We start from the raw sequence: 109,416 nt of genomic DNA, 5'->3' as shown, positions 1-109,416 counted from the left end.
ATTGGCACCAAGCAATCGCATCGCGACACCGTGCGCGGACTGGGCCTGCGCAAGCTCAACAGTGTGAGCGAGCTGCAGGACACGCCCGCGGTGCGCGGCATGATCAACAAGATCAGTTATCTGGTCAAAGTGCTCTAAACAGAGTCGCTGAGAGAGACGCATATGGAACTCAATGGCATCAAGCCGGCAGCGGGCGCCAAGCACGCCAAGCGCCGCGTCGGCCGCGGCATCGGCTCCGGCCTGGGCAAGACCGCGGGTCGCGGTCATAAGGGTCAGAAGTCCCGCGCGGGCGGCTTCCACAAGGTGGGCTTCGAAGGCGGCCAGATGCCGCTGCAGCGCCGCTTGCCCAAGCGCGGCTTCAAATCGCAATCGCTCAAGTACAACGCGGAAGTGACCCTGACGGCGCTCGAGAAGCTGGGCTTGGCCGAAGTGGACCTGCTGGCGCTCAAGCAAGCGGGCCTGGTGGGCCAGATTGCCAAGGTGGTGAAGGTCATCAAGTCGGGTGAGCTGACCAAGGCCGTGAAGCTGACGGGTATCGGCGCGACTGCCGGTGCCAAGGCCGCCATCGAAGCGGTCGGCGGCAGCGTGGCCTGATCGCAAACGAAAGAAGGTCATAGTGGCAACGAACGCGGCGACGCTCGCAAAGACAGGCAAGTTCGGCGACCTGCGTCGCCGGCTGGTCTTCTTGCTGCTCGCCCTCGTGGTCTACCGCATCGGAGCGCACATTCCGGTGCCGGGCATCAACCCGGACCAACTGGCGCAGCTGTTCCAGGGTCAACAGGGCGGCATCCTGAGCCTGTTCAACATGTTCTCGGGCGGGGCGCTGTCGCGCTTCACCGTGTTCGCGCTGGGCATCATGCCGTACATCTCCGCGTCGATCATCATGCAGTTGATGACCTACGTGGTGCCGACCTTCGAGCAGCTGAAAAAGGAAGGCGAGGCCGGCCGGCGCAAGATCACGCAGTACACCCGCTATGGGACGCTGGGTCTCGCGCTCTTCCAGTCTTTCAGCATCGCGGTGGCGCTGGAATCTTCGGCAGGGCTGGTGATCTCGCCCGGCTTCGGCTTCCGCATCACGGCGATGGTCAGCCTGACGGCGGGCTCGATGTTCCTGATGTGGCTTGGCGAGCAGATCACCGAGCGAGGCCTGGGTAACGGGATCTCGATCCTGATCTTCGCCGGCATCGCAGCCGGTCTGCCCAGCGCGATCGGTGGCCTCCTCGAACTGGTGCGTACCGGTGCCATGAACGTGCTCGTCGCGCTGTTCATCGTTGCGGTGGTGATCCTGGTCACCTACTTCGTGGTGTTCGTGGAACGCGGTCAGCGAAAGATCCTGGTGAACTATGCGCGGCGGCAGGTCGGCAACAAAGTCTACGGTGGGCAGTCCTCGCATCTGCCGCTGAAGCTCAACATGGCTGGCGTGATCCCGCCGATCTTCGCCTCGTCGATCATCCTGCTGCCGACCACGGTGGTGAGCTGGTTCAGCACCGGCGACAGCATGCGCTGGATCAAGGACATCGCGGGCGCGCTGACGCCGGGGCAACCAATCTACGTGTTGCTCTATGCGGCCGCCATCGTGTTCTTCTGCTTCTTCTACACGGCGCTTGTGTTCAACAGCCGCGAGACCGCCGACAACCTGAAGAAGAGCGGCGCATTCATCCCGGGCATTCGCCCAGGGGATCAGACTGCGCGCTACATCGACAAGATCCTGGTTCGTCTGACGCTGGCAGGCGCGGTGTACATCACCTTCGTCTGCCTGCTGCCGGAGTTCCTGATCCTGAAATACAACGTGCCGTTCTATTTTGGCGGCACCTCTCTGCTGATCATCGTGGTGGTCACGATGGACTTCATGGCCCAAGTGCAGAACTACATGATGTCGCAGCAGTACGAATCCCTGCTAAAGAAAGCCAATTTCAAGACTTCCTAGCAGGCGAGCGAGATGTCGAAGGACGATGTCATCCAGATGCAGGGTGAGGTTCTGGAGAACCTTCCGAATGCAACCTTCCGGGTCAAGCTGGAAAATGGACACGTCGTGCTGGGACATATTTCCGGAAAGATGCGGATGCACTACATCCGCATCCTTCCAGGTGACAAGGTCACCGTCGAGTTGACGCCCTATGACTTGAGCCGGGCGCGCATTGTGTTTAGGGCGAAGTGAGTCGCCGGGTTGAACAGAGTTTTAGGAGAGTGAAATGAGAGTTTCGGCTTCGGTCAAGACCATTTGCCGCAATTGCAAGATCATCCGCCGCAAAGGTGTTGTGCGCGTGATCTGCACCGACCCGCGCCACAAGCAGCGCCAGGGTTGAGCTAGAGATTTAAGAGGACGCACATGGCACGTATTGCTGGCATCAACATTCCGCCGCACAAGCACGCTGAAATCGGCCTGACCGCCATCTTCGGCATCGGACGCACCCGCGCCCGCAAGATCTGCGAAGCGAGCGGCATTGAGTATTCGAAGAAGATCAAGGATCTGACCGACGCCGATCTCGAGAAGATCCGCGATCAGATCGCGCTCTTCACTATCGAGGGCGACCTGCGCCGCGAAACGACGATGAACATCAAGCGCTTGATGGACATCGGTTGCTACCGCGGCTTCCGTCACCGTCGCGGCCTGCCGATGCGCGGCCAGCGCACGCGCACCAACGCCCGCACCCGCAAGGGTCCGCGCAAGGCCGCGCAGTCCCTGAAGAAGTAAGGATAAACAAGCATGGCTAAAGCTCCTGCCAACAACGCCGCACAGCGCGTTCGCAAGAAGGTCCGCAAGAACGTGGCGGACGGCATCGCGCACGTGCACGCCTCGTTCAACAACACGATCATCACGATCACCGATCGCCAGGGCAACGCTCTGTCGTGGGCGTCGTCGGGTGGCCAGGGCTTCAAGGGCTCGCGTAAATCGACGCCCTTCGCTGCGCAGGTTGCTTCGGAAGTTGCCGGCCGCGCTGCGGTGGAACAAGGTATCAAGAACCTCGACGTCGAGATCAAGGGCCCGGGCCCCGGTCGCGAGTCCTCGGTGCGCGCGCTGGCCGCGCTGGGCATTCGCATCAACTCGATCGCCGATGTGACGCCGGTTCCTCACAACGGCTGCCGTCCGCAAAAGCGCCGCCGCATCTGAGCGAAGGCGTTCTGCGCAGTCAGCTTTCGGGCCGGCTGCGCGTTTGTTTTTGTTTTTCAACAAGCCCACCGCCATCAGCACGCCGCTGATGGCTCCCGCAGACCTCTGCGGCAGATGACACAAAGGAAGATCAAGTGGCACGTTACCTCGGCCCCAAGGCCAAACTTTCCCGCCGCGAAGGCACCGACCTGTTCCTGAAGAGCGCTCGTCGCTCCATCCAGGACAAGGCCAAGTTCGACTCCAAGCCCGGCCAGCATGGCCGCACATCGGGTCAGCGCACCTCCGACTTCGGTCTGCAGCTTCGCGAAAAGCAGAAGGTCAAGCGCATGTACGGTGTGCTTGAGAAGCAGTTCCGCCGCTACTTCGAGGAAGCCGATCGCCGCCGCGGCAACACTGGCGCCAACCTGCTGTTCCTGCTCGAGTCGCGCCTTGACAACGTGGTCTATCGCATGGGTTTTGGCTCCACGCGCGCCGAGGCACGTCAGCTGGTCTCCCACAAGGCGATCACGGTCAATGGCCAGTCGGTCAACATCCCGTCGTACCTGGTCAAGACGGGTGATGTGATCGCAGTGCGCGACAAGTCGAAGAAGCAGAACCGCATCGTCGAGGCACTGCAGCTGGCCCAGCAGGTCGGCATTCCGGCCTGGGTCGAAGTGAACATCGACAAAGCCGAAGGCACCTTCAAGAAGGTGCCTGATCGCGACGAATTCGGGGCCGACATCAACGAATCGCTGATCGTCGAGCTGTATTCGAGGTAACAGGCGATAACGTGCCGCCTTTCGCGGCCCGAACTTTTGATTCTTGTTCCCTGTCGCGGATAGCGCGGCCGGGCACTTCACCAGCCTTACCGGTGTAACGAGCCGGGGGTATTGAGAGGAAGTCTGCATGCAAACCACCCTGTTGAAACCCAAGACCATTCAGGTCGAGCAACTTGCCGCCAACAAGGCGAAGGTCACGCTCGAGCCTTTCGAGCGCGGCTACGGCCACACGCTCGGCAACGCACTGCGCCGCGTGCTGCTGTCTTCGATGGTGGGCTACTCCGCCACCGAAGTGACGATCGCCGGCGTGCTGCACGAGTACTCGTCCATCGATGGCGTGCAGGAAGATGTTGTGAACATCCTGCTGAACCTCAAAGGCGTCGTGTTCAAGCTCCACAACCGCGACGAAGTGACGCTCAGCTTGCGCAAGGATGGCGAAGGCGCTGTCACTGCCTCGGACATCCAGACGCCGCACGACGTGGAGATCATCAATCCCGACCACGTGATTGCGCATCTGTCGCAAGGCGGCAAGCTGGATATGCAGATCAAGGTGGAGAAGGGCCGTGGTTATGTGCCCGGCACCATGCGCCGCTATGCGGACGAGCCGACCAAGTCGATCGGCCGCATCGTGCTCGACGCTTCCTTCTCGCCGGTCAAGCGCGTGAGCTACACCGTCGAGAGCGCTCGCGTCGAGCAGCGCACCGACCTGGACAAGCTGCTGGTCGAAATCGAGACCAACGGTGCGATCACCGCTGAAGATGCCGTCCGCGCTTCAGCGAAGATCCTGGTTGAGCAACTGGCCGTGTTCGCCCAGCTGGAGGGTGGTGAGCTCGCCGCCTTCGATCAGCCCGCGCCGCGCAGCGCCCAGCAGTTCGACCCGATCCTGCTGCGCCCGGTCGACGAGCTCGAGCTCACGGTGCGGTCAGCCAACTGTCTGAAGGCCGAAAACATCTACTACATCGGTGACCTGATTCAGCGTACCGAGAACGAGCTGCTGAAGACCCCGAACCTGGGTCGTAAGTCGCTCAACGAAATCAAGGAAGTGCTCGCCTCCCGCGGGCTGACCTTGGGCATGAAGCTCGAGAGCTGGCCGCCGGCCGGTCTGGACAAGCGATAAGCCACACGTGCAAGGTTGCTGCCCGCGGCAAACCTTGCTTTCTCTCCGCGAAGCGCCTTGCAGTACCTGATACGGCTGCGAGTCTTATAAAGAAAGGAACTCACCATGCGTCACGGACACGGACTCCGCAAACTCAACCGCACCAGCTCGCACCGCCTGGCGATGCTGCAGAACATGATGAACTCGCTCATTGAGCACGAGGTCATCAAGACCACGGTCCCCAAGGCCAAGGAACTGCGCCGCGTCATCGAGCCGATGATCACCCTGGCCAAGAAGCCGACAGTCGCCAACAAGCGCCTGGCATTCGACCGCCTGCGCGACCGCGACAGCGTGGTAAAGCTATTCGGCGAGCTGGGCCCGCGCTACCAGGCCCGCCCAGGCGGATACACGCGCATCCTGAAGATGGGTTTCCGCGTGGGTGACAACGCTCCGATGGCTCTCGTAGAGCTGGTCGACCGCCCCGAAATCGCCGATACCCCTGCTGACGAGCAAACCGGCGAAGAATAAGCTATAATTTCAGTCTGCCGCGCGATGGAGCAGCCTGGTAGCTCGTTGGGCTCATAACCCAAAGGTCGCAAGTTCAAATCTTGCTCGCGCAACCAGATTTTTTACGGGTTCGAGCTTCTCGTAAATTGCAAAACGCCCACTTTCGAGTGGGCGTTTTTGTTTCTGCGGTGCGACGCGTCGGTGCTCGCAAGTACCCGCACTGAAATTGGCACTACCGGGGTCGAACGAAGAGCTCATGAATTCGGAGGAAAAGAATTCATGACTACTGCCCTTCGATTTGCATGAGGTCACTGAAAAAGCGATGCAGCCGCACAGCAGGCATCCAATACATCTTTGATCACCAGCCGGCTGTTCATTTCGCCGAACGACCGGTCTTCTTTCGCCGCCGAGAATGAACAGAAGCTGGTCCTTCGCGCCGAGCAGACAAATTGCCGAGGCCGGCCAACCTGCCAGCGCTCAGTTCTCGCCTCACTTCGGCCATTTCGCTGCCAGCGTGGCGCATACATTGCGCGCCGAGGACGGCGCCACCCGCCAAAGTCGCGGCCAAGTCAATCAGGCACGACGGCCGTGACTTCGATCTCCACCTTGGCCCGCGCTTCCACCAGTGCTGCAACCTGAACGGCGGTCATGGCCGGGAAGTTGCGCCCCATCGCGTCCCGGTAGACCGGGCCTAGTTCGGCCAGGCGCCGGTTGTACTCGTCGCGGTCGGTCACATACCAGGTCATGCGAACCATGTGCTCGGGGCCGGCTCCACCCACGCGGAGGATCTCGGCGATGTTGCGCAGCGCCTGGCCGGCCTGCTCGATGAAGTCGTCCGAGACGAATTGCTGCTGCGCATCCCAGCCCACCTGTCCGCCAACGAAGATCATCGTGCCGCGCGCGGCGACGCCGTTCGCGTAGCCTTTGGGAGGTGCCCAGCCGGGCGGTTGCAAGAGTTTGTTCATGGTGTCATCTGCCTCAGTTTGAATCGTTGGAGCTTTCCGGTTTCGGTGCGCGGCAAGCCGCCAACGAACTCGATCTCCCGTGGGTATTTGAAGGGCGCAATGGTGGCCTTGACGTGGTCCTGGAGCGCCTTGACCAGCGCTGCATCGCCGGTATACCCCGGCTTGAGCACGCAAAAGGCCTTGACGATCATCCCTCGCTCCTCGTCCGGCTTGCCGATCACGCCGCACTCGGCGACGGCGGGGTGCTTGAGCAGCGCATCCTCGACCTCCGGGCCACCGACGTTGTAGCCCGCCGTGATGATCATGTCATCGGCCCGCGACTGATAGAAGAAGTAGCCGTCCTCATCCTGCACGAAGGCATCGCCGGGATAGTTCCAGCCGTTCTTCACGTAGTCGGTCTGGCGCGGGTCGTCGAGGTAGCGGCAGCCGACCGGGCCGATCAGCGCCAGCTTGCCGACGGTGCCGCGCGGCAGTTCGTTCCCATCATCGTCGACCACCTTGGCGGTGAAGCCCGGCACCACCTTGCCCACCGCGCCGCGCCGCACTTCGTCGCCCGCTGACGAGATGTAGATGTGGAACACCTCGGTGCCGCCGATGCCATCCAGCATCTCGATGCCGGTGGCCTCCTTCCACAGCTGACGCGTCGCGTCCGGCAGGGCCTCCCCGGCGCTCACGCTGATTCGCAGCGTGGGAACGCCAGAGGCCTTGGCGAAGGGCGCCATCTGCCGATAGAAGGTCGGCGCGGTGTAGCAGATCGTGGCGCCTGTTTCGCGGATGGTCTTCACCATGCTCTCCGGCGTGTACGGAGCATCGTTGAAGTAAACGGAGGCGCCGGCCCACATCGGAAAGATCAGCAGGCCGCCGAGCCCGAAGGTGAAGGCCAGGGGCGGCGAGCCCAGCACGACGTCGTCGCTGCGGGCGCGCAGCACGTGGCGCGGCCAGGTCTCGCACATCGCGAGTACGTCGCGGTGCGTCGTCACCGGCGCCTTCGGCTTGCCGGTCGTGCCTGAAGTGAAAGCCAGCAATGCGATGTCGTCTGCGGCGGTGGGGCAGGCCTCGAACACGCCGGTCTTGGCAGCTGCGCGCGTCTCCAGAGAGCCCGGCACATCGGGCTGATTGAAGGCAATCACCGTCTCCAGCACCGGGTGGGCCTGCTGCGCGCTGTGGATCTCATCCAGCAAGCGGCCGTCACACAGCGCGACCGTGGGCCGCGCCTTCTCGATGATGTCGCCCAGTTCCTTGGCGCGCAGCAGCGGCATGGTGGCAACGGCGATCAACCCCGCCTTCACGACCGCGAGCCAGCCCAGCGCCATTGCGATCGAATTGCCGCCGCGCAATAGCACGCGGTTGCCGGGTACCAGGCCGAGGTCTTCCACCAGCACCTGCGCGATGCGGTTCACCTCTGCAGCGGCCTCGGCGTAGCTGAGCGTTCGGGCAGGCGAGCGCAGCATCGGCTGCCCCGCCCAGGGCTTGGAGGCAGCCTTGTCCAGCAGTTCCTCCACCAGGTTCAACTGATCGGGCAACTGCAGCTCGGGCAGGTCGTACCGGAACATCGGCAACTGCTCCGGGGGCGGCAGCCGGTCGTGAACGAAGCGATCGACCTGCGCGCTCATGACATGCTCCGCAACACGGCCTTGCCGATGATCAGCTGCTGCACCTCGGTCGCACCTTCGTAGATGCGCAGCGACCGGATGTCGCGGTAGAGGCTCTCGACCTTGGTGCCCACCTTGACGCCCAGGCCACCGTGCATCTGCAGCGCCATGTCGATCACGCGGCTCGCGTTCTCGGTCGCGCACATCTTGGCCATCGCGGCGGCCGAGGTGATGTCGCCCGCCGGTGGCGCGCCGCGGCTCTCGCTGTCGTCGCGCATCCAGGCGGCCCGATAGGTCAGCAGCGCGGCGCTGTCGATCAGCGCGGCCATCTCGCCGAGCTTGGCCTGCGTGAGCTGGAAGTCCGCGAGGGTCTGACCGAACATGCGGCGGTTGCTCGCATGCCGCACGGCTTCGGCCAGCGCGCGGCGCGCCATGCCGAGCGCGGCGCCGGCGACCGAGGCACGGAAGATGTCGAGCGTGCGCATCGCGAGCTTGAAGCCGCCGTTCAGCTCGCCCAACTGCGCCTCGCGCGGGACTGCGCAGCCCTCGAAGCGCAGCGTGGCCAGCGGATGCGGCGCCATCACTTCGATGTGGTCCGAGGTGTCGAGCCCCGGCGTGCTCGCGTCGACGACGAAGGCCGTGATGCCGCGCGACCCTGCCGCCGGGTCGGTCTTGGCGAACACGCAGTAGAAGTCGGCGATGCCGCCGTTGCTGATCCAGGTCTTCTGGCCATCGAGGCGCCAGCCCTGCGGCGTGGCGACTGCCTGCATCGCCATCGCGCCCACGTCCGAGCCGGCCTCGGGCTCGCTGAGCGCAAAGGCCGCGATCTTGTCGCCGCGCGCCACGGCGCCCAGATAGTCGTGTTGCTGCGCGGAGCTGCCCGCCAGCGTGATCGCGCCGCTGCCCAGACCCTGCATGGCGAAGGCGAAATCGGCGAGCGGCGAATGGAAGGCGAGGGTCTCGCGCAGCAGCACCAATGCGCGAGAGTCCAGGCGCTCCAGCGCCCCGCCCGACGCGGCCGGCACGCAATAGCGCAGCCACCCGCCTTGGCCGAGGCGTTTCACCCAGTCGCGGCAGGCGGCGCGGTCGTCGCGCTCGTCCACAGATTGCGCCGCCGCCCAGGGCAGCAGTTCGCGTGACAGCGCGCGGTGCGCGTCGTCGAAGAAGGGCAGCGCCAGATGCGCTGTGGAGGGGGGCGTTGCAGATGCAGCCATTGCTTCAGTCCCCGCCGAACGCCGGCTTGCGCTTGGCCGCGAAGGCCTCGAAGGCGCGCTTGAAGTCCTCGGTCTGCATGCAGATCGCCTGGGCCTGCGCTTCGGACTCGATCGCCTGGTCGATGGTCATCGCCCATTCCTGGGACAGCATGGTCTTGGTCATGCCGTGCGCGAAACTCGGCCCTTCGGCCATCTTGCGCGCCATGGTGGTGGCGGCGGACAGGAGCGCGTCGCTTTCGTGCAAGGCATTGAAAAAGCCCCAGGCCAAGCCCTCCTGTGCCGTCATCGCGCGGCCGGTGAACAGCAGCTCCGAGGCGCGGCCCTGTCCGATCACCCGCGGCAGCAACGCGCAGGCCCCCATGTCGGCACCGGCCAGGCCGACGCGCGTGAACAGGAAGGCGGTATTCGTGGCTGGCGTGCCGTAGCGCAGGTCGCAGGCCAGCGCAATCATCGCGCCGGCGCCCGCGCAGACGCCGTCGATCGCGCCCACGATGGGCTGCGGGCAATGGCGCATCGCCTTCACCAGGTCGCCCGTCATGCGCGTGAACTCCAGCAGCTCCGGCATGCGCATCTTGGTCAGCGGGCCGATGATTTCGTGAACGTCCCCGCCCGAGCAGAAGTTGCCGCCGGCGCCGGTCACCACGATCGCCTTCACGTCGGTCGCGAAGTTCAGCGCGCGGAACAGGTCGCGCAGCTCGGCATAGGAATCGAAGGTGAGCGGGTTCTTGCGCTCCGGCCGGTTCAGGGTGATGGTGCCGACACCGGCCTCGAAGGCCCAGCTGAAGTGCTCGGCCCGGTAGGCGGATTTCGGTTCGAATTGCGCATGCATGGGATTGCCTGCGCCGATGTAGTGCTTCATAGGGCCTCCGCCAGTTGCTGATGGGAATGCTGCTTGACCTTGCCGAGCAGCTTGTGCAGTTGGGCGATCTCCTTGGCCGTGAGCGCCGCGAAGGCGTCGACGATCCATGCTTCGTGCTGCTGCGCCATATCGTTGAAGAGCCGTCGCCCGCGCGGCGTGAGGCGCACGCGCCACGCCCGACGGTCGCCCTCCACGTCGACGCGCTCGACCAGGCCCTCGGCCACCAGCTGGTCGGTGATGCCGGTGATGTTGCCGCCCGTGACCATCATGCGGCGCGAGAGCTCGTTCATCTTGAGCCCGTCGGGTGCGCGTTCCAGCTGCGACATCAGGTCGAAGCGGGGCAGGGTGGTGCCGAACTGTTCGCGCAGCTCGTTGCGCACCTGCTTTTCGATCAGCTGCGTGCAGGTCAGGAGACGCAGCCAGAGCCGCAGCTCCTCCGGATGCTCGCTGTGGGCGCGTGCTTCGAGGTCCATGCCTATTGCTCCTCCTCGGCGTTGCGCGGCACGGCGCTCGCTGCCATCGTGGCGGCGAGCTGCTGCTGCTTGGCGATCTCGCGGTACATCTGGTCGCGCCCGCTCAGGTACTGCCTGGGCCACTCGATGTGCTGGCTTTGCAGCTTGGCCGTCTCGTGCAGAGTCCAGGCCGGATCGGCCAGGTGCGGCCGCGCAATCGCGCAGAGGTCGGCCCGGCCCGCGGCGATGATGCTGTTGGCCTGGTCGGCATCGGTGATCGCGCCCACTGCAATCGTCGAGATGCCCACCTCGTTGCGGATGCGATCGGCAAAAGGCGTCTGGTACATGCGGCCGTACACCGGCTTGGCGGCGCGCGTGGTCTGGCCGGAGGAGACGTCGATGAAGTCGCAGCCCGCTTCCTTGAACAGGCGGGCCACCACCACGGCATCCGCATCGGTAGTGCCGCCCGGTGCCCAGTCGTGGGCCGAGATGCGAACGCTCATCGGCTTGTCCTCGGGCCAGGCCGCACGCATTGCGCGAAACACTTCCAGCGGATAGCGGCAGCGGTTCTCGAGGCTGCCGCCGTACTCGTCGGTGCGCAGATTGGTCAGCGGGCTGATGAAGGAGGCCAGCAGGTAGCCGTGCGCGCAGTGCAGCTCGAGCCAGTCGAAGCCGGCCTCGGCAGCGCGGCGCGTCGAGGCCACGAATTGCTCGCGCAGCTCATCCATCTGGGCACGCGTCATCGCGGCCGGCAGCTGATTCTGTTCTCCGTAGGCCACAGGGCTGGCGGCGATCAGCGGCCAGTTGCCTTCCGACAGCGGCTCGTCGATTGCCTCCCAGCCCCGTTGTGTGGAGCCCTTCGGCCCGCTGTGGCCCAGCTGCATGCCGATCTTCGCGCTGGTCTGCGAGTGGACGAAGTCGACGATGCGTTTGAAGGCGGCCGACTGCGCCTCGTTGTAGAGCCCGGTGCATCCCGGCGTGATGCGCCCCTCCGGCGTGGGGCTGGTCATCTCCACGAAGACGATCGCCGCGCCGCCGAGCGCGCGTGCGCCGAGGTGCACGAGCAGGAAGTCCTGCGGCACGCCGTCCACTGCGCTGTAGGTCGCCATCGGCGAGACCATGATGCGGTTCTTGAGCGTCAGGCCGCGCACCTTAAGCGGCAACAGCATCGGGGGCACGGCCTTGCCGCCCGAAAGCCATTTCTCGTAGCCGCCCAGCCACTGCGTGTCACGCAGCCGCAGGTTCTCGTGGCTGATGCGCTGCGAGCGCGTCAGCAGCGAGTAGGCGAACTGCTCGATCTCCATGCTCGTGTAGCGCTTCACGTTCTCGAACCACTCGGTCGAGTTGCGCGCCGCGTTCTGGATCTTGAGCACCTCGACGCTGCGCCTGGCCACGTAGGCCTCGAGCACGGCGTCGACCTCGCCGCCGCGCTCGAACTCGTTGCACAGGTCGATCGCGTCCTCGAGCGCGAGCTTGGTGCCCGAGCCGATCGAGAAATGCGCCGTGTGCGCCGCATCGCCCATCAGCACCACCGGCACGCTCTTGCCGCTGACGTCGATCCGGTGCGTCCAGTGCTTGCAGACCACGCGGGGAAAGCGGATCCAGTTGGCCGAGCCGCGCAGATGGGTGGCGTTGCTGATCAGGGAGTGGCCGCCCAGGTATTTCGCGAACATCTTCTCGCAGAAGGCAATCGCCTCGGGCTGCTCCATCTGGTCCAGGCCGTGGGCCTTCCAGACCTCTTCCGGCGTCTCGACGATGAAGGTCGAGGTCTTGTCGTCGAACTGGTAGGCATGGGCCTGGAACCAGCCATGCTCCGTCTGTTCGAAGGCGAAGGTGAAGGCGTCGAAGGTCTGGTGCGTCCCGAGCCAGACGAAGCGGCAGCGGCGCAGGTCGATGTCGGGCTCGAAGACTTCGGCGTAGCGCTGGCGGATGCGGCTGTTGAGCCCGTCGCTGGCGATCACCAGGTCGGCGTTGTACTGGGCGGCCAGGGCCTGGTCGTCCGTCACGTCGGTCTCGAACACCAGCTTGACGCCCAGGGCCAGGCAGCGCTCCTGCAGGATGTTGAGCAGCCGCTTGCGCCCGATGCCGCTGAAGCCGTGGCCGCTGGAGCGCACCTGGCGGCCCTTGAAGAAGACCTGGATGTCGTCCCAATGGTGAAAGTCGTTGCCGATGAGCGTGGCGGTCTGCGGATCGGCCGCGCGCAGGTTGTCCAGCGTCTGGTCGCTCAGCACCACGCCCCAGCCGAAGGTGTCGAAGGGGCGGTTGCGCTCGACTACCGTGACCTCGAGGCCGGGCCGCCTGGCTTTCATCAGGAGCGCGAAGTAGAGGCCTGCGGGGCCGCCGCCGATGCACAGGATGCGCTGCAGGTTGGGTGCTGAGCTATTCATGGATCAATAGTTTAGACCTAAACAATTTGATGTCAACTCCAGGAAGGGTTTCCCTGAGGGTCGGTTGACGACTTTGCGCGCGCTGGCAAGAATCGCTTCATGCCAAGTCTGATGCCAAGCTCCGCGCCAAGCCTGATGCCGAAGATCGAGTCGCAGCTTTCCGATCTGCCGGTTCCGCTGACTCTGCAGTTGCCGGATGGCCGGCAGGTCAGCCGACCGGGATCACGCATCACGCTGGCCTTTTCGGACTGGTCGGCGCTCGCCAAGCTGGGCGCACGGCAGCTCGGCGCCATCGGGGAAGCCTACGTCGAAGGCAAGGTCCAGATCCAGGGCGCCATGCGCGACCTGGTCGACGTCACCGTCGGGCTGTTGCCGCGCAACCCGGTGCAGATCACCCATGGCTGGTGGAGCAAGTTGCAGCGGCATGCCCGCTCGCGCAGCTCGCATTCGCTGGGCAAGGACGCGCAGCAGATCGAGTTCCACTACGACGTATCCGACGACTTCTATGCCCTGTGGCTCGACCCGCGCCGCGTCTACTCGTGCGCCTATTTCCGTGACACGGACATGACGCTTGCGCAGGCGCAGGAGGCCAAGCTCGACCACATCTGCCGCAAGCTCATGCTGCAGCCCGGCGAGCGCTATCTCGACATCGGCTCAGGCTGGGGCGCGCTGCTGCTGTGGGCGGCGGAACACTACGGCGTCGATGCGACCGGCATCACGCTGTCGAAGAATCAGCATGCCTACGTGACGCGCCTCATCGAGGAGAAGGGCCTGCAGGGCCGGGTGCGGGTCGAGCTGCGCGACTACCGCCTGCTCGAGGAGGACAAGCCCTTCGACAAGATCTCTTCCGTGGGCATGTTCGAGCACGTGGGCAGTGCCAACATGGGCACCTATTTCCGCAAGATCCATGCTCTGCTCAAGCCCGGCGGCCTTGCCATGAACCACGGCATCACCTCCGGCCAGCTCGACTATGCGCAGCTGGGTGCCGGCCTGGGCGACTTCATCGAGAAGTACATCTTCCCGGGCGGCGAGCTGCTGCACGTGACCACCATCCTTCGCGAGACCGCCGCCGCAGGACTCGAGATGGTCGACACCGAGAACCTGCGGCCGCACTACGCGCGCACGCTCTGGCATTGGTCCGATGCCCTCGAGGCCCGCTTCGACGAGGCCCGCGAGGTCCTGGTGCGCACCAGCGGTGCGGAGAAGGCGGAGCGCATCCTGCGCGCGTATCGCCTGTATCTTGCGGGCTCGGCGATGAGCTTCGAGCAGGGCTGGATTGCACTGCACCAGATGCTCTCCACCAAGCCCGACGGCAATGTCAAGGCGGGGCCGCTGTTCGGCGCACAGTCGGCGTACCCTTTCGTTCGCGACTACATGTACAAATAAGCGAGGCCCCCATGCTGTATCGATTCAAATCCCGCGCCAGTCCGCCTTTCGTGATGCTCGAGACGCATGCGCGGCAGCTGTTCGACATCATCGGCAAGGCGCCCGCGCCCAAGGGTGTCATCACGGGCGAGCAGATGCCGGCGGCCATTGCGGCGCTTGAGGCGGCCATTGCGCGCGAAAGCCGCAACGCCCACAACTACGACGACTATGCGGTCGAGGGCCACGACAACGAGGCCGAGAAGCAGCACATCGGGCTGCACCAGCGCGCCGTGCCGCTGCTGCACATGCTGAAACAGTCCCTGGCCGACGGCAAGGACGTGACCTGGGAGGTTTAGCTCGCCCCCAGGTTGGCTCACTTCGTGTAGCCGCCCACCCCCTACCGGGGGCGACACCAGCGGCCCGGCGAAGCCGGTTCCGCGGTGTCTCCCGAAGGGGCGGCGCTTCGCGCGCCGGGGCAAGTCCTCCCCGCTTAGTCGACCTTTGCGCCTGAGGCTTTCACGACCTTCGCCCACTTTGTGTGTTCGCTGTCGATCAGCTTGGCGAACTCGGCCGGCGTGTTGCCGCTCGGAATCGCGCCCTGCGCCAGCATCTTTTCCTTGATGGCGGCGGTGCCCAGCGACTTCGCGACCTCCTGCTGGATGCGGTTCACGATCTCCGGCGAGGTGCCGGCAGGCGCCAGCAGGCCGAACCAAGAGTTCGCCTCATAGCCCTTGAGCGACGGGCCGCCAGCCTCCTCGACGGTCGGCACGTCGGGCAGGGCGGGCGAGCGCTGCGCGCTGGTCACGGCCAGCGCCTTGAGCTTGCCGGCCTTGATCTGCTGCATCGACGAAGGCAGGTTGTCGAACATCACGTCGGCATTGCCGCCCACCAGGTCCAGCAGCGCCGGGCCCGAGCCGCGGTACGGGATGTGCGTCATGAAACTGCCGGTCATCGTCTTGAAGAGCTCGCCGGCCAGGTGGATCGAGGTGCCGCTGCCGCTTGAAGCCATATTGAGCTTGCCCGGGTTGGCCTTGGCGTACTTGATGAAATCCGCCACGCTGTTGATGTTGAGCGCCTTCGCCTTGTCGGCGTTCATCTCCATCACGTTGGGCACCGCCGCCACCAGCGTGATCGGCACGAAGTCCTTGATCGGGTCGTAGGGCAGCTTGGGGTAGAGCGCGCGGTTGATGCCGTGCGTGCCCACCGTGCCCATCAGCAGCGTGTAGCCGTCGTTGGGCGCCCTGGCGACGATTTCGGCGCCGACGTTGCCGCCGGCCCCGGCGCGGTTGTCGACGATGAACTGCTGGCCGAAGGCCTTGGACAATTCGGGCGCCACGGCCCGCGCCAGGATGTCGGTGGTGCCGCCGGGCGCGAAGGGCACCACGATGCGCACCGGCTTGGTGGGCCAGGTGCCTTGCGCGGCGGAAGGGCCCGCGGCGAGTAGCGCGGCGGCCGCGAGGGCCAGGGCGGCTCGGCGGGAAACGAATGCAGGGCTCATGCGAAATTCCTGTTGATGCATGGCGCCCTGTTGTACAGGGCGCGCGTCACATCCGCCGCAGGGAATTACCCCGTGTTCACCGGAGTACCTTCGCCTTCGGAGCGCTCGTGCTGCTCATCCGTCGCTGCGGCTGCCCCATGCACGCGCCGCGCAAAGCCGCGGGCCCGGAACTGCTCCACCACGAAGTCGACGAACACGCGGGTCTTCGCCGGCAGCATCTTCTTGCTCGGGTAGTACAGCGACAACGGGCCTGCGTCGTCGTACCAGCCCGGCAGCAGGCGCAGCAGCGCGCCGCTTTGCAGCCCGGGCAGCGCAAAGGGCAACGGCACCAGCGCGACCCCCAGCCCCAGCATCGCCGCGCGGCATATCGCCTCGGGGTCGCTGAAGATCAGGCGGGGCCGGGCTTCCACCGCCACTTCGTCGCCGGCGGTGTTGCGCAGCGTCCAGGGGCGGATGCGCCCGGTGGGCGAGGAACGGCGCACGATGCTGTCGAATGCTGCCAGCTCTGCCGGATGCGATGGCATTGTCTTGCCGGCCATGTAGTGCGGCGCGGCCACGGCGACCACATGGATGCGCGCCAGCTCGCGGGCCACCAGCCCCGGCGTGAGCTCGATGCCGCCGCCTATCGCCGCGTCGAAACCCTCGCCGATCAGGTCCACCTGCCGGTTGTCGAAGTGCCAGTCCGGCAGCACGGCCGGATAGAGCGCCAGGAACTCGCCGAGCAGCGGCACCACGTACTCGCGCCCGAAGGCCTGCCCCATGCTGACCTTGAGGGTGCCGGCGGGCTGCCGGTCTGCTTCGGCGGCGCCGGCCACGGCGTCGGCCAGTGTCCCGAGCGCACCGGCGACCTGGTGCAGCAGCCGCTCGCCGCCCTCGGTCAGGGTCAGCTTGCGCGTGCTGCGCTGGAACAGGCGCAGCCCCAGGCTGGCTTCGAGCCGCGCGACGTTCTTGCTCACCGCCGCAGGCGTCAGGCCCAGTTGCCGGGCGGCGGCGGAGAAACTGCCGGTCTCGGCGCTGCGGACGAAAGACTCAAGGTGGCTCAAGGGTTGCACGTGCGGATTTTCAACCCGAAGTTGAAATTGATAAGGCCGTTGGGCGGCTACCGGAGGTGCAACCGAATCCCGACACTGAGTCATCCCAACAACTTCCAAAGTTCATCATGACCCAAGCCACTTCACCCAAGCCCATCTTCGGCGGCAAGGCCGCCTTCGTCACCGGCGGCTCGCGCGGCATCGGCGCCGCCATCGTGCGGCGTCTCGCCCACGACGGCGCTGCCGTCGCGTTCAGCTACTCGAGCAACGATGCGGCGGCCAAGGACCTGGCCGCCAGCATCGAAGCCACGGGCGGGCGCGTGATGGCGCTGCGCGTCGACAGCGCCGACGCGGATGCGCTGCGCTCGGCCATCGACCAGGCTGCACAGGTGCTTGGCCGGCTCGACATCCTGGTCAACAACGCAGGCGTTTTCAGGCCCGGTGCCGTCGATCAGATCTCCCTGGAAGATTTCGACCTCACGTTGAACGTCAACGTGCGGGCCGTCTTCGTCGCCAGCCAGGCGGCGCTGCGCCACATGGGCGAGGGCGGTCGCATCATCAACATCGGCAGCACCAACGCCGAGCGCATGCCCTTTGCGGGTGGTGGCGTCTATGCGATGAGCAAATCCGCTCTCAAAGGACTCGTGCAAGGCTTCGCGCGCGACCTGGGGCCACGCGGCATCACGATCAACAACGTGCAGCCTGGCCCCGTCGACACCGGCATGAACCCGGCTGACGGCCCGATGGCTTCCACCATGCACGGGTTCATGGCCATCCCGAGACACGGCCGTGGCGACGAGATCGCGGGCATGGTGGCTTACCTGGCAGGGCCCGACGCCGGCTTCGTCACCGGCGCCAGCCTCAACATCGACGGCGGCTTTGCGGCCTAGCCGGCCGAATCTTCCAGACTGCCCGCATCGCTCATCGGCAGAGGGCCCGTGCCGCCTCGGCAATGCGCTCGATGCCTACTCGCGACTGCGCCTCCAGCACGGGCGCATAGCCCACCGGAATGCGCGGCGCGCCCAGCCGCGCAATGCGGCAACCGGTGGCCTCGGCCGCGCTGGCCGCGATCTCGGCGCCGAAGCCCGCCGCCTGCACCGCTTCGTGCACCACCAGCAGCCGGCCGGTGCGCGCGCACGAGGTCAGGACGGTCTCGCGGTCCCACGGCCACAGGGTGCGCAGGTCGATCAGCTCGACCGCGATGCCCTCGGCGGCGAGCACATCGCAGGCGGCGCTGCAGGCTTGCAACTGGCGGCTCCAGCTGACCATCGTCAACGCGTCGCCTGCGCGCAGCCGCGCAGCCTTGCCCAGCGGCACCTCGACCGATTCGTCCACGGCGCTCCGCAGCCCCCACAGGTTCTTGTGCTCGATGTAGACCACCGGGTCGCCGCATTGCAGCGCCGCGCGCAGCAGCGAATGGTTGTCTTGCGGCGTCGACGGGCACACCACGACCACGCCCGGCAGGTGCGCGAACCAGGCCTCCAGCGACTGCGAATGCTGCGCGGCGGACGCGTCCCAGATGCCCCCCGGCATGCGCGCCACCAGCGGCACGCGGCCCTGCCCACCGAACATGAAGCGGTTCTTGGCGGCCTGGTTCACCAGCTCGTCCATGCCGCACAGCGCGAAGTCCACCACCCGCATCTCGACCACCGGCCTCAGCCCCGCGAGCGCCATGCCCACGCCGGCACCCATGATCGCGGCCTCGGAGATCGGCGTGTCGATCACGCGCTCGGCGCCGAAGCGTTGCTGCAGGCCTTTGTACTGGCCGAAGATGCCGCCCCGGCCCACGTCCTCGCCGAGCACCACGACGCGGGCGTCAGCCTCCATCTCGCGCTGCACGGCCAGCGCGGCGGCTTCGGCGTAGTTCAGTTGCTGCACCGAGGCCGCGGGCCCGCGGCCGGTCGCCGTGTCGCTGCTCATGTCCATTGGCCGGCTCCGGTGCTTTGCACGTCGGTGAAGGCGGCCGCCGCGTCGGGCCAGGGCGCGGCGTCGGCCGCTGCCAAGGCGGCGTCGACTTCTGTCTGCGCTTCGTGCTCGATGGCATCGAGCACCGCAGCCTCGGCGCCGTCGGCCAGCAGCCGCGAGCGGGCGCGCTCGATCGGGTCGGTCTGGAGTGCGGCGGCCAGTTCGGCCGGATCACGGTAGCCCGCCGGGTCGACCGAGACGTGGCCCTTGACGCGGTAGGTGAGGGCATGCAGCAGCCGCGGCCCGCGCCCGCCGCGCACCTCTGCCACCAGCGCGCCCGCGGCCGCGTGCACGGCGAAGACATCGTTGCCGTCCACGCGGGTCGCGGCGATGTCCAGCGCCTCGGCGCGGGCCGAGGCGCCGTCGCCGGCCGTCATCGGGCCGCTGGCCGTGGTCGCGCTCCACTGGTTGTCTTCGCAGACGAAGAGCACCGGCAGCGCGTAGACGCGCGCCCAGTTGAGCGATTCGAGGAAGGGCCCGCGGTTGATCGCCCCGTCGCCGAAGAAGCACACGGTGATCGCGTCCTTTCGCTGCAGCTTCTGCGCATGTGCCGCGCCCACCGCGATCGGCAGCCCGGCCGCGACCACGCCATTCGCGCCCAGCATGCCCACCGAGAAGTCGGCGATGTGCATGGAGCCGCCCTTGCCGCCGTTGAAGCCGCTGGCCTTCCCGAAGAGCTCGCACATCATGCGCGTCAGGTCGGCGCCCTTGGCCAGCGTATGACCATGGCCGCGGTGCGTGGAGGTCAGGTAGTCGGCCCTCGCGAGATGGGCGCAGACACCCGCGGCCACGGCCTCCTGGCCGGTCGACAGGTGCAGAGGGCCGCGTACCCTGGCCGCGCCAGCGGCTTCCTGGCCATAGGCACTCACGCCGCCCTGGCTGGCCACCTCGGCGGCGTTCTCGAAGGCGCGGATGCGGCGCATCGTTCGGTAGAGCGCCAGGCGCTCGGTCTCGGAGATCTTGGTATTCATCTTGGCTCCAGCGCAGAGCACGGCCGCGCCTCGCCGGAATCTATCGATCGCGACCAGGCGCCGGTGAGCGGGCTAACCCGCGCGTCTGCGCCGCGCCCTCAACCGCCCCCGACGTCCTGCCGCCAACTGCGCAGGCGCCGGTAGAGCGTGCCGCGCGACACTCGCAACTGGCGCGCCGCGTGCGAGATGTTGCCGCCGTGCGCGCTCAGCGTGTCCTCGATCAACTTGCGGCTGTGGCCGTGCAGGCTGCCGTCGCCTGCGCCTGCGCCTGCGGCATGGGGTGGGGCCGGCAGCGGTACTTCGACGACCGGCGGCTCGATGCGCTCCACCGTTGCCGTGCTCACCGCATGCCGGAAGTCCACCCCGTCGGGGGCATGCAGCCGGGCCTGCATCCATACGCCCAGCCCGCTCGCCAGCCGCACCGGCTGCGCGGCCCCCTGCCGCCCGAGGCGCAGCAGCGCGGCGAGGTCGAGCCCGAACAGGCGCTCCACGTCGCGTGGCCCCGACTCGGGCAGCCGCCCGAACAAGCGCGCGGCGGCCGTGTTGAGCCACGCCACGCTGCCATCCGGCGCGATGCCGGCAAGCGCCTCCAGGGGCGTGCCCAGCAGCGCCGGGCTGGCCTGGAAGCGCAGCACGAGCCGGTCCGGCGATTGCGCCTGCAGCAGGCGGTTCTCGATGGTCGTGGCATAGAGCGCGACCACGGAAGCGGCGTCGAAGCCGAAGTGCCGCGACTCCGCCGTGATGTCGAGCACCGCGGCGAGCCGGCCATGCACGTCGTGGATCGGCGAGGCCGCGCACTGCATCTCGCGCAGGCAGTCGAAGTAGTGCTCGGCGCCGGTCACCGTGCAGGCCTGGCCCGTGCGCGCGACGATGCCCGGCGCCGTGGTGCCGACGATGCCCTCGGCGATGTTGACGCCCAGGCGCGCGCTCTTGCGAAGGATCGGCTGCTGGGCCGCCGACGGATCGTGCGTGGCGTGCACGATCACGCCCTGGGCATCGGTCAGCAGCACCCGGGATCCCGTGCCCGCGAGCGAGCCCTCCATGCTCTCCAGCTCGGCGCGCGCGGCATCGAGCAGCTCGCGGTTGCGGTTCAGCGTGGCATGCAGCCGACTGGGCGTGACCGGGTCGAAGGCGATGACGCGGTCTCGGTCGGTGTGGGCGCGCGTGCAGCGCATCCACGACTGGATCACTGCCTCGCCGACCAGCCCCGAGGGGCGCACCCCTTCCTCGAAGAACTGCTGCCGCGCCAGCGCCACGCGCTCTGCACGCGTGCTCGAGAACAGCTGCCGCGGCGGGCCTGCGGCGCTCACCCGGATACCTTCGCCTTCGGCTGCGGTGCTATTCGCCTTCGGGCGGCCGTGCGGCTCATGCGGCTCTGGGGCTGGGACATCGACCTTCTCCTCGTGTGGGCGCCTCGACAAGCGCATCGAATTTGTTCCGCAATGGAACAGTCATGCGCTAGGGAAATCCCGAGGATGAGCAAAGTGCCCCCGCAAACGATTCTTCGCTCCGTAACGACACCGGAGACGACACGATGAACAAGCTCCACACCCTGCTGGCGCTCGGCGCGCTGCTGGGCCTGGCCGCCGTGCCCGCCATGGCGCAGGACAAAGGCTCGCCCGAGCACATCAAGGCGGCGACCGCCCGCGTCGACGGCGCCTTCATCCGCGCCAATGCCGCGAAGACGCCCGACTGGCCCAGCTACGGCCTCGACTACGCCGAGACCCGCTTCAGCAGGCTGGACCAGATCAATGCGGGCAACGTGAAGGACCTCGGCCTGGCCTGGTCGTACAACCTCGAGTCCACGCGGGGGGTGGAGGCGACGCCGCTGGTGGTGGACGGCATCATGTACGTCACTGCGTCGTGGAGCGTGGTGCATGCGATCGACGTCCGCACCGGCAGGAAGATCTGGAGCTACGACCCGAAGGTGGACAGGTCCAAGGGCTTCAAGGGCTGCTGCGACGTGGTCAACCGCGGCGTCGCGCTCTACCAGGGGAAGGTATTCGTCGGCGCCTACGACGGGCGCCTGATAGCGCTCGACGCCGCGTCCGGCCAGCCCGTCTGGGAGAAGGACACCATCGCCGACCCATCGAAGTCCTACACCATCACCGGCGCGCCGCGCGTCTTCAAGGGCAAGGTCATCATCGGCAACGGCGGCGCCGAGTACGGCGTGCGCGGCTACGTCACCGCTTACGACGCGAACACCGGCGAACAGAAGTGGCGCTGGTACACCGTGCCCGGCGATCCGTCCAAGCCCTTCGAGGATGCCTCCATGGCCAAGGCCGCCAAGACCTGGGACCCTTCGGGCAAATACTGGGAAGCCGGAGGAGGCGGCACCGCGTGGGACACGATGACCTTCGACCCCGAGCTCAACCTGATGTACATCGGCACCGGCAACGGCTCGCCATGGGCGCACAGCAAGCGCAGCCCCAAGGGGGGCGACAACCTCTACCTTTCGTCGATCGTCGCGCTCGACCCCGACACCGGCAAGTACGTCTGGCACTACCAGGAGACCCCGGGCGACAACTGGGACTACACCGCGACGCAGCCGATGATCCTGGCTGACCTCGAGATCGGCGGCAAGCCGCGCAAGGTGATCCTGCACGCGCCGAAGAACGGCTTCTTCTTCGTCATCGACCGCACCAACGGCGAGTTCCTCTCCGCGAAGAACTTCGTCGAGGTCAACTGGGCCACCGGCTACGACAAGAACGGCCGCCCCATCGAGGTCGCCGCGGCGCGGCAGAACGAGAAGCCCGGCGACAGCGTGCCGGGGCCCTTCGGTGCTCACAACTGGCACTCGATGTCCTTCAACCCGCAGACCGGCCTGGCCTACCTGCCGGCGCAGAACATCCCGTTGAGCCTGATGGATGACAAGGCCTGGAAATTCAACGAGAACGTCCCGGCGCGCCCGCATGCCGCCCTGGGCTGGAACACCGCCATGTTCATCAATGCCGAGCCGCCCAAAAGCAAGCCATTCGGCCGCCTGGTGGCCTGGGACCCCGTGGCGCAGAAGCAGGCTTGGGCCGTCGAGCACGTTTCGCCGTGGAACGGCGGCACGCTGACGACCGCCGGCAACCTGGTGTTCCAGGGCACGGCCGACGGGCGCCTGGTGGCCTACAACGCCCGCAACGGAGACAAGCTTTGGGAAAGTGCCACCGGCACCGGCGTGGTCGCGGCACCCGCCACCTACATGGTCGATGGCAAGCAGTACGTGTCGATCGCGGTCGGCTGGGGCGGCGTCTATGGCCTTGCCGCGCGCGCCACCGAGCGCCAGGGGCCGGGCACCGTCTACACCTTCGTGATCGGCGGCAATGCGCCGAAGCCGCAGTTCGTGCAGTACCGCATGGACAAGCTGCTGCAGGGCGTGAAGTACGACCCGGGCAAGGTGCAGGAAGGAACGCTTCTCTACGTGAGCAACTGCGTCTTCTGCCACGGCGTGCCGGGTGTGGACCGCGGAGGCAACATTCCGAACCTGGGTTACATGAACGCGGGCTACATCGAGAACCTGGACAAGTTCGTCTTCAAGGGGCCGGCGATGGAGCGCGGGATGCCTGACTTCAGCGGCAAGCTCAGCGTCGAGGACGTGGAGAAGATCAAGGCCTTCATCCAGGGAACGGCGGACGCGATCCGGCCGAAGTAGGGCTTTCGTGGCGGCGGCAGCCGCTGAAGGCGCAAGTGAGACAGGTGGGTGGGTCTTGGCCTTACCTGCCTGGCCCGCCGCCGCCGCCGGGTCCGCCGCCACCGGGTCCGCCACCCCCGGGTCCAGCACCAGCACCAGCGCCGCCGCCAGCACCGGCGCCAGCTCCTGCACCTGCGCCGCCAGCTCCTGCACCGGCGCCAGCTCCTGCACCTGCACCTGCGCCGCCAGCTCCTGCACCAGCGCCCGCTCCTGCACCAGCGCCAGCTCCGGCACCACCGCCAGCTCCTGCGCCAGCGCCAGCTCCAGCTCCAGCACCACCGGCGCCAGCGCCACCGCCGGCGCCGGCACCGGCACCGCCGCCACCAGCACCGCCGCCGGCACCCGCACCGCCGCCACCAGCACCAGCGCCGCCGCCACCAGCACCAGCGCCGCCGCCACCAGCGCCGCCGCCACCAGCACCGCCGCCGCCAGCACCGCCGCCGCCAGCACCGCCGCCGCCAGCACCGCCGCCACCGGCACCGCCGCCGCCAGCGCCGCCGCCACCGGCACCGCCGCCACCGGCACCGCCGCCACCAGCACCGCCGCCACCAGCACCGCCGCCACCAGCACCGCCGCCACCAGCACCGCCGCCACCAGCACCAGCGCCACCAGCACCCGCGCCAGCGCCGCCGCCACCAGCACCACTTCCACCTGCGCCACCATCACCACCAGCGGAACCCCCGCTGCCACCCGCAGCGAAGGCCCAGCGGTCGTTGGGGCCCACGCTCGGTCCCCTGGAGCTCCCGGTGCTCGAAGTGCCGGGCGCTCCCTGAGATGGCTGCATCACCGCCCCCGAAGGCCGTGCATTCAGGCAGACAGCTTCGCCGAACGGGTTGTGGCGGTCGCAGTAGCTCAGGGGCGTGGAGGGTCGGGCCAAGGCGGCCTGAACCTGCGGACCAGCGAGCGGACGCGTCCGCGCGTCCGCGCCGCCCGTTCGCGGCGGGGAGATCGCCGGTGGGGCCGACGCGGTTGCCGTGCCGCCGCTCGTGTCGCCCTGAGCCTGGGCTTTGGGCTCGGTGGCCCTGGCCGGCTCGGCGATCTTCGCGGGCTCGGCGGCTCGTGCCGGCTCCGCGAGCATCGTGGGCTCTGCGGCTTTTGCCGGCTCGGCAAGCTTCGTGCGCTCGGCAGCTCTCGCCGGCGCGACCGGCCTGCGAACTTCATTGGCCCTCGCAGGCGCAGGGGCCCCGGCTGCTTCGACCGACGCCGGCCTCGGCAAAGGCTCCAGCGCCGCTCCGGGCTGCGCCGGTGCAGGATCGTCGGGCGGTGCCGCCGCGACCGTCGCCTCGGCCGGGGGCGCCACTGCAGCCGTCTCGACGGCGGCCGGCGAAGGCGTGGCATCTTCCTGTGCACGAGGCGCAACAGGCGCTGCCGGCTCGGCGACGCGCGTCTCCGGCACCTGGGGTCGATCGGCCTCGCGGCGGACCTCGGCCGTCGGCGCGGCGGGCTGCGCGGCCGGCAAGGCTGCCGTCGGGCTCTCCGGCGGGGCCGCCGGCCGTGACATGCCGGAAACGTCAGGGGAAAGCGGCGGAGGGTCTTGCATCGCCGAGCGGCCCAGATACCAAAGCACGAAGGCGCCATGCGACACCGCCAGCACGAGCAGCAACCAGACGATGGATGCATCGACGCCCGGCGGCACAGGAATCCCCAGCACGCGCCGAGCCTTCGTGCCTTCGCGGCGCGCATGCACCGGAGGCCAGTCATCCAGGGCCGAGGCCGATGCCGCATGCGCCTCGGGGTCGCTCGACGGCGCCGCCACCGCGGCTTCCCCGACGCCCTGCGGCAGCAGCTTGCGGGCGCAATTCCGGCAGTACTGCGCGGTGTCCCGGTTGAGCGTTTGACAGCCATCGCAGACGCGCGTCAGCTGATGCGGCGGGATGGCCGGTCCGGGCGGCTGCCAATCCGTCCAGTCGGGTTGCGCCGTGCCGGTCGGCGAAGACGGCGAAGCGCCCTCGGGCAACGGTTCGTTTGCGGCAGGATCGGCCGCACGATCGAATGAGGACGACCTGATGGATGCCTCCTTGGTGCCGGGCATCAGCTGGCCGCCCTTGGTTGTTTCTCGCATGGGAGAGGGCCGGCGGCGCGGCTGCTACCAGACCGTGCCGAGCGCTGTCGCACCAGCCAGCGAATTGATGACCAGCCAGAAGGCCGCCAGATCCCAGGTCCAGCCCCGCCTCCGTGTGGCGCTCCAGGCGTCGGGAGGGGCTGCTGGCTCGCCGGCAGGCGTTGCGCAGTAGAACGCCGGCAGCTTGTGCGAGCAGCCTTTGCAGAATCGCGCGGCGCCGAGGTTGATGGTGTTGCAGGCCTCGCAGACTTCGACAGACACCGCGCCCGTTCGAAGCATGGCGAGATCGATCAGGTTTCCGAAGGCAACGTCCGAAGGTGACGACGGACTGGCAGCGGCGGCTGAGGTCATGGTGCTCTCCTCGGGACAGATGGATTCATGGCGACTGGCGCAACCGGCGCGCCAGCCGTTGTTCTGCGATCGCCAGTCTTGCGAAGGTCAGAAGCTCTTCGTCCGTGGGGCCGGGTCCGGCTCCGTTGACGTAGGTGCCGAAGGCTTCGACGATGCGCGCCTGCATGGCCTTCCTCACGCGCATCGCCGCGAGCCAGGCGTCGCGTGCCTTTTTCTCGCGGGGCTCCCTCCAGGTCCGCGACGACGATCTCGCGTAGCGCGCCGCGCCGATCGATCGGCTGCTGCGCCACGCCGCTGAGCTCTTCTTGTGTGTGACAGGCTTTGACATTTCTACCTTTGGCATATCGGCCGAATGGATGGATGTGAAAACTTCACATCAATAGTGCTCTTGTCTTATAGTCGTGTGCACCGTTTTGTAAGACGGTTACGCATGTCACTGTCCACTTGGTAACGGAGCGTTAGTGCCTTCACCTTCTGCACCGAGGAGCATCGTGTCCCGCAAGACGTTGCGCGCCCTGTTCGAAATCAGGCTGCGCTGGTCCGACAAAGTCATTCAGGAGGGACCTCGCCCCAACGGCGGCGGCTTGTGGGTTCCGGACACTCCGCGCAATCGGGACCGGCTCGACAAGGCCGCTGCCTTGGGCAACACGCTCTATGGCGACCAAACGCATTGGATCGAAAAGCGCCAGGCCTGACCCAGGCGATGGCGCCGCGCCCGTCGAAGCGGGCGCCGCCGGCGGCGAAGGCCCGATGGGCTGGGCCGTCCAGGCTTGCGCACGCGTCATGCGTCCCATCGTCCGGCTCGCGTTGGCCCTCGGGCTGAAGCACGCCCATCTCGAGCTGGTGCTGCGCGAACTTCTCATCGACGAGGCACGGCGGGCCTGGCTCGACAAGGGTGTCGAGCCGAATCTCAGTCAGCTTTCGGTGACCACCGGCTTGAACCGCAAGGCGGTGACGGCCAAGGTGCGTGAAGCCGAGGAGCCGCTGCCGCACACCGAGATGTCGGCGGCGGCCAAGACGCTCACCTTGTGGCTGCAGATGTCCACCGACGACCCGGCCCTGCTGGCCTTGCCCCTCGTGGCGGAGGGCGGCGCACCTTCCTTCGAGGCCGTGGCCCGGCATGCCAGCCGCGGGAATGTGCACCACCGCACCATCCTGGATGAGCTGGTGCGCCTGAACCTGGCGACCGAGCAGGCGGGCCGCGTCGCACTCAATGCTGCCGGCTTCGTCCCGTCAACCGATCTCAAAGGCATGCTCGCCTTCCTGGGCGACAACGCGCGTGACCACCTCCTGGCCAGCGTGGCCAACACCTTGGGCGCGGCGCCGCCCTTGCTCGAGCGCGCGGTGTTCGCCACCGGCATCGCCATCGAGGATTGCGAGCGAATCCACCAGCTCGCGCGGCAACGCTGGAGCACCCTGCACCACGAACTGACAAGGGAGATGACGCGTGCGTTCGAGGCCGCGGAGGCGGCGGACAGCACGGCCTCGGGTCGCATCCGGGTCGGGATCTACACCTACTACGAGGATGCCTCGGATCTGGCACAACATCGGTCGGTGACTCCCGCGAAACGATTGGACGGAAAAAAAGCATGAAGAACGCCTTCCTGCGCGCTGCCCTGCTGGCGATCTCGACCGCGCTGCTGCTCTCGTGCGGCGGCGGTGGCAGTGGGGGCGGCGGCGTCGCGCTCGGCGGGGGTGGGGGCACGGGCGCGGTCGCGGGGTCGAGCCCCGGCGACGGGGGCAGCAGCCCGGCGGGCGGCGGGGGCGATGGCCAGGGCGGCGGCGCGTCGGGCACCGGTGGCAGCTCGGCCGGGACCGGTGGCGGCTCGACGGGCACCGGCGGCACCTCGACGGCAGCCTCGGGCGACGACGGATCGGGCGTGGGCTCCGGCGGCACCGGCGTCAGCACCGCCGATGCGGCCGGCGTCGGCGGCGTCGATGGGGTGGGCAGCATCATCGTCAACGGCGTGCGCTACAACACCGACAATGCCGTCGTGAACCTCGAGGATGCATCCGCCTTGCAATTGGGCATGAGCGCGAAGGTCACGGGGCCGTTCAGTGCAGACTTCACCAGCGGTGTCGCCCGCCGGGTCGATTCCGCCGCGGATCTGCGCGGGACCTTGTCCTCGGTCGATCTTGCACAAGGCAGCTTCGTCATCCTGGGCACCACGGTCACCACCGACGATGCCACCGTGTGGGCCGATTCCACCGGCCTTGCCGCCATCCCGCCCGGCAGCACGCTGCAGGTGTGGGGCTTGCCGGGCGCACCGGGCGTCCTGCGGGCCACGCGCGTGGAGCAGCGCGGCCCCTCCGCGCCAATCCTGACGGGCACCGTGCAGAACCTCGACCCTGCCCGCCGCACCTTCGCCATCGGCAGCTTCACGGTCGACTACAGCACCGCGGTGTTGTCCGGCAGCCTGGACGGCGGCCCGCTCGCCAATGGCACCCTGGTGCGCGTGCGCGCGGCCACCGTGCTGCCGGGCCGCCTGCCCGCCACGCAGGTCCAGTGGTGGTATCCGGTGCCGAGAGCGGATGCCACGCCGGTCCAGCTCGCGGGCATCGTCACCGACTACGCCGGACTCGGTTCGCTGCGCGTGCTCAACATCCCGGTGAACGCTGCGTCGGCGCAGATCACCGGCGGGCCTGCCGGCTCGGTGGGCAACGGCGTCAAGGTGGAAGTGGGCGGCACCATGTCCAACGGAGTGCTCCAGGCCACCAAGCTCAAGATCCGGCACGTGCCCGGCACCGGCGGACCCTCTTCGTTCACCCTGATCGGCAACATCGGCAACTTCAGCTCGCCCGCGAGCTTCCGGGTGAGGGGCCAGCCCATCGACGCCAGCGGCCCGGGCGTGGTGTTCGTCAATGGCACGGCGGCCAATCTGGGCAACGGCGTCAGGGTCAACATCCAGGGCGCGCAGGTGGTGAACGGGGTGCTCATCGCAACGCGCGTCGCCTTCGAGTGAGGTCCCGACATGGATGAACCCTCCGGCGGCGCCGCAGCCGCGTTGCCGAACGAACGCCGTGTGCTGTTGAATCGCCTTTGCGCGCTTGCGACAGTGGGCATGGCATCCGGAAGCGCAACACTCACGGCCTGTGGCGGAGGCGGAGGGGGCGGCGGAGGCTTCGCGCCATTGGCTACAGCCGCACCGGCGCCTGGCGCTTCGCCCGCTCCAGCACCAGCCCCTGCGCCGACGCCAGCGCCTCCGCCCGCGCCCGCTCCAGCACCCGAACCGGCACCCGCTCCAGCAGCGCCGGCTCTCGGCGCCCACACCCTTGCCTTCAACCTCGACGGCGTTTCTTCACCGTCGCTGTCCACTTCGCCCATCTCCACGCGGGCCACGGGGAGCACCCTCCTGGTCTGCGTCGGGCGAGGCCTGCTTGCCGCCTCCACGCCGACCGACAACGCCGGCAACACCTTCGTCCCGCTCGGTGTGCCGCACACCTACACCCTGTGGCCGAGCTCAGGCACGGGCCTGTACGGCTGCGTGCAGGCCCAGGGCAGGGAGGGCCACGTGGTCAGCGCGGAAAAGCCCAAGGTCACAGACGAAACCACCCTCAGCGTCGTCGAGATCACCAGCGGCGGCCTCGTGCGCGACGTGCAGTGGCGCGAGGTGCTGTCGGGCCAGCCCCTGACCAGCGCCAGCGTCACCACCACGGGCGCGGCACTGCTCGTCGCCTGGTGGTGGGGCGACGCAGGCGTCGACCTCGACAAGACGGCCGTGCCCGACAACGGCTTCACGGTCATCGATTCGGTGCTGGCTGCAGGGGCGCTGGTCCAGTGCGCGGTGGCCGTCAGGCAGGTCGCCGCAGCCGGCACCTACAACGTCACCTGGACTTCGACGCCGCCGCAGGGAGCCCAGCTCTGGCTCGCTGCGGTGCAGGCGGCCTGAGCTGCCGTGTAGTGCCTTCTCCCGCAGGGATTCCCCGGATGGCCGCGTCCAAAGCCGCTGGCCATAGTTGGCTTGGCCGCCGGAATACGGCCGCGCGGCTCACCCACAACCCCCCGGAGATAAACCCATGAAGAAGCCTCTTCGCGCCCTCGGCGCCTTGGTCTTCGGCCTTTCTGCCGTCGCTGCCTGTGCCCAGACCGTGGTCGGCGTGAGCTGGTCCAACTTCCAGGAGGAGCGCTGGAAGACCGACGAAGCCGCGATCAAGGCGCAGCTGGAGAAGCTGGGCGCGAAGTACATCAGCGCCGATGCCGGCGGCTCGCCCGAGAAGCAGCTGGGCGACATCGAGGGTCTGATGTCCAAGGGCGCCAAGGCGCTGATCGTGCTGGCGATGGACAAGGACGCGATCTTGCCCGCGGTCAACAAGGCGATGCGCCAGAAGGTGCCTGTCGTGGCCTACGACCGGCTCATCGAGACGCCCGGTGTCTTCTACATCACCTTCGACAACGTCGAGGTCGGCCGCATGCAGGCACGCGCGGTCTACAAGGTTCAGCCCATGGGCAACTACGTGTTCATCAAGGGCTCGCCGACCGATCCCAACGCCAACTTCCTGCGCGCCGGGCAGCAGGAGATCGTGGCCGAGGCGGTGAAGAAGGGCGACATCAAGATCGTGGGCGACGAGTACACCGATGGCTGGAAACCCGAGGTCGCGCAGAAGAACATGGAGCAGATCCTCACCAAGGCCGGCAACAAGGTCGACGCGGTGGTCGCGGCCAACGACGGCACCGCGGGCGGCGCGGTGGCGGCGCTCACGGCCAAGGGCATCCGCGGCATTCCCGTGTCGGGCCAGGACGCGGACTTCGCGGCGCTCAACCGCGTCGCGCTCGGCACGCAGACGGTGACGGTCTGGAAGGACTCGCGCGAACTGGGCCGCGAGGCGGCGAGCGCCGCGATCGCGCTCACGCAAGGCAAGACGCCGGACAAGGCGGCCAACTGGAGCGGCGGCGAGAAGAAGGTGGCGATCTCCTCGCGCCTGCTCACGCCAGTGCCGATCACGCGCGACAACCTCGACGTGGTGATCAAGGAAGGCTGGATCAAGAAGGACGAGCTCTGCAAGGGCGTGAGCGGCGACAAGGCCCCCGCGGCCTGCAAGTGACGCACGCCGGTCGATGAGCGAATCGCAGTCGCTGTGGAGGCGCAGCGGGATCGACTTGCGCCTGCTCTTGATGTGCGTGCTGCTGGCGGTGATGGCGATCGTCTTCCATTGGCTTTCGGGCGGCGTCTTCCTCTCGCCCGAGAACCTCTACAACATCGCGCAGCAGACCGCGGTGGTGGGCATCGTCTCCACCGTGATGGTGCTCGTCATCGTGGCCCGCCACATCGACCTCTCGGTCGGCTCGGTGATGGGTTTCGTCGGCGTGCTGGTGGCCTACCTGCAGTACACCTCGGGCTGGTCCTGGCCGGCCGCCTGCCTCGCCGGGCTGGCGGTGGCGCTGCTGGTCTCGCTCTACCAGGGCGGGCTGACCGCGATGCTGGGCGTGCCCTCCTTCGTCGTCACGCTGGGCGGCCTGATGTCCTTCCGCGGCGCTGCCTTCCTGGTGGCCGACGGCAAGACGCAGCCGGTCAACGACGAATTCTTCCAGCGCCTGGGCGGCGGCTACGACGGCGGCATCGGCACGACGGCCAGCTGGGCGCTGGCCGCACTGGTCGCTGCCGTGCTGTTCGCGCGCATGCTGCAGCAGCGCCGCGCGCGCCAGCGGCACGAGATGCCGGTGGAGCCGCTGTGGCTCGACCTGCTGCTCACGGCCGTGCCCGCGGCGGTGGTGTTCGCCTTTGCCGCGACCATGAACAGCTACCAGATCTCCTCCAAGTCCGAACCGCAGGGCATCCCGATCCCCGTGCTGATCTGGGCCGTGGTGGCGGTGGTGCTGTCCTTCATCGTCCACCGCACCCGCTTCGGTCGCTACGTGTTCGCGATGGGCGGCAATCCCGATGCTGCGGCGCTGGTGGGCATTCCGGTCAAGCGCGTGACCCTGCTGCTGTTCGCGCTGCTGGCGGTGCTGGTGACCGTCGCTGCGATCGTCTCGATCGCGCGGCTCAACGCCGGCACCAACTCGCTGGGCTCGGGCATGGAGCTCTACGTCATTGCGGCCGCGGTGATCGGCGGCGCAGCCCTGGCGGGCGGCAGCGGCTCCATCTTCGGCTCGGTGCTGGGCGCGCTCATCATGCAGTCGCTCGACAGCGGCATGCTGCTGCTCGACGTCGCGATCGGCAAGCGCATGGTGATCATCGGCCAGGTGCTGATCGTCGCGGTGGTGTTCGACGTGCTCTACCGCAAGTACTTCGGGGAAGGACGATGAGCACCGCGGCGCCGCTGGTCGAGCTGCGCGACATCCGCAAGTCCTTCGGCGGCGTGAAGGCAGTCGATGGCGTCAGCGTCAACCTCTACCCCGGCGAAGTGGTCGCGCTGCTGGGCCACAACGGCGCCGGCAAGTCCACGCTGATGAAGATGCTCGCCGGCGCCTACCCCGTCGACTCGGGCGAGACGCGCATCGCGGGCGAGCCGGTCCACATCCGCACGCCCTCGGAGGCGCAGGCGCAAGGCATCGAGACCATCTACCAGACGCTGGCCCTCGCCGACAACCTGGACTCCGTGGCCAACCTCTTCCTGGGCCGCGAAAAGCTCACGCCCTGGCGCACGCTGGACGATCACTTCATGGAGAACGAGGCGCGCAAGGTGTTCCGCCGCCTCAACAAGAACTTCACCAACATCCGCGTGCCGGTGCGGCGCCTCTCGGGCGGCCAGCGGCAGGTGGTGGCGATCTCGCGCGCGCTGTACTTCAACGCGCGCATCCTGATCATGGACGAGCCCTGCGCCGCCCTCGGCCCCGAAGAGACCGCGATGGTCGGCGCGCTGGTCAAGCAGCTCAAGGCCGACGGCGTGGGCATCTTCCTGATCACGCACGACATGCCCGACGTGTTCGGCCTGAGCGACCGCCTGGCAGTGATGAAGAACGGCCGGTTGGTGGGAACCTACCGAACCGCCGACGTGAACGAGGACGAGGTGCTCGGCATGATCATCGCCGGCAAGCGGCCCAACGGAAAGCCGCAGGCCGAGCACGCGACATGATCGCGGCTCGGCCGACGGGCCACATCAATCGGCGTAGACCCCGGCCGCCTTGATGATCGGGCTCCACTTGGCGATCTCGGCGGCAACGAACTTCTTGTGCTCGGCCGGCTCGACGCGGCTGTCGCTGGTGACCACGGCGCCCAGGCCTTCCTGCTTCTTCACGAAGTCAGCGTCCTTCAGCGCCACCTTGAGCGCATCGTTGATCTTCTTGGTGACCGCTGCCGGCGTGCCCTTGGGCGCGTAGAGGCCGTGCCAGATCGTGACCTGGAAGTCCTTCAGGCCCTCCTCCTGCAGCGTGGGCAGGTCCTTGAGCAGCGGTGTGGTCAGGCGCTTGGAGGTGGTCACGGCGTAGGCCTTGACCTTCTTGGCCTCGATCTGCGGCGAGGTGTTGGTGGTCTGGTCGCACAGCAGGTCGATCTGGCCGCCGATCAGGTCGGTGATGGCGGGAGCAGTGCCCTTGTACGGCACCGGCGTCATCTCGGTCTTGGTGGCGCTCTGGAACAGCAGGCCGCACAGGTGCGAGGCCGAGCCCACGCCCGCGTTGCCGAGGTTGATCTTGCCCTTGTTCTCCGCGAGCCAGGCCGTCAGCTCCTTGTAGTTGTTGGCTTTCATCGTGGGCCGGGCGATGAGCGTCATCGGCACGTCGTTGACGATGCCCAGGTACTCGAAATCGGTCTCGACCTTGAAGGGCACATTGCGCACCAGGGTCGGGACGGTCGCCATGCCGATGTGGTTGAGGAGCAGCGTGTGGCCGTCAGGCGTGGCACGCGCCACCTTGGCGGCGCCGATCGAGCTGCCGGCCCCGGGCACGTTGTCGACCACGATGCTGACGCCGCCCAGCGGCTTGCGAAGGGCCTCGGCCAGGTCGCGGGCCACCCGGTCGGTCGGCCCGCCGGCGGAGAAGGGCACCACGATGGTGACGGGCTTGCTGCCGGGGAATTCCTGGGCGTGCACGCCCGTGACGACGGCGGCGATGGCCGTGAGGGCGATCAGTTTCTTCATGGTCTCTCCGTGTTCAATCCAAGTTTCAAGGGCCGCGATCTTATCGCCGCCCCGCCGCACGCCCCACCCCGGAATGCCCTTAGCGATTTCGCGCGCTTCTTGTGTAACTGGAAGGGGCGCAGCGCGGTTTTCACCTGCGCCCTACGGCTCCCTGGTGCGGTTGTAGACCGGCCCGGGGCCGATCGCGATCGGGGGCCCCGGATCATTGGCGGCCCAGGTCGGCGTGCGCACCGGACTGAAAAGCGGGCCCGGCCCCGGCGCGATCGGGGGGCCTCCGTCGCCGGCCACGACCGGCGAAGGACTCCGCGAGGGCGTGACCACCGGCCCCGGCCCCGGGACGACCGGCGGGCCGCCGTCGCCCCGGTTCCACGATGGCGAGCGGGTCGCGCTGTATACAGGGCCCGGGCCGGGAGCGATCGGCGGGCCGGGATCGTCGCGGGACCAGGCCGGGGCGCGTGCGGGAGCGGGCGAAACGGTTGCCGGCGCGATGGCGGGCGGCACGGTCGGCGGCTCGTCGGCCCAGGCCGGGGCGCGGCTGCGCCGTGGCGTGCTTTCGCGATAGCGATCGGCCGGCGCAGCCGTTGGCGCGCGAGATGCACCCGTTGCCGTCGCAGCCGGCTCCGCCTTTGCGACCACGGGTTCTGCCTTCGCGGGCGCCGGCTCCGTTTTCGCGGCCGCCGTGGCGGCGGCTGCGGGCGCCGCTGCGCGCGGCGTCGCCGGAGCTGGCGTCTGCGCCGAGGCCTTGGCCGGCACTGCAGGTGCTGTCGCTGCCGCAGTCGCTGCAGGGGCGGGCGCCGGAGTCGTCGCGGATGCGCTCGGCGCGGCGAGCGCCACCGAATCCTGCGCAGGCGGCTTCCGGTCTTCCACCGCCAGCGCTGCCGTGATCGGCTCCAGGAAGGACGGCGGTGCCACTTGGCGCGTGACATAGAGATACCAGCCGATGAAGCCGATCCCCATCGCCAGGCCCAGCAAGGCGAGGCGCAGCCAGAAGCCCGCCGTTTCGGCGGGCAGCATCATCAGCGGGTCGTCGCGTCGCCAGGCGCGTGCCGTGCGAGCGGGCGCACGCGGAGGACGCGCCGTGTTGATGGCCTCGAGGGCCGAGGGTCCCGTGGGTACGAACCCGGGCAACTGGCGTGCGCAGCCGATGCAGAACTTCGCGTTCTCCCGGTTCTTGCTCCCGCAAGCCGTACAAACGACGGGCATGGACAAATTCCTCCGTGAATCACCGAAGCAACCCACTGTCCACGTGAACTCGCCGCTGTCTGTCAGCCATCTCCTACACAATGCTTCGGAAGTCGACGCTTACGGTGCGGCAGCCCGGCGGGGCTCAGGCGTGCATCAGGTCGTCCAGCAGGCGGTAATCCGGCAGCGTGGTGTCGATTGCACGGCCGGCGCGCAGCACGGTGCGGTCGAATTGCGTGCGCGAGAGCATTTCCGAATAGTTGCGCGCCTTGAGCACCAGCAGGTCGGCCGCCATGCCGGGCTTCAGCACGCCGAGGTCCAGTCCCATGATGGCCGCCGGCGTTTCGCTGGCCGCGCGGATCCAGTCGCCCAGCGGATGGTCCAGGTGCAGGATCTTCACGGCCTGGGTGAAGGTGTCCAGCATGTCGTGGTCGCCGTAGGCGTAGAAGGGATCGCGGCAGTTGTCGCCGGCCACCGCCACCCGCAGGCCGCGCGCCTTCATCTCGTGCAGCACCGTGACGCCGCGCCAGCGCGGCGTGCGCCCTGCGGGGCTGCGGTCCTGCAGGTACATGTTGACGGTGGGCAGGCTCACGATGTCGATGCCCACATCCTTGCAGGCCACGATCGTCTCCTCGATGAACTCGTCGCTCTGCAGTGCCAGGGCGGTGCAGTGGCCGCAGAGGATGCGCCCGTTGAAGTCCTGCGCGACCGCGGTGCGTGCGACGCGGATCAGCGCGCGGGCGCGCGGATCGGTCGATTCGTCCACATGCAGGTCGAGATCCAGCCCGCGTTCGGCCGCGAGCTGGAACACGCGCGCCAGCGCGTCGTCCAGGTCGGGCGGCATCGCGTCGCCAGGATGGCGCGTGGAGCGCGTCACGCAGCCGAGCCGGCCGCCGCTCTCGGCCACGATGTCCGCTAGCTGCCGGCCTTCGTCCGTGAGGAAGATGTCGAGCGGCGCGATCGAGGACACCTGCAGCGCGACACGTCCGGCCCAGCGCTCGCGCACTTCGCGAAACACCGGAAAGGAGATCGCGGCCTGCGGCGCCAGCGAGTCGAGATGCGTACGGATCGCCACCACGCCTTTCGCGTACGCGGTCGCCAGGCCGAACTCCATGCGCCGGCGCACGTCCTCGGCATGCCAGCGGGCCTGCCGGTCGCGCTGCGTGGCCATCGAGGCGCCCGCGCCGTCGCCGGTGGGGTTGGCCTGGCGCGGCAAGATGTGGCCCTTGTCCAGGTGGGCGTGGCAGTCGAGCAGGCCTGGCAGCACCATCGAGGCGTCGAGGTCGGGGCCGAGCTCCGCGGGCAGCGTGCCGGCCGGCTCGATGGCGGCGACGCGGCCCTGGTCCACCAGCAGGTCGATGGCGGCCAGGTCCGGGTCCGAGCCGCTGCCTGCAAAGTCCTCGGGCAGCAGGCAGCGCGGCGCGCTCAGCTTGCGCAGCGCGTAACGGGATGTCGCGGGAGGCTGGAAGAAGGCGTGGGTCATGGTGGCGATCGTAAGAGGGTGCAGTTCGACGCAAGCTCCATGCCGGTGAAGGCGACTTGTCCGACATGGTGAGCCGACGCACGCCGATCCGACGGTGCCCGCGGCGCCTTAGCGTGAAGGCCCCGAAACGAAAGGACTTTCCATGATCAAACGCCAGCTTGAGGGCATGAAGGTTGCCATCCTCGTGGCGGACGGCTTCGAGCAATCCGAGATGATCGAGCCGCGCCGTGTGCTGGACACTGCGGGCGCGGACACCAGCCTGGTGTCGCCGAGCCAAGGCGGCGTCCGCGGCTGGAAGCATCACACGCCGGCCGACCGCTTCGATGTCGATGTCCCGCTACAGCAGGCCGCCGCCCACGAATACGATGCCCTGGTGCTGCCGGGCGGGGTCGTGAGCCCCGACGCGTTGCGCATCAACGAACAGGCCGTGGCCTTCGTGCGCGACTTCGTCAAGGCCGGCAAGCCGATCGCCGCGATCTGCCACGGCCCCTGGACCCTGATCGAGGCGGATGCGGTCAAGGGCCGCACGATGACCTCCTGGCCCTCCCTGCGCACGGACCTGAAGAATGCCGGTGCCAAGTGGGTCGACCTGGAAGTCGTGGCCGACGGCCCGCTGATCACCAGCCGCAAGCCCGCCGACCTGCCGGCTTTCACCCGCGTGATGCTCGAAGCCTTCGCGGGCGTCCACGCGCACGCCTGAGGGCGGCTCGCTACCGGTAGCTGCGCGCGTCCTCGATCACCTTGCCGTCGTTGGGCAGGCTGCCCGGCTCCATCAGCTCGACCTCGCCGCGCAGCTTGGTGACTTCGCGCACCGCCTCGGCCACGCGCCCGGCCAGGCCTTCGGGCTCGGAGGCGCATTCGAGCCGCAGCGTCATGCGGTCTTCGCCCATCTCGCCCTCGACTACCAGCCGCGCGCGCTGCACCTCCGGGAAGCGCCGCGCGATCTCGGCCACCTGGCCCGGGTGCACGAACATGCCGCGCACCTTGGTGGTCTGGTCGGCACGGCCGAGCCACCCCTTGATGCGGGTGTTGGTGCGCCCGGTCGGGCAGGCGCCCGGCAGCACGGCCGAAAGATCGCCGGTGCCGAAGCGGATCAGCGGGTAGTCGGGGTTCAGCGTGGTGACCACGATCTCGCCCACCTCGCCGTCGGGCACCGGGTCGCCGGTGCCGGGGCGCACGATCTCCACGATCACGCCTTCGTCGAGCACCAGCCCTTCGCGTGCGGCCGTCTCGTAGGCGATCAGGCCCAGGTCCGCCGTCGCGTAGCACTGCGTGCCGGCCACGCCGCGCTCCGCAATCCAGTCGCGCAGGCTGGGCGGGAAGGCTTCGCCGGAGACGAGGGCCTTGGTCAGCGAGGGCAGGGCGATCGCGCGCTCGGCCGCCTTCTCCAGCAGGATCTTCAGGAAGCTCGGCGTGCCGGTGTAGCCCGCGGGCTTGAGCTCGGCGATCGCGTCCACCTGCTGCTCGGTCTGGCCGGTGCCGCCGGCGAACACCGTGCAGCCCAGGGCGCGCGCGCCGCTTTCCATGATCGCGCCGGCCGGCGTCATGTGGTAGCTGAAGGCGTTGTGCACCAGCTCGCCGCTGCGAAAGCCCGCGGCATGCAGCGCGCGGGCCGTGCGCCAGTAGTCGCGCGCCTCGCCTTCGGGCTCGTAGATGGTCCCGGGACTCGCGAACACGCGCAGCATGCGCGGCCCGAAAGGGATGGCAGAGAAGCCGCCGAAGGGGTCGCGCGCGCGCCCGGCCTTCTGCCGCTCCAGCAGCTCGGACTTGCGCGTGACCGGCAGCCGCGCCAGCGCCTCGCGGCTGGCGATGTCGGCGGGCTTCACGCCGTCGAGGATCTGCGCGAAGGCAGGCGCGGCAGTCTGGGCCTGGGCGATCTGCCTGGGCAACGCCGCGAGCAGGTCCTGCTCGCGCTCCGCCGGGTCGCGCACTTCAAGCGCATCGTAGTAGTCGTTCATAGCCGTTGTCCTGGATCAGGCGCCAACCTGGGGGCGAGCCGTTACGCCAGCCACCGCTTCCTTCGCTTGTAGCTCTTCACGTCGCGGAAGCTCTTGCGGTCGGCGCCACCGACGCCCAGGTAGAACTCCTTAACGTCTTCGTTCTCGCGCAGGCTCTTCGCCTCGCCGTCCATCACGATGCGGCCGTTCTCCAGGATGTAGCCGTAGTCGGCATAGCGCAGCGCCATGTTGGTGTTCTGCTCGGCCAGCAGGAAGGTCACGTGCTCCTTCTGGTTCAGGTCCTTCACGATGCCGAAGACCTCGTCCACGATCTGCGGCGCCAGGCCCATCGAGGGCTCGTCGAGCAGCACCATGCTCGGGTTGGCCATCAGCGCGCGGCCGATGGCGCACATCTGCTGCTCACCGCCCGACGTGTAGGCAGCCTGCGAGCCGCGCCGGGTCTTCAGGCGCGGGAAGTAGGCATAGACCTTCTCCAGCGTCTGCGCCACCGCGGCCTTGCCGTCGGTGCGGGTGTAGGCGCCGGTCATCAGGTTGTCCTCGATGGTGAGGTGCGCGAAGCAGTGGCGGCCCTCCATCACCTGGATCAGCCCGCGCTTGACCAGCTCGGCCGGCGACAGCGCCTCGATGCGTTCGCCGCGCAGCTCGATCGTGCCCTTGGTCACCGCCCCGCGCTCGCCGGCCAGGAGGTTCGACACCGCGCGCAGCGTGGTGGTCTTGCCCGCACCGTTGCCCCCGAGCAGCGCCACGATGCCGCCTTCCGGGACCTTCAGCGACACGCCCTTGAGCACCAGGATCACGTGGTTGTAGATGACCTCGATGCCGTTGACGTTGAGGAGGGTGTTGGACGTGCTCATGCTGGAAGAGTCAACGTTGGTATCTCGAGGTCGCGTCGCGAAGGCCCGGGTGGATCAAGCCGCGCAGTCCGAAGCGTCGCGCTTGGGCAGCTTCTTTTCCGCCGCGTACTTCTCGCCCGCGGCCTTGACCATCGGCTTGATGATCTGCTCGTCCGCCTGGTACCACTCCGACATGTTCCCCCACTTGCTGCCGTCCCAGGTATGGACGCGCGCCCAGGTCGAGCCCATGTGGTCCTGGCAGGAGGTGCTGATCGGCCGCAGCACGCCCGAGAAGCCGAGCGCGTCGAGCTTCTTCTGGTCGAGCGCGAGGTTTTCGAGCCCCCAGCGCACCTGCTCGCCGGTCATGACCTTGCCCTTGCCGAAGCGCTCCTGCGCGCGGCGCACCGCCTCCACGCCCAGCATCTGGATGATGAGGCCGCGCGTGTAGAGCACCGAGCCGACCTCATCGCGCGGGCCCGTGCCCTGGCCCTTGTCATGCACGGTCTTCAGGATGTCCTGGATCACCTTGGGCTCCGTGCCCGATGTGTTGAGCGCCAGCGCGTTGTAGCCCTTGGCCGAGGCGCCCACGTCCTTCACGTCCGGCTCGGCGCCGGCCCACCACACGCCATACATCTTCTCGCGCGGATAGCCGGTGGCCACGGCTTCCTTGAGCGCCGTCGAGTTCATGACGCCCCAGCCCCACAGCAGTACGTAGTCGGGCCGCGACTGGCGCACCTGCAGCCAGGCCGACTTCTGCTCGATGCCGGGCGCGGCCACGGGGATCAGCGAGAGCTCGTAGCCGTTCATCTTCGCGCGCTCCTGCAGCAGCGGGATCGGCTCCTTGCCGAAGGGCGAGTCGTGGTAGACCAGCGCGATCTTCTTGCCCTTGAGCTTGTCCGGGCCGCCTTCCTTCTTCGCGATGTGCTGGATCAGGATGTCGGCTGCGGTCCAGTAGCTGCCCATCAGCGGGAAGTTCCACTTGAACACGCTGCCGTCCTGCGAGGCCGAGAGGCCGTAGCCCAGGGTGATGAGCGGGATCTTGTCGACCGGCGCCTTGTCGGTGAGCGCGAAGGTGATGCCGGTGGCCTGCGGATCGATCAGCGTGGCGCCCCTGTCCTTCAGGCGCTCGTAGCACTCCACGCCCTTGTCCGTGGCGTAGCCGGTCTCGCATTCCTCGTAGCTGATCTTCACGCCGTTGATGCCGCCGGTCGCGTTGATGAGCTTGATGTAGTCCTGCTTGCCGTTGGCCCAGGGCGTGCCGTTGGGTGCGTAGGGCCCGGTGCGGTAGACCAGCAGCGGGAAGAACTGCTCCTTGGCCTGCGCGAAGGCCGGGACCGCGCCCGCGAGCGCCGAGACCGTTGCAACGGCGAGTGCGAGTGACTTCAGCTTCATGGTTGTCTCCTTTGGAAAGGTACGTTGGTGCCGGTTGGAATCAATGCGGGAAGGGCCAGAGGCGCAGCTTTTCCTTGGCCGTGGACCACAGCCGCGCAAGCCCGTGCGGCTCCACGATCAGGAAGAACACGATCAGCGCGCCGAAGATCATGAACTCGAGGTGCGAGGCCAGCGCGGTCGACATCGACACGCCGAACCAGCCCGGGATCTGGGTCAGCACGATCGGCAGCAGCACGATGAAGGCCGCGCCGAAGAAGCTGCCCATGATCGAGCCCAGGCCGCCGATGATCACCATGAAGAGCAGCTGGAAGGAGCGGTCGATGTTGAAGGCCGCTGGCTCCCAGGTGCTCAGGTGCACGAAGCCCCACAGCGCACCGGCCACGCCGACGATGAAGGAGCTCACCGCGAAGGCCGTCAGCTTGGCGTACACGGGGCGGATGCCGATCACCGCCGCGGCCACGTCCATGTCGCGTATCGCCATCCACTCGCGCCCGATGGCGCTGCGAACCAGATTCTTGGCCAGGATCGCGAACAGCACCAGCAGCGTGAGGCACAGCAGGTACTTCTGCACCGCCGACTCGACCGGCAGCCCGAACACGTTGAGCCCCGCCACGCTGACCGAGCCCGACGCCGAGTTGTTGGTCAGCCAGTTGATGCGCAGAAAGGCCCAGTCGAGGAAGAACTGCGCGGCCAGCGTCGCCACCGCCAGGTAGAGCCCCTTGATGCGCAGGCTGGGAATGCCGAAGAGCACGCCCACGACGGTCGCGCACAGCCCGCCCAGCAGCAGCGAGGCGATCAGCGGCATGCCGTCGATGCGCACGTGGAAGTTGTAGGCGGCGTAGGCGCCCACCGCCATGAAGGCGCCGGTGCCCAGCGAGATCTGGCCGCAGTAGCCCACCAGGATGTTGAGGCCCAGCGCCGCCAGCGAGAGGATCAGGAAGGGGATCAGGATCGCGCGGAAGAAGTACTCCGACGCGAGCAGCGGCACCACTGCGAAGGCTACCGCCAGCAGCGCCAGCATGAAGACCCGGTCCTGCAGGATCGGGAAGACCTGCTGGTCCGCGCGGTAGCTGGTTTTGAACTGGCCGTTTTCTCTGTAGAGCATGTCAACGCCCGCCCGGCCGCCCGAAGGGCGTTGAGAGCCCCCTCGGGGGGCAGCGATACACGAAGTGATGAGCGTGGGGGTTCATGTCTTAGACCCGATCGATGATCTTTTCGCCGAAGAGGCCTTGAGGCCGCACGAGGAGGAAGACGAGTGCCAGCACGTAGGCAAACCAGATCTCGATGCCGCCTCCCAGCATCGGCCCCAAATAGATTTCCGACAGCTTCTCGCCCATGCCGATCAGCAGCCCGCCGATGATCGCGCCCGGCACCGAGGTCAGTCCGCCCAGGATCACCACCGGCAGCGCCTTCAGCGCCACCAGCGAGAGCGAGAACTGCACGCCCAGCTTCGAGCCCCAGATGATCCCGGCCACCAGCGCCGCGAACCCGGCCACCGACCACACGATGACCCAGATGCGGTTGAGCGGAATGCCGATGGACTGCGCGGCCTGGTGGTCGTCGGCGACCGCGCGCAGGGCACGCCCGGTGGCGGTCTTCTGGAAGAACAGCGCCAGCACCGCCACCAGCGCGGCGGCAACGCCCGCGGCGATCAGGTCTTCCTGGCTCAGCAGCAGGCCGCCCGGGAAGGTGCTCTCCAGCACCATCAACGGCTCCTTGGGCATGCCGACGTCGATCTTGTAGATGTCGTTGCCGAACAGGGTCTGGCCCAGCCCGTCCAGGAAGTAGGCGATGCCCAGCGTGGCCATCAGCAGCGTGATGCCTTCCTGGTTGACCAGCCGGCTGAGCGCCAGCCGCTCGATCAGCCAGGCCACCACGATCATCACCGCCATCGCGGCGACGAAGGCCAGCAGGTTGGCGAGCACCTGGCTCTCGAAGCCCAGCCAGCGCGGGAACCATTCCGCGAAGCGCGCCATCGCCAGTGCCGCGAACAGCACCATCGCGCCCTGCGCGAAGTTGAAGACGCCGGAGGCCTTGTAGATCAGCACGAAGCCGATCGCGATCAGCGAATACAGCATGCCGACCATCAGGCCGCCGAACAGGGTTTCGATGAAAAAGCCCATCAGTGTTCCGTTCCGAGGTAAGCCCGGATCACGTCCTCGTTGTTGCGCACGTCGTCCGGCGTGCCGTCGCCGATCTTCTTGCCGTAGTCGAGCACCACCACGCGGTCCGAGATGTCCATCACCACGCCCATGTCGTGCTCGATCAGCACGATGGTGGTGCCGAACTCGTCGTTCACGTCGAGGATGAAGCGGCTCATGTCCTGCTTCTCCTCCACGTTCATGCCGGCCATGGGCTCGTCCAGCAGCAGCACCTGCGGCTCCATCGCCAGCGCGCGGCCGAGGTCGACGCGCTTCTGCAGGCCGTAGGGCAGGCGCCCCACGGGCGTCTTGCGGTGCAGCTGGATCTCCAGGAAGTCGATGATGCGTTCGACGAACTCGCGGTTCGCGATCTCCTCGCGCTCGGCCGGGCCCCAGCGCAGCGCCTGCGCGAGCAGGCCGCTCTTCATCTTGAGGTTGCGGCCCGTCATGATGTTGTCGAGCACGCTCATGCCCTTGAACAGCGCCAGATTCTGGAAGGTGCGCGCCACGCCCATCTCGGCGACCTGGCGCGAGTTCATGTGCCTGAAATGCTGCCCGCGGAAGGTGATGGAACCCTGCTGCGGCTGGTAGACGCCGTTGATGCAGTTGAGCATCGAGCTCTTGCCCGCCCCGTTGGGGCCGATGATGGCCCGCACCTCGTGCTCGCGCACGTCGAAGCTGATGTCGGTCAGCGCCTTCACGCCGCCGAAGGACAGCGAGATGTTCTGCACGTCGAGGATGACCTCGCCGATGCGCCGGCCGGCGCCGGTGGCGCTGGCAAGCACGGCGGTCTCGGCGCTGTTCTGCGCGTTCATGCCGCGGCCTTCAACGGTGGGAAGCGCTTGGCTTCGACGATCTTCAGCGTGGCGTTCACCACGCCCGTGCGCCCATCCTCGAACTTGACCTGCGTCTCGATGTACTGCTCGGTCTTGCCGCCGTAGAGCGCATCGACCAGCACGCGGTACTTGTCGGCGATGAAGCCGCGCCGCACCTTGCGCGTGCGGGTGAGCTCGTCGTCGTCGGGATCCAGCTCCTTGTGCAGCACCAGGAAGCGTGCGATCTGCGTGTCGCCCATGCCTTCCTCGATCGCCAGGTCGGCGTTCACCTTCTCGACGCATTCGGCAACCAGCTGCAGCACCTCGGGCTTGCCGGCCAGGTCCACGTAGCCGCCGTAGGGGAGGCCGCGGCGCTCGGCCCAGTTGCCCACCGCCTCGTAGTCGATGTTGATGGCGGCGCAGACCTCCTCGCGCCCGTTGCCGAAGCACACCGCTTCCTTGATCTGCGGGAAGAACTTGAGCTTGTTCTCGATGTAGTTGGGCGCGAAGATCGCGCCGCTCGAGAGCTTGCCCACGTCCTTGGCGCGGTCGATGATGCGCAGATGCCCCTCGGCGTCGATCACGCCGGCATCGCCGGTGTGGAAATAGCCCTCGGCATCGAGCACCTCGGCGGTTGCGTCGGGCCGCTTGTAGTACTCCTTCAGCACCGAGACGCCTCGCACCAGCACCTCGCCGTCCGGTGCAATGCGCAGCTCGATGCCGGGCGCCGCGCTGCCCACGGTCTGCAGCTTGACCTTGCCGTCCTGCTGCAGGCAGACATAGGCGCAGGTCTCGGTCTGGCCATAGAACTGCTTGAGGTTGACGCCGATCGAGCGGTAGAAGCGGAACAGGTCGGGCCCGATCGCCGCGCCCGCGGTGTAGGCCACGCGGATGCGGCTCATGCCCAGCACATTGCGCAGCGGTCCGTAGATCAGCAGGTCGCCCAGCCGGTAGAGCAGCCGGTCGCCCAGCCCCACCTTCGCACCGTTCAGGATGTCGGCACCCACGCGCTGCGCCAGCGCCATGAACCTGGCGTAGAGCCAGCGCTTGGGCGCCGCAGCGTCTTCCATGCGGATCGACACCGCCGTCAGCAGGCCCTCGAAGGTGCGCGGCGGGCCGAAGTAGTAGCTGGGCCCGATCTCGCGCATGTCGTTCATCACCGTGGCCGAGGACTCGGGGCAGTTGAGCGTGAAGCCGCCCACCATCCATTGCGCCACCGAGAACAGGTGGTCGCCGACCCAGGCCATCGGCAGGTAGCTCATGACGTTGTCGCCGGGGCCGAGCTTGTCGCTCTCGACGCCGCCGCGGCCTGCCGCGATGAAGCTGGCATGCGTCTGGCACACGCCCTTGGGCCGGCCGGTGGTGCCGGAGGTGTAGAGGATCACCGCGACATCGCCGGGCTCGACGCTGTTCAGGCTCTGCTCGAAGAAGGCGGGCTGCGCGCTGTCGAAGGCGCGGCCCAGCTCCCGCAGGCGCTCGTAGCCGAGCAGCCCCGGCTGCGCGTAGTGCCGCAGCCCACGCGGGTCGTCGTACACGATGTGGCGCAGCCCCTGCTTGCCCTGGGCCGCCATCAGCTCGCGGCATTCCAGCAGCTTGTCGACCTGCTCCTGGTCCTCGGCGATCACGAAGTCGATCGCGGCATCCTCCAGCATGAAGACCATCTCGCCCGCCACCGCGTCCTGGTAGAGCGGCACCGGCACGCCGCGCAGGCTCTGCGCCGCCAGCACCGCCATGTACAGGTGCGGGCGGTTGGCGCCGACGATCGCGAGGTTGTCGCCCGGCTTGAAGCCGAGGCTGGCAAGCCCGCAGGCGATCTCGCGCACTTCGCGGGCCACGTCCGACCAGCTCCAGGTTTGCCAGATGCCGAGGTCCTTCTCGCGCACGGCCGGCGCGTCGGGCTGGCGCTGCGCATGGGCCAGCAACAGGCGGGGAAAGGTGTTGTCGGTGGTTTGCACGATGGGCGGACTTTAGAACCGCGCTTGTCGCCAGCTTGTCGTTTCAACGACAATCCTAGGGACACTACTCCCCGGAGTTTCCCGATGACTCGCGGCACTTCGAACGGCGCCTCTTCCTTGCGCGAGCGCGTGCGGCCGGCCACGCCGGAAGAGCTGAAGAACATTCCCTGGCTTCACACCCTCACGCCCGCGGAACGCCGCCGCGCCGAGGCCGCCGTGGTGGTGGGCGACGCCCAGTCCGGCGACCTGGTCTGCCGCATCGGCCGTCCGCCCACGTTCTGGTTCGGCGTTGTCGAAGGCCTGCTCAAGATGAGCAACGACAACGCCGATGGCACCTCGATGACCTACAGCGGCCTGCCGCCCGGCGGGTGGTTCGGCGAGGGCACGGCGCTCAAGCGCGAGCCCTATCGCTACAACATCCAGGCCCTTCGCCGCAGCGTGGTGGCAGGCCTGCCGGTGGACGACTTCCACTGGCTGCTGGACCATTCGATCGGCTTCAACCGCTTCGTGATGAACCAGCTTAACGAGCGGCTCGGCCAGTTCATTGCCGCACGCGAGGCCGACCGCCTCAACAACCCCGATGCGCGGGTCGCGCGCAACCTGGCGGCGCTGTTCAACCCGGTGCTCTTCCCCGGCGTGGGGGAGCTGCTGCGCATCACCCAACAGGAGCTGGCCTATCTCATCGGCTTGTCGCGCCAGCGCGTCAACGAGGCGCTGCGGACGCTGCAGGCGAAGGGTGCGATCCGGGTCGAGTACGGCGGGGTGCGTGTGCTCGACCTCGCCGCCTTGCGCGCGGGTGGAGGCTAGTCAGCACGCTGCGGGCGCGCGCTCGGGCATGGGGATGGAGGGATCGCGCACCATCGTGCGGCGCACCAGCTGGTCCTGCGCATAGGGGCGCAGGTAGGCGGTCGTCTCTTCGACAGGGCAATGCAGCCAGTCGTCGAGCCAGGCCTCGCGCAGGAAGACCACGCGGCGCTGGACGGGCTGCTCCACTGCGGGCAGTGTCAGCAGCGCGAAGCTTTCGACGCACTCGCCATCGGGCGCGCGCCAGCCGTTCCACAGGCCGGCCATCGCCAGCGGCTGGCCGTCGGCGCGGGTGACGCGCACCACCGAATCTTCGGTGTCGCCGCGGCGGTACAGCGCATCGGCCAGCACCACGCAGCGGTGCCCGCGCTTCCACGGCTGATAGAAATTGCGCTCGCTCGCGGCCGTTTCGCCGCGGGCCTCGAAGGTGTAGGGATACTCGCGCTCCCTGGCGAACAGCGGGATCAGGCCCCAGCGGCCCGCGGCCGCCTCGAAGCGCGTGGTGACGGCGCTGCCTTCGCGGTCGCCACGCGGGCGGCGGATGAAGGTGCCCTGCCCGCCAGGGCGGATCACCGGCGGCTGTGCAGGGCTTGAAAGTCCAAAGCCCTCGAGGAAGTGGCGCGGGTCGCGCGTTGGCTCGTACTGGATGGGCATTGGCTGACTTTAAGAAGGCGCGCCGCGCTTCGTCAATCCGCCTATAGGATCGACGCCACACGGCATATCGCCGTCGATGACGCATTTCACGAGATCATTCATGAATTCCTCGCAACTCACGATCATCACCGGCGCCTCGCGCGGCCTGGGCCGCGCCATGGCCGAGCAGCTGCTGGCCCGGCCCGGGCAGCGCCTGCTGTGCATTTCCCGCCGCGCCGACGATGCACTCGCCGCCCGCGCCCGCGAGGCCGGCGTCGAACTCGAGCAATGGCAGCAGGACCTGGCCGACCCGGTGCCCGCCGCCGCCCGGCTCGCTGCCTGGCTCCAGGGCCTGGACGGGCAGGCCTTCGACGGCGTCGCGCTGATCAACAACGCAGGCACCGTCGGCCGCACCCGGCCGCTCTCGCAGGCCGTCGCGGCCGAGCTGTCGCAGGCGCTTCGCGTCGGCCTGGAAGCGCCGCTGCTGCTCACCTCGGCCTTTCTCGCCGCCACCCGCGGCTGGCGCGGCGAGCGCAAGGTGCTCAACATCTCCTCCGGCCTCGGCCGCAACGCCATGGCCAGCCAGGCCCCCTATTGCGCGGCCAAGGCCGGCATGGACCACTTCTCGCGCGCCGTGGCGCTGGAAGAAGAGGCGCTGGGCGGCGGCGCGAAGATCGTCTCCCTCGCGCCCGGCGTGATCGACACCGACATGCAGGTGCAGCTGCGCGGGGCAGAGGCCGACATGTTCCCGGACCGCGCGCGCTTCGAGCGGCTGAAGGCGCAGGGCCAACTCGACACGCCGGCCTCGGCGGCCGCGAAGGTACTCGCCTACCTGGCTCGCCCGGACTTCGGCAGCAAGCCGGTCGCCGATGTGCGCGACGCCTAGACCGGCGCCCTTCCAGGAACACCGCGGAACCGGCTTTGCCGGGCCGCTGGTGTTGCCCCCGGTAGGGGGTGGGCGGCTACACGAAGTGAGCCAACCTGGGGGCGAGCAACATGCCCACCGCGGAACCGGCTTTGCCGGGCCGCTGGTGTTGCCCCCGGTAGGGGGTGGGCGGCTACACGAAGTGAGCCAACCTGGGGGCGAGCAACATGCCCACCGCGGAACCGGCTTTGCCGGGCCGCTGGTGTTGCCCCCAGCAAGGGGGTGGGCGGCTACACGAAGTGAGCCAACCTGGGGGTTTACTCAATGACCGCGCCGGAGGCCTTCACGATGTCGCGCCACTTCAGATAGTCGGTCTTCAGCAGCGTGCCGAACTGCTCCGGCGTCATGCCCTGCGGCTCGGCGCCCTGCGCAACGATCGCGGCCTTCATCTCGGGCGTGGCCAGCAGCTTGTTCACCTCGGCGTTCAACGTGGTGACGATCTCCTTGGGCGTGCCCGCCGGCGCGAAGAGCCCGTACCAGGTGCTCACGTCGAAGTCCTTGTAGCCCAGCTCGGCCACGGTGGGCACATCGGGCAGCGAACTGCTGCGCTTGGCCGAGGTCACGGCCAGGGCGCGCAGCTTGCCGGACTTGATCTGCCCCATCGCCGATGGCAATGAGGACACCATCAGGTCCACGTTGCCGGCCAGCACGTCCATCATGGCCGGGTTGGAACCCTTGTAGGGCACGTGGCGCATCTTGATGCTGGCAGCGCTCTTGAAGATCTCGCCGGCCAGGTGGATGGTGGTGCCGTTGCCCGGCGACCCGTAGGTCACGCTGTCCGGCGCCGCGCGCGCGGCATCGACCACGTCCTTCAGGCTCTTGAACTTCGATTCGGTGCGCGTGACGATCACCACCGGCGTATAGGCCACGTGCGCCACGGCCGTCAGGTCCTTGGTCGGCTCGTAGCTGAGGTTCTTGTACAGCCAGGGCGCGACGACCATGTTGTCCTTCTGGCCCATCACGATGTCGTAGCCGGTCGGCTGTGCGCGCACGGCCTCGGCGATGCCGATGGTGCCGCCGGCGCCCGCCCGGTTGTCCGGCACCACGGTCCATTTGCTGACCTCGGTGAGCTTGGTCGCCACCAGCCGCGACAGGATGTCGGTGCCGCCGCCGGGCGGGAAGGGCACGATCAGGCGCACGGGCTTGGCGGGATAGGGCTGGGCCTGCACGGCGGCGAACGCCAGTGCCAGGGCCGCGGAGGTCAGCAGCTTTCGGATCATGGGGTGTTGTCTCTTCGTTTCGGCGCAGCCTGAAGGCTGCGCAGGATGGGGCGGGCAGTGTGCCGGATCGAGGGCGATGAAGGGTGCGCGATTCGCGAAGGGCATCTTATCGAAGCGCGAACGCCCGGGCTCGACGGTGCAACGAAGGAACAAACCTGAGCATGACTTTCGCGTATCTGAAACACGCGAAAGTCCGGATTCGAGTTGTCTTTCCTCAGTGCATCGTCTGCGGCGCGCCATCACCGCCGCGCGCGTCGGCGCGCCGCTGCAGCGCCGCGATGCCGGCCATCATGGCCGCGCCATAGGTGGGCATCGGCCCCTCGGCGGCGTCGATGGGGCGGCAGTCGCTGCCGTCCTGCTTCTGCAGCACCCAGTAGAAGTGGCCGGCAATCGGTTCGTCCACGATGAGTGCGATGGCTTCCGTTTCCATGTGAGTCCTCGTCTTTCAGTTCGAGCATCGGTTGTACGCAGGCCGAGGACGATCCGGTAGCGAGGAATTCACAAAGCGGCCCCCGCCGCGCCGCAAAAGCCCGGCGAGTGTGCAAATGCGCACGGCATCCGGCCTTTACGCCTTTTTTACGGCCGGCACCCGACTCTGTTCCCCATCTTTACGCGTGCCTCGCGAGACTGCCCGCACGTGCTTCGCATGCAGGAGTTGAAAGATGGATTTCGTATGGATCGCCGCCATCGCGGTGTTGTGGGTCGTCATGGCGCAGGCGGTCATCGGCCTCGCCAGGCTCGACGCGCCCAAGGGAGAGCCCAAGTGATCAGCCTCGATGTGCTCTATGGATTCGCCGGCCTGCTGGCCGTGGTCCTGTTCGCCTACCTGGTTTTCGCTCTGATCTGCGCCGAGGAATTTTGATGAATCAAGCTCTCCCCCAGGTTGGCTCACTTCGTGTAGCCGCCCACCCCCTCACCGGGGGCAACACCAGCGGCCCGGCAAAGCCGGTTCCCCGGTGGGGATGTTGCTCGCCCCCAGGTTGGCTCACTTCGTGTAGCCGCCCACCCCCTCACCGGGGGCAACACCAGCGGCCCGGCAAAGCCGGTTCCCCGGTGTTCGCTGGCGAGGCATTCCACTGCGGAGGCCACTTCCGTGAATAGCGCCGCCTGGATGCTTCTGGGTCTTTACCTCGTGGTGCTCGGCCTTCTCGCCTGGCCGCTCGGCTGCTGGCTCGCGGCGCTGTGCGAAGGCCGGCTTCCCGGCTGGATGCAACGTGCCGAAGCGCCGCTCTACAAGCTCGCCGGCGTGGACGCGGGGCATGCCATGCACTGGCGTGGCTATGCGCTGGCGCTGCTGGCTTTCAATGCCGTCGGCGCACTCGCTCTCTATGGCCTGCAACGCCTGCAGCACCTGCTGCCGCTCAACCCTGCAGGCATGGGCGCGGTGTCGCCCGACTCGGCGTTCAACACGGCCGTGAGCTTCGTCTCCAACACCAACTGGCAAGGCTATGCCGGCGAGTCGACCATGAGCTATCTCACGCAGATGCTGGGGCTCGCGGTGCAGAACTTCTTCTCCGCCGCCACCGGCGTCGCGGTCGCCTTCGCGCTGGCACGCGGCTTCGCTGCCCGCAACACCGACGGAAGGGGCTTCGTCGGCAACGTCTGGGTCGACGTGACCCGCATCACCGCCTGGCTGCTGCTGCCGATCTCGTTCGTGATCGCCATGGTGTTCGTGGGCCAGGGAACGATCCAGAACTTCGACAGCTACAAGACGGTGGCCACGCTGGAAGCCACGGCCTACCAGAACCCCAGGCTCGATGCCGCCGGCCAGGCGCTGAAGGATGCGGCCGGCAATGCGTTGACCGAAAACGCGAGCACCACCACCCAGACCCTGGCCATGGGCCCGGTCGCCTCGCAGGAGGCGATCAAGCTGCTGGGCACCAACGGCGGCGGCTTCTTCAACGCCAACTCGGCGCACCCCTACGAGAACCCGACCGCACTCGCCAACGTCGTGCAGATGATCGCGATCTTCCTGATCCCGGCCGCGCTGTGCTTCGCCTTCGGCCGCGTGGTCGGCGACCCGCGGCAGGGCTGGGCCATCCTGGCGGCGATGACGGTGATGTTCGTGCTGGCCGTGGTCGCGGTGGTCCCGGCCGAGCACGCCGGCAATCCGCTCCTGGCGCCGCTGGGCGTCGACCAGGCGTCGAGCGCCCTGCAGGCCGGCGGCAACATGGAAGGCAAGGACGTGCGCTTCGGCATCGACGCCTCCGCGCTCTTCGCGGCCGTCACCACCGCTGCGTCCTGCGGCGCGGTAATCGCCATGCACGACTCCTTCACGCCGCTGGGCGGCATGGTGCCGCTGGTGCTGATGCAGCTCGGCGAGGTGGTGTTCGGCGGCGTCGGCACCGGCCTCTACGGCATGCTGGTCTTCGCGGTGTTGGCGGTGTTCATCGCCGGGCTGATGATCGGCCGCACGCCCGAGTACCTCGGCAAGAAGATCGAGATCCGCGAGATGAAGCTGACCTCGATCGCGATCCTGGTCACGCCGATCCTGGTGCTGGCCGGAACGGCCGTCGCCGTCATCGCCGATCCGGGCAAGGCGGGCATCGCGAACCCGGGCGCGCATGGTTTTTCCGAGATCCTCTACGCCTTCACCTCGGCCGGCAACAACAACGGCAGCGCCTTTGCCGGCCTGTCGGCCAACACGCCCTTCTACAACACGATGCTGGCCATCGCGATGTGGTTCGGCCGCTTCGGCGTGATCGTGCCGGTGCTCGCCATCGCGGGCTCGCTGGCCGCCAAGAAGCGCCTGCCGGTCACGGCCGGCACCATGCCCACGCACGGCCCGCTGTTCGTCACGCTGCTGATCGGCACCGTGCTGCTGGTCGGCTTGCTCAACTACGTGCCGGCGCTGGCCCTCGGGCCGGTGGTCGAACACCTGATGCTGTGGAAATGAGGCCGCAGACCATGCAAAAGAATCCCGCTCCGGTTCCCGTCGGCGACGCCGCCCGCCCCGCGGCCGTGGCCGAAGCCGCGGCGCCGGCCAAGAAGAAAAAACACCTCGGCCTCTTCGACGCCGAGCTGGTGCGCCCCGCGCTGTTTGCCGCCCTCGCCAAGCTGGACCCGCGCGTCCAGTGGCGCAACCCGGTGATGTTCATCGTCTACATCGGCAGCATCCTCACGACGCTGCTGTGGGTGCATGCGCTGAGCTTCCCCGGCGACACCGGCACGGCGCCTGCCTTCATGTTGGCGATCTCGATCTGGCTGTGGTTCACCGTGCTCTTCGCCAACTTCGCCGAGGCTTTGGCCGAAGGCCGCAGCAAGGCACAGGCCGCCTCGCTGCGCGGCCTGCGCAAGGACACCTGGGCCAAGAAGATGCTGGAGCCGCACCACGGCGGCAAATGGCTGCCGCTGCAAGCTCCCGAGTTGCGCCGCGGCGACGTGGTGCTGGTCGAGGCGCACGACGTGATCCCGCTGGACGGCGAAGTGATCGAGGGCGTGGCCTCGGTCGACGAGAGCGCCATCACCGGCGAATCGGCGCCGGTGGTGCGCGAATCGGGCGGCGACTTCTCGGCCGTGACCGGCGGCACGCGCGTGTTGTCCGACTGGCTGGTGGTGCGCGTCACCGTCAACCCGGGCGAGTCCTTTCTCGACCGCATGATCGGCATGGTGGAGGCCGCCAAGCGCCAGAAGACCCCCAACGAGATCGCGCTGACCATCCTGCTGGTCGCGCTGACGCTGGTGTTCCTGATGGTCACGGTCACGCTGCTGCCGTATTCCATCTTCAGCGTGGGCGCGATGAACGCCGGCGCGGTGGTGTCGCTGACGGCGCTGGTCGCGCTGCTGGTGTGCCTGATCCCGACCACCATCGGCGGCCTGCTGTCGGCGGTGGGCGTGGCCGGCATGAGCCGCATGATGCAGGCCAACGTGATCGCGACCTCGGGCCGCGCGGTGGAAGCCGCGGGCGACGTCGACGTGCTGCTGCTCGACAAGACCGGCACCATCACGCTCGGCAACCGCCAGGCCAGTGCCTTCCTGCTCGCCCCCGGCGTGACGCAGCAGCGGCTGGCGCGCGCCGCGCTGCTGGCCTCGCTGGCCGACGAAACACCCGAGGGCCGCAGCATCGTCGAACTGGCCCGCCGCGGCGGCGTCGACGAGCGGGCAGCCGACGGCACTCGCTTCGTGCCCTTCACCGCGCAGACGCGCATGAGCGGCGTGGACCTGCCGGCCGCGCCGAACGCCCTCGACGCCGACCAGGTGCCGCTGCGCAAGGGCGCGGTCGATGCGGTGCGGCGCCACGTGGAGATGCTCGGCGGCGCGATGCCGGCCGAGCTGCTGCGCGCCGCCGACGAGGTCGCGCGCCGCGGCAGTACGCCGCTGGCGGTGGCCGAGGGCCGGCGGGTGCTGGGCATCGTCGAGCTCAAGGACATCGTCAAGTCCGACATCCGCGAGCGCTTCGCCGAACTGCGCCGCATGGGCATCCGCACGGTGATGATCACCGGCGACAACAAGCTGACCGCCGCGGCCATCGCGGCCGAGGCCGGCGTCGACGACTTCCTGGCCGAGGCCACGCCCGAGGACAAGCTGGCGCTGATCCGCAAGTACCAGTCCGAAGGCCGCCTGGTCGCGATGACCGGCGACGGCACCAACGACGCGCCCGCCCTGGCCCAGGCCGACGTGGCGGTGGCCATGGGCTCGGGCACGCAGGCGGCCAAGGAGGCCGGCAACATGGTCGACCTCGACTCCAATCCGACCAAGCTGCTGGAAGTGGTGGAGACCGGCAAGGCCCTGCTGATGACGCGCGGTTCGCTCACCACCTTCTCGATCGCCAACGACGTGGCGAAGTACTTCGCCATCATCCCGGCGATCTTCGTGTCGACCTACCCGCAGCTCGCGGCGCTCAACGTGATGCGGCTGGCGAGTCCTTCGTCGGCCATCCTGTCGGCGGTGATCTTCAACGCGCTGATCATCGTGTTCCTGATCCCGCTCGCGCTGAAGGGCGTGCGCTACCGGCCGGTGGGCGCCGCCGCGCTGCTGCGCCGCAACCTCGCGATTTACGGCCTCGGTGGCCTGGTCGTGCCCTTCGTCGGCATCAAGCTCATCGACTGGCTGCTGGTTGCCGTCGGCCTGGTCTGAAGGAAGCATCCCCATGTTCAAGATTCTTCGCCCGACGCTCGTCGTCTTCGTGCTGCTCAGCGCCCTGACCGGGCTGCTCTATCCGCTGGCCGTGACCGGCGCCGCGCAGGCGCTGTTCCCGGCGCAGGCGGCGGGCAGCCTGGTGCTGCGCGACGGCAGGCCGGTGGGTTCCTCGCTGATCGGCCAGAACTTCAGCGATCCGGCGCACTTCTGGGGCCGGCCCTCGGCCACCGCACCCATGCCCTACAACGCGAGCGCTTCCGGCGGCTCCAACCAGGGGCCGCTGAACCCGGCGTTCGCCGATGCGGTCAGGCGCCGCGTGGAGGCGCTGCGCGCGGCCGATCCGGGCAACGCGCAGCCGGTGCCGGTGGACCTGGTCACGGCTTCGGCCAGCGGGCTCGATCCGCACATCAGCCCGGCCGCGGCCCGCTACCAGGCGGCACGCGTGGCGCGGCTGCGCAAGCTGCCGCTCGACCGCGTCGAGCAACTGATCGACGATCACACCGAAGGCCGGTGGCTCGGCCTCATCGGCGAGCCGCGCGTGAACGTGCTGGCGCTCAACCTGGCCCTGGATGGCGCCGTGCGCTGACGGGGGTGCGATAACCTGCGGCGTGCCCGCCTTCATGAACGACGCTGCCCGCCCCGACCCCGACGCCCTGCTGGCCGAGCTGCGCGCACAGGAGGCGCAGGCGCAGCGCGGCAAGCTGCGCATCTACTTCGGCGCCAGCGCCGGCGTCGGCAAGACCTGGGCCATGCTGAGCGCCGCGCAGCGCGAGCAAGCGGGCGGCCGCGACGTGGTGATCGGGGTGGTCGAGACGCATGGCCGCAGTGAAACCGCGGCACTGCTGGCCGGCCTGGAGACCTTGCCGCCGCGCGAGGTGTCCTACCGCGGCCGCACCCTGGCCGAGTTCGACCTCGATGGCGCGCTGGCGCGCAAGCCCGCGGTGCTGCTGGTCGACGAGCTCGCGCATTCCAACGCGCCCGGCTCGCGCCACGCCAAGCGCTGGCAGGACGTGCAGGAGCTGCAGGCCGCGGGCATCGAGGTCTGGTCGGCGCTCAACGTGCAGCACCTGGAAAGCCTCAACGGCACGGTGGGCGCGATCACCGGCGTGCGCGTGCACGAGACCGTGCCCGACACGGTGCTCGACGAGGCCGACGAGGTGGTGCTGGTCGACGTCACTGCCGACGAGCTCACGGCGCGGCTCGCGGCCGGCAAGGTCTACCTGCCGCAGCAGGCCGAGCGGGCGGCGCAGAACTTCTTCCGCAAGGGAAACCTCATCGCGCTGCGCGAGATCGCGTTGCGGCGCACCGCCGAGCATGTGGAGGACGACGTGCGCGGCTGGCGCATCGAGCAGTCCGGGCCCGAGGGCGAGGCCGGGCCGCCGGCCTGGAACACCTCCGGCGCGATCCTCGCCTGCGTGGGCCCGCACGAGGGCGCGGGCCAGACGGTGCGCACCGCCGCGCGGCTGGCGGGCCAGCTCAACGTGCGCTGGCATGCGGCCTACGTCGAGACGCCGCGCCTGCAGCGGCTGGATGCGCCGCGGCGCGACCGCATCCTTGCGGTGCTCCAGCTCGCCGAAGAGCTGGGCGCGGAGACCGCGGTGCTGACCGGCGAGAACGTGGCCGAGGCGCTCGCCGCCCAGGCGCGGCGCCTCAACTGCGCCACGCTGGTGGTGGGGCGGCCGGAACCGGAGCGCGGCTGGCGGCGTTGGTGGCCGCAGCGCGTGCTGACGCGCGAGCTCGCGCGCCATGCGCCGGGCATCGACATCGTCGAAGCGGCGCGAGCGGACAGCTCCCGCCGCCTCGCCCAGCCGCGCCCCGGCCGGCTCGGCGACCGCGGCGTGGAGGACAGCGACCGTCCGCAGGCGCGCTGGCCCGGCTACGCCTGGGCGGCGGCCAGCAGCGTCGCCGTCACCCTGCTGGCCACGCCGCTGGCGGGCGTGCTGGAGCTGGCCAACATCGTCATGCTGTTCCTGCTCGGCGTGGTCGGCGTCGCGGTGCGCTTCGGCCGCGGCCCGGCCGCGTTCGCGGCGCTGCTCAATGTCGCGGCCTTCGATTTCTTCTTCGTCTCGCCGCGCCTTTCCTTCGCAGTCAGCGACGTGCAGTACGTCCTGACTTTCGCGGTCATGCTGGGCGTGGGCCTGCTGGTCGGCCAGTTGACCGCCGGCTTGCGTTTTGCCGCCGGCGTTTCCACCAGCCGCGAGCGGCGTGCGCAGTCGCTCTTCGAGCTGACGCGCGAGCTGTCGGCCGCGCTCGAGACCTCGCAGGTCGTGCAGTTGGGCGCGGCCGCGGTGCAGGGCCACTTCGGCGGCCGCGCGCTGGTGCTCGTGGCCGATGCCGGCGACCGCCTGGCGATGCCCGCCGAGCTGCCGCCCGGCTTCGACCCCAGCGTCGCCGACTGGACCTTCCGCCATGGCCAGCCGGCTGGGCTCGCCACCGCCACGCTGGCAGCCCAGCCCTGGCACTACGTGCCGCTCAAGGCGCCGATGCGGGTGCGCGGCGTGCTCGCGCTGGAGCCGGCGCAGCCGCGCTGGCTGATGATCCCGGAGCAGGCGCAGCAGCTCGACACGCTGGCGCGGCAGATCGCGATCGCGCTGGAGCGGGTGCACTACGTGGACGTGGCCCAGCAGGCGGTGGTCGAGATGGAATCGGAGCGGCTGCGCAACGCGCTGCTCGGCGCGATCTCGCACGACGTGCGCACGCCACTGACGGCGCTGATCGCGCTGGCCGAATCGCTGCAGGCGCCGCCCGGCGCGGCGGGGGTCGATCCGCCCGCGGTGGCACGGGCCATCGCCGCGCAGGCGCACCAGCTGCATGCGCTGGTCAACAACCTGCTGGACATGGCGCGGCTCGAAAGCGGCATCGCGGGCGGCGCGGTCCAGCTGCGGCGCGAATGGCAGTCGGTCGAGGAGGTGGTGGGCGCGGCCATCCGCGCCGCGCGGCCCGCGCTCGGCGAGATGGCGGTGCAGACAGACCTGCCGCCCGAGCTGCCGCTGGTCGAGTTCGACGCCGTGCTGATCGAGCGCGTGCTGGTCAACCTGCTTGAGAACGCCGGCAAGTACGGCGCCGCGCCGGTCGTGATCGGCGCGCGTGCCACCGAGCACTCGCTGTTGCTGAGCGTGCGCGACCACGGGCCGGGCCTGCCGCCGGCGCTCAAGGGCCGCGAGCAGACGCTGTTCGACAAGTTCACGCGCGGCCAGGCCGAGTCGGCCACGCCCGGCGTGGGGCTGGGGTTGGCCATCTGCAAGGCAGTGGTCAGCGCCCACGGTGGCGAAATCACCGCCGCCAATGCCGTGGATGGTGGGGCGGTGTTCACCGTGACGCTGCCTCGGCGCGAGGCTCCTGTGACTGAAGAGGCGGGGTGAAAATGCAGACCTCCATGCCATCCCCCACCGCCATCGTGATAGAGGACGAGCCGCAGATCCGTCGCTTCGTGCGCGGCGCGCTGGAGGCCGAGGGCTGGCAGGTGCATGAAGCGGGGACGCTGCGCGACGGCCTGGCGGCGGCCGGCACACGGCAGCCCGACCTGGTGGTGCTGGACCTGGGCCTGCCCGACGGCGACGGCGTCGGGCTGATCCGCGACGTGCGGAGCTGGTCGGGCGTGCCGATCATCGTGCTCTCGGCGCGCACCGACGAGGCCGACAAGATCGCCGCGCTCGATGCCGGCGCCGACGACTACCTGACCAAGCCCTTCGGGACCGGCGAGCTGCTGGCCCGCGTGCGCGCCAACCTGCGCCGGCCGCGCACCGCCAACGGCAGCGAGGAGCCGGAGCCGGTGTTCCGCTTCGGCGAGGTCGAGGTCGACCGCACGGCGCGCCTGGTGCGGCGCGCCGGCGCCGAAGTGCACCTGACGCCCACCGAGTACCGGCTGCTCTCGGTCCTGGTTGCCAATGCCGGGCGCGTGCTCACGCAGCGCCAGCTGCTGCGCGAGGTGTGGGGCCCCTCGCATGCCGAGCAGAGCCATTACCTGCGCATCTACATGGGGCACCTGCGCCAGAAGCTGGAAGCCGACCCGGCGCAGCCGCGGCACCTGCTGACCGAGACCGCCGTCGGCTATCGCCTGGTGCCTTGAGCCGCAGGCCGCTGCGAAGGCGAAGGTCCTCTGGTGAGGCGCTGGCCCGCTCGTTCGTTCACTCACTCCGCGGTCGTCGGGCCGATGATGGCGCGTACCTGCGAGACGCTGTCGGCAGGGAAGCCGCCGCGCTTGGCGTGTTCGCGGATCATCTCGTCGTTGGGCGCGACGTAGACGCAGTAGATCTTGTCGTCGGTGACGAAGCTCTCGACCCAGTTGATCTCGGGCCCCATCTCGTGCAGGACGCCGCGGGACTTGATGGAGAGCGCCTTGAGGTCGCGTTCCGACAGTTGTCCGGCGCCCGGGAGCGTGCGTTCGATGACATAGCGTGGCATGGCGTGTCCTCCGGTGAAGGGGTGGCAAAGCGCGGGCTCCAGTATGGGCGCCGGCGCGCCGAAATGCGATGTGCCATCCGGCCAGTGCCTCCGGCGCCGGCTCTGTCGAATGGCGGACAATGGCGCGCCGCGTCCGAGCCCCCCGTTTCACATGCCCGACACCCCCGAACCGACCCGACTCAACAAGCGCATGGCCGAGCTCGGCCTGTGTTCGCGCCGCGAGGCCGACGACTGGATCGCGCAGGGGTGGGTCAAGGTCAACGGCCGGGTCGCGGAGATGGGGCTCAAGGTCGGGCCTGCCGATCGCATCGAGGTCGACCGCAAGGCGCAGAACCAGCAGCAGCAGCAGGTCACCATCCTGCTGCACAAGCCGATGGGCTACGTCAGCGGCCAGGCCGAGGACGGCCACGAACCGGCCGTGGTGCTGATCAATCCGCGCACGCACTGGCGCGAGGACCCGAGCCGCATCCGCTTCTCGCCGCCCCAGCTGCGCGGCCTGGCGCCGGCCGGCCGGCTGGACATCGATTCGGTGGGCCTGCTGGTGCTGACGCAGGACGGCCGCGTGGCGCGCCAGCTGATCGGCGAGGACTCGGGCATGGAGAAGGAATACCTGGTGCGCGTGAGCTACGGGGAGGTGGCGCAGAACCCGCAGGCGGCTTTCCCCCGCGAGCAGCTGCAGCGCCTGCGACACGGCCTGAGCCTGGACGGCCAGCCGCTCAAGCCGGCGCTGGTCGACTGGCAGAACCCGGAGCAGCTGCGCTTCGTGCTCACCGAGGGCAAGAAGCGCCAGATCCGCCGCATGTGCGAGCAGGTCGGACTCAAGGTGGTGGGCTTGAAGCGCATCCGCATCGGTCGCGTCGTGCTGGGGCAGCTGCCCGTCGGGCAGTGGCGGTACCTGGGGCCGAACGAGCGGTTCTGAGTCTCTCTAGAGAGAGGGCACTTTGGCTGTCGATTCGAACGGTGCTGTTGTGTTGAGTGCGGAGCCGGGGCGAAATCCCGGCTCCTGCCTCGGAACAAGCGCAACCCAACAACAGCAAAGACCATCACTCCCAACCACGCAAAGCCAGCCCCACCCCTCATGACACGCTAAGAATCCCCGTGTAGCCTCCACTGCTTCGCCAAAAAGGAGGCTCCGTGCGCACGCTGCTGGTGGAAGATGACGAGATGATCGGGAGCAGCCTGCGGCATGCGCTCGAAGGCGCCGGTTGGTCGGTCGACTGGGTGCGCGACGGCGCGCTGGCGCAGAGCGCCTTTGCCGATGGCGGCTACACCTGCGTGCTGCTCGACCTCGGCCTGCCCAGGCAGGACGGCACCGAGGTGCTGCGCCGGGCGCGCGAGCGGGGCGACACGACGCCGGTCCTGGTGCTCACTGCGCGCGATGGCCTGGAAGACCGCATCCAAGGCCTGGACCTCGGCGCCGACGACTACCTGCTCAAGCCCTTCGAGTTTCGCGAGCTGCTGGCGCGCATGCGCGCCGTGATACGCCGCCGCGACGGCGCCGCGCATTCGGTGATCGGCGGCGCCGGCCTGCAGCTGGACCTGACCACGCGCGAAGTGCTGCGCGACGGCGAGCGCGAGGCGCTGACGGCGCGCGAGTTCGCGCTGCTGCACGCGCTCCTGGAGCGGCCGGGCGCCATCCTGTCGCGCGAGCAGCTCGAGAACCGCATCTACGGCTGGGGCGAGGAAGTCACCAGCAACGCGGTGGACGTGCTGATCCACGGCATGCGGCGCAAGCTCGGGCCCGACGCGATCCGCAACGTGCGTGGCCTCGGCTGGCGGGTGGCGGCGGCATGAAGAAAGAGATGTATCCCCGCCCGTGGTACATGCCCTGCTCGCTGCGGGGCAAGCTGCTGCTGTGGCTGGTCTCGCTGCACCTGATCGCAGCCGGCGTCGCGGCCTGGGCCTCCTACATGAGCTACGGGCGCATGGTCCACACCTTCATGGAGGACCAGATGCAGCTGCTGGCCCACTCCTACGCCGCGAACGACAACACGCCGGTGCTGCAGCCGCAGGCCGACCAGAGCGTCTTCAAGTGGGGTGCCTTCGTGGTCCAGATCTGGAGCCCCGACGGCCGGCTGCTCGCCAGCTCCTGGCCCAGGCTCGCGGTACCCCTGCAGGCCGAACCCGGGCTGCGCAGCGTGCGCACCGGTGCCGATCGCGACGACGAGTGGCGCGTCTACACCGCCGAGGCCGGCCCTCGGCCCAACCAGCCCCGCGTGCAGATTGCGCAGAGCGGCAGCTTCCTGCGCCACGAGGTCGCGCACCGGGCCCTGTTCGCGGCGCTGCCGATCGCGCTGCTGCTGCCGGTTTCGCTGGCGGTGCTCTGGATGGTGGTGTGGCTCAGCTCCTACTCGCTGCACGCGGTGGCGCGCGAGGTGGCCGCGCAGGACGAGCGCAGCCTCTCGCCGCTCTCGCTGGCGCGCGTGCCCGACGAGATCGCACCGTTGGTGAGCGCCTTCAACAGCCTGCTGGCGCGGCTGCGCGACGCCTTCGCGGCCCAGCGCCGCTTCGTGCAGGACGCGGCGCACGAGTTGCGCACGCCGGTCGCGGCCATCGGGCTGCAGCTCGAGAACCTGCGCGCGCACGTGCCGGCGGGCGACGCGGCCGAGCGCTTCGCCCAACTCGAGGCCGGCGTCACCCGTGCGCAGCACCTGATCGAGCAACTGCTGCGGCTGTCGCGCCAGGAAAGCGCCGCACCGGCGGCGGCGGCCGAGCCGGTCGACGTCGCCGCGCTGCTGCGCGAGAGCCTGGGACAGCTGATGGTGGTGGCGGACCGGCGCCGAATCGACGTCGGCTTCGACGGCACGGTGTCGCCCGTCGTCAGCGCCCCCGCGGGCGAGCTGCGCAGCGTGTTCGACAACCTGATCGACAACGCCCTGCGCCACTCACCCGAGGGCGGCGTGGTCGACGTGCGTCTGCACGAGGTGCAGGGCCGGGCGGTGGTGGACGTGGTCGACAACGGGCCAGGAATTCCTCCGGAGTTCATGGCGCGGGTGTTCGACCGGTTCTTCCGCGTGCCTGGCACCTCGGCCGGCGGCAGCGGGCTCGGGCTTGCCATCGCGCGCACCGCGGCGCTGCGGCACGGCCTGCGCATCGCGCTCAGCAACCGCAGCGAGCAGGAGGAAGGCGGCACCGGGCTGGTCGCGCGGGTCTACCTCCCGGCTTGAGGCTGTTGTAATGAATGCAGGCGAAAGTAGTAAAATTTGCTTGTTACTTTGTGTTTAACTAGGCACAATGTATTACATGCAAGTTCACACCAACACCCGTACCCAATGGTCTTCCAACGGCCTTCTTCGCCTGTTGCGCGCGACGCTTCCGCCCGCGGGTGGACGCCGGGTGCAGGCTGAATCCGAGTTGGACTCGCCGCCCAAGCGGCTCAGCAGCGAGCAGCTTTCAGCGCTCGCCCAGAAGTGGCGCCGCCGCTCCGAGGAGGGCGACGAAGGCGCCGAGTCGGTGGCCATGGCGCTCGAGCAGCTGGCCCAGCGTCGCATCCGGGAAAAGAGCACGCGGATGAAGGCGGTCGGCCGCCGCCTGTCGGAGTTGATGCAGCTGACCTGAGCTGAGACGTCGGCAATCCCCGCCCCGTGCGGAATTCGGCAAACTGAGACCATGAAGACCCAAACCGAAGCAATTTGCGAAGGCTACAACGTGGATCTGTCCGGACCCGGCCGTCCCCTGGGCGCGCGCGGCCAGTACCCGCGGTACGAGGTGATCCCGCTGCTCACCGACATGGAAGCCGAGCTCCTCAACACCCTGGGCCTGATCCGCAAGCTGCTGGTCGAGGGCACGCCCACCGTCGAGGCGCGGCGGGGCGTGGTCCATGCCATCGACGGCCTCCTTTCGGTTGCGCGCGCCTGAATCGGGGGCGCCTCGCCGAAGGGCGAAAGACTCTAAGACTGGGCTAAGTTTCCCCTAACGATCGTCTCAGTGTGGCTGCCTAGAGTGCAGCCAGGTCAGCCGAGACGCATGTCGCATCCGGCGCGAGACCTGCCAGTCACCCGGAGTTGATCGCCATGCAAGCCTCCCTGAAGTTCCTCGCCGTCACCACCCTGAGCGCCCTCGCGGGCCTGGCCTCGGTGGCCGCGCAGGCCGAAACCTATGACGGCGTGCAAACGCACACCTCGGCCCTGAGCCGCGCCGAGGTGGATGCCGAAGCCGTCCGCGCCGCCTCCGCCCCCAACCAGAACGTCGTACGCGGCTCGCGCGGCGCGGAGCCCTTCACGGCGGTCGCCAATTCAAAGGCCATCGCGCAGGAGGCCATGCGCGCGGCCGCCGCGCCCGACCAGAACGTGTCCTCCGGCTCGCGGGTGAACAGCAAGGTCATCTCGACCATGCCGCATCCGATGGACGTGCGCACCTCCAACGCCAACAGCGGCAGCCGGCTCTGATTCGCGCCTGCAAGCGCCCGTGTCGACCATGTCGCAAGCGAAGTGGGACCGAAGCACCATTGGCGGCAGCGGGCCCGATGTCCGCCGCCGCCGCATGCTTGCCATGGTGGCGGGCGGGCTCGCCGCGGGTTTCGTCGGCGGCGCCGTGGTCCGGCGCACGGAAGATGATGGGCAGCGGCAGGGCGGCGCATGCCGGAGCGGATCGCCGCTGCCCCAAGCGCGCCCAGGTCAGGCTGTCCTAAGGCCTGCGACCTAGATTGCCTTCATGGGCTTCCACCGCGTGGCATGGTGCCGCGCGGCGCGCAGGTCCAGGAGACATCCATGCATGCATCCCCCCGATTCCTCCCGGTTGTTGCCCTGATGGCGTTCGTCGCCTTCGGCGCGCAAGCGCAGGAGACCACAGACGGTTCGGACTACCACCCGCTGATGATGAATTCGCCCGACAACGCCGAGGTGCAGGCCGGCGCCATCGCCGCGGCGCATGCCGCCGGCACCGAGTCCATCGGCCAGTCGACCAGCGCGCCGGCGATGATGTCCAAGGTGTCCGATACCGAGGTCTACGCAGGCGCGGTCGCCGCATCCCATGCCAGTGGCACCGAACTGCCCGGGCAGAGCACGGCTCCGATGCCGCCCTCGGGCAACAGCCACTGAGCGGTGCAGCCCAGGCGCGCTGGCTCACTCGGCCGGCCGCGCCCGCGCTGCATCCCCGGAGTGCTTTCGGTTTTTGTCTTGTCAGGGTTTTCCCTGGATCGGATAGCGGCCTCCTTTGCGGGTCGGGCGACGATCTGTCAGGGCCTGCTGCCGCGTTGGTCCGCGCGGGCGTGGTCTTGTAAAGTTCTCTGTTCGCCCTTAGCTCACCCACGTTTCCGTTCCGCTCCAGCAAGTCATGACGCTTACCAAGACCAAACTTCCTTTCCAGGCCGAAGTCGCGCAGCTGCTCCACCTGGTCACGCATTCGCTCTACTCGAACAAGGAAATCTTCCTGCGCGAGCTGATCTCGAATGCCTCCGATGCCTGCGACAAGCTGCGCTTCGAGGCCATCGACCAGCCGGCGCTCTACGAGGACCAGCCCAACCTCGAAGTGCGCGTGTCCTTCGACAAGGCCGCCAAGACCATCACCATCGCGGACAACGGCATCGGCCTGTCGCAGCAGGAGGCGATCGACAACCTGGGCACCATCGCCAAGAGCGGCACCAAGGAGTTCATGAGCCGGCTCTCGGGCGACCAGAAGGCCGACGCGCAGCTGATCGGCCAGTTCGGCGTGGGCTTCTATTCGGGCTTCATCGTGGCCGACCGCATCACCGTGGAGTCGCGCCGCGCCGGCCTGCCGCCGGAGGAGGGCGTGCGCTGGGTCAGCGCCGGTGCCGGCGACTTCGAGGTCGACGCCATCACCCGCCCGCAGCGGGGCACCAGCGTCACGCTGCACCTGCGCGACGACGCCGAGGAATACCTCAACCTCTGGAAGCTCAAGTCCATCATCTCGAAGTACTCCGACCACATCTCGCTTCCCATCCTGATGGAGAAGGAGGAGTGGAAGGAAGGCGAGGACAACAAGGGCGGCCAGATGGTGAAGACCGGCGAATGGGAGCCGGTCAACCAGGCCAGCGCGCTGTGGAGCCGGCCCAAGAAGGACATCACCGACGAGCAGTACATCGAGTTCTACAAGAACATCAGCCACGACTACGAGCCGCCGCTGGCCTGGAGCCACAACCGCGTCGAGGGCAACACCGAGTACGTCCAGCTGCTGTACATCCCCTCCAAGGCGCCGATGGACCTCTGGAACCGCGAGAAGAGCGCGGGCGTCAAGCTCTACGTCAAGCGCGTCTTCATCATGGACGACGCCCAGGCGCTGCTGCCGAGCTATCTGCGCTTCGTCCGTGGCGTGATCGACTCGGCCGACCTGCCGCTCAACGTGAGCCGCGAGCTGCTGCAGGAGAGCCGCGACGTGAAGGCGATCCGCGAGGGCAGCACCAAGCGCGTGCTCGGCATGCTGGAAGACCTGGCCAAGAAGCAGCGCAAGACCACCAGCAGCAGCGGCGATGACGGCAAGCTCGACATCGGTTCCGGCGAGTCGGTGCCCGCACCCAACCCGGCCGACGGCGTGACCGACGTGGTCGACAAGAACGCCGACACCACCCTGGCCGCCGAGGCCGCGGCCGAGTACGGCGACGAATCGGGCAAGTACGCCAAGTTCTACGCCGAGTTCGGTGCCGTGCTGAAGGAAGGCCTGGGCGAGGACTTCGCCAACCGCGAGCGCATTGCCAAGCTGCTGCGCTTCGCTTCCACCAGCAGCGACACGGTGAGCGTGGGCTTCGCCGACTACAAGGCGCGCATGAAGGAAGGCCAGGAGGCGATCTACTACATCACGGCCGAGACCCTGGCCGCGGCCCGCAACAGCCCGCAGCTCGAGATCTTCAAGAAGAAGGGCATCGAGGTGCTGCTGATGACCGACCGCGTCGACGAATGGGCGCTCAACTACCTGACCGAGTTCGACGGCACGCCGCTGCAGAGCGTGGCCAAGGGCGCGGTCGACCTGGGCAAGCTGCAGGACGAGGCCGAGAAGAAGGCGGCAGAGGAAGCGGCCGAGGCCTTCAAGCCGCTGCTGGAGCGGCTCAAGGAGACGCTCAAGGACAAGGCCGAGGACGTGCGCGTCACCACCCGCCTGGTCGATTCGCCCGCCTGCCTGGTGGTGCAGGACGGTGGCATGAGCACGCAGCTTGCGCGCCTGCTCAAGCAGGCCGGCCAGCCGGCGCCGGAACTCAAGCCGGTGCTGGAAGTGAATGCCGAGCACCCGCTGGTGAAGAAGCTCGAGGGCTCGCCGCACTTCGAGGACCTGGCGAACATCCTCTTCGACCAGGCCTTGCTCGCCGAGGGCGGCCTGCCCGCCGACCCAGCCGCCTATGTGCGGCGGGTAAACGCGCTGCTGGTCTAGGCGGGAACCCGAGGCCGCGCCGCCGGCCGGCCCGAATCCCGCACGGGGGCGATCCATGAACGCCGAGCCTTGTGCCGTCGATCTCTCGGGCTTCGACCTGCGAAGTCCCGGCACGGCCTTCTACGAGAACCCCTACCCCTGGTATGCGGCGCTGCGCGACTCGACGCCGGTGCGCCGCATGCCCGACGGCTCGCTGCTGCTCACCCGCCATGCCGACTGCGTGGCGGTCTACAAGGACACGCACAGCTTCAGCTCCGACAAGCGCGCCGAATACGCACCCAAGTACGGCGTCGGCAGCCCGCTCTACGAGCACCACACCACCAGCCTGGTCTTCAACGACCCGCCGCTGCACACGCGCGTGCGCGGGCTGATCGCCGGGGCGCTCACGGCCCGCGCCATCGAGTCGATGGAGGATGGCCTCACGCACCTCGTGGCGGGTCTGCTCGACCGCATGGAGGAGCGGCAGCGCGCCGGCGGCGAGGTCGACCTGATCGAGGACTTCGCCGCTGCCATTCCCGTGGAGGTCATCGGCAACCTGCTCGGTGTGCCGCGCGAGGAGCGAGGCCCCTTGCGCCACTGGTCGCTCGCCATCCTCGGTGCGCTGGAGCCGCAGCCCAGCGCTGCGCAGCTGGAGGCCGGCAACCGCGCCGTGACGGAGATGGTGGCCTACCTGCGCGGCCTGGTGCTCGAACGCCGCCGGCATCCGGGCGACCCCGCACACGACGTGCTCACGCGCCTGATCCAGGGCGAGCATGACGGCGGCGACCGGCTGACCGAGAACGAGCTCTACCAGAACTGCATCTTCATCCTCAATGCCGGGCACGAGACCACCACCAACCTGATCGGCAATGGCCTGGTCGCACTGCTCGAATGGCCGCGGGAGAAGCAGCGGCTGCTGGACGACCCTTCGCTCATCCGCAGCGCGATCGAGGAGTTCCTGCGCTTCGAGAGCTCCAACCAGCTGGGCAATCGCATTGCCACCATGGCGACCCGCGTGGGCGGCATCGAGGTGCAGCCCGGCACGCGGATCACGCTGTGCATCGGCGCGGCCAACCGCGATCCGGCGGTGTTCGCCGAGCCCGATCGGCTCGACATCACACGTTCGCCCAATCGTCACCTGGCCTTCGGCTCCGGCACGCACCAGTGCGTCGGCATGAACCTCGCGCGGCTCGAAGCGCGGGTTGCCATCTCCGCATTTCTCGCGCGCTTCCCGGACTACCAGCTTTGCGGGCCGGTGGTGCGCGGCGGACGCGTGCGCTTTCGCGGCTACCTGCGCGTGCCGCTGAGCCTGGGGCTGCCGATCGAGTCCTGAAGCCCGGCGCCTGACGTCCTGCGCAGCTCAGGCGTACAGCGGCTCCTCCGCCATCGCCTCGCACTGGTCCTGCAGCATCTGGATCTGCTCCTTCCAGTAGTCGCTCGTGCCGAACCAGGGAAAGTTGATCGGAAAGATCGGGTCTTGCCAGCGCCGCGCGAGCCAGGCGCTGTAGTGGATCTGGCGCAGGGTTCGCAAGGGCTCGATCAGCGCCAGCTCGCGGCGGTCGAAGGGACGGAACTGCTCGTAGCCCTCCAGCAGGCCGCTGAGCTGCGCTGTGCGCTGGGCGCGGTCGCCCGACAGGAGCATCCAGAGGTCCTGCACCGCGAAGCCGGTGCGAGCGTCGTCGAGGTCGACGAAGTGCGGGCCGCCGTCGGGGCGGTCCGCCGGGGTCCACAGGATGTTGCCGGGGTGCACGTCGCCGTGCAGCCGCAGCTTCTGCATCTCGGTATAGGTGTCGGCGCCCAGCGCGGTGACGGCGATCATCTCGAAGGCCTCGGCGCAGGCCTTCTCCCAGTCGCGCTGCACGTCCAGCGGGATCATCTGGTGTTCGAGCAGCCAGTCGCGCGAGGCCAGGCCGAAGGTCTGCAGGTCGAGCGCCGGCCGTTCGACAAAGGGCCGTGCCGCGCCCACCGTGTGGATGCGCGCGAGGAAGCGGCCCACCCATTCGAGCACCTCGAAGTCGTCCAGCTCGGGCTGGCGCCCGCCGCGGTAGGGGCTCACGCTGAAGGCAAAGCCGCCGTGGTGGTGCAGCGTGCCGCCCTCCACCGCGAGCGGCGCTACCGCGGGGATCTCCGCCGCAGCCAGCTCGGCGGAAAAGCGGTGTTCCTCGGCGATCTGGGCGTCGCTCCAGCGGCCAGGCCGGTAGAACTTGAGCACCACCGCCCGGCCGTCTTCCAGGTGGGCCTGGTAGACGCGGTTCTCGTAGGAGTTCAGCGCCGTCAGGCGGCCGTCGCCATAGAGGCCCAGCCCGGCGAGTGCGTCCAGCACCACCTCGGGCCTGAGCGATTCGTACGGGTGGGTGCTGGCTGGTTGCTCTGCGGAAGTCATCCGCCCATTGTCGCTACCTGGAGAGCGACAGCACATGTCCGATGCGCGGATCACTCCTGCCGGACAGCACCTGCATATACGCCGCCTGCACCGCTGCTGCGCCATCGTGGTGCTCTGCCACCAGCCACGGCGCCGCCGGCTGCGCCACCGTCGCCAGGAAGCCTTGCCAGGCCTGCACCATGCGCTGGCCGAAGGCTTCGGCGCCCCATTCCTCGGTGCGCTTCTTGATCTGGGCCGGCGCGAAGAAGAAGGTGGCCCGCGGGCCGGGCAGTTCCCTGGCGCTGCCGGCCGGCGCGAGCTGCTCCACATGCGTGCCGCCGATCACGCAGTCGTGGCGCAGCTGCGAGAAGCGCGTGTGGATGGCCCGCCGCAGCTCGCCATTGCCCGCGAAATCCACGTACACGCAGGGGGCGTCGGCCGCGACCTGGTCGAGCTCCTCGTAGGCCAGGACGCGGTGGTAGCAGCCCAGGCTCTCGCAGAAGGCCTTGTTGGCCGCCGAGGTGAGGCCCACCACCTCGATGCCGTCGCGCCGGTGCATCTGGAATGCCGTGCCATAGGCCGTCTTGCTCGAGGCGCTGGAGAGAAGGGCGACGCCCGGCCGCGCGCCGAAGAAATCGTTGTCGTCGAAGAAGTCGTCGATCAGCCAGGAGGTGATGAAGAGCGGGCGCAACAGGGCCTGCAGGTCTTCCGTGTCCGCGGTGTAGAGCGGGTCGCTGGCGCAGCGGAAATACTGGTTGTAGACGGCCGGCAGCGCGGCCCGGTGCGGCGCACCGTCCGCGAAGCGCGCGGGCGAGAGCCGCTCGGGCGTCAGCACCATGCCGGAGGCCATCGGCACATAGCCGTAGAGCCTCTCGCCCACCGCTACGCCCGGGTGCAGCGACTGCACGACCGAGCCGAAGCCCCAGACCGGGATGCAGCCCCAGCCTTCTTCCCCGGTCGGGAAGAACTGCCAGTAGTTCATCGACTCGCCGAACGCGGCGTAGGTGATGTTGTTGGCCGTGAGCGCGAAGCGATCGATGCGCAGCCGGACCTGGCCGTCGGCCAGCGCTGCGTCTTCGGTCGTGCGTACACGGGTGGAAGAAAGATCGTCCTTGCGGATCAGCAGCTGGATCGTGGTGCTCATGAAAGACACCTTAGCGCGAAGCCGCGTCCGCCGCATGAAAAAAAACCCGGCGGCCGTCACCGAGGTGACGCGCTGCCGGGCCTGGCGGGCGGGTGCCCGAGGGGCATCAGGCGATCGCGAGTTCGACCTCGATGTTGCCGCGCGTGGCGTTGGAGTACGGGCAGACCTGGTGGGCGGTGTCGACCAGCAGCTTCTTCTGCGCGTCGTCCAGGCCCGGCAGCGTGATCGCCAGCTTGACCGCGATGCCGTAGGCCTTGCCGCCGTCCGTCGGGCCGAGCGAGACGCTGGCGTCGACCGCGACGTCTTCCGGCACCTTGACGTTGATCTTGGGCGCCACCGCCTTCATCGCGCCGATGAAGCAGGCCGAGTAGCCGACCGCGAACAGCTGCTCGGGGTTGGTGCCGGGCTTGCCGGAGCCGGGCGGGTTGAGCTTGACCTCGAGCGCGCCGTCGCTGGTCTGGCCGGCGCCGCCGTCGCGGCCGCCGGTGGTGTGGGACTGGGCGGTGTACAGGACCTTGTCGAGCTGCTTGACCATGATGATTCCTTCTGGGTTGGTTGTGGAAAAGAATGCTTCGATGCCGAAGCGGAGGGGGAAACTAGGCGGCGGCTTTCACGCGGTCGCGCAATTGCTGGATCTGGTGCGTGAGCGCCACCAGCTCCTCGATGGAGCACTGGCTGGCGGCCATCAGGCATGCCGGAACGGAAGCCGCGCGCGCCTTGAGGCGGCGCCCGGCGGTGGTGAGGCTGACATGCACGCGGCGCTCGTCGGCCACGTCGCGGATGCGTGCCACCAGGCCGTTGGCTTCGAGGCGCTTGAGCAGCGGCGTCAGCGTGCCCGAGTCGAGCGACAGGCGCTCGCCCAGCTCGGAGACCATGAGCCCGTCACGCTCCCATAACACCAGCATCACAAGATACTGGGGGTAGGTGAGCTTGAGCCTGTCGAGCAACGGCTTGTACAGCTTGGTCATTGCCAGCGAGGCGGAGTACACCGCGAAGCACAGCTGGTTGTCGAGCTGGAGCATCTCGTCGGCGGTGGGGGCTTTGGAGGGCATGGGCAGAATTGTAGCGTTCGATTAAGTTGTGCGCAAGTTAATTGTGAGATTGTGATTCGGGCCCGGTTGCCTTGACCCCCACCCCCCTTCGGGGGGAGGGCGCAAGTCGTCAGCGTCCGCTGAAGCGGGCGGGTCTGCGCTCGACGAAGGCGCGCACCCCTTCCGCCGCATCCTCGCTGTTCGCCAGCCGCTGCTGCACCGGGATGAAGTCTTCTACAGCCGCCAGCGGCCCCTGCTCGATCGCCTTCATCACATTGAGCCGGGTCGCCACCACCGCGAGCGGCGCCTGCGCGGCAATGCGCTGCGCCAGCGCCAAGGCTTCGTCCAGCTCCTGCCCGGCCGGCACCACCTTCTGCACGAAGTTCAGGCGATACGCTTCGGCGCTGTCGAATTCATCCGCCGTCAGCAGGTGCAGCATCGCGTTGCCCAGCCCCGCGCGTTCGGCCATGCGCAGCGTGGCGCCGCCGGTGGCCATGATGCCGCGCTGCACCTCCATCTGCGAGAAGCGGCAGTTGTCCGCCGCCACCACGATGTCGGCGCCCAGCATCAACTCGATGCCGACGGTGAAGCAGATGCCCTTGACCGCGACCACCATCGGCTTGCTGCGGCGGCGATAGCCGGGCAGGCCATAGTCGTGCGGCTCCACCAAGCCTTCGGGAATCGCCTTCTCGCCGCGCTTCATGTACTCGGTCACAGCCGGAAGGTCCAGGCCTGCCGTGAAGTGATCGCCAAAGGCATGCAGCACGCCCACGCGCAGCGCCGGGTCGTCGTCCAGCCGCGTGTAGGCCTCTGCCAGCTCGCGGAACATGCGCGGCGTCCAGCCGTTGCGCTTGGCGGGGCGGTTGATGCCGATCAACAGCACATGGTCGAGCACCTGGGTGTCGATGCAGCCCTCGGGCGGCGGTGTCGTGGGGGTGGCGGTCATGGTGTCGTCCGTGCTCAGTAGGTGTAGACCCCGCGGCCCGTCTTGCGCCCCAGCTGCCCCGCGGCCACCATCTCCTTGAGCAGCGGGCAGGGCCGGTACTTGGAATCGCCGAACTGCGCCAGGTACACCTCCATCACCGCCAGGCACACATCCAGCCCGATCATGTCGGCCAGCGCGAGCGGCCCGATCGGCTGGTTGCAGCCCAGCTTCATGCCGGCATCGATGTCCTCGGCCGTCGCCAGGCCCTCGGCGAGCACGAAGAAGGCCTCGTTGATCATCGGCACCAGGATGCGGTTGACCACGAAGCCGGGCGCGTTCTTCACCGTGATCGGCGACTTGCCCAGGCGCAAGGCCAGCGCCTTCACCGCGTCGTGGGTGGCATCGCTCGTCAGGTAGCCGCGGATGATCTCCACCAGCGCCATCATCGGCACCGGGTTGAAGAAGTGCATGCCGATGAAGCGGTCCGGCCGCGACGTGGCGGCGGCGAGCTGGGTGATGGAGATGGACGACGTGTTGGAGGCAATGATCGCCTCCGGCGCGAGCAGGCCGTCGATCTGCTTCAGGATCTTGAGCTTGAGCTCGTGGTTCTCGGTCGCGGCCTCGATCACGAGCTCGGCGGCCTTCAGGTCCTCGTAGTTCGTCGAGCCCTTGATCAGCGCCAGCGCCGCGTCCTTCTGCGCGGCGCTCAGCTTGTCCTTCTTGATCAGCCGGTCGAGGCTGCCGGCCACCGTGGCCAGGCCCTTGTCGACCGCGGCCTGTGCGATGTCGACCATGACGACGTTGACGCCCGCGACGGCGCAGGCCTGGGCAATGCCGTTGCCCATCGTGCCGGCACCGATGATGCCGACGGTCTGGATAGCCATGGAAATGCTCCTTGAACTGAAACCGGCGATTGTGGAACAGGCCGCGCCGGCGAGGTGTTGCTGCCGGTGACAGCCGCGGTGATTCAAAATGCCGCGATCTGCTTCTGACTCCAACGCGACGGACCCGCCCCATGACCACCCTCGGCACGCCCCTTTCCCCCACCGCCACCCGCGTGATGCTGCTCGGCTCCGGCGAGCTCGGCAAGGAGGTGCTGATCGCGCTGCAGCGCCTGGGCGTGGAGACCATCGCCGTCGACCGCTACGAGAACGCGCCCGGCCAGCAGGTGGCGCACCATGCACGCACCATCGCGATGAGCGACCCGGCGCAGCTCAAGGCGCTGATCGAGGCCGAGAAGCCGCAGCTGGTGGTGCCCGAGATCGAGGCCATCGCCACGCCCATGCTGCAGCAGCTGGAGGAGGCCGGCACGGTGCGCGTGATCCCGACCGCGCGCGCCGCGCGCCTCACCATGGACCGCGAGGGCATCCGCCGCCTCGCGGCCGAGACCCTGGGCCTGCCCACCAGCCCTTACAAGTTCTGCGACTCGCTGGAAGAGCTGCAGGCCGCCATCGACGCCGGCATCGGCTACCCCTGCATCGTCAAGCCGGTCATGAGCAGCTCCGGCAAGGGCCAGAGCCGGATCGACGGCCCGGCCGATGTGCAGAAGGCCTGGGACTACGCCATGGCTGGCGGACGCGTGAGCCATGGCCGGGTGATCGTCGAGGGCTTCATCGACTTCGACTACGAGATCACGCTGCTGACCGTGCGCGCGCTCGCTGCCGACGGCTCCGTGCAGACGCAGTTCTGCGCGCCCATCGGCCATGTGCAGGTCAGCGGCGACTACGTCGAGAGCTGGCAGCCGCATCCGATGGCGCCGACCGCGCTCGAGAAGGCGCAGCGCATCGCCCAGGCCGTGACGGCCGACCTGGGCGGCCAGGGCCTGTTCGGAGTCGAGCTTTTCATCAAGGGCGAAGAGGTCTGGTTCAGCGAGGTCAGCCCGCGGCCGCACGACACCGGCATGGTGACCATGGCGACTCAATGGCAGAACGAATTCGAGCTGCACGCCCGCGCCATCCTCGGCCTGCCGGTCGACACCGCGCTCAAGAGCCCCGGTGCCAGCGCCGTCATCTACGGTGGCGTGGACGCGCAAGGCATCGTCTTCGACGGGGTCGCGCATGCGCTGCAGGTGCCGGGCAGCGATGTACGCCTGTTCGGCAAGCCCGAGAGCTTCGTCAAGCGCCGCATGGGCGTCGCGCTGGCGCATGCCGCCGACATCGAGACCGCGCGCCGCAATGCCAAGGAAGCCGCCTCGCGCGTCAAGCCGCGCCGGGCCTGATCACACGTCCTCCAGGAGTTCGCCATGCTGCATCCCGACGCCCGGGCCTTCATCGATCTGCTCATCGAACGCAAGGTACCGCCGACCCACACGCTGACGCCTGCAGATGCGCGCAGGTTCTACCGCGAGCGGCGGACCGTCACGCAGCCCGAGCCGGGCGAGGTGGCCGAGGTGCGCGAGCTGAGCGCACCGGGGCCGCATGGCGCGATCCCCCTGCGGTACTACCGCCCTCTCGGTAGCAACGCCAAAGCCGTACTGCCGGTGCTGGTCTATTACCACGGCGGCGGCTGGACCATCGGCGACCTCGACACGCACGACACGCTGTGCCGGGAGCTCTGCAATTTCTCCGGCTGCGCGGTGGTGGCGGTCGACTACCGCATGGGCCCGGAGCATCGCTTTCCCGCGGCGGTCGACGACGCCCTGGCCGCCACCTACTGGGTACGCGAGCAGGCGGCGACGCTCGGCGTCGATGCGAGCCGGCTCGCGGTCGGCGGCGACAGCGCCGGCGGCAACCTTGCGGCTGTCATTGCGATCGCGGCGCGCGATGCCGGCGACCTGCCGATCGCCTTCCAGCTGCTGATCTATCCCGCGACCGACATGCGCTGCGTGCACCCTTCGCACACCAGCAACGGCCAGGGCTTTGTGTTGACGAGCGACAGCATCCGCTACTTCCACGACAACTACATCGACGACCCGCGGCACGACCGCGACTGGCGCGCCTCGCCGCTGCTGCACACCGACCTGTCGCGCCTGCCTCCGGCGCTGGTGCTGACTGCCGGCTACGACCCGCTGCGCGACGAGGGCCTGGACTATGCGCGTGCGCTGACCGCGGCCGGCAACCGCGCGGCGTACGTCTGCTTCGAGCGGCAGATCCACGGCTTCATCACGATGGGCCGGTTGATCGACGAGGCGAACGCGGCGGTGTCGATGTGCGCGGCCGAGTTGCGGCGTGCGCTTGGAAGCAGGGCGACGTAGTGAATGGGCGGGGCGCAGGGCGCCTCGCTTTCGACCTGCATGCAGTCATTGCTGGTGAAGGGGCCATGGAACGATTCGCGCACCGGTGCCACCTACCAAGGTTCTCGCGTGGCACGCAGAACGCCTTTTGCCGCCTCATCACCCCAGCAATACAAATATGCAACGACTAACCTCGCTTCAAAAGAGATTCGCCCCGAAGCCATACACCCGTCTGGACAATACAGAATCAACGGACCCCGGCGCCTGGAAGGCCAGGCTCGTCGAGCAGTTGCCCCCCCTCTGCATGAGCGGTCGCCATTTGACCAACGGATCAGCGACTATCTCACCGAGGACAAGAAGCCGGACCTGAGTCTCATGGTCTGCGATTGCATGGAGCACGGTAACGTGGACGTGCTTGCCTACATTCTGGCGAACGAGAACATAGAAAGCCTGTGCATGGAGGGTCCGCTCAGCGAGCGAGCATTGAAAACCCTGACCAAGGCTATGTCGGGTCCCCTCCACGTTACGGAGCTGACGGTGTCGAAAGAGTGCTTCGATGCTGACAAGTGCAAGCTGCTGTTCAAGGCGATGAGACACATGCCTGCACTGGAGAAATTGACTCTCAGAAAGGTCACGGAAGAGGGAGGCTTCGACCAATTGGATTGCCCGGACTTTCCGGTGCTCGCCGAACTGGATGTCCTTGTCAAATCCGATGCGAAAGCCGGCGGCTTTCGGCTGCCGCTGAAAATTCTCAGGGCTTGCAAGGTCCGACGCCTGAGCATTGAAGAGTCTGGAACGATCAGCATCGACAAGCATTCAAAGCTGGCCAATCTGCTTGCCGAGCAAAGTCTGCTGGAATCCCTGCGATTGAAGATCGGGCATCGCGGCACGACGAAGCAGTTCGAGTGCTATATGCCGTTCCTTTGCGGCAAGACACCACGAGCACTCGTGCAACTGAACCTGAATGGCAGTTGTATTCAAGTACACCAGTTCAACCAGCTGATCGAAGCGCTGTCCTCGAACCAGCCCGCGTTGGAGAGTCTCCATCTCAGCGAGTGCTCGGTGGCTGGCGATCCTGCGTCCAGGGAGACGGGCAGCATCAACCTCTTGCCCTTGGCCAAGATAAAAACCCTCAGGCATCTGGATCTCAGCGGCAATCATCTGCCAAGGGGCAAGCTGGTGGCGTTGCTCACGACGCTGAAGGAAGCGGCAACCCCTCTCGTAGACCTGAACGTGAGCGGGAACCAGATTGGGCCGCAAGCAATTTCCGCAATGGCGTCCTTGCTGTGGAACAGCAAAACGCTCTGTCGACTCTCGTTCGAAGCGCCCGTGGGGCAAGCTGATTTCGTCGGGTCTCTTGCGATGCTGGAATTGATCGAAGCGGTGGAGCACAACCATTCCTTGCTGGAACTTCAATTCCGTTGGACTCGAGACCTCGATGAATACCGTGCAAGCGTGGATGCCAGCCTCGATCGCAACAGGAGGGCTCCCTTGGTCCAGGCCGCCATGCAAACCACCGCGACGTTCGTGCCCTTGTTCCTGAATCGCCCGTGGACAGATGAGAGCCTCACGATCCCGAAATTGCCGCACGACATGATCAAGCTCATCGAACAGGAGCTGACCGAGCGCGATGCCTTGACTCTCTCTTCGCTCGACCACGAGACTCGAGCGTCGTACGAGGAGTTCCTGCGAAAAGCCGGCTCTTGAGCGACGCCGGCAGGACGCTCGCGCACCGGGCGCGGCGACCCGCAGGCATCAGTCGTTGTTCCTCTCGCACCGCCGCGCATTGACCAGGCAGCGCGCGTAGTCCGGATCGTGCTTCAACAGGAACATCGCGCGCGCCGCCACCGCGGTGTCCGCGAAGTCGCTGAAGAGCCCATCGACCCCGGCCTCGTAGAACGCGAGGTACTCGTTGACCGGGTTGCCCTCGAAGCTGCCGGTCAGCCGCTTCTGCTCGCTGCGGAAGGTATAGGGGTGCACCAGCAGCCCCAGCTTGTGCGCGTTGGCGATCACGTCCGTCGGCGGCAGCAGCACGCGGTCGCGATCGTCGACCACGCCGTCGCCCGTCACGTCGGCGCAGGCGCCGTTCTGCACCGACTTGCAGGCGCTGGGGATCAGGTAGGGCTTCCAGGGGCCGATGCCGTCCGCATAGCCCTTCACCTCCTGCAGCCCGCGCGGCGTCAGCAGGTCGCCGAACACGCCATCGCGGTTCGACACCACCCAGTCGTAGGGCTTGTCGTAGGGCTTGGTGAAGTCGAGCGAGCCGTCGGGCTTGACGTCGTTGGCGTCCACCAGCTGGATCAGGCGCACGCTGGTCCTGGTGCGGAGATAGCGCAGGTTGGCGGTCTCGAAGGACTGGATGAAGACCGGCGCATTGCGATGATTCCAGCCGGCCCGGCCGAGCACGCCCAGCAGCCGGTCTTCCAGCGGCAGGCCGATGCTCTGGTGATAGGTCGGGTGCTTGGTCTCTGGATAGATGCCGATGCGGCGGTCTTCCTCGCGCGACTTGCGCTTGGCCAGCTCGATCACCTCGACCAGGGTCGGGATCTGAAACTTGCCGTTGAAGGACTGGTCCCGCTCCGGAAAGGACTGCACCGCGCGCAGCTGCTTGATCTCGGCCAGCGTGAAGTCGCTGGCGAAGAAGCCTTCGGTGGGAACGCCGTCGACCATCACCGTCTTCCTGCGGTCTGCGAACTGCGGCAGGCTCCTGACGTTGGTGGTGTCGATCAGGTTGGGCTCGTGGCGCGCGATCAGGTGGCCGTCCTTGGTGGCGACGAGGTCGGGCTCGATGTAGTCGGCGCCGAGCTCGATGCCGAGCGCATAGGCTTCCAGCGTGTGCTCGGGCAGGTAGCCGTTGGCGCCGCCGCGATGGCCGATCACCAACGGCGCGTTGTCGGCGCGCCGGCGCGCGCCCTCGTCGCGCGCCGCGGCCGGCGCGGCGGCCGTCAGCAGCAGGCCCAGGCCCAGCAGGGCGGAACAGAGGCTCTTCAGGCGGTTCATAAAAAGGTTCTCCTCGGGATAGTGGCGGATGGACGGTATGCGGCCTTCGTGACAACTGAGTGAAGAGAACCGCGCAATGGGCTCGATCAGCACGTAGACCTCGCTGGGGGTGGGCCAGGGAGCGCGGTCATTGTCGTGATGGTGCCGGGTAAACCCGACGGCATGGAACGGTCACGCATCCGGCGCCACCCATTCAGGCCTTCGCGATCACACGGAAGTGCTTCATGACAACAATCGACCCGGAACCCGCATCTTGAACTTTTTCAGCGCCTATCTCAATCGGTTCGCAATCGCACGAGCGGTTCCCACGAACGTGCCCGATTCGGCCAACACCTCTACCACACCGCCCGGCATTCCCAATACGGTCAAGAATCGAGCGGCGAAGCCCGGCGCCTGGAAGGCTTCGCTCGGGTTGAAGTTGCAGACCACGCTGCATGATCGGCTTGAAAGGGCCCCCGGGTTCGAGAAGCTGTTCGAAGACTACGTGAGCAGCGAGCCCGCGGAAGGCCGAAAGTACGTGAAGCGCTTGCTAGGGAAGTGCGTGGCACTTCCGGAACCGGACGTGCTGGAGGAAATCCTGAGAAATGAGGTCGTGGAGAGTCTGTACCTGGAGGGCCAGGTCAGCGCGCGAGGGTGGGAGGCCTTGATCGCGGCAATGCCGGCCGGCTTCCCTGTCCGGTCGTTTACGCTGTCGATGACAAGCCTCAGTTCCGACGAAGCAACTCTGATGTACAAGGCACTGTGCGGAATGCCCAAATTGGAGAGGCTGTGCTTCTACATGGCCGGCGTAACAGGGCCCATCTCCTTCGAGTGGCCGTACGGGCCAGCCTTCGAAGCACTCGAAGCCGTGACAGTTAGTACCAGTTCGGTACCCCATGTGGACGTCTGTGAACTGCTGCTCGGCATCCTTGACCGTTCTCAGGTCCAGAGTCTGAGCATCCAGGACTTTGGGGCGATCACCACCGACCAGCATGCCCGTCTGGCCGATGCCATCGGTCGTCAAGCCCTGCTGAATTCCGTCAGCTTGGTTGTGGAGCAGTTGCGCAGCAAGCCGAAGAAGCTCGACTGCTATACGCCATTCCTTTGCGGCCAGCAACCGCTTAAGGTGGTGAATCTGGGCGGCTGGGAGATCGAGTCGAGCAAGTTCAACGAGCTGCTAACAGAGCTGGGGCACAAGCCCTTGACGAGTCTTTCCCTGTGCAATTTCAAGTTCTTGAAAGGGCCGGGATCCCAGCCTGTCCAGATCTTCCATCTGGCGGGAATGCGCAGTCTTCTGAGCCTGGATCTCGGCTGGAACTCTCTGGAAGACGACGCGTTGGTGCAGTTGCTCCTTGCGCTCAAGAAAGAGCAGACGGGCCTCAGGTTCCTGAGCTTGAACGGGAATTCGATCGGATCGCCTGTCATCGCCGCGACGGCAGCCCTGCTGAGTGCGAACAGGACGCTCCAGCAGCTCTCGCTTCAACTTGCCAACGGGTCGGTTAGCGCAGACTGGGATGCCGACGCCCTGGAGGCGTTGGCCGAGGCGTTCGAAGCCAACACGTCGTTGCTGCGTCTTCGTGCCAGTTGGTCCAAGATCCCGAAGGCCTACCAGCTACGCCTGGGGGAAGCTGTCATGCGGAACGTGGGTTCTGTCGCGGCGAGTGGCATATGGGGGGCGCTGAACAGCGTGCACCCCGGCTTCCCGAAGGACGTCGCCATGAACATCTACAAACAGGGGTTGACTCAAGCCGATGGCGTGAGGATCTCCTCGGTCAACCGGGCGGCCTGGGATGCGAGCAGCGGAAGAGGTGGCCCTTCGAAGTGACCCAGCGCGCGGCCCGCTGAGCCGCAGTCGCCGCCGGGTGGCATGGAATCGTTCACGCACCCGGCGTGACCCATCAAGGTTCTCGCGATCCACGCGGAAACGCTTCCATGACAACCAACCAACCCCGCGGATACTCATCATGAACTTTATCGGCGCTTCTCTCAATCGATTCGCACTTGCACGAGCGGTGCCCACGAACGTGCCCGATTCGGCCCGTACCCCTTCGTCGAAAAATCGCGAGTTGATGGCCGCGTTTGACGCGCTGGCCAGCGACTACTACAGCACAGGCCAACTGCCGGACCTGAGCGGCCTGGTCTGCGAATGCATGAAGCACAACGAGGCGGGCGTGCTGTGCGAGGTCTTGGCGTTCTTCAAGGAGATGAGGCACCTGCGCATACAGGGTCCGATGGATGGGGGAGCGTTGGGAACTTTGGTCAATGCGATTCCCCACGGCTTCGCCCTCGCTGAGCTGACGCTTTCGGATCTTGTGTTCGACAGATCCGCAGCCGAGCTGCTGTTCCAGGCGGTGGACAAGATGCCGGCGCTCGCCAACCTGCACCTCCACAGGGTCGGCGCCGAGGCTGGCGTGATGGATGCTTCGGAGTGGATGGCCGGGAAACAGCTCGACACCCTGAGCGTCGTTGAGGCAGGCTTTGGTGAACCAGGCCACGCTCCAGAAAACAAAAGCAGCGCCTGTGACTTGCTGATCAAGGTTCTCAGGATTTACCAGGTCCACAACCTGAGCATCACCGGCCTGCGCTTCGAAGTTGCTGGAACGGGAGACCGGAAACTGGATGGGCCGGTTGTCACGGTCGACCAGAACGCACGTCTGGGCGAGGCGATCTGCCGGCAATCCGGACTCCAGGTGCTGAGGATCAAGCGGTGCCGCGCGCTGGTGCATGCCCAGCACGCAATGGACCCTGTAAAAGGCCCGGGGCATCATCTTGTCCAGATAACACCCGTGTACAAGATGCCGAGCCTTCTATTGCTGGATCTGAGCGGAAACCTTCTTCCTGGCAGGACGATGGCGTGGATCTTTCTTGCGCTGGGACAACACGGAACTTGCCTGCGGCATCTGAACCTGAGCGGCAACTTCATCGGGGACAGCACTGTTACTGCGATGGCATACCTGCTGACGATGAGCAGGACTCTGCGGTCAATCTCATTCGGAGATGCCAAGGGCCGTAACCTTCTTGGGGCCAAAACACTACGCGTCGTCAACCAGGGGGAATTGAAGCAGCTGACCAAGGCGTTGGAGCGCAACACGTCGTTGCGCCGTCTCAGCTTCGAGGCTGCTCCCGGTCCCGATCGCCGTGCCCTCTTCGCTCGTCTCGAGCGCAACAGAGAGGCCTTCAAGGCTTCCGCCTTGGGCGCGATGTTGAACCGTTCTGAATATCGCCTCCCGAACGACCTGGTCGAACACTTTGCCAGCGAAGGGGCACGCCACTTGACCGTGCGCGACGCCTTGAACCTGTCCTCGGTCGACAAGCCGGCATGGAAAGCGAGCCATGGCCTCCTTCAAGACGATGGCGCTTCATATTGAAGCCGGCGAAGCGTGGCGCACCGCGGGGTAAATCCCTGCACCGTTGGGCGAGGGGACCGCATCGGCCCGCGCGGCGCACCAGGTGGCGACCGGGCATCCGATGCGCTCAACCTGCTGCTCGAACCAGAATCGTCCGACGCGCTCTTCTTCGGCGGTCCGCTGCCCCCGCCGATTGGTGAGGGGGCGCCCGCACCCGGGCGCAGCATGCGGGTCAACCCTCTGCGCCCCGAAGGCTGGCGGCCGATATAAACCGCCAATCCCACCGAGGCGCCGTTGCTTCAAATCCTCCAACTGCTGCTGTCAGGCATCGCGCAAGGCTGCATCTACGGCCTGATCGCGCTGGGGTTCGTGCTGATCTACAAGGCCACCGAGACGGTGAGCTTCGCCCAGGGCGAGCTGATGATGCTCGGCGCCTTCTGCGCCTTCGCCGGCATGTCGCTGGTCGGGCTGCCCTTCTGGCTGGCGGCGCTGCTGGCCATTGCGGCGATGGCAGCCTTCGGCGTGCTGCTCGAGCTGGTGGTGATCCGGCCCATCCTCGGCCAGCCGCAGTTCTCGATCGTGATGCTGACCATCGGCATCGCCTACGTGGCGCGCGGGCTGATCACGATGATCCCCGGCATCGGCACCGACACGCACTCGCTCGCCGTGCCTTACAAGGACGAGATCTGGAAGCTCGGCGCGCTGGTGGTCAACGTGGAGCAGGCGGCGATCATCGGCGCGACGGCCGTCCTGTGCGGGCTGCTCTACGCGATGTTCCGCTACAGCAAGCTGGGCATCGCGATGCAGGCCTCGTCGCAGAACCAGCTCGCGGCCTACTACATGGGCATCCCGGTCAAGCGGCTCAACGGGCTGGTGTGGGGGCTGGCGGCGGCGGTGGCGGCAATTGCCGGCATGCTGCTCGCGCCCATCACCTTCGTGCACGCCAACATGGGCTTCATCGGCCTCAAGGCCTTTCCGGCGGCGGTGGTGGGCGGCTTCGGCAGCCTGCCGGGCGCGATCGTCGGCGGGCTGGTGATCGGCATCGTCGAGTCCTTCGCGGGCTTCTACCTGCCCGACGGCTTCAAGGACACGGCGCCCTACATCGTGGTGCTGGTCATGCTGATGGTGAAGCCGAACGGGCTGTTCGGCGAGAAGCTGCGGAAGAAGGTCTGAGGCCGTCATGCGTTTCATCTTCAAGACCAGCTACGCCCAGGACATCGCCCTGGCCCGGCACGGCGGCCACGTGTTCTGGTACGGCTTGCTCGGCGCAGTGCTGATCGCGGCGCCCTGGCTCCTGCCCGAGTACTGGCTCGCGCAGCTGACCTTCGTGCTGATCTACGGCATCGTCGGGCTGGGCCTGATGCTGCTGGCCGGCTTTACCGGGCAGTTCTCGATCGGCCACGCGGCCTTCCTGGGTACCGGTGCCTACACGCAGGCGGTGCTGGCCAATGCGGGCGTCCCCTTTCCTCTTGCGCTGGCGGCTGCGGCCGCGCTGTCGGCGGCGGTGGGCGTGGTGGTGGGCTTGCCTGCGCTGCGGGTGAAGGGCATCTACCTGGGCATCGCCACGCTGGCCTTCGGCTTCATCGTGGAGGAAGTCTTCGCGCGCTGGGAGGGCGTGACGGGAGGCAATTCGGGGCTGCATGTGAAGTCGCCCAAGTTCCTCGGCCTGGACATCGGCTCGAGCGAGAACTTCTACATCGTGTGCCTGTTGATCGCCGTGCTGTGCACCTTCGCGATCCTCAACCTGCTGCGCTCGCCCACGGGCCGTGCCTTCGTCGCCATCCGCGACTCGGAGATCTCGGCCCAGAGCATGGGCATCCACCTGGCGCGCTACAAGACGATGTCCTTCGCCATCTCGGCGGCGCTGGCGGGGCTGGGCGGGGCGCTGTATGCGCACAAGCTGAGCTTCATCTCGCCGGACCAGTTCAACATCCTGCAGTCCATCGACCTCCTGCTGATGGTGGTGATCGGCGGGCTGGGCTCGGTGCACGGCGCCTTCCTGGGTGCGATCTTCCTGATCGCGATGCCGCAGCTGATCGCGCTCGGCAAGGACTGGCTGCCGCCGGTGATCGGGCAGGCGCCCGGGCTGCAGGGGCTGGTCTACGGGCTGGTGCTGATCGGCTTCGTGCTCTTCGAGCCGCTGGGGCTGTACGGGCGCTGGCTGAAGGTGCGCACCTATCTTCAGCTCTTTCCCTTCTATCGCAAGGGCCTGTTCAAGCGGCAGAAGGCCTTCACCAAGTCGGATCGCCTTCGATGAACGAAATCCTCCTGTCCGCCAAGGAGCTGAGCGTGCGCTTCGGCGGCGTGCTCGCGGTCAACCAGGTGAGCTTCGAGGTGCGGCGCGGCGAAGTGTTCACGCTGATCGGGCCCAACGGCGCCGGCAAGACGACCGTGTTCAACCTGATCAGCCGCATCTACACGCCGACCACGGGCGAGATCCTGTGGCACGGCGGGGAGGGCGCGCCGGTCGCGCTGACCGGGCATGCGCCGCACGAGATCGCCGCGCTGGGCATCGCGCGCACCTTCCAGAACATCGAGCTCTTCGAGCATGCGACGGTGCTGCACAACCTGCTGATCGGCCGCCACACGCATCGGCGCTCGGGCTTCTGGAGCGAGATCTTCTTCACTCCGGCCACGCGCCGCGCCGAGATCGAGGCGCGCGAGAAGGTGGAGCGGGTGATCGACCTGCTGGACCTGCAGCATCACCGCGATTCGATGGTCGCGGGGCTGCCCTACGGCGTGCGCAAGGTGGTGGAGCTGGCGCGCGCGCTGTGCACGCAGCCGAAGCTGCTGCTGCTCGACGAGCCGTCCTCCGGGCTCAACGTGGAAGAGACGGCGGACATGGCCTTCTGGATCCAGGACATCCAGAAGGAACTGGGCATCTCGGTGCTGATGGTGGAGCACGACATGTCGCTGGTGTCGAAGGTGTCGGACCGGGTGCTGGCGATGAACATGGGGGAAGCGCTGGCTTCCGGGACTCCTCGCGAGGTGCAGTCGGATGCGCGGGTGATCGAGGCCTATCTGGGGACGGTGGATGATCTGAGCGGTCTGAGGAGGGGGTCTTCATGAGCGACGACGACACCGTCCTCCAACTCCTCAACGTCGAAAGCGCCTACGGCCCCATCAAGGCCATCCGCGGCGTCAGCCTCAAGGTGCGCAAGGGCGAAATCGCCACGGTGCTCGGCTCCAATGGCGCCGGCAAGACCACCATCCTGAAGACCATCTCCGCCATCATCGACCCGCGCAAAGGCAGCATCGAATTCGAGGGCCGCAACATCACCGCCCAGGACCCGGCCCGCATCGTCCAGCAGGGGCTCAGCCACGTCCCCGAGGGCCGCGAGGTCTTCCCGCTGCTGTCGGTCAGGGACAACCTGCTGATGGGCGCCTACACCCGAAGCGACCGCGACGGCGTGGCGCGCGACATCGAAACCGTCTACGCCTACTTTCCGATCCTGCGCGAGCGCGCCATGCAGCACGCCGGCCTGCTCTCCGGCGGCCAGCAGCAGATGCTCGCCATCTCGCGCGCGATCATGGCCGCGCCCAAGCTGATCCTGCTCGACGAGCCCAGCCTCGGCCTGTCGCCCAAGCTGACGCGCGAGATCTTCGAGATCGTGGTGCGCATCAACCGCGAGCGCGGCACCACCATCCTGCTGGTCGAGCAAAACGCCAACATGGCGCTCAACGCCTCCGACTACGGCTATGTTCTGGAGAACGGCCGCATCGTGATGGAAGACACCTGCGAGCGCCTGCGCGAGAAGGAGGACATCAAGGAGTTCTACCTCGGCCTGAAGGACGAAGGCGTGCGCGGCGAGCGGCGCTGGAAAAAGAAGAAGACCTGGAGGTAGGCCATGCAGGGACTCTGGGACACCGCCCATATCCGGCCGCGCAACGACATCGTCGTGCCGGGCGGCACCATTCCTGCCATCTTCTGGAACGCGGTGCGCGAGCGCGGCGACGGCGTCTGGATGCGGCAGAAGCAATTCGGCATCTGGCGCAGCTGGAGCTGGCGCCAGACCGCCGAAGCGGTGCGCGAGATCGCCGGCGGCCTGATGGCCCTCGGATTCGCACGCGGCGAGTGCGCCTCGATCCTCGCCAACACGGTGGTCGAATGGGTGCTGGCCGACCTCGCCGTGCTCAGCTGCGGCGGCGTGGCCAACGGCATCTATCCGACCGATGCCGCCTCGCAGGTGCACTACCTCTGCGAGGACTCGCGCACCACCGTGCTCTTCGTCGAGGACGACGAGCAGCTCGACAAGGCACTGGAGGTGCGCGCCCGGCTGCCGCTGCTGCGCAAGGTGATCGTGTTCGACATGGAGGGCTTGCGCGACCTGCACGACCCCGGCGTCATGAGCCTGGAAACCCTGCGCGCCCTCGGCCGCGAGCACCTGCAGGCCCATCCCCAGGCGCTCGAGCAGCGCATCGCCGCCTGCCGCCCCGAAGACCTCGCGATCCTGGTCTACACCTCGGGCACCACCGGCCGGCCCAAGGGAGCGATGCACTCCCACCGCGGCCTGGTCCACACCGTGCGCGGCTACAACACCCTGGTCGCGCAGGACGAGCGCGACGAGCGCATGTGCTTTCTGCCCCTGTGCCACATCGCCGAGCGCCTGGGTGGCGAGTACTTCTCGATGTACACCGGCGCCGTCCTGAACTTCGTCGAGCACCCCGAGACCGTGCCCGAGAACGTGCGCGAGATCGCGCCCACCGTCTTCACCGCGGTGCCGCGCGTGTGGGAGAAGTTCTATTCGGGCGTGATGATTGCGCTGAAGGAGGCGAGCAGCCTGCAGCAGGCGGCCTACCGCTGGAGCATCGGGGTGGGCAGCGCCATCGCGCAGCGCGTGCTCGCGGGCCAGCCGGTGGGCGCCGCATGGCGCTTCAAGTTCCGGCTGGCGCGCTGGCTGGCGCTGGACAACGTGCGCAAGCTCATCGGCATTCACCGCGCGCGCTTCCTGGTCACCGGCGCGGCGCCGATCTCGCCGGAACTGGTCAAGTGGTACCTGGCGCTGGGCGTGCCCATGGTCGAGGTCTGGGGCATGACCGAGACCTGCGGCGCCGCCACCGGCGTGCCGGCGGGGCGCATCAAGCCCGGCTCCATCGGGCCCGCGGCGGGCTACAACGAGGTGCGGCTCGATCCCGCCACCGGCGAGATCCTGGTGCGCGGCGCCAACGTCTTCATGGGTTATCTCAACCTGCCCGAGAAGACCGCCGAGACCATCGACGCCGATGGCTGGCTGCACACCGGCGACGTCGGCACCGTCGACGAGGACGGGTATTTCCGCATTACCGACCGCATGAAGGACATCATCATCACGGCAGGCGGCAAGAACATCACGCCCAGCGAGCTGGAGAACGAGCTCAAGGTCAGCCCCTACATCACCGACGCGGTGGTGATCGGCGATGCCAGGCCCTATCTGACGGTGATCATCATGATCGACCAGGAGAACGTCGAGAAATTCGCCCAGGACCACGACGTGCCCTTCAGCAACTACCAGAGCCTCACGCGCGCGCACGAAGTGCAGGACCTGATCCAGGGCGAGATCGACCGCGTCAACGCGAAGTTCGCCCGCGTCGAGCAGATCAAGAAGTTCTTCCTGCTCGAGACCCAGCTGGGTGCCGAGGACGAGGAGCTCACCCCCACCATGAAGCTCAAGCGCAAGCTGGTGCAGGCCAAGTACGCCGAGCGCATCGACGCGATGTACGCCTAGCTTTTTGCAACCACCGAGGAGACCACGCCATGAAGATCCAGGCTCTGATCCCGCTGGCCGCCGCGGCCGGACTCGCGCTGAGTTCCGGCCTGGCCGGCGCGCAGTCGCAGGGCGTCACCAAGGACGAGATCCGCATCGGCACCATCCAGGACCTGTCGGGCCCGCTGGCCGGCTTCGGCAAGCAGGCGCGCAACGGCATGCAGCTGCGGGTGGACGAGCTCAACGAGCAGGGCAGCGTCCACGGCCGCAAGCTCAGGCTCTTCGTCGAGGACTCGGGCTATGACCCCAAGAAGGCGGTGCTGGCCGCGCAGAAGCTGGTCAACCAGGACAAGATCTTCATCATGGCCGGCCACATCGGCACCGCCCAGAACATGGCGGCGATGCCGGTGCAGTTCGAGAAGAACGTCGTCAACTTCCTCCCCATCACCGCGGCGCGCGAGATGTACGAGCCGCACCACCGGCTCAAGTATTCCTTCGCCGCCACCTACTACGACCAGATCCGGCTGGCGCTGCCCAAGATGATCAAGGACAAGGGCGCCAGGAAGGTCTGCACCATCTACCAGGACGACGAGTTCGGGCTGGAGGTGCAGCGCGGCGCCGAGGCCGGCCTCAAGGCCGTGGGCATGGAGCTCGCCGAGAAGACCTCGTACAAGCGTGGCGCCACCGATTTCTCGTCGCAGGTCGCGAAGATGAAGGCCGCCAACTGCGACCTGGTGGTGCTGGGCACCATCATCCGCGAGACCATCGGCACCGTGGGCGAGGCCCGCAAGACCGGCTTCAACCCGACCTTCCTGGGCTCCAGCGCGGCCTACACCGACCTGATCCACAAGCTCGGCGGCAAGGCCATGGACGGCATCTACGCCACCCACACGGTGCAGCACCCCTATCTCGACGAGGCCTCGCAGCCGCTGCGCTTCTGGGCCAACAAGTACAAGACCAAGTTCAACGAGGACCCGACGGTCTTCTCGGTCTACGGCTACTCGATCATCGACCAGTTCATCAAGGCCGCGCAGAAGGCCGGGCCCAATCTCACCACCGACAGCTTCGTGAAGGCGATGGACACCATGACCTTCGAGCCCGACATGTTCGGCTCGCCGAAGAGCACCTACTCCGCCACGAAGCGTTTGGGCAACGAGCTGTCGCGGCTGTCGCAGATCGTGGATGGGAAGTGGAAGGTGGTGTCGGACTACGTGGCGCCCTGAGGGGCGAGCCGCTGAATGGCGCGATGGTGCTTGCCGGCTTGCTCAGATTCCGTGCCGGCGGATAGCTTGGCGCGCGATGACAGCCATGGGCTGCAGAACAGCAGCGGGCCCCGCTCGGTGTAGGACAATGGAGCCTGCCCCAAGAAAATTCACTCGAGCCCACCGAGACATGACTGCAGCAAGCCTGGACGAGCTGTTTGCCGAGAGCCATTCGCTGCCCTCGGTCCCGAAGGTGGTCCGGGACTTGATCGAAGTCCTGAGCAACGACAACGCCACGCTCTCGCAGGTGGCCCGCAAGATCGACGTCGACCAGGTGCTCACCGCCAGGATGCTGCGCCTGGCCAACTCGCCCTACTACGGCGTGCGCCGGAAGATCTCGACGATGGAGGAGGCGATCCGGATGCTCGGCCTGTCCTCCATCCGCACGCTGGTCATCAGCTCCAACCTCACGGGGACCTTCAAGAAGGTCCCCCATGTGGATCTGCCGAAGTTCTGGCGCCACAGCCTGCGCGTGGCCTCCGCCGCCCGCCACCTGGCCGGCGCGAGCCGCGCCGCCGACCCGAACCTCGCCTTCACCGTGGGCAGCATGCATGCGATCGGGCATCTGATCATGTGCATCGTCATGCCCGATGAAATGGAACCGCTCAACAAGGCCTGTCCGATCGACGCAATGGGCCGGCTGGACGCGGAGGAGCAGGCCTTCGGCTACCACTTCGGCGATGTCAGCGCGAGACTGGCCTCGCGCTGGAATTTCGCCGACGAGTTCGGCACCGCGCTGGGCGGGTTCGCGCGCCCGCTGCGCGTGGAGCCCTTCGATGCGCTTGCCGGCATCGTGCACGTGGCCGTGTGGCGCGTCGCGCTGGAACGCGACGGGCCGGCGTTGTCCTCGGACTTCGAGGCCTGGCCTTCGGAGGTCGGGCGCGCGCTCGGCCTCTCGCGGGAAAGCGTCGAGGGCATGCCGACGCCTTCCGAGCTGGCCGCCGACCTCGAACTCATGATCGGCTGAGCCGCGAACCAGCTCCCTCAGCCCTCTCCCGACCCACGCGCTAGAACTAATGCCCGACGACGGAAATCACGTCGAGGCGACAAGTTGCAGCACGGGCCCTTTTTTTGCGTCGTCCTTCACACCTGGCGGAGCAAGCCTGCACTTACGATCAGCCGCACGCTCCAGATCGTTATATATGGAAACTTACCCGGATCCTCGCACCGACCCTGCCCCGGAGGCATGGGCCGCGCAGCTGCGCATCGTCACTGCGGCCGGGCGCTTTCATGCCGGAGAGGTGTCGGTGCAGCGCGCGATCGGCGAATTGCTGAGCCTCGTGCGCGATCTGTTGAAGCTCGACGTGGTGTTCGTGAGCGAGGTCGTGGACGGCCGCCGCGTGTTCCGCTACATCGAGTCGCAGGACGGCGTGGCCCGCATCCAGCCCGGGCAGTCCGCCCCTATCGAGCAGACCATCTGCCAGCGCATCCTCGACGGCCGCATGCCGAACCTGGTGCACGACGTCGACGCCGTGCGCGAGGCGCAAGGGCTGCCGCGCAACTTCGAGGGCATGGGCACGCACATCGGCGTTCCGGTCCGGATGGCGGACGGCAGGCTCTACGGCATGCTGTGCGGCTTCAACATCAGCGGTGGCCTGACCGCGCTGGACGAGCGCGACGTGCGGCGCCTCGAAGTCGCCGCGGGCGCGGCCGCGCGCCTGCTGGCCAGCGCGGACGGGCGCGAACACACGCCTTCCGACCCGGCGCTCGGTTAGGGCCTGGCCTCAGCCGGCTTTCTCGGAAGCGTCGAAGTCCAGCTCCACCTTGGCCCCGTTGGGGTCATGGCAGAACAGCTGCCAGGTGCCCGCACCGGCCTGCTGCCGCAGCTCGTACTTCGTGCCGCTTTCATCGAAGCGTGCCTTCACCGCGCGCAAGTCGCGCGCGGTGAAAGCCATGTGGTCGATCACGCCCGCGCGCTGCGCCGGCACCGGGCGGTCGAAATAGAGGTGCACCAGCGCCTGCGGCCCCTCGCCGTAGAGCCAGGCCCCGGCAAAGCCGAGGTCCGGCCGGTGGCCGACGCGCAGCCCGAGCAGCCCGGTGTAGAAATCCAGCGTCTTCTTCTCGTCCTCCGCGATCACGGTGAAGTGGTTCATGCCGACGATCATGGGATGGCTCCTTCTTGGTGGTTCAGGGCAGCAGGACCAATGCGCCGAGCGTGGCGCGCGATTCGAGCCGCGCGTGCGCCTGCGCCGCGGCCTCCAGCGAATGGCGCTCGATCGGCGGCAGCCGGATGCTGCCGTCGGCGAGCGCATCCCACACGCGCTGCGCCCGCTCGGCCAGCTGCGCCGGGCTCGCCACGTAGTCGAACACCACCGGCCGCGAGAAGCTCAGCGACTTCGCGACCAGCGCATCGGGCGGCAGCGGCGCCAGCGGACCGCTGGCCTGGCCGAGGCTGATCCAGTGGCCGCGGCGCGCCAGCGCCGCCAGGTTCTCGTCGCGGGCCGCATCGCCCAGGCCGTCGATCAGCACGTCGGCGCCGCCGCAGGCGCGCTGCACGGCATCGGCGAAGCGGTAGTCGCGCGTCACGATCGCATGCTCGCAGCCGTGCTCGCGCGCGACGCGGGCCTTCTCCTCGCTCGACACCGTGCCCAGCACCGTCGCGCCCAGCCGGCGCGCCCAGGCGCAGACCAGCAGGCCCACGCCGCCGGCCGCCGCGTGCACCAGCAGCCGTGTGCCGCGCTGCACCCGGCCCAGGTCGTGCAGCAGGTAGTCGGCCGTGATGCCCTTGAGCAGCAAGGCGGCCGCGGTGTCGTCCTCGACCGCCGCGGGAAGGCGCACCACCCAGTCCGCCGGCACGCAGCGCACGCCGCAGTAGGCGCCTGGCACCGGGCCGAGGTAGGCCACGCGGTCGCCCGGCAGCAGCCCACTCACCTGCGGCCCGACATCGAGCACGCTGCCCGCGGCCTCCATGCCCGGCACCAGCGGCAGGGCCGACGGGATCCAGCCGCGCCGCAGGTAGATGTCGATGAAGTTGATGCCGATCGCGCGCTGCCGGATGCGCACCTCGCCCGCGCGCGGCGCCGGGGCCTCGCCTTCCTGCACGCGCAGCATCTCGGGCCCGCCATGGCGCTCGACCACCACGCGGCGCGTGGGCAGGGGCAGGGCGGCCGGCATCGCTTCGGCCGCGCCGGGCGCGCGCAGGTCGCCGCCCTGCATCAGGTAGCGCCGCAGGTTCTCGAAGCCCGTCTCGTACACGCCCTTCGCCACCATCTCGCGCAGCTCGCGCTCCATGCCGGGCGGCGTGGCGAAGCGCGATTCCCAATGCCAAAAGGTGCGGTTGCCGTCGGTGACCGGCTTCAGCGTGACGGTGGCCACGTAGCGCTGCAGGGGCACCGTCGCCTCGACGATGCAGTAGGTGCTCTTGTGCTCGGTCTCCGAAAGCGTCAGCAGCTGCTCGCGGATGCGGTTGCCGTCGCGAAGCGTGAAGCTGCGCACGCAGCCCACCTGGTCGCTGCGCTCGCCGCCCTCGATGCGGCTGGCCTCCACGGCCTCGTGCCACTGGTCGTGGCTGTTGAAGTCGCGCAGCACCGCCCAGACGCGCTCGATCGGCGCGTCGATGATGGTCGAGCGAACCACCCGTTGCAGCATCAGTCCGTCCGCCGGGCCGCCCCCTCGGGAGGCAGCGAATACACGAAGTGATGAGCGTGGGGGCCCATATCGTCAGCCCCGTCCGAAGTGGCGCTTCAAGGCATCGAAGCCGCCCTGGAAGACGCCCTGCCCGATCGACTCTGCCAGCTCGCGCTCGCGGCCCTCGTCGCACTCGAACTCCGCGCTCCACTCCGCAAAGCAGCGCCCGCCGTCCGTCACCGGCGTGAGCTTGAGCGTGGCGATGTAGTTCGCCACGCCCATCGGGCTCTCGAGGATCTCGTAGCTGCAGCTGTACTCGTAGTCCGACAGCGCCAGCAAGCGCTCGCGGATGGTGCCGCCGTCCTTCGGGTGGAACTGCCGGATGCAGCCCACGCGATCCGCCGGCTGCCCGTTCTCGATGCGGCTGTCCGCGATCGACGGGTGCCATTGCGGCAGGCCGTTGAAGTCGCGGATGCGCGACCATACGTTGTCTGCGCTGGCATCGATGACGCTGGAGACATAGACCTGCACCATCCCGTCATTCCTTCTTCTTGCCGCCGCCGGCAAGCAGCGCAGCCTGCGTGCCCGCGGGGTCGCCCACGAGGCGCTGGATATCGCCGCCCTCGATGCCGATCTCGCGCAGCAGCTGGTCAACCAGCGGCGCCTGCGCGCGGAAGCGCAGCGCCGAATTCACCAGCCCGTCGGCAAAGCCGCCGTTCGCATCGCCGTTGGGCACACCCCCGTGCGAGCCGCCCCCGCCCAGTCCTTCCACATGCAGGATCTTGATGCCCTCGATGCGCTCCATCGGCCGCACCGATTCGCGGATGATGGCCTCGGCCTTCTCCACCAGCTTCATGCGCAGCGCCGACATGCGGGCATCGGCCGACAGCATGTTGTGCGCCTCGTTCATCATGCGCTGCGCCTCGGCCTCGATCTCGGCGCGCACGCGCATCGCCATCGACTTGATCTTGTCCGCATCGGCATCCGCCTCGGCCTGGGCGCGCAGCGCGGCGCCGCGGTCGGCGCTGGCCTCCTTCTCCGCCTGCGCGGCGGTCGTCAGGCGCAGCGCATCGCGCTCGGCGGCCTGGGCCGCGCCGATCAGCTCGATGGCCTTCCTGCGCTCGGCCATCTCCACCTCGCGTGCGGTGAACACCTTCTCCTCGGCCGAGACGGCCTGCGCGCGTGCGGATTCCGCCTCGGCCTGGGCCTCGCTCTGCGCCTTGCTCTCGCGCGCCACCGCAATCGCGCGCTGCTGCTCGGCCAGCTCCAGCGAGAGCCGCCGCTCGATCTCGGCGCCCTGGATCGCGCGCTCCTTCGCGATGCGCTCCTGCTCGATGGTCTGCTCGGCCCGGATGCGGGCGGCGTCGATGCTCTGCTTGGCCGCGATCTGCGCGCCCTCGGCGGCCTGCTCGCGCTGGGCGCGCTCGGTCGCCACCTCGGCGCGCTGGCGGGCGCGCGCGATCTCCACCTCGCGCTGCTGCGAGAGGCGCGCGTGCTCGCCCTCGCGGTCGATCTCCAGCGACAGCTTCTCGGCCTCGAGATTCTTGTTGCGGATCGCGATCAGCGTGTCCTGCTCGACATCGTTGCGCTGCTTCTTGCGGTGCTCGATCTGCTCGGTCAGGCGCGTCAGGCCCTCGGCGTCGAAGGCGTTGCTCGGGTTGAAGAACTCCATGCCGGTCTGGTCCAACTGCGTCAGCGAGGCCGCTTCCAGTTCCAGGCCGTTCTTGGTCAGGTCCTCGGCCACCGATTCGCGCACGCGCTTCACGTAGGCGCCGCGCTTCTCGTGCAGCTCCTCCATCGTCATCTCGGCGGCGGCGGTGCGCAGGGCATCGACGAACTTGCCCTCGACCAGCTCCTTCAGCTGCTCGGGCTCCATGGTGCGCAGGCCCAGGGTCTGCGCCGCCGCGGCCACGGCCTCCGCGTTGGCGGCCACCCGCACGTAGAACTCGGCGATCACGTCCACCCGCATGCGGTCCTTGGTGATGAGCGCCTTGTCGCGGCCGCGGCTCACCTCCAGCCGCAGCGTGTTCATGTTGACGGGGATCACGTCGTGCACGATGGGCAGCACGAAGGCGCCGCCGTCGAGCACCACCTTCTGGCCGCCCAGGCCGGTGCGCACGAAGGCCCGCTCCTTCGAGCTGCGCAGGTAGAGCCAGTGGAGCAGCCAGACCGCGAGCGCGACCACGATCGCGACCACGATGAGCCCCAGGATGAAGTTGCCGAATTGAGCGCCTGACATGGATGTCGTCTCCTCTTATCTCGTGATCTGCAGGAAGCGCCGCGTGGTCTCGGTCAGCGCCGTTTCGGTGGGCAGCCGCTCCATCGAGCTGGCACCGTAGAAGCCGTGGCACGCGGGGCAGCGGGCGAGCACATGCCGCGCGTCGTCGGGCGTGGCGATGGGGCCGCCGTGGCACAGCACGATGGCCTCCGGGTTCACCGCATGCGCCGCCGCCGCCCAGGCGTTGATGCGCTCCACGCAGTCACCCAGCGTGAGCGCCGTGCCCGCGCCGATGGCACCGCCGGTGGTGAGGCCCAGGTGGCACACGATGATGTCCGCTCCGGCCGCGGCCATGGCGCGCGCATCGGCTTCGCTGAACACATAGGGCGTGGTCAGCATGTTCATCGCGTGGGCGCGCGCGATCAGCTCGACCTCCAGCGCGTAGCCCATGCCGGTTTCCTCGAGGTTGGCGCGGAAGGTGCCGTCGATCAGGCCCACGGTGGGGAAGTTCTGGATGCCGGAGAAGCCGAGCGAGACCAGGCGCCGGAGGAACTGGTCCGGAATCATGAAGGGGTCGGTGCCGTTGACGCCCGCCAGCACCGGCGTGTGCTGCACCACCGGCAGCACCTCGTGCGCCATCTCGCAGACGATCTCGTTGGCGTTGCCGTAGGCGAGCAGGCCGGCCAGCGAGCCGCGGCCGGCCATGCGGTAGCGGCCCGAGTTGTAGATCACGATCAGGTCGATGCCGCCGGCCTCCTCGCACTTGGCCGAGAGGCCCGTGCCGGCGCCGCCGCCGATGATCGGCCGGCCGGCCGCAATCTTGGCGCGGAAGCGTTCGAGCAGGGTGGATCGGGCGATGCGGGGCATGGTCGTCAGGCGCGTCGTGCGTGGGTGGGGGTGGTCATGGACAGCTCCTGCCAGGCCGCGACCAGCGCATCGGCGAAGGCCTCGTCGTTGATGTGCAGGGGCAGGCGCAGCAGCTTGCGATCGGGTCCGGGCCGGAACGACTGCTCGATGGCGGCGAACAGCGCGCGATCGGCCTCGGGGTCGTGGAAGGGCTGGCCGGGGCGGTCGATGGCCGACACGCCGCCCTCGGGGATCAGGAAGCGCAACGGCCCGCGCATGGCATTGAGCTTGGTGGCGATGAAGGCGCCGATCGCGCGACACTCGTCGGGCGTGGTGCGCATCAGCGTCACGGTCGGGTTGTGGCGGTACAGCTTGCGGGACTTGAAGCGCTCGGGCACGGTGTCCCAGGCGCCGAAGTTCACCATGTCCAGCGCGCCGCAGGAGCCCACGTAGGGCAGGGCGTGGCGCGCGAACGCGTCCATGCGCGTGGGCCCGGCGGACAGCACGCCGCCAGCGATCTCGTCGGCGATCTCGGTCGTCGTGACGTCGATCACGCCGGCGAGCAGGCCGGAGTCCACCAGCTTTTCCATCGACTGGCCGCCGACGCCGGTGGCATGGAAGACCAGGCAGTCGAAGGCCTCCTCCAGGCGCTTGGCAACCCCCTGCACGCAGGGCGTGGTGACGCCGAACATGGTGAGGCCGAGCGCCGGCTTGCTGTCGGCCGAAACGGTGGGCGGATGCGCGATCATCCCCGCCAGCGCATGCGCCGCGTTGGCCAGCACGCGCTCGCTGATGCGATGGATGCCCTGCACGTCGGTGACCGAATACATCATGCAGATGTCGCTCGGCCCCACGTAGGGCCGCGTGTCGCCGCTGGCCATGGTCGAGACCATGACCTTGGGCACGCCGATCGGCAGCGCGCGCATGCCTTGCGTGGCCATCGAGGTGTTCCCGGAGCCGCCGGCCGAGATGATGCCGCCGAGGTCGCGGCGCGTTGCCACGAAGGCCTCGAAGGCCTGGGCCATGGCGGTGGTCGCGCTGCCGCGGTCGCCGCTGAAGACGGCCGCCTCGCCCTGCGGATGGTGGCGCGCTACTTCGCGAGGGTGCACGCTGGCCGGCGAGGTCTTGCCGGAGGTCGAGAGGTCCACCGTGACCACCCGCAGGCCCAGCCGCTCCAGGCATTGGCGCAGGAAGAAGAGCTCGCGGCCTTTGGTGTCGAAGGTGCCGGCGATGTAGGCGGCGCGGGTGCTGCCGGCGGCAACGGGGAAATCGAAGAGCTGTCCGGCTGGGCGGGCCTCGCGCACATCCTCCGGCCCGGTACTTCCTGTCCCGCTCGCGGGGGAGGGCTGGAGTGAGCGCGGGACCGACGGCGCCGCGCGCACGATGTCCACCACGGGCGCCGCCTCGCCGCCCGCGTTCCAGCGCGTGAAGCCGCGCACCCTGCCTGGCGCGACGTTGTCGAGCGAGGGAGCGCCTTCGCCATGGGCTCGGCGCACCGTGTAGACCTGCACCGGCGCGGGACCCTGGGCCTCGGCTTCCCGCCCTGGCGTGGCGGCTTCCTCGTCATGCCCGTTCGAGCGCACGCCCAGCAGGCGCTCCTGCAGCTCGCGATCGCCGGCCAGCTGCGCGGTCGGCATCTGCTGCGTGATGCGTCCGTTGACCATCACGCCGATGCGGTCGGCCACCGAGATCGCGACGCCCAGGTTCTGCTCGATCAGCAGCACCGAGATGCGGCCCTCTGCCGCGAGTGTGCGCAGCGCCTGCGCCACCTGCTCCACGATCACCGGCGCCAGGCCCTCGGTGGGTTCGTCCATCACCAGCAGCCGCGGGTTCAGCAGCAACGCGCGGCCGATCGCCAGCATCTGCTGCTCGCCACCCGAGAGCTGCGCGCCGCCGTGGCCCCGGCGCTCCGCCAGCCGCGGGAACATGGCGTAGATGCGGTCGAGATCGCGCTTGTGGCGGGCGACCAGCCGCAGCGTCTCGTCGACCGTGAGCGAGGGCCATACCCGGCGGCCCTGCGGTACGTAGGCGATGCCGCGCCGCGTGATCTCGTGCGGCGCCAGGCCCAGGATCTCCTCGCCTGCGAGCCGGATGCTGCCGCGCGCCGGCACCAGGCCGGTGATGGCGTTGCACAGCGTGGTCTTGCCCATGCCGTTGCGCCCGACGATGCCGAGCACGCCGCGCTCCAGCGTGAGGCTCACTCCCTGCAGCGCATGCGCGCGGCCGTAGAAGACATCGAGCGCCTCGATGCTCAGCGCCGGCGCGGTCGTGCCCTCCGGGGTGTCGCGTTCGCGGTCGCGGCGGAACCAGGCCATCAGTGCCGGCTCCCCATGTAGATCGCTTGCACCTGCGCGTCGTTCTCGATCTCGGCGGGGCTGCCGGTGCGCAGCGTGCGGCCGTTGTGCATCACGGTGACGCGGTCGACCACGCGCAGGGCGATGTCGAGGTCGTGCTCGATCAGCACGAAGCTCATGTGCGCCGGCAGCGAGCGCAGCAGCACCACCAGTTCGCGGCGCTCGGCCGGCGACAGGCCGGCAGCCGGCTCGTCGAACAGGATCAGGCGCGGCGCGCCGGCCAGCGCCATGCCGATCTCCAGCTGTCGCTGCTGCCCGTGCGCCAGATTGGCGACGCGCTCGTCGGCAATGTGGGAAAGGCGCGCGCGTTCCAGCAGGTCCTGTGTGGCGACGACGGAGGCGTCGCCGGCCCCTGGCCGCCAGCAGCTGAAGCGGCCGTTGGCGACGCCGCGCACCGCGAGGAACAGGTTGTCGCGCACCGTCAGCTCGCGAAACAGCAGCGAGGACTGGTAGGTGCGCCGCAGGCCCTTGCGGATGCGCTCGTAGGGTGGCAGCTCTGTGATGTCCTCGCCGAAGAAATGGATCCGCCCCGCGGTGGGCGGGAAGTCGCCGGTGATGGCGTTGAAGAGCGTGGTCTTGCCGGCGCCGTTGGAGCCGAGCACCGCGTACTTCTGCCCCGCGGCCACCGTGAGCGATACGTCGTCCACCGCCTTCAGCGCGCCGAAGGTGCGCGTCACGCCGCTGAGCACCAGCGCGTCGCCGGTGGCCAGCGGCGCCGGCGCGGCCCGGCCTGGCGCTGTGCGCTGTGCGGGCAGCCGGGCGACGGACGTGACGGAAGCCACCGATGCCTTTCGCTCAGGGGCAGCTGGGCACGTCGCGCGAGCCGATCTTGAACTCTTCCGGGCTCATGCCCAGCAGCTGGTTGACGCCGTCGACCTTGCTGTGCACCTTGTTGAAGAGGTTGCCCTGCGCGTCCTTCACCACTTCCGTGACGAAGGTGGTGCCGATGGCCTGGCGGTTGGCGTCGAGCTTGACGTCGCCGTTGGGCGTCTTCAAGGTCATCGTGGACAGCGCCTCGCGGTATTTGGCCTGGTTGTTCGACAGGTCGCCCTTCACCGCGTCCAGTCCGTCGAGCGCCGCCTTCATATTGACGTAGTAGACGTAGGCGAACAGGCTCGGGCTCGGGAAGCCGCCGGCCGAGACGGGATAGTTCTTCCGGTAGTCGGCGACGAAGGCCTTCCACTCCGGGCCGTCGTAGGCATCGGCCAGCGGCCCGGCCGACAGCGTGCCGACCAGCGAATCGCGGCGCTTGCCCTTGTAGTTCAGCACGTCCTGGCTCACGGTGATCGAGCCGCCGAGAATCGGCTTGTCGCCGCCCGCGTTCTCGTACTGCGTGAGGAAGTTCACCGCGTCGGCGCCGCCGAGCACGACCAGCAGCGCATCGACGTCCTTCGGGATCTTCGCGATCACCGACGAATAGTCCTTTCCGCCCAGCGGCACCCAGGCCTTCTCCGGGACCTTGCCGCCGGCCTTGCAGTACTCGGCCATGAAGCCCTGCACCTGCGAGTAGGGGAAGGCGTAGTCCTCGGCGATCACCATCGTGCGCTTGTAGCCCTTGGCCATCGCGGCCTTGCCCAGGCCCATCATCCATTGCGCGCCCTCCGTGTTGAAACGGAAGAAGTTCGGGCTCGGGTTGACCAGCGTGGTCGCCTGCGCGCCCGAGCCGCCGTTGATGAAGGTGACCTGCGGCTGGGTCTTGGAGTAGTCCTTGACCGCGATACCCTCGCCGCCGGACAGCGGGCCGACCATGATGTCGACCTTGTCCTGCTCCACCAGCTTGCGCGTCGCATTGACGGCCACATCGGGCTTGGCGTCCGAGCTGGCCTTGATGATCTCGATCTTGCGCCCCGCCACCACGCCGCCGCGCTGCTTCACCGCCAGCTCCGCGCCGCGCATGCCGTCCGCGCCGCCGGCCGCGAACGGCCCCTCGAGCGTGGCCAGGAGGCCGATCTTCACCGGCTGGCCCTGCTGCGCCCACGCGCCGCCGGCCAGCGCCGCCAGGGCGGCCGCACCCAACATCGAACGAACCCAGAGTCGCTTGTTCACGGTTGTCTCCTTTGGTTGGAAGTCAAGCCTCGCCTCGGGCCAAAGCGTGCGCGCAGCATCGCCCACAGTCCGAGCAGGCCGTCGGGGGAAAACAGCACGATGGCGAGGAACACGCCGCCGATCACGAGGTTGAAGCGCTCGCGGTCGATCAGGTCGATCGCGAAGGTCTGCAGCAGCACGAAGACGAGCGCGCCGAGGAAGGCGCCGATCGGGCGCCGCATGCCGCCGAGCACCGCGATCACCAGGATGTTGATCAGCCAGGACGTGCCGACCGAGCCCGGCGACATCAGCGCGTTGTACCAGGCGAGCAGGATGCCCCCGACCGCTGCGATCGCGCCGGCCAGCGCATAGGCGGCCACCCGGTGCGCGACGACGTGGAAGCCCAGCGCACGCATGCGCCGCGGGTTGTCGCGGATGCCCTGCAGCGCAATGCCGAAGGGCGTGCGCACGATCCACTGCACCAGCAGGTAGCCGCCGAGCGACCAGGCCAGCGCCAGGAAGTAGAAGGGGGTGGGGGCGCGCCAGTCGATGCCAAGGACCGTCGGGGGCTTCAGCTCGCGCAGGCCCTGGAAGCCGTTGAAGATGCTGTAGTTCTGCAGCACCAGGTAGTAGAAGGCCACGCCGATGGCCAGCGTGATCATGATGGTGTAGATGCCCTCGGTGCGCACCGAGAGCCACCCGATCAGCGTGGCGGCGAGCGTTGCGATGAGGAGCGCGAAGGGCACGGCGGCCCACCACGGCCACCCGAGGCTGATCTCGGCGCTGCTGCTGGTGCCGAGCACCGCGAGCGCATAGCCGGCGATGCCGGCCACCGTCATCTGTGCCAGCGACACCATGCCGCCGTAGCCGGCGAGAAAGGTCAGCGACAGCGCGATCAGCCCCAGCACCAGGGACTGCGCTGCGACCTGGTAGGTCAGGAAGGGCGAGGCGACGAAAGGCAGGACCAGCAGGGCTGCGAGCACGACGATGTGGTGCGGCCCGATGTGGCCGCGCAGCAGGTCGAACCAGCGCCGCGCGGGGCTGGCGGGTTGCGAGGGAGCCATCCTCGCGGGCACGGCCGGCACCGGGCCCAGCGGCAGCGCCGCCGCAGAGGCGCCGCGCACGTTCATCGCCCGCCGCCACTTTGCTGCGCTCATGCCGCCCTCCCCATGATTCCTCGCGGCCGGAAGGCCAGCACCAGGATCAGGATGCCGAAGGTGAAGACCACGCTGTAGGTCGGCGCGTAGGCCAGGCCGTAGGTTTCGGCGAGGCCGAGGATGATCGCGCCGATCGCGGCCCCGACCACGCTGCCCATGCCGCCGACGATCACCACGACCAGCGAGGCGAGCAGCAGCCTGATGTCCTCGCCCGGCACCATCGACAGTTCGACTGCGCCGATCACGCCGCCGAAGCCGGCCAGCCCGGCGCCCAGCATGAAGGTGATCACGAACACGCGGTTCACGTTGACGCCGGCGGCGGAGAGCATCGCGCGGTCGTCCACGCCGGCACGGATCATTGCGCCGACGCGCGTGCGGTTCAGCAGCCACCACAGCCCGAAGCCGATCAGCAGGCCGAAGCCGAGCAGGCTGAGCCGGTAGGCGGAGAACGCGCGGATCAGCGGGATGTCGCGGATCGGCCCCTGCAGCCAGGCCGGCGCTTCCATCTGGTGGACCTGGCCGGTGAAGATCCACAGCAGCACGTCGGCGATCACGATCGACAGGCCGATGGTCACCATCGTCTGGCGCAGCTCCTCGCCCTGCATATGGCGCAGGATCAGCCACTGGATCAGCAGCCCGGCGATGGCCGCCGCGGCGAAGCCGGCCGCCACCGCGAGGATCCACCAGCCGGTGTGGTTCGCGACCACGTAGCCCACGTAGCCGCCGAGCAGGTACAGCGAGCCGTGCGCGAGGTTGACGTTGCGCATGAGCCCGAAGACCAGCGTGAAGCCGCTGGCCACGATGAAATAGAGCGAGGCGAGCGTGATGCCGTTGAGCAGGGTGATCAGGAACAGGCGGGCGTTGTCGAACAGCGCCCAGAGCGAGAACGCGAGGATGGGGCCGCCCACGAGCAGCCACGTCAGCCATCGCGCCCTGTTCGTCATGCGGCGTGCTCCCATGCCCGCTGCTGCGCGATCTCGGGCGCCTTGGCGAACTCGCCGTCCTTCATCACTGCCAGGATGCGCTTCGGATCGCGCAGGATCGAGAGGTTGGCCAGCGGGTCTCCGTCGACCAGCAGCAGGTCGGCCAGGTAGCCGTCCTGGATGATGCCGAGCTCGTCGCCGCGCTTCATGATCTGGCCGCCGTACAGCGTGGCGCAGCGGATCGCCTCCATCGGCGTGAAGCCCAGGTAGCGCACGAAGAACTCCAGGTCGCGCGCGTTCTGGCAATGCGGCGTGAAGGCAAAGCCGTAGTCGCCCCCGGGCAGGACGCGCACGCCGCGCCGGTGCATCGCCTTGAGCGATTCGAGCGCCGCATCCCATTCGATCTGGTAGCCCATCGCCACCGCCTTCTCGTGCGTGATCCCGAAAGGCTCGGCCTCGTGCAGCATGGCGTAGAGGATGGCGATGCCGGGCGCGACGAAGACGCGGTCCTTCGCCGCCTCCAGCATGTCCAGCGTCTCCTCGTCGGTGAAGCTGGCGTGATAGATCACCTCGATGCCGTGGCGCAGCGCCTGCTTGACCGAGGCGGCCGAGCGCGCATGCGCGGTGCCGCGCTTGCCGCGCACGCGGACCTCCTCCATCGCGGCGGCCACCTCGGCATCGCTCATCCAGGTGGTGTCGGCCGGCGAGTCGGGCGTGAAGTTGTCGCCCGAGAGGTTGAGCTTGATCGAATCGACGCCGTACTTGAGGAACATGCGCACGACCTTGCGCATCTCGTCCGCGCAGTTCACGTTGACACCGAAGCTGAACTCGGGGAACGGCAGGTGCGGCAGCGTCTCGTCGCCCAGTCCGCCGGGCACGGTGATCTCCTGGCTCGCCGCCAGGTAGCGCGGGCCGGGAATCTGGCCGGCGTTGATGGCATTGCGGATCACCACGTCCAGCCGCGGCTTGGCGCAGGCGGCGCCGACGCAGGAGGTGAAGCCGGCCTCGAGGTAGCGCCGGGCGACCTTGGCGCACCACAGGACGTGCTCTTCCAGCGGCATGCGCTGGATGGCCGACAGCGTGGCCGCGTCGTTCCACGAGAAGTGCGTATGGGCCTCGCACATGCCCGGCATCAGCGTGGCGCCGGCCCCGTCGACAACCATCGCGCCGCCGGGCGCGATCGGCGCGGTGCTGCGGCCGACCTGGCGGATGCGGTTGCCGCGCACCAGCACGCTGCCGTTGTAGGGGTTCTGGCCCGTGCCGTCGAGGATGCGGACGTTGGTGAAGACGACATCGCTCATGTGTTTCTCCCTCAGGCTGCCCAGCGCGTCATCTGCGCACGCCGCACCGGCGGCGCACGGTGGAACTCGCCGTCCTTCATCACCGCCAGGATCCGCGCCTTGTCCTGCAGCACCGTGATGTCCGCCAGCGGATCGCCGTCGATCAGCAGCAGGTCGGCGAGATAGCCTTCGCGCACATAGCCCAGCACCTTGCCCATGCGCATCATCGGCGCGCCCCACGCGGTGGCCGACAGCAGCGCTTCCATGGTGCTCATGCCCACGTACTTGACGAAGTACTCCAGGTCCTTGGCATTGGTGCCGTGCGGCGTCCACGCGAAGCCGTAGTCGCCACCCGGCAGGATGCGGATTCCCCGCTTGCGCATTGCGCGCATGCTCTCGACGGCGGCCTCGAGCTCGCGGTGGTAGCCCATGCGCCGCGTCACCTCGGGCGTCAGTCCCCATTCGCTGGCGTGGTGGCAGGTGTTGATCAGCCAGGCCAGGCCGGGCGCGATGAAGTGCTCGAACTTGTGCGCCTCGAGCATGTCCAGCGCCTCCTCGTCGGTGAAGCTGGCGTGGTAGATCACCTCGATGCCCTGCTTCACGCACTGCTTGATCGACCAGGTCGAGCGCGCGTGCGCCGCCACCCGCTTGCCCCAGGCCTTGGCTTCCTGCACGCACACCGTGATCTCTTCCTCGGTGAACTGGCTCATCTCGCTGGCCATGCCGGTGATCGACTCGCCCGACAGATTGATCTTCAGGGAATCGACGCCGTACTTGGCGAACATGCGCACGCAGCGGCGCATCTCCTCGGCGCCGCTGACCACCGCGCCGAAGGCGAACTCGGGCTGCGGCAGGTGCGGCTGCGTGGTGTCTCCGAGGCCGCCCGGCACGGTGATCTCCTGGCTGGCGGCGAGGTAGCGCGGGCCGATGATGGTGCCGTCGGCGATGGCGTTGCGAATCACCACGTCCAGCCGAGGCTTGGCGGCCGCGGCGCCGACGCAACTGGTCCAGCCCATGTCGAGATAGCGCTTCGCGACCTCGGCGCACCACAGGATGTGCTCCTCCGGCGGCATGCGCTGGATGGCGTCCAGGCTGGGCTGGTCGTTCCACGAGAAGTGCGTGTGCGCCTCCACCATGCCGGGCATCAGGAAGGCGCCGGCGCCGTCGATGGTTTGCGCGCCCATCACCGGTGCCGCGCGCTGGCCGTAGCCCGTTTTCACGACGCGCGCGATGCGGTTGCCCTGCACCAGCACGTCGCCGGTGAAGGGCGCCTCGCCGCCGCCGTCGAAAACCCGGACATTGGTGAAGAGAACGTCGGCCATGGTTTCAGCTCCTCGCGTTCGCGGCCAGGAAGTCGCGCAGCTCGCGCTGGCATTCGTCGGGGCGCTCGACCGGCGTCCAGTGGCCGCAGCGCGACAGCACCACCACGCGCTTGCGCGCCGTGTTGTGCAGCCGGTCGGCCATGGCGCGGACCGATTGGGGCGGCGCGACGCCGTCCTCGTCGCCGGTGACCAGCAGCACCGGCGCCTCGATGCGCTCCACCGCCGCGGGCTGCGCGCCGGCCAGCGCCTCGCAACTGCGCGCATAGGCTTCGCCCTCCTGCCGCATCAGGCTCTCGCGCACGAAGGCCACGGCGAGCGGCAGGCGATGACGTGTGTCGGCGGAGATGGCGGCCTGGAGCAGGCCCTGCGTGATCTCGTGCATGCCGGCCGTTCCTTCGCGCGCCTTCGCAGCGCGCGCCTTCATCGCCGTGCGCGCGGCGTCGGGCGGCGCAATCAGCGGTCCGAAGAGCGCGAGGCTCGCCGCCAGCTTCGGGTGCCCGGCCGCGATGTGCTGGCAGACGATGGTGCCCATGGAATGCCCCACCCAGTGGGCGCGCGCGACGCCCAGACGCTCGCAGATGCGCAGCAGCACATCGACATAGCGCTCGATCGAGAGCTCGCCCTCGGCGCGCTGCGAGCGGCCGCTGCCGGGCAGGTCCACGCGCAGCACGCGATGGCGTGTCAACGCTGGCATCAGCGGCGTGAAGCTGTTGGAGCTGCCGCCGAGGCCGTGCACGCACACCACCGCCGGGCCTTCGCCTTCCTCTTCCACCGCGACACGGTCGATCAGCTGGAATGACATCGTCGAGCCCGCCTACTCGAACTGGTTCTCGATGACGCCCACGCCATCGATCTCGATGCGCACCACGTCGCCGGACTTCAGCCACTGCGGCGGCGTCTGCCCCATGCCCACGCCGGCCGGCGTGCCGGTGGCGATCACGTCGCCGGGGTAGAGCGTGATGCCGCGCGAGCAGGTCTCGATCAGCGTGGGGATGTCGAAGATCATGTCCCGCGTCCGGCCGTCCTGCCGCAGCGCGCCGTTGACCCAGCCTTGCACGCGCGTGTCGCGGCCGTCGAGCTCGTCGGCCGTGACGATCCACGGGCCCATCGGGCAGAAGGTGTCGAAGCTCTTGCCCAGCTCCCATTGCTGATGGCGCATCTGCACGTCGCGTGCGGTGACGTCGTTGACCACCGTGTAGCCGAACACGTGGTCCATCGCGCGCGAACGCGGGATGTCGCGCCCGCCGCGGCCGATGACCACCGCGAGCTCCGATTCGTAGTCGATCTGAACCGAGGTGGCGGGCGAGGGCAGGCGCACCACGTCGCGCGGGCCGATCACGCATTCGCCCAGCTTGCCGAAGACGATGGGCCAGGGGTCGCTCTGCGGCATGGACTCGCGGAACACGGTGCCGGCGAGTTCGCTGGCATGCGCGCGGTAGTTGCGGCCGACGCAGAACAGGCTGCGCAGCGGGCGCGGCAGCGGCGCGCGCAGCGTGAGGACTTCGACCGGCAGCCGGGCGCCGGAAGGGGAGGGCAGGGGCTCGTTGCGCGCAAGCGCCTGGATCAGGGGGAGCACGCCGAGCGATGCGTCGCGCACGCCCAGCGGCGTGGCCTCGCGGCCGTCGGCCGAGACCATGCCCGCGTGGTCGCGGCCACCCCAACTCCAGCTTGCCAATCGCATCGCCGTTGTCTCCATCTTGTCTCGCGTGTCATGCGCCGCTCGCGCTGCGCCGCCTCGAGATCAGGGAACTGGGAACTGTCGTTTATGAGACTTGCGTCTCAAATCGGGACCGGTGCATCATACGTGCCGAGCTCGGCACTCCACAAGCAAGACAAACCCCTTCCCCACTCCGTACAAACCCCATGACGCGACTGAAGCACAAGCTGAGCGAACCGCCCTTGCCGCCCGAGCGCGGCGTCAGGGCGGCGACCTTCAAGCTGCTGCTCGACACCGCCATGGACATCATCCGGCAGAGCGGCCACATCCCTTCGGTCGCGGAAGCGGCGGCGCGCTCGAAGGTCTCGCGCGCCACTGCGTATCGCTACTTCCCGAGCCGCAGCGCCCTGGTCACCGCGGTCATCGACAGCTCGCTGGGGCCGGTGCGCAAGCTGGCCTCCGACAACCCGAGCGGCCGCGAGCGGGTGCACGAGCTGTTCCTGCAGACCTTCCCGCGCTTCAAGGAATTCGAGGCCCAGCTGCGCGCCGCCGCCCAACTCTCGCTGGAGCAGTGGGGGCTCGAGCGCGCCGGGTTGCTGGAGGAAGAGCCGTACCGGCGCGGCCACCGCGTGCGCATCCTCGAGCATGCGATCGAGCCGCTGGTGCCGCAGCTGCGGCCGGCCGTGCGCAAGCGGCTGCACCATGCCCTGTCGGTGGTCTACGGCATCGAGCCGTACGTGATCCTGAAGGACATCTGGGGCCTGCGCGACCGCGAGGTCGAGCGCACGGCCCTGTGGATGGCCGACGCGCTGATCGATGCGGCGCTGCGCGAGTCGGAGCAGAAGCCGGCGCCGAGCGGCCGCCCGAGGCCGAACGGTGCACGGGTGCCGGCGGCGGCCGCTGCGAAGCGGCGTTGAACGCGGCCGAAGTTCCGCCGGAGTTCTGCCTGAACATGACCGAAGTCACTCCATCCCCTGCCTGGTACGACGCGCAGTACAACAACCGCGCGCGCATTCCCGAGCATCCCGCGATCCTGCAGCACTGGGCCGAGGCCTCGGCCCGCGCCTACGCCCGCCCGGGCTGGGTGCTCGATCTCGCCTACGGCGACGACGCCAGCGAGCGCCTCGATGTGCTGCCTCCCGCGCAGCCCGGCGCGCCCGTGCTGGTCTATATCCACGGTGGCTACTGGCGCGCGCTCGACAAGCGCGACCAGAGCTTCCTGGCGCCGCCCTTCGCGGACGCGGGCGCGATGGTCGTGCTGGCCAACTACGCGCTGTGCCCGGCAGTCACGATCGAGCACATCGTGCTGCAGCTGGTGCGGGCCCTGGCCTGGGTGTATCGGAATGCGCAGGCGCATGGCGGCGATGCGGCCCGCATCGTGGTGGCGGGCCATTCCGCGGGCGGGCACCTTGCGACGATGCTGCTGGCCTGCGACTGGAAAGCCGTGGCGCCGGACTTGCCCGTGGACCTGGTGAAGTCGGCGCTCTCGATCTCGGGCCTGTACGAGCTCGAGCCGCTGCGCCATGCACCCTTCCTGGCCGCGGACATCGGCCTGACCGAGGCGTCGGCCTTGCGGCTCAGCCCTGCGGCCATGCCGGCGCCTTCGCAAGGCGCACTGGTGACAGTGGTCGGCGGCGACGAGAGCGAGGAGTTCCTTCGCCAGGCGGAACTGATCGGACGCGCCTGGGGCCCACGCGTGATTGCGGCGGAACGCGTGCCCGGGCGCAACCACATGGATGTGTTGCACGAATTGGCGGACCCGAGTTCACGGACGCATGGGATGGCCCTCGAGCTGCTGGGATTGAAGGACACGGGGCGCCTCCAATAAAAAGGCCGCCCGAGGGCAGCCTTCGTGGTCTGCAGGCGCGGTCAGTCCTCGACAAACGCCTCCTCCCGCTTCGCCTTGATCGAAGGCAGCAGCACGATCCCCAGCAGCAGCAGCGCCGCAACCAGCAGCCCCGCCGACAGCGGCCGCGAGACGAACACGCTCCAGGTCCCGCGCGACAGCAGCAGCGCGCGCCGCAGGTTCTCTTCCATCATCGGCCCCAGGATGAAGCCCAGCAGCAGCGGCGCCGGCTCGGTGCGCAGCTTGAGGAAGAGGTAGCCGACGAAGCCGAAGATCGCGACCATCCAGACATCGAAGGTGTTGTTGTTGGTCGAGTAGACGCCGATCGCGCAGAACAGCACGATGGCCGGGAAGAGCCAGCGGTAGGGAATGGACAGCAGCTTGATCCAGATGCCGATCAGCGGCAGGTTCAGGATGATCAGCATCAGGTTGCCGATCCACATCGAGGCGATCAGGCCCCAGAAGAGCTCGGGGTTGCTGGTCATCACCTGCGGGCCGGGCTGGATGTTGTGGATGGTCATCGCGCCCACCATCAACGCCATCACGGCGTTGGGCGGGATGCCCAGCGTCAGCAGCGGGATGAAGGAGGTCTGCGCGCCGGCGTTGTTGGCCGACTCGGGAGAGGCCACGCCGCGGATGTTGCCCTTGCCGAACGCGACCTCGCCGGGGCGCATCTTGATCTTCTTCTCCAGCGCATAGGCCGCAAAGGCCGCCAGCAGCGCGCCGCCCCCGGGCAGGATGCCCAGCGCCGAGCCCAGCGTGGTGCCGCGCAGCACCGCGGGCGCCATGTTCTTGAAGTCTTCCTTGGTCGGCCACAGGCCCTTGACCTTGGAGGTGAACACCTCGCGCTCGTCGTCCGGCTGCGAGAGGTTGCCGATGATCTCGCCGTAGCCGAACACGCCCATGGCGATCACCACGAAGCCGATGCCGTCGGTCAGCTCCGGGATGTCGAAGCTGAAGCGCGCAACGCCCGAATTCACGTCGGTGCCGACGATGCCCAGCAGCAGGCCCAGCACGATCATCGCCACGGCCTTGAGCAGCGAGCCGGAGGCCAGCACCACGGCGCCGATCAGGCCCAGCACCATCAGCGAGAAGTACTCGGCCGGGCCGAACTTGAAGGCCAGCTCGGTCAGCGGCGGCGCGAAGGCGGCCAGGATCAGCGTGCCCACGCAGCCCGCGAAGAAGGAGCCCAGGCCGGCCGCCGCGAGCGCGGGCCCTGCGCGTCCCTGGCGGGCCATCTGGTAGCCGTCGATGCAGGTCACCACCGACGACGATTCGCCCGGCAGGTTGACCAGGATGGCGGTGGTCGAGCCGCCGTACTGCGCCCCGTAGTAGATGCCCGCGAGCATGATCAGCGCCGACACCGGCGGCAGCGCGTAGGTGGCCGGCAGCAGCATCGCGATGGTCGCCACCGGGCCGATGCCGGGCAGCACGCCGATCAGCGTGCCGAGAACGCAGCCGATCAGGCAGTACAGCAGGTTGGTGAAGGTAAAGGCGACGCCGAAGCCGGTCGCCAGGTTGTGGATCAGGTCCATGGCGCGTTCGTCCTCAGCCTGAAATGAAGGTCGGCCAGACCTGGATCTGCAGCTTGAGCGCCCAGATGAAGGCCACGTAGCTGCCCACCGCCAGGATGGTGGCGAGGACCAGCACGTCGCGCAGCTTGAAGTGCGCGCCGGCCATGCTGGAGATGATCGTGAGCGCGTAGATCGCGATGATCATGCCCATGGCCGGCAGGCCGATGGAGGGCAGTCCGCCGAGCAGCACGCCGAAGGCGAGGTTGGCACCGAGCACGTAGGTGAGCGGCTTCCACGCCCACTTGCCGATCTTCTCGCCGTCGGCTGTTTCGATGACCAGGGCCTGGAACATGATGCCGGCGCCGAGAAGTGCCAGCAGGATGCCCAGCATGAGCGGGAAATAGCCGGGGCCCATGCGGGCGCCGTCTCCGATGTTGTAGCTGGTGGAGCCGATGGCGAAGCCTCCTCCGACTACGGCGAACATGACTCCTGAATAGAAGTCGGCCTGACTCTTGATGCGCATTGTCTCGATCCTCGTTGTGAACGGATCGAGGGTCGTTGGGGGAGGCTGACGGCTGGCTGACCGGTGCTGTACGGACTTCCACGTAGCGGGCTCGGCTTGCTCTCCCTCTCCCTCTTCCTCTTCCTCCGGGGGAGAGGTGGGGTGGGGTGGGGGCAGTTGTTCGGTCGATTTCGAACGTTGCTGTTGTATTGAGGCCGGAGCCGGGATTTCGCCCCGGCGGGCGAGTTACTTTCTTTGTCTCGCCAAAGAAAGTAACCAAAGAAAGGCGACCC

The 109,416-nt window shown here is 68.1% G+C and carries 105 protein-coding genes, 1 tRNA gene and 1 pseudogene (1 of these 107 only partly in view); 55 read left to right on the top strand and 52 right to left on the bottom strand.

What is annotated here, in order from left to right:
• The 11 genes from rpmD to ACMGEZ_RS14805 form a co-directional block, all read left to right on the top strand.
• Positions 1 to 138 carry the 3' portion of a 50S ribosomal protein L30 gene (rpmD, locus tag ACMGEZ_RS14855; RefSeq protein ID WP_057593150.1) on the top strand. 48 nt of this gene lie to the left of the window's left edge, so only the last 138 of its 186 coding nucleotides appear in the window; its start codon lies beyond the left edge, outside the window; it ends in the stop codon at positions 136 to 138.
• Between the two features lie 24 nt (positions 139 to 162).
• Positions 163 to 594, top strand: coding sequence for a 50S ribosomal protein L15 (rplO, locus tag ACMGEZ_RS14850; protein ID WP_436823046.1), 432 nt, complete (start codon positions 163 to 165; stop codon positions 592 to 594).
• 22 nt (positions 595 to 616) lie between these two features.
• Positions 617 to 1,927 carry a preprotein translocase subunit SecY gene (gene secY, locus ACMGEZ_RS14845; RefSeq protein ID WP_436823045.1) on the top strand — a complete coding sequence of 437 codons (1,311 nt, stop codon included), beginning with the start codon at positions 617 to 619 and terminating at the stop codon, positions 1,925 to 1,927.
• Positions 1,928 to 1,939: 12 nt separating this feature from the next.
• On the top strand, positions 1,940 to 2,158 hold the full coding sequence (infA, locus tag ACMGEZ_RS14840; RefSeq protein ID WP_010804116.1) for a translation initiation factor IF-1: 219 nt from the start codon (positions 1,940 to 1,942) through the stop codon (positions 2,156 to 2,158).
• A gap of 34 nt (positions 2,159 to 2,192) precedes the next feature.
• Positions 2,193 to 2,306, top strand: coding sequence for a 50S ribosomal protein L36 (rpmJ, locus tag ACMGEZ_RS14835; RefSeq protein WP_038201958.1), 114 nt, complete (start codon positions 2,193 to 2,195; stop codon positions 2,304 to 2,306).
• A gap of 23 nt (positions 2,307 to 2,329) precedes the next feature.
• A complete protein-coding gene (rpsM, locus tag ACMGEZ_RS14830) occupies positions 2,330 to 2,695 on the top strand; it encodes a 30S ribosomal protein S13 (protein WP_019653977.1) in 366 nt (121 codons plus the stop codon).
• Between the two features lie 12 nt (positions 2,696 to 2,707).
• Entirely contained in the window at positions 2,708 to 3,112 is a 405-nt protein-coding gene (gene rpsK / locus ACMGEZ_RS14825) for a 30S ribosomal protein S11 (RefSeq protein ID WP_009124825.1), read from the top strand.
• A gap of 134 nt (positions 3,113 to 3,246) precedes the next feature.
• A complete protein-coding gene (gene rpsD, locus ACMGEZ_RS14820) occupies positions 3,247 to 3,870 on the top strand; it encodes a 30S ribosomal protein S4 (protein ID WP_436823044.1) in 624 nt (207 codons plus the stop codon).
• 127 nt (positions 3,871 to 3,997) lie between these two features.
• Positions 3,998 to 4,987, top strand: coding sequence for a DNA-directed RNA polymerase subunit alpha (locus ACMGEZ_RS14815; protein WP_086919805.1), 990 nt, complete (start codon positions 3,998 to 4,000; stop codon positions 4,985 to 4,987).
• Between the two features lie 105 nt (positions 4,988 to 5,092).
• The gene (gene rplQ / locus ACMGEZ_RS14810; RefSeq protein ID WP_436823043.1) at positions 5,093 to 5,494 is read left to right on the top strand and encodes a 50S ribosomal protein L17; all 402 of its coding nucleotides are present in this window, start codon (positions 5,093 to 5,095) and stop codon (positions 5,492 to 5,494) included.
• An 18-nt stretch (positions 5,495 to 5,512) separates the two neighbouring features.
• Positions 5,513 to 5,589, top strand: a tRNA-Met gene (locus tag ACMGEZ_RS14805).
• 453 nt (positions 5,590 to 6,042) lie between these two features.
• On the opposite strand, the gene ACMGEZ_RS14800 is transcribed toward ACMGEZ_RS14805, so the two are convergent.
• The 6 genes from ACMGEZ_RS14800 to ACMGEZ_RS14775 are packed head-to-tail and all read right to left on the bottom strand — an operon-like array spanning position 6,043 to position 12,942.
• Entirely contained in the window at positions 6,043 to 6,438 is a 396-nt protein-coding gene (locus ACMGEZ_RS14800; RefSeq protein WP_436823042.1) for a RidA family protein, read from the bottom strand.
• Positions 6,435 to 8,051, bottom strand: coding sequence for an AMP-binding protein (locus ACMGEZ_RS14795; RefSeq protein WP_436823041.1), 1,617 nt, complete (start codon positions 8,049 to 8,051; stop codon positions 6,435 to 6,437). Before ACMGEZ_RS14795 ends, ACMGEZ_RS14800 begins: the two co-directional genes overlap by 4 nt.
• Positions 8,048 to 9,244: an acyl-CoA dehydrogenase family protein gene (locus ACMGEZ_RS14790; protein WP_436823040.1), complete on the bottom strand. Its 1,197-nt coding sequence runs from the start codon at positions 9,242 to 9,244 to the stop codon at positions 8,048 to 8,050. Before ACMGEZ_RS14790 ends, ACMGEZ_RS14795 begins: the two co-directional genes overlap by 4 nt.
• Positions 9,245 to 9,248: 4 nt before the next feature.
• Positions 9,249 to 10,103, bottom strand: a complete 855-nt coding sequence (locus tag ACMGEZ_RS14785; protein WP_436823039.1) for an enoyl-CoA hydratase family protein — start codon at positions 10,101 to 10,103, stop codon at positions 9,249 to 9,251.
• Positions 10,100 to 10,576, bottom strand: coding sequence for a MarR family winged helix-turn-helix transcriptional regulator (locus tag ACMGEZ_RS14780; protein ID WP_436823038.1), 477 nt, complete (start codon positions 10,574 to 10,576; stop codon positions 10,100 to 10,102). The genes ACMGEZ_RS14785 and ACMGEZ_RS14780 overlap by 4 nt, the downstream gene beginning before the upstream one ends.
• A gap of 2 nt (positions 10,577 to 10,578) precedes the next feature.
• On the bottom strand, positions 10,579 to 12,942 hold the full coding sequence (locus tag ACMGEZ_RS14775; protein WP_436823037.1) for a bifunctional salicylyl-CoA 5-hydroxylase/oxidoreductase: 2,364 nt from the start codon (positions 12,940 to 12,942) through the stop codon (positions 10,579 to 10,581).
• A 99-nt stretch (positions 12,943 to 13,041) separates the two neighbouring features.
• Here ACMGEZ_RS14775 and ACMGEZ_RS14770 point away from each other — a divergent pair, with 99 nt between their 5' ends.
• The gene (locus tag ACMGEZ_RS14770) at positions 13,042 to 14,328 is read left to right on the top strand and encodes a class I SAM-dependent methyltransferase (protein WP_436823036.1); all 1,287 of its coding nucleotides are present in this window, start codon (positions 13,042 to 13,044) and stop codon (positions 14,326 to 14,328) included.
• A gap of 11 nt (positions 14,329 to 14,339) precedes the next feature.
• Complete coding sequence (locus ACMGEZ_RS14765; protein ID WP_436823035.1) at positions 14,340 to 14,663, top strand: DUF1840 domain-containing protein; 324 nt, start codon at positions 14,340 to 14,342, stop codon at positions 14,661 to 14,663.
• A 134-nt stretch (positions 14,664 to 14,797) separates the two neighbouring features.
• On the opposite strand, the gene ACMGEZ_RS14760 is transcribed toward ACMGEZ_RS14765, so the two are convergent.
• Both ACMGEZ_RS14760 and ACMGEZ_RS14755 read right to left on the bottom strand, forming a co-directional pair.
• Positions 14,798 to 15,805 (bottom strand): Bug family tripartite tricarboxylate transporter substrate binding protein, encoded by a 1,008-nt coding sequence (locus tag ACMGEZ_RS14760; protein WP_436823034.1) that lies wholly within the window; start codon positions 15,803 to 15,805, stop codon positions 14,798 to 14,800.
• A gap of 65 nt (positions 15,806 to 15,870) precedes the next feature.
• Positions 15,871 to 16,857 carry a LysR family transcriptional regulator gene (locus ACMGEZ_RS14755; protein WP_436823033.1) on the bottom strand — a complete coding sequence of 329 codons (987 nt, stop codon included), beginning with the start codon at positions 16,855 to 16,857 and terminating at the stop codon, positions 15,871 to 15,873.
• Between the two features lie 107 nt (positions 16,858 to 16,964).
• On the opposite strand from ACMGEZ_RS14755, the gene ACMGEZ_RS14750 reads away from it, so the two are divergent.
• Entirely contained in the window at positions 16,965 to 17,726 is a 762-nt protein-coding gene (locus tag ACMGEZ_RS14750) for an SDR family oxidoreductase (RefSeq protein WP_436823032.1), read from the top strand.
• A gap of 31 nt (positions 17,727 to 17,757) precedes the next feature.
• On the opposite strand, the gene ACMGEZ_RS14745 is transcribed toward ACMGEZ_RS14750, so the two are convergent.
• The 3 genes from ACMGEZ_RS14745 to ACMGEZ_RS14735 all read right to left on the bottom strand — a co-directional run bounded on the left by ACMGEZ_RS14745 (position 17,758) and on the right by ACMGEZ_RS14735 (position 21,082).
• Positions 17,758 to 18,756 carry an alpha-ketoacid dehydrogenase subunit beta gene (locus ACMGEZ_RS14745; protein ID WP_436823279.1) on the bottom strand — a complete coding sequence of 333 codons (999 nt, stop codon included), beginning with the start codon at positions 18,754 to 18,756 and terminating at the stop codon, positions 17,758 to 17,760.
• On the bottom strand, positions 18,753 to 19,772 hold the full coding sequence (locus ACMGEZ_RS14740; protein ID WP_436823031.1) for a thiamine pyrophosphate-dependent dehydrogenase E1 component subunit alpha: 1,020 nt from the start codon (positions 19,770 to 19,772) through the stop codon (positions 18,753 to 18,755). The genes ACMGEZ_RS14745 and ACMGEZ_RS14740 overlap by 4 nt, the downstream gene beginning before the upstream one ends.
• Before the next feature lie 98 nt (positions 19,773 to 19,870).
• Positions 19,871 to 21,082, bottom strand: a complete 1,212-nt coding sequence (locus ACMGEZ_RS14735) for a helix-turn-helix domain-containing protein (RefSeq protein WP_436823030.1) — start codon at positions 21,080 to 21,082, stop codon at positions 19,871 to 19,873.
• Between the two features lie 224 nt (positions 21,083 to 21,306).
• On the opposite strand from ACMGEZ_RS14735, the gene ACMGEZ_RS14730 reads away from it, so the two are divergent.
• Positions 21,307 to 23,412, top strand: a complete 2,106-nt coding sequence (locus ACMGEZ_RS14730; RefSeq protein ID WP_436823029.1) for a PQQ-dependent dehydrogenase, methanol/ethanol family — start codon at positions 21,307 to 21,309, stop codon at positions 23,410 to 23,412.
• A 61-nt stretch (positions 23,413 to 23,473) separates the two neighbouring features.
• Here the strand turns inward: ACMGEZ_RS14730 and ACMGEZ_RS14725 are convergent, their stop codons facing one another.
• Genes ACMGEZ_RS14725 through ACMGEZ_RS14715 form a run of 3 tightly spaced genes read right to left on the bottom strand, consistent with a single transcriptional unit; the run spans position 23,474 to position 26,030 of the window.
• The gene (locus ACMGEZ_RS14725) at positions 23,474 to 25,513 is read right to left on the bottom strand and encodes a hypothetical protein (RefSeq protein ID WP_436823028.1); all 2,040 of its coding nucleotides are present in this window, start codon (positions 25,511 to 25,513) and stop codon (positions 23,474 to 23,476) included.
• Positions 25,514 to 25,537: 24 nt separating this feature from the next.
• Complete coding sequence (locus tag ACMGEZ_RS14720; protein ID WP_436823027.1) at positions 25,538 to 25,864, bottom strand: hypothetical protein; 327 nt, start codon at positions 25,862 to 25,864, stop codon at positions 25,538 to 25,540.
• A gap of 25 nt (positions 25,865 to 25,889) precedes the next feature.
• Positions 25,890 to 26,030 carry a hypothetical protein gene (locus ACMGEZ_RS14715; protein WP_436823026.1) on the bottom strand — a complete coding sequence of 47 codons (141 nt, stop codon included), beginning with the start codon at positions 26,028 to 26,030 and terminating at the stop codon, positions 25,890 to 25,892.
• A 325-nt stretch (positions 26,031 to 26,355) separates the two neighbouring features.
• On the opposite strand from ACMGEZ_RS14715, the gene ACMGEZ_RS14710 reads away from it, so the two are divergent.
• The 7 genes from ACMGEZ_RS14710 (at position 26,356) to ACMGEZ_RS14680 (ending at position 32,881) form a co-directional block, all read left to right on the top strand.
• Complete coding sequence (locus ACMGEZ_RS14710) at positions 26,356 to 26,559, top strand: hypothetical protein (RefSeq protein WP_436823025.1); 204 nt, start codon at positions 26,356 to 26,358, stop codon at positions 26,557 to 26,559.
• On the top strand, positions 26,519 to 27,457 hold the full coding sequence (locus tag ACMGEZ_RS14705) for a DUF6502 family protein (RefSeq protein ID WP_436823024.1): 939 nt from the start codon (positions 26,519 to 26,521) through the stop codon (positions 27,455 to 27,457). Before ACMGEZ_RS14710 ends, ACMGEZ_RS14705 begins: the two co-directional genes overlap by 41 nt.
• Positions 27,454 to 28,827, top strand: coding sequence for a DUF5666 domain-containing protein (locus ACMGEZ_RS14700; protein WP_436823023.1), 1,374 nt, complete (start codon positions 27,454 to 27,456; stop codon positions 28,825 to 28,827). The genes ACMGEZ_RS14705 and ACMGEZ_RS14700 overlap by 4 nt, the downstream gene beginning before the upstream one ends.
• A 168-nt stretch (positions 28,828 to 28,995) precedes the next feature.
• A complete protein-coding gene (locus tag ACMGEZ_RS14695) occupies positions 28,996 to 29,754 on the top strand; it encodes a hypothetical protein (protein WP_436823022.1) in 759 nt (252 codons plus the stop codon).
• A gap of 127 nt (positions 29,755 to 29,881) precedes the next feature.
• Positions 29,882 to 30,907, top strand: a complete 1,026-nt coding sequence (gene xylF, locus ACMGEZ_RS14690) for a D-xylose ABC transporter substrate-binding protein (protein ID WP_436823021.1) — start codon at positions 29,882 to 29,884, stop codon at positions 30,905 to 30,907.
• Positions 30,908 to 30,920: 13 nt separating this feature from the next.
• Positions 30,921 to 32,111, top strand: a complete 1,191-nt coding sequence (locus ACMGEZ_RS14685; RefSeq protein ID WP_436823020.1) for a sugar ABC transporter permease — start codon at positions 30,921 to 30,923, stop codon at positions 32,109 to 32,111.
• Complete coding sequence (locus tag ACMGEZ_RS14680) at positions 32,108 to 32,881, top strand: ATP-binding cassette domain-containing protein (protein WP_436823019.1); 774 nt, start codon at positions 32,108 to 32,110, stop codon at positions 32,879 to 32,881. The genes ACMGEZ_RS14685 and ACMGEZ_RS14680 overlap by 4 nt, the downstream gene beginning before the upstream one ends.
• A gap of 24 nt (positions 32,882 to 32,905) precedes the next feature.
• Here the strand turns inward: ACMGEZ_RS14680 and ACMGEZ_RS14675 are convergent, their stop codons facing one another.
• The 3 genes from ACMGEZ_RS14675 to ACMGEZ_RS14665 form a co-directional block, all read right to left on the bottom strand.
• Positions 32,906 to 33,883: a tripartite tricarboxylate transporter substrate-binding protein gene (locus ACMGEZ_RS14675; protein WP_436823018.1), complete on the bottom strand. Its 978-nt coding sequence runs from the start codon at positions 33,881 to 33,883 to the stop codon at positions 32,906 to 32,908.
• A 141-nt stretch (positions 33,884 to 34,024) separates the two neighbouring features.
• The gene (locus ACMGEZ_RS14670) at positions 34,025 to 35,086 is read right to left on the bottom strand and encodes a zinc ribbon domain-containing protein (protein ID WP_436823017.1); all 1,062 of its coding nucleotides are present in this window, start codon (positions 35,084 to 35,086) and stop codon (positions 34,025 to 34,027) included.
• A gap of 124 nt (positions 35,087 to 35,210) precedes the next feature.
• Complete coding sequence (locus tag ACMGEZ_RS14665; RefSeq protein WP_436823016.1) at positions 35,211 to 36,548, bottom strand: cytosine deaminase; 1,338 nt, start codon at positions 36,546 to 36,548, stop codon at positions 35,211 to 35,213.
• A 142-nt stretch (positions 36,549 to 36,690) separates the two neighbouring features.
• Here ACMGEZ_RS14665 and ACMGEZ_RS14660 point away from each other — a divergent pair, with 142 nt between their 5' ends.
• Positions 36,691 to 37,248: a type 1 glutamine amidotransferase domain-containing protein gene (locus ACMGEZ_RS14660; RefSeq protein WP_436823015.1), complete on the top strand. Its 558-nt coding sequence runs from the start codon at positions 36,691 to 36,693 to the stop codon at positions 37,246 to 37,248.
• 10 nt (positions 37,249 to 37,258) lie between these two features.
• Here the strand turns inward: ACMGEZ_RS14660 and ACMGEZ_RS14655 are convergent, their stop codons facing one another.
• The 7 genes from ACMGEZ_RS14655 to ACMGEZ_RS14625 all read right to left on the bottom strand — a co-directional run bounded on the left by ACMGEZ_RS14655 (position 37,259) and on the right by ACMGEZ_RS14625 (position 45,642).
• Positions 37,259 to 38,506 (bottom strand): phenylacetate--CoA ligase family protein, encoded by a 1,248-nt coding sequence (locus tag ACMGEZ_RS14655; protein WP_436823014.1) that lies wholly within the window; start codon positions 38,504 to 38,506, stop codon positions 37,259 to 37,261.
• A 41-nt stretch (positions 38,507 to 38,547) separates the two neighbouring features.
• Positions 38,548 to 39,360 carry an ABC transporter ATP-binding protein gene (locus tag ACMGEZ_RS14650; RefSeq protein ID WP_436823013.1) on the bottom strand — a complete coding sequence of 271 codons (813 nt, stop codon included), beginning with the start codon at positions 39,358 to 39,360 and terminating at the stop codon, positions 38,548 to 38,550.
• Positions 39,361 to 39,414: 54 nt separating this feature from the next.
• Positions 39,415 to 40,731: an ABC transporter substrate-binding protein gene (locus ACMGEZ_RS14645; protein ID WP_436823012.1), complete on the bottom strand. Its 1,317-nt coding sequence runs from the start codon at positions 40,729 to 40,731 to the stop codon at positions 39,415 to 39,417.
• Positions 40,732 to 40,771: 40 nt separating this feature from the next.
• Positions 40,772 to 41,836, bottom strand: coding sequence for a branched-chain amino acid ABC transporter permease (locus ACMGEZ_RS14640; protein WP_436823011.1), 1,065 nt, complete (start codon positions 41,834 to 41,836; stop codon positions 40,772 to 40,774).
• 88 nt (positions 41,837 to 41,924) lie between these two features.
• A complete protein-coding gene (locus tag ACMGEZ_RS14635) occupies positions 41,925 to 42,854 on the bottom strand; it encodes a branched-chain amino acid ABC transporter permease (RefSeq protein WP_436823010.1) in 930 nt (309 codons plus the stop codon).
• Positions 42,854 to 43,687: an ABC transporter ATP-binding protein gene (locus ACMGEZ_RS14630; RefSeq protein WP_436823009.1), complete on the bottom strand. Its 834-nt coding sequence runs from the start codon at positions 43,685 to 43,687 to the stop codon at positions 42,854 to 42,856. Before ACMGEZ_RS14630 ends, ACMGEZ_RS14635 begins: the two co-directional genes overlap by 1 nt.
• Positions 43,684 to 45,642 carry an AMP-dependent synthetase/ligase gene (locus ACMGEZ_RS14625; RefSeq protein ID WP_436823008.1) on the bottom strand — a complete coding sequence of 653 codons (1,959 nt, stop codon included), beginning with the start codon at positions 45,640 to 45,642 and terminating at the stop codon, positions 43,684 to 43,686. Before ACMGEZ_RS14625 ends, ACMGEZ_RS14630 begins: the two co-directional genes overlap by 4 nt.
• An 84-nt stretch (positions 45,643 to 45,726) precedes the next feature.
• On the opposite strand from ACMGEZ_RS14625, the gene ACMGEZ_RS14620 reads away from it, so the two are divergent.
• Complete coding sequence (locus ACMGEZ_RS14620; protein ID WP_436823007.1) at positions 45,727 to 46,449, top strand: Crp/Fnr family transcriptional regulator; 723 nt, start codon at positions 45,727 to 45,729, stop codon at positions 46,447 to 46,449.
• Here ACMGEZ_RS14620 and ACMGEZ_RS14615 read toward each other — a convergent pair whose 3' ends face one another.
• Entirely contained in the window at positions 46,450 to 47,100 is a 651-nt protein-coding gene (locus ACMGEZ_RS14615) for an SOS response-associated peptidase family protein (protein WP_436823006.1), read from the bottom strand.
• A gap of 100 nt (positions 47,101 to 47,200) precedes the next feature.
• Here ACMGEZ_RS14615 and ACMGEZ_RS14610 point away from each other — a divergent pair, with 100 nt between their 5' ends.
• On the top strand, positions 47,201 to 47,965 hold the full coding sequence (locus tag ACMGEZ_RS14610) for an SDR family NAD(P)-dependent oxidoreductase (protein WP_436823005.1): 765 nt from the start codon (positions 47,201 to 47,203) through the stop codon (positions 47,963 to 47,965).
• A 296-nt stretch (positions 47,966 to 48,261) separates the two neighbouring features.
• Here ACMGEZ_RS14610 and ACMGEZ_RS14605 read toward each other — a convergent pair whose 3' ends face one another.
• Both ACMGEZ_RS14605 and ACMGEZ_RS14600 read right to left on the bottom strand, forming a co-directional pair.
• Complete coding sequence (locus ACMGEZ_RS14605) at positions 48,262 to 49,224, bottom strand: Bug family tripartite tricarboxylate transporter substrate binding protein (RefSeq protein ID WP_436823004.1); 963 nt, start codon at positions 49,222 to 49,224, stop codon at positions 48,262 to 48,264.
• 214 nt (positions 49,225 to 49,438) lie between these two features.
• Positions 49,439 to 49,654 carry a hypothetical protein gene (locus ACMGEZ_RS14600; RefSeq protein WP_436823003.1) on the bottom strand — a complete coding sequence of 72 codons (216 nt, stop codon included), beginning with the start codon at positions 49,652 to 49,654 and terminating at the stop codon, positions 49,439 to 49,441.
• 333 nt (positions 49,655 to 49,987) lie between these two features.
• Here ACMGEZ_RS14600 and ACMGEZ_RS14595 point away from each other — a divergent pair, with 333 nt between their 5' ends.
• The 6 genes from ACMGEZ_RS14595 to kdpE all read left to right on the top strand — a co-directional run bounded on the left by ACMGEZ_RS14595 (position 49,988) and on the right by kdpE (position 58,372).
• On the top strand, positions 49,988 to 50,086 hold the full coding sequence (locus ACMGEZ_RS14595; protein WP_162578354.1) for a potassium-transporting ATPase subunit F: 99 nt from the start codon (positions 49,988 to 49,990) through the stop codon (positions 50,084 to 50,086).
• A gap of 249 nt (positions 50,087 to 50,335) precedes the next feature.
• Positions 50,336 to 52,120 (top strand): potassium-transporting ATPase subunit KdpA, encoded by a 1,785-nt coding sequence (kdpA, locus tag ACMGEZ_RS14590; protein WP_436823278.1) that lies wholly within the window; start codon positions 50,336 to 50,338, stop codon positions 52,118 to 52,120.
• Positions 52,121 to 52,131: 11 nt separating this feature from the next.
• Positions 52,132 to 54,300 carry a potassium-transporting ATPase subunit KdpB gene (gene kdpB / locus ACMGEZ_RS14585; protein ID WP_436823002.1) on the top strand — a complete coding sequence of 723 codons (2,169 nt, stop codon included), beginning with the start codon at positions 52,132 to 52,134 and terminating at the stop codon, positions 54,298 to 54,300.
• Positions 54,301 to 54,313: 13 nt separating this feature from the next.
• Positions 54,314 to 54,889, top strand: a complete 576-nt coding sequence (kdpC, locus tag ACMGEZ_RS14580) for a potassium-transporting ATPase subunit KdpC (protein WP_436823001.1) — start codon at positions 54,314 to 54,316, stop codon at positions 54,887 to 54,889.
• Positions 54,890 to 54,923: 34 nt separating this feature from the next.
• Positions 54,924 to 57,665, top strand: a complete 2,742-nt coding sequence (locus tag ACMGEZ_RS14575) for a DUF4118 domain-containing protein (RefSeq protein WP_436823000.1) — start codon at positions 54,924 to 54,926, stop codon at positions 57,663 to 57,665.
• Between the two features lie 14 nt (positions 57,666 to 57,679).
• Positions 57,680 to 58,372, top strand: a complete 693-nt coding sequence (gene kdpE / locus ACMGEZ_RS14570; RefSeq protein WP_436822999.1) for a two-component system response regulator KdpE — start codon at positions 57,680 to 57,682, stop codon at positions 58,370 to 58,372.
• Positions 58,373 to 58,434: 62 nt separating this feature from the next.
• Here the strand turns inward: kdpE and ACMGEZ_RS14565 are convergent, their stop codons facing one another.
• Positions 58,435 to 58,707, bottom strand: a complete 273-nt coding sequence (locus tag ACMGEZ_RS14565) for a DUF4242 domain-containing protein (RefSeq protein WP_436822998.1) — start codon at positions 58,705 to 58,707, stop codon at positions 58,435 to 58,437.
• Positions 58,708 to 58,858: 151 nt separating this feature from the next.
• On the opposite strand from ACMGEZ_RS14565, the gene ACMGEZ_RS14560 reads away from it, so the two are divergent.
• The 9 genes from ACMGEZ_RS14560 (at position 58,859) to ACMGEZ_RS14520 (ending at position 67,339) form a co-directional block, all read left to right on the top strand.
• Positions 58,859 to 59,626: a pseudouridine synthase gene (locus tag ACMGEZ_RS14560; protein WP_436822997.1), complete on the top strand. Its 768-nt coding sequence runs from the start codon at positions 58,859 to 58,861 to the stop codon at positions 59,624 to 59,626.
• Positions 59,627 to 59,841: 215 nt separating this feature from the next.
• Positions 59,842 to 60,501 (top strand): response regulator, encoded by a 660-nt coding sequence (locus ACMGEZ_RS14555; RefSeq protein ID WP_436822996.1) that lies wholly within the window; start codon positions 59,842 to 59,844, stop codon positions 60,499 to 60,501.
• Positions 60,498 to 61,874: a sensor histidine kinase gene (locus tag ACMGEZ_RS14550; protein WP_436822995.1), complete on the top strand. Its 1,377-nt coding sequence runs from the start codon at positions 60,498 to 60,500 to the stop codon at positions 61,872 to 61,874. Before ACMGEZ_RS14555 ends, ACMGEZ_RS14550 begins: the two co-directional genes overlap by 4 nt.
• 76 nt (positions 61,875 to 61,950) lie before the next feature.
• The gene (locus tag ACMGEZ_RS14545; protein WP_436822994.1) at positions 61,951 to 62,265 is read left to right on the top strand and encodes a hypothetical protein; all 315 of its coding nucleotides are present in this window, start codon (positions 61,951 to 61,953) and stop codon (positions 62,263 to 62,265) included.
• A 51-nt stretch (positions 62,266 to 62,316) separates the two neighbouring features.
• Complete coding sequence (locus tag ACMGEZ_RS14540) at positions 62,317 to 62,565, top strand: hypothetical protein (RefSeq protein WP_436822993.1); 249 nt, start codon at positions 62,317 to 62,319, stop codon at positions 62,563 to 62,565.
• Positions 62,566 to 62,720: 155 nt separating this feature from the next.
• Positions 62,721 to 63,095, top strand: coding sequence for a DUF4148 domain-containing protein (locus tag ACMGEZ_RS14535; RefSeq protein WP_436822992.1), 375 nt, complete (start codon positions 62,721 to 62,723; stop codon positions 63,093 to 63,095).
• Positions 63,096 to 63,416: 321 nt separating this feature from the next.
• The gene (locus ACMGEZ_RS14530) at positions 63,417 to 63,746 is read left to right on the top strand and encodes a hypothetical protein (RefSeq protein ID WP_436822991.1); all 330 of its coding nucleotides are present in this window, start codon (positions 63,417 to 63,419) and stop codon (positions 63,744 to 63,746) included.
• A 235-nt stretch (positions 63,747 to 63,981) separates the two neighbouring features.
• Positions 63,982 to 66,027 carry a molecular chaperone HtpG gene (gene htpG / locus ACMGEZ_RS14525; RefSeq protein WP_436822990.1) on the top strand — a complete coding sequence of 682 codons (2,046 nt, stop codon included), beginning with the start codon at positions 63,982 to 63,984 and terminating at the stop codon, positions 66,025 to 66,027.
• A 55-nt stretch (positions 66,028 to 66,082) separates the two neighbouring features.
• Positions 66,083 to 67,339: a cytochrome P450 gene (locus tag ACMGEZ_RS14520; protein WP_436822989.1), complete on the top strand. Its 1,257-nt coding sequence runs from the start codon at positions 66,083 to 66,085 to the stop codon at positions 67,337 to 67,339.
• Positions 67,340 to 67,366: 27 nt separating this feature from the next.
• Here ACMGEZ_RS14520 and ACMGEZ_RS14515 read toward each other — a convergent pair whose 3' ends face one another.
• The 6 genes from ACMGEZ_RS14515 to ACMGEZ_RS14490 all read right to left on the bottom strand — a co-directional run bounded on the left by ACMGEZ_RS14515 (position 67,367) and on the right by ACMGEZ_RS14490 (position 72,352).
• A complete protein-coding gene (locus ACMGEZ_RS14515; RefSeq protein WP_436822988.1) occupies positions 67,367 to 68,389 on the bottom strand; it encodes a serine/threonine protein kinase in 1,023 nt (340 codons plus the stop codon).
• Positions 68,390 to 68,402: 13 nt separating this feature from the next.
• Positions 68,403 to 69,512 (bottom strand): DUF2855 family protein, encoded by a 1,110-nt coding sequence (locus ACMGEZ_RS14510; protein ID WP_436822987.1) that lies wholly within the window; start codon positions 69,510 to 69,512, stop codon positions 68,403 to 68,405.
• Positions 69,513 to 69,618: 106 nt separating this feature from the next.
• The gene (locus ACMGEZ_RS14505) at positions 69,619 to 70,047 is read right to left on the bottom strand and encodes an organic hydroperoxide resistance protein (protein WP_436822986.1); all 429 of its coding nucleotides are present in this window, start codon (positions 70,045 to 70,047) and stop codon (positions 69,619 to 69,621) included.
• Between the two features lie 61 nt (positions 70,048 to 70,108).
• A complete protein-coding gene (locus ACMGEZ_RS14500) occupies positions 70,109 to 70,564 on the bottom strand; it encodes a MarR family winged helix-turn-helix transcriptional regulator (RefSeq protein WP_436822985.1) in 456 nt (151 codons plus the stop codon).
• 109 nt (positions 70,565 to 70,673) lie between these two features.
• A complete protein-coding gene (locus ACMGEZ_RS14495) occupies positions 70,674 to 71,489 on the bottom strand; it encodes a crotonase/enoyl-CoA hydratase family protein (RefSeq protein ID WP_436822984.1) in 816 nt (271 codons plus the stop codon).
• 14 nt (positions 71,490 to 71,503) lie between these two features.
• On the bottom strand, positions 71,504 to 72,352 hold the full coding sequence (locus ACMGEZ_RS14490) for a 3-hydroxybutyryl-CoA dehydrogenase (protein ID WP_436822983.1): 849 nt from the start codon (positions 72,350 to 72,352) through the stop codon (positions 71,504 to 71,506).
• A gap of 131 nt (positions 72,353 to 72,483) precedes the next feature.
• On the opposite strand from ACMGEZ_RS14490, the gene purT reads away from it, so the two are divergent.
• From purT to ACMGEZ_RS14475, 3 genes are read left to right on the top strand one after another with little or no spacing between them, the layout of a single operon-like run.
• Positions 72,484 to 73,686, top strand: a complete 1,203-nt coding sequence (gene purT / locus ACMGEZ_RS14485) for a formate-dependent phosphoribosylglycinamide formyltransferase (protein WP_436822982.1) — start codon at positions 72,484 to 72,486, stop codon at positions 73,684 to 73,686.
• Positions 73,687 to 73,710: 24 nt separating this feature from the next.
• Positions 73,711 to 74,661, top strand: coding sequence for a LipP1 family hormone-sensitive lipase (gene lipP1, locus ACMGEZ_RS14480; protein ID WP_436822981.1), 951 nt, complete (start codon positions 73,711 to 73,713; stop codon positions 74,659 to 74,661).
• Positions 74,662 to 74,700: 39 nt separating this feature from the next.
• Positions 74,701 to 76,347, top strand: a complete 1,647-nt coding sequence (locus ACMGEZ_RS14475) for a leucine-rich repeat domain-containing protein (protein WP_436822980.1) — start codon at positions 74,701 to 74,703, stop codon at positions 76,345 to 76,347.
• A gap of 48 nt (positions 76,348 to 76,395) precedes the next feature.
• On the opposite strand, the gene ACMGEZ_RS14470 is transcribed toward ACMGEZ_RS14475, so the two are convergent.
• The gene (locus ACMGEZ_RS14470) at positions 76,396 to 77,640 is read right to left on the bottom strand and encodes a glycerophosphodiester phosphodiesterase (RefSeq protein ID WP_436822979.1); all 1,245 of its coding nucleotides are present in this window, start codon (positions 77,638 to 77,640) and stop codon (positions 76,396 to 76,398) included.
• Positions 77,641 to 77,893: 253 nt separating this feature from the next.
• Here ACMGEZ_RS14470 and ACMGEZ_RS14465 point away from each other — a divergent pair, with 253 nt between their 5' ends.
• From ACMGEZ_RS14465 to ACMGEZ_RS14420, 10 genes are all read left to right on the top strand, one after another.
• The gene (locus tag ACMGEZ_RS14465; protein WP_436822978.1) at positions 77,894 to 79,444 is read left to right on the top strand and encodes a leucine-rich repeat domain-containing protein; all 1,551 of its coding nucleotides are present in this window, start codon (positions 77,894 to 77,896) and stop codon (positions 79,442 to 79,444) included.
• 139 nt (positions 79,445 to 79,583) lie between these two features.
• Complete coding sequence (locus ACMGEZ_RS14460; RefSeq protein ID WP_436822977.1) at positions 79,584 to 80,987, top strand: hypothetical protein; 1,404 nt, start codon at positions 79,584 to 79,586, stop codon at positions 80,985 to 80,987.
• 273 nt (positions 80,988 to 81,260) lie between these two features.
• Positions 81,261 to 82,139, top strand: coding sequence for a branched-chain amino acid ABC transporter permease (locus ACMGEZ_RS14455; RefSeq protein WP_436822976.1), 879 nt, complete (start codon positions 81,261 to 81,263; stop codon positions 82,137 to 82,139).
• Positions 82,140 to 82,146: 7 nt separating this feature from the next.
• Complete coding sequence (locus ACMGEZ_RS14450; RefSeq protein ID WP_436822975.1) at positions 82,147 to 83,223, top strand: branched-chain amino acid ABC transporter permease; 1,077 nt, start codon at positions 82,147 to 82,149, stop codon at positions 83,221 to 83,223.
• Positions 83,220 to 84,035 carry an ABC transporter ATP-binding protein gene (locus ACMGEZ_RS14445; protein WP_436822974.1) on the top strand — a complete coding sequence of 272 codons (816 nt, stop codon included), beginning with the start codon at positions 83,220 to 83,222 and terminating at the stop codon, positions 84,033 to 84,035. The genes ACMGEZ_RS14450 and ACMGEZ_RS14445 overlap by 4 nt, the downstream gene beginning before the upstream one ends.
• On the top strand, positions 84,032 to 84,811 hold the full coding sequence (locus ACMGEZ_RS14440; RefSeq protein ID WP_436822973.1) for an ABC transporter ATP-binding protein: 780 nt from the start codon (positions 84,032 to 84,034) through the stop codon (positions 84,809 to 84,811). Before ACMGEZ_RS14445 ends, ACMGEZ_RS14440 begins: the two co-directional genes overlap by 4 nt.
• Before the next feature lie 3 nt (positions 84,812 to 84,814).
• Positions 84,815 to 86,671, top strand: a complete 1,857-nt coding sequence (locus tag ACMGEZ_RS14435; protein ID WP_436822972.1) for an AMP-dependent synthetase/ligase — start codon at positions 84,815 to 84,817, stop codon at positions 86,669 to 86,671.
• A 29-nt stretch (positions 86,672 to 86,700) separates the two neighbouring features.
• A complete protein-coding gene (locus tag ACMGEZ_RS14430) occupies positions 86,701 to 87,873 on the top strand; it encodes an ABC transporter substrate-binding protein (protein WP_436822971.1) in 1,173 nt (390 codons plus the stop codon).
• 169 nt (positions 87,874 to 88,042) lie between these two features.
• A complete protein-coding gene (locus ACMGEZ_RS14425) occupies positions 88,043 to 88,879 on the top strand; it encodes an HDOD domain-containing protein (RefSeq protein WP_436822970.1) in 837 nt (278 codons plus the stop codon).
• 175 nt (positions 88,880 to 89,054) lie between these two features.
• Positions 89,055 to 89,627 carry a GAF domain-containing protein gene (locus tag ACMGEZ_RS14420; RefSeq protein ID WP_436822969.1) on the top strand — a complete coding sequence of 191 codons (573 nt, stop codon included), beginning with the start codon at positions 89,055 to 89,057 and terminating at the stop codon, positions 89,625 to 89,627.
• 9 nt (positions 89,628 to 89,636) lie between these two features.
• Here ACMGEZ_RS14420 and ACMGEZ_RS14415 read toward each other — a convergent pair whose 3' ends face one another.
• The 15 genes and pseudogenes from ACMGEZ_RS14415 to ACMGEZ_RS14345 all read right to left on the bottom strand — a co-directional run bounded on the left by ACMGEZ_RS14415 (position 89,637) and on the right by ACMGEZ_RS14345 (position 105,285).
• The gene (locus tag ACMGEZ_RS14415) at positions 89,637 to 90,017 is read right to left on the bottom strand and encodes a VOC family protein (RefSeq protein ID WP_436822968.1); all 381 of its coding nucleotides are present in this window, start codon (positions 90,015 to 90,017) and stop codon (positions 89,637 to 89,639) included.
• Positions 90,018 to 90,039: 22 nt separating this feature from the next.
• Positions 90,040 to 91,500, bottom strand: a complete 1,461-nt coding sequence (locus ACMGEZ_RS14410; protein WP_436822967.1) for an SRPBCC family protein — start codon at positions 91,498 to 91,500, stop codon at positions 90,040 to 90,042.
• Positions 91,501 to 91,572: 72 nt separating this feature from the next.
• Entirely contained in the window at positions 91,573 to 92,013 is a 441-nt protein-coding gene (locus ACMGEZ_RS14405; RefSeq protein WP_436822966.1) for an SRPBCC family protein, read from the bottom strand.
• A gap of 4 nt (positions 92,014 to 92,017) precedes the next feature.
• Complete coding sequence (locus ACMGEZ_RS14400; RefSeq protein WP_436822965.1) at positions 92,018 to 93,718, bottom strand: flotillin family protein; 1,701 nt, start codon at positions 93,716 to 93,718, stop codon at positions 92,018 to 92,020.
• Between the two features lie 15 nt (positions 93,719 to 93,733).
• Complete coding sequence (locus ACMGEZ_RS14395; RefSeq protein WP_436822964.1) at positions 93,734 to 94,564, bottom strand: phosphoenolpyruvate hydrolase family protein; 831 nt, start codon at positions 94,562 to 94,564, stop codon at positions 93,734 to 93,736.
• 5 nt (positions 94,565 to 94,569) lie between these two features.
• Entirely contained in the window at positions 94,570 to 95,775 is a 1,206-nt protein-coding gene (locus ACMGEZ_RS14390; protein WP_436823277.1) for a Tm-1-like ATP-binding domain-containing protein, read from the bottom strand.
• Positions 95,776 to 96,354: 579 nt separating this feature from the next.
• Positions 96,355 to 96,858 (bottom strand): annotated as a pseudogene (locus tag ACMGEZ_RS14385) (ABC transporter ATP-binding protein); the annotation flags it as partial.
• Entirely contained in the window at positions 96,858 to 97,679 is an 822-nt protein-coding gene (locus tag ACMGEZ_RS14380; protein ID WP_436822963.1) for an ABC transporter ATP-binding protein, read from the bottom strand. The pseudogene ACMGEZ_RS14385 and the gene ACMGEZ_RS14380, both read right to left, overlap by 1 nt.
• 13 nt (positions 97,680 to 97,692) lie before the next feature.
• Positions 97,693 to 98,943, bottom strand: a complete 1,251-nt coding sequence (locus ACMGEZ_RS14375; RefSeq protein ID WP_436822962.1) for an ABC transporter substrate-binding protein — start codon at positions 98,941 to 98,943, stop codon at positions 97,693 to 97,695.
• Positions 98,940 to 100,079 (bottom strand): branched-chain amino acid ABC transporter permease, encoded by a 1,140-nt coding sequence (locus ACMGEZ_RS14370; RefSeq protein ID WP_436822961.1) that lies wholly within the window; start codon positions 100,077 to 100,079, stop codon positions 98,940 to 98,942. The genes ACMGEZ_RS14375 and ACMGEZ_RS14370 overlap by 4 nt, the downstream gene beginning before the upstream one ends.
• Positions 100,076 to 101,023: a branched-chain amino acid ABC transporter permease gene (locus ACMGEZ_RS14365; RefSeq protein ID WP_436822960.1), complete on the bottom strand. Its 948-nt coding sequence runs from the start codon at positions 101,021 to 101,023 to the stop codon at positions 100,076 to 100,078. Before ACMGEZ_RS14365 ends, ACMGEZ_RS14370 begins: the two co-directional genes overlap by 4 nt.
• Positions 101,020 to 102,303: a metal-dependent hydrolase family protein gene (locus ACMGEZ_RS14360; RefSeq protein ID WP_436822959.1), complete on the bottom strand. Its 1,284-nt coding sequence runs from the start codon at positions 102,301 to 102,303 to the stop codon at positions 101,020 to 101,022. The genes ACMGEZ_RS14365 and ACMGEZ_RS14360 overlap by 4 nt, the downstream gene beginning before the upstream one ends.
• 11 nt (positions 102,304 to 102,314) lie before the next feature.
• The gene (locus ACMGEZ_RS14355; protein ID WP_436822958.1) at positions 102,315 to 103,604 is read right to left on the bottom strand and encodes a metal-dependent hydrolase family protein; all 1,290 of its coding nucleotides are present in this window, start codon (positions 103,602 to 103,604) and stop codon (positions 102,315 to 102,317) included.
• A 4-nt stretch (positions 103,605 to 103,608) separates the two neighbouring features.
• Entirely contained in the window at positions 103,609 to 104,406 is a 798-nt protein-coding gene (locus ACMGEZ_RS14350; RefSeq protein WP_436822957.1) for an alpha/beta fold hydrolase, read from the bottom strand.
• A 12-nt stretch (positions 104,407 to 104,418) separates the two neighbouring features.
• Positions 104,419 to 105,285, bottom strand: coding sequence for a fumarylacetoacetate hydrolase family protein (locus ACMGEZ_RS14345; RefSeq protein WP_436822956.1), 867 nt, complete (start codon positions 105,283 to 105,285; stop codon positions 104,419 to 104,421).
• A gap of 182 nt (positions 105,286 to 105,467) precedes the next feature.
• Between ACMGEZ_RS14345 and ACMGEZ_RS14340 the strand changes: the two genes are divergently transcribed.
• Together ACMGEZ_RS14340 and ACMGEZ_RS14335 are read left to right on the top strand one after the other, a co-directional pair.
• On the top strand, positions 105,468 to 106,178 hold the full coding sequence (locus ACMGEZ_RS14340) for a TetR/AcrR family transcriptional regulator (protein ID WP_436822955.1): 711 nt from the start codon (positions 105,468 to 105,470) through the stop codon (positions 106,176 to 106,178).
• Between the two features lie 35 nt (positions 106,179 to 106,213).
• Entirely contained in the window at positions 106,214 to 107,089 is an 876-nt protein-coding gene (locus ACMGEZ_RS14335; RefSeq protein WP_436822954.1) for an alpha/beta hydrolase, read from the top strand.
• A 41-nt stretch (positions 107,090 to 107,130) separates the two neighbouring features.
• On the opposite strand, the gene ACMGEZ_RS14330 is transcribed toward ACMGEZ_RS14335, so the two are convergent.
• Both ACMGEZ_RS14330 and ACMGEZ_RS14325 read right to left on the bottom strand, forming a co-directional pair.
• Positions 107,131 to 108,642, bottom strand: a complete 1,512-nt coding sequence (locus ACMGEZ_RS14330; RefSeq protein WP_436822953.1) for a tripartite tricarboxylate transporter permease — start codon at positions 108,640 to 108,642, stop codon at positions 107,131 to 107,133.
• Between the two features lie 13 nt (positions 108,643 to 108,655).
• Positions 108,656 to 109,144, bottom strand: a complete 489-nt coding sequence (locus ACMGEZ_RS14325) for a tripartite tricarboxylate transporter TctB family protein (protein ID WP_436822952.1) — start codon at positions 109,142 to 109,144, stop codon at positions 108,656 to 108,658.
• Between the last annotated feature and the right edge of the window lie 272 nt (positions 109,145 to 109,416).

It is taken from the genome of Variovorax stachyos (assembly GCF_051400855.1).
Classification (GTDB): domain Bacteria; phylum Pseudomonadota; class Gammaproteobacteria; order Burkholderiales; family Burkholderiaceae_C; genus Variovorax.
This window is presented reverse-complemented; position numbering and strand designations above follow the sequence as displayed.

Excerpts from the sequence above, each read along its gene's own strand:
- ACMGEZ_RS14795 (WP_436823041.1), bottom strand. The coding sequence starts at position 8,051 with ATGAGCGCGCAGGTCGATCGCTTCGTTCACGACCGGCTGCCGCCCCCG.
- ACMGEZ_RS14345 (WP_436822956.1), bottom strand. The coding sequence starts at position 105,285 with ATGCGATTGGCAAGCTGGAGTTGGGGTGGCCGCGACCACGCGGGCATG.
- ACMGEZ_RS14660 (WP_436823015.1), top strand. The coding sequence starts at position 36,691 with ATGATCAAACGCCAGCTTGAGGGCATGAAGGTTGCCATCCTCGTGGCG.
- kdpA (WP_436823278.1), top strand. The coding sequence starts at position 50,336 with ATGCTTCTGGGTCTTTACCTCGTGGTGCTCGGCCTTCTCGCCTGGCCG.
- ACMGEZ_RS14500 (WP_436822985.1), bottom strand. The coding sequence starts at position 70,564 with ATGCCCTCCAAAGCCCCCACCGCCGACGAGATGCTCCAGCTCGACAAC.
- ACMGEZ_RS14600 (WP_436823003.1), bottom strand. The coding sequence starts at position 49,654 with ATGGAAACGGAAGCCATCGCACTCATCGTGGACGAACCGATTGCCGGC.
- infA (WP_010804116.1), top strand. The coding sequence starts at position 1,940 with ATGTCGAAGGACGATGTCATCCAGATGCAGGGTGAGGTTCTGGAGAAC.
- ACMGEZ_RS14350 (WP_436822957.1), bottom strand. The coding sequence starts at position 104,406 with ATGTCATTCCAGCTGATCGACCGTGTCGCGGTGGAAGAGGAAGGCGAA.
- ACMGEZ_RS14615 (WP_436823006.1), bottom strand. The coding sequence starts at position 47,100 with ATGCCCATCCAGTACGAGCCAACGCGCGACCCGCGCCACTTCCTCGAG.
- ACMGEZ_RS14635 (WP_436823010.1), bottom strand. The coding sequence starts at position 42,854 with ATGGGCTTTTTCATCGAAACCCTGTTCGGCGGCCTGATGGTCGGCATG.
- rpsK (WP_009124825.1), top strand. The coding sequence starts at position 2,708 with ATGGCTAAAGCTCCTGCCAACAACGCCGCACAGCGCGTTCGCAAGAAG.
- ACMGEZ_RS14545 (WP_436822994.1), top strand. The coding sequence starts at position 61,951 with ATGCAAGTTCACACCAACACCCGTACCCAATGGTCTTCCAACGGCCTT.
- ACMGEZ_RS14430 (WP_436822971.1), top strand. The coding sequence starts at position 86,701 with ATGAAGATCCAGGCTCTGATCCCGCTGGCCGCCGCGGCCGGACTCGCG.
- ACMGEZ_RS14495 (WP_436822984.1), bottom strand. The coding sequence starts at position 71,489 with ATGACCGCCACCCCCACGACACCGCCGCCCGAGGGCTGCATCGACACC.
- ACMGEZ_RS14560 (WP_436822997.1), top strand. The coding sequence starts at position 58,859 with ATGCCCGACACCCCCGAACCGACCCGACTCAACAAGCGCATGGCCGAG.
- rplO (WP_436823046.1), top strand. The coding sequence starts at position 163 with ATGGAACTCAATGGCATCAAGCCGGCAGCGGGCGCCAAGCACGCCAAG.
- ACMGEZ_RS14685 (WP_436823020.1), top strand. The coding sequence starts at position 30,921 with ATGAGCGAATCGCAGTCGCTGTGGAGGCGCAGCGGGATCGACTTGCGC.
- ACMGEZ_RS14360 (WP_436822959.1), bottom strand. The coding sequence starts at position 102,303 with ATGAGCGATGTCGTCTTCACCAACGTCCGCATCCTCGACGGCACGGGC.
- ACMGEZ_RS14680 (WP_436823019.1), top strand. The coding sequence starts at position 32,108 with ATGAGCACCGCGGCGCCGCTGGTCGAGCTGCGCGACATCCGCAAGTCC.
- ACMGEZ_RS14330 (WP_436822953.1), bottom strand. The coding sequence starts at position 108,642 with ATGGACCTGATCCACAACCTGGCGACCGGCTTCGGCGTCGCCTTTACC.
- ACMGEZ_RS14575 (WP_436823000.1), top strand. The coding sequence starts at position 54,924 with ATGAACGACGCTGCCCGCCCCGACCCCGACGCCCTGCTGGCCGAGCTG.
- ACMGEZ_RS14450 (WP_436822975.1), top strand. The coding sequence starts at position 82,147 with ATGCGTTTCATCTTCAAGACCAGCTACGCCCAGGACATCGCCCTGGCC.
- ACMGEZ_RS14505 (WP_436822986.1), bottom strand. The coding sequence starts at position 70,047 with ATGGTCAAGCAGCTCGACAAGGTCCTGTACACCGCCCAGTCCCACACC.
- ACMGEZ_RS14340 (WP_436822955.1), top strand. The coding sequence starts at position 105,468 with ATGACGCGACTGAAGCACAAGCTGAGCGAACCGCCCTTGCCGCCCGAG.
- ACMGEZ_RS14355 (WP_436822958.1), bottom strand. The coding sequence starts at position 103,604 with ATGGCCGACGTTCTCTTCACCAATGTCCGGGTTTTCGACGGCGGCGGC.
- ACMGEZ_RS14750 (WP_436823032.1), top strand. The coding sequence starts at position 16,965 with ATGACCCAAGCCACTTCACCCAAGCCCATCTTCGGCGGCAAGGCCGCC.
- ACMGEZ_RS14645 (WP_436823012.1), bottom strand. The coding sequence starts at position 40,731 with ATGAAGCTGAAGTCACTCGCACTCGCCGTTGCAACGGTCTCGGCGCTC.
- purT (WP_436822982.1), top strand. The coding sequence starts at position 72,484 with ATGACCACCCTCGGCACGCCCCTTTCCCCCACCGCCACCCGCGTGATG.
- lipP1 (WP_436822981.1), top strand. The coding sequence starts at position 73,711 with ATGCTGCATCCCGACGCCCGGGCCTTCATCGATCTGCTCATCGAACGC.
- ACMGEZ_RS14550 (WP_436822995.1), top strand. The coding sequence starts at position 60,498 with ATGAAGAAAGAGATGTATCCCCGCCCGTGGTACATGCCCTGCTCGCTG.
- ACMGEZ_RS14470 (WP_436822979.1), bottom strand. The coding sequence starts at position 77,640 with ATGAACCGCCTGAAGAGCCTCTGTTCCGCCCTGCTGGGCCTGGGCCTG.
- kdpB (WP_436823002.1), top strand. The coding sequence starts at position 52,132 with ATGCAAAAGAATCCCGCTCCGGTTCCCGTCGGCGACGCCGCCCGCCCC.
- rpsM (WP_019653977.1), top strand. The coding sequence starts at position 2,330 with ATGGCACGTATTGCTGGCATCAACATTCCGCCGCACAAGCACGCTGAA.
- ACMGEZ_RS14665 (WP_436823016.1), bottom strand. The coding sequence starts at position 36,548 with ATGACCCACGCCTTCTTCCAGCCTCCCGCGACATCCCGTTACGCGCTG.
- ACMGEZ_RS14770 (WP_436823036.1), top strand. The coding sequence starts at position 13,042 with ATGCCAAGTCTGATGCCAAGCTCCGCGCCAAGCCTGATGCCGAAGATC.
- ACMGEZ_RS14650 (WP_436823013.1), bottom strand. The coding sequence starts at position 39,360 with ATGAGCACGTCCAACACCCTCCTCAACGTCAACGGCATCGAGGTCATC.
- ACMGEZ_RS14565 (WP_436822998.1), bottom strand. The coding sequence starts at position 58,707 with ATGCCACGCTATGTCATCGAACGCACGCTCCCGGGCGCCGGACAACTG.
- ACMGEZ_RS14445 (WP_436822974.1), top strand. The coding sequence starts at position 83,220 with ATGAACGAAATCCTCCTGTCCGCCAAGGAGCTGAGCGTGCGCTTCGGC.
- ACMGEZ_RS14720 (WP_436823027.1), bottom strand. The coding sequence starts at position 25,864 with ATGACCTCAGCCGCCGCTGCCAGTCCGTCGTCACCTTCGGACGTTGCC.
- ACMGEZ_RS14420 (WP_436822969.1), top strand. The coding sequence starts at position 89,055 with ATGGAAACTTACCCGGATCCTCGCACCGACCCTGCCCCGGAGGCATGG.
- ACMGEZ_RS14435 (WP_436822972.1), top strand. The coding sequence starts at position 84,815 with ATGCAGGGACTCTGGGACACCGCCCATATCCGGCCGCGCAACGACATC.
- htpG (WP_436822990.1), top strand. The coding sequence starts at position 63,982 with ATGACGCTTACCAAGACCAAACTTCCTTTCCAGGCCGAAGTCGCGCAG.
- rplQ (WP_436823043.1), top strand. The coding sequence starts at position 5,093 with ATGCGTCACGGACACGGACTCCGCAAACTCAACCGCACCAGCTCGCAC.
- ACMGEZ_RS14395 (WP_436822964.1), bottom strand. The coding sequence starts at position 94,564 with ATGCCCCGCATCGCCCGATCCACCCTGCTCGAACGCTTCCGCGCCAAG.
- ACMGEZ_RS14335 (WP_436822954.1), top strand. The coding sequence starts at position 106,214 with ATGACCGAAGTCACTCCATCCCCTGCCTGGTACGACGCGCAGTACAAC.
- ACMGEZ_RS14760 (WP_436823034.1), bottom strand. The coding sequence starts at position 15,805 with ATGAGCCCTGCATTCGTTTCCCGCCGAGCCGCCCTGGCCCTCGCGGCC.
- ACMGEZ_RS14620 (WP_436823007.1), top strand. The coding sequence starts at position 45,727 with ATGACTCGCGGCACTTCGAACGGCGCCTCTTCCTTGCGCGAGCGCGTG.
- ACMGEZ_RS14515 (WP_436822988.1), bottom strand. The coding sequence starts at position 68,389 with ATGACTTCCGCAGAGCAACCAGCCAGCACCCACCCGTACGAATCGCTC.
- ACMGEZ_RS14790 (WP_436823040.1), bottom strand. The coding sequence starts at position 9,244 with ATGGCTGCATCTGCAACGCCCCCCTCCACAGCGCATCTGGCGCTGCCC.
- ACMGEZ_RS14365 (WP_436822960.1), bottom strand. The coding sequence starts at position 101,023 with ATGACGAACAGGGCGCGATGGCTGACGTGGCTGCTCGTGGGCGGCCCC.
- ACMGEZ_RS14535 (WP_436822992.1), top strand. The coding sequence starts at position 62,721 with ATGCAAGCCTCCCTGAAGTTCCTCGCCGTCACCACCCTGAGCGCCCTC.
- ACMGEZ_RS14475 (WP_436822980.1), top strand. The coding sequence starts at position 74,701 with ATGCAGTCATTGCTGGTGAAGGGGCCATGGAACGATTCGCGCACCGGT.
- ACMGEZ_RS14440 (WP_436822973.1), top strand. The coding sequence starts at position 84,032 with ATGAGCGACGACGACACCGTCCTCCAACTCCTCAACGTCGAAAGCGCC.
- ACMGEZ_RS14740 (WP_436823031.1), bottom strand. The coding sequence starts at position 19,772 with ATGAATACCAAGATCTCCGAGACCGAGCGCCTGGCGCTCTACCGAACG.
- ACMGEZ_RS14460 (WP_436822977.1), top strand. The coding sequence starts at position 79,584 with ATGAACTTTATCGGCGCTTCTCTCAATCGATTCGCACTTGCACGAGCG.
- ACMGEZ_RS14765 (WP_436823035.1), top strand. The coding sequence starts at position 14,340 with ATGCTGTATCGATTCAAATCCCGCGCCAGTCCGCCTTTCGTGATGCTC.
- ACMGEZ_RS14775 (WP_436823037.1), bottom strand. The coding sequence starts at position 12,942 with ATGAATAGCTCAGCACCCAACCTGCAGCGCATCCTGTGCATCGGCGGC.
- ACMGEZ_RS14540 (WP_436822993.1), top strand. The coding sequence starts at position 62,317 with ATGAAGACCCAAACCGAAGCAATTTGCGAAGGCTACAACGTGGATCTG.
- ACMGEZ_RS14700 (WP_436823023.1), top strand. The coding sequence starts at position 27,454 with ATGAAGAACGCCTTCCTGCGCGCTGCCCTGCTGGCGATCTCGACCGCG.
- ACMGEZ_RS14605 (WP_436823004.1), bottom strand. The coding sequence starts at position 49,224 with ATGATCCGAAAGCTGCTGACCTCCGCGGCCCTGGCACTGGCGTTCGCC.
- ACMGEZ_RS14725 (WP_436823028.1), bottom strand. The coding sequence starts at position 25,513 with ATGCGAGAAACAACCAAGGGCGGCCAGCTGATGCCCGGCACCAAGGAG.
- xylF (WP_436823021.1), top strand. The coding sequence starts at position 29,882 with ATGAAGAAGCCTCTTCGCGCCCTCGGCGCCTTGGTCTTCGGCCTTTCT.
- ACMGEZ_RS14730 (WP_436823029.1), top strand. The coding sequence starts at position 21,307 with ATGAACAAGCTCCACACCCTGCTGGCGCTCGGCGCGCTGCTGGGCCTG.
- kdpC (WP_436823001.1), top strand. The coding sequence starts at position 54,314 with ATGTTCAAGATTCTTCGCCCGACGCTCGTCGTCTTCGTGCTGCTCAGC.
- ACMGEZ_RS14675 (WP_436823018.1), bottom strand. The coding sequence starts at position 33,883 with ATGAAGAAACTGATCGCCCTCACGGCCATCGCCGCCGTCGTCACGGGC.
- ACMGEZ_RS14400 (WP_436822965.1), bottom strand. The coding sequence starts at position 93,718 with ATGTCAGGCGCTCAATTCGGCAACTTCATCCTGGGGCTCATCGTGGTC.
- ACMGEZ_RS14325 (WP_436822952.1), bottom strand. The coding sequence starts at position 109,144 with ATGCGCATCAAGAGTCAGGCCGACTTCTATTCAGGAGTCATGTTCGCC.
- ACMGEZ_RS14655 (WP_436823014.1), bottom strand. The coding sequence starts at position 38,506 with ATGAACGACTACTACGATGCGCTTGAAGTGCGCGACCCGGCGGAGCGC.
- ACMGEZ_RS14610 (WP_436823005.1), top strand. The coding sequence starts at position 47,201 with ATGAATTCCTCGCAACTCACGATCATCACCGGCGCCTCGCGCGGCCTG.
- ACMGEZ_RS14520 (WP_436822989.1), top strand. The coding sequence starts at position 66,083 with ATGAACGCCGAGCCTTGTGCCGTCGATCTCTCGGGCTTCGACCTGCGA.
- ACMGEZ_RS14705 (WP_436823024.1), top strand. The coding sequence starts at position 26,519 with ATGGCGACCAAACGCATTGGATCGAAAAGCGCCAGGCCTGACCCAGGC.
- ACMGEZ_RS14510 (WP_436822987.1), bottom strand. The coding sequence starts at position 69,512 with ATGAGCACCACGATCCAGCTGCTGATCCGCAAGGACGATCTTTCTTCC.
- ACMGEZ_RS14780 (WP_436823038.1), bottom strand. The coding sequence starts at position 10,576 with ATGGACCTCGAAGCACGCGCCCACAGCGAGCATCCGGAGGAGCTGCGG.
- ACMGEZ_RS14745 (WP_436823279.1), bottom strand. The coding sequence starts at position 18,756 with ATGAGCAGCGACACGGCGACCGGCCGCGGGCCCGCGGCCTCGGTGCAG.
- ACMGEZ_RS14670 (WP_436823017.1), bottom strand. The coding sequence starts at position 35,086 with ATGCCCGTCGTTTGTACGGCTTGCGGGAGCAAGAACCGGGAGAACGCG.
- ACMGEZ_RS14425 (WP_436822970.1), top strand. The coding sequence starts at position 88,043 with ATGACTGCAGCAAGCCTGGACGAGCTGTTTGCCGAGAGCCATTCGCTG.
- ACMGEZ_RS14530 (WP_436822991.1), top strand. The coding sequence starts at position 63,417 with ATGCATGCATCCCCCCGATTCCTCCCGGTTGTTGCCCTGATGGCGTTC.
- ACMGEZ_RS14405 (WP_436822966.1), bottom strand. The coding sequence starts at position 92,013 with ATGGTGCAGGTCTATGTCTCCAGCGTCATCGATGCCAGCGCAGACAAC.
- ACMGEZ_RS14785 (WP_436823039.1), bottom strand. The coding sequence starts at position 10,103 with ATGAAGCACTACATCGGCGCAGGCAATCCCATGCATGCGCAATTCGAA.
- ACMGEZ_RS14815 (WP_086919805.1), top strand. The coding sequence starts at position 3,998 with ATGCAAACCACCCTGTTGAAACCCAAGACCATTCAGGTCGAGCAACTT.
- ACMGEZ_RS14370 (WP_436822961.1), bottom strand. The coding sequence starts at position 100,079 with ATGAGCGCAGCAAAGTGGCGGCGGGCGATGAACGTGCGCGGCGCCTCT.
- ACMGEZ_RS14490 (WP_436822983.1), bottom strand. The coding sequence starts at position 72,352 with ATGGCTATCCAGACCGTCGGCATCATCGGTGCCGGCACGATGGGCAAC.
- ACMGEZ_RS14800 (WP_436823042.1), bottom strand. The coding sequence starts at position 6,438 with ATGAACAAACTCTTGCAACCGCCCGGCTGGGCACCTCCCAAAGGCTAC.
- ACMGEZ_RS14630 (WP_436823009.1), bottom strand. The coding sequence starts at position 43,687 with ATGAACGCGCAGAACAGCGCCGAGACCGCCGTGCTTGCCAGCGCCACC.
- kdpE (WP_436822999.1), top strand. The coding sequence starts at position 57,680 with ATGCCATCCCCCACCGCCATCGTGATAGAGGACGAGCCGCAGATCCGT.
- rpmJ (WP_038201958.1), top strand. The coding sequence starts at position 2,193 with ATGAGAGTTTCGGCTTCGGTCAAGACCATTTGCCGCAATTGCAAGATC.
- ACMGEZ_RS14640 (WP_436823011.1), bottom strand. The coding sequence starts at position 41,836 with ATGCTCTACAGAGAAAACGGCCAGTTCAAAACCAGCTACCGCGCGGAC.
- ACMGEZ_RS14415 (WP_436822968.1), bottom strand. The coding sequence starts at position 90,017 with ATGATCGTCGGCATGAACCACTTCACCGTGATCGCGGAGGACGAGAAG.
- ACMGEZ_RS14410 (WP_436822967.1), bottom strand. The coding sequence starts at position 91,500 with ATGCTGCAACGGGTGGTTCGCTCGACCATCATCGACGCGCCGATCGAG.
- ACMGEZ_RS14715 (WP_436823026.1), bottom strand. The coding sequence starts at position 26,030 with ATGCAGGCGCGCATCGTCGAAGCCTTCGGCACCTACGTCAACGGAGCC.